This window comes from Glycomyces amatae, assembly GCF_020991375.1.
Taxonomy (GTDB): domain Bacteria; phylum Actinomycetota; class Actinomycetes; order Mycobacteriales; family Micromonosporaceae; genus Glycomyces; species Glycomyces amatae.
This window is the reverse complement of sequence record NZ_JAJLQZ010000001.1, coordinates 505,643-601,890: the sequence shown is the minus strand read 5'-3', so window position 1 is coordinate 601,890 and position 96,248 is coordinate 505,643. Positions and strand designations below refer to the sequence as shown.

The 96,248-nt window shown below is 72.0% G+C and carries 92 protein-coding genes, 2 tRNA genes, 1 other RNA gene, 3 pseudogenes and 1 riboswitch (1 of these 99 cut by a window edge); of the genes and pseudogenes, 34 read left to right on the top strand and 64 right to left on the bottom strand.

Annotation, left to right across the window (positions count from 1 at the left end; all coding sequences use genetic code 11):
* Window positions 1-33 precede the first annotated feature (33 nt).
* Entirely contained in the window at window positions 34-321 is a 288-nt protein-coding gene (locus LO763_RS02890) for a DUF1905 domain-containing protein (RefSeq protein WP_230600419.1), read from the bottom strand.
* A gap of 301 nt (window positions 322-622) precedes the next feature.
* On the bottom strand, window positions 623-958 hold the full coding sequence (locus tag LO763_RS02885) for a cupin domain-containing protein (protein WP_230600418.1): 336 nt from the start codon (window positions 956-958) through the stop codon (window positions 623-625).
* Between the two features lie 71 nt (window positions 959-1,029).
* On the opposite strand from LO763_RS02885, the gene LO763_RS02880 reads away from it, so the two are divergent.
* Window positions 1,030-1,992: a GlxA family transcriptional regulator gene (locus tag LO763_RS02880; protein ID WP_230600416.1), complete on the top strand. Its 963-nt coding sequence runs from the start codon at window positions 1,030-1,032 to the stop codon at window positions 1,990-1,992.
* 37 nt (window positions 1,993-2,029) lie between these two features.
* Here LO763_RS02880 and LO763_RS02875 read toward each other — a convergent pair whose 3' ends face one another.
* From LO763_RS02875 to LO763_RS29340, 4 genes are all read right to left on the bottom strand, one after another.
* Window positions 2,030-2,404: a VOC family protein gene (locus LO763_RS02875; protein ID WP_230600415.1), complete on the bottom strand. Its 375-nt coding sequence runs from the start codon at window positions 2,402-2,404 to the stop codon at window positions 2,030-2,032.
* A gap of 85 nt (window positions 2,405-2,489) precedes the next feature.
* On the bottom strand, window positions 2,490-3,086 hold the full coding sequence (locus tag LO763_RS02870; RefSeq protein WP_230600414.1) for a hypothetical protein: 597 nt from the start codon (window positions 3,084-3,086) through the stop codon (window positions 2,490-2,492).
* Between the two features lie 84 nt (window positions 3,087-3,170).
* Window positions 3,171-4,964 (bottom strand): ABC transporter ATP-binding protein, encoded by a 1,794-nt coding sequence (locus LO763_RS02865; RefSeq protein ID WP_230600412.1) that lies wholly within the window; start codon window positions 4,962-4,964, stop codon window positions 3,171-3,173.
* Window positions 4,961-6,856 carry an ABC transporter ATP-binding protein gene (locus LO763_RS29340; protein ID WP_304608762.1) on the bottom strand — a complete coding sequence of 632 codons (1,896 nt, stop codon included), beginning with the start codon at window positions 6,854-6,856 and terminating at the stop codon, window positions 4,961-4,963. Before LO763_RS29340 ends, LO763_RS02865 begins: the two co-directional genes overlap by 4 nt.
* 161 nt (window positions 6,857-7,017) lie before the next feature.
* On the opposite strand from LO763_RS29340, the gene LO763_RS02855 reads away from it, so the two are divergent.
* Window positions 7,018-8,802 carry an ABC-F family ATP-binding cassette domain-containing protein gene (locus tag LO763_RS02855; RefSeq protein ID WP_230600411.1) on the top strand — a complete coding sequence of 595 codons (1,785 nt, stop codon included), beginning with the start codon at window positions 7,018-7,020 and terminating at the stop codon, window positions 8,800-8,802.
* A 63-nt stretch (window positions 8,803-8,865) separates the two neighbouring features.
* Here the strand turns inward: LO763_RS02855 and LO763_RS02850 are convergent, their stop codons facing one another.
* Complete coding sequence (locus LO763_RS02850; RefSeq protein WP_230600410.1) at window positions 8,866-11,967, bottom strand: NACHT domain-containing protein; 3,102 nt, start codon at window positions 11,965-11,967, stop codon at window positions 8,866-8,868.
* 374 nt (window positions 11,968-12,341) lie between these two features.
* Between LO763_RS02850 and LO763_RS02845 the strand changes: the two genes are divergently transcribed.
* Window positions 12,342-13,895, top strand: coding sequence for a S8 family peptidase (locus LO763_RS02845; RefSeq protein WP_230600409.1), 1,554 nt, complete (start codon window positions 12,342-12,344; stop codon window positions 13,893-13,895).
* A 521-nt stretch (window positions 13,896-14,416) separates the two neighbouring features.
* Window positions 14,417-15,634 (top strand): S8 family peptidase, encoded by a 1,218-nt coding sequence (locus LO763_RS02840; RefSeq protein ID WP_230600407.1) that lies wholly within the window; start codon window positions 14,417-14,419, stop codon window positions 15,632-15,634.
* A gap of 65 nt (window positions 15,635-15,699) precedes the next feature.
* Here LO763_RS02840 and LO763_RS02835 read toward each other — a convergent pair whose 3' ends face one another.
* Together LO763_RS02835 and LO763_RS02830 are read right to left on the bottom strand one after the other, a co-directional pair.
* Window positions 15,700-16,398, bottom strand: a complete 699-nt coding sequence (locus LO763_RS02835) for an NADPH-dependent F420 reductase (protein WP_230600405.1) — start codon at window positions 16,396-16,398, stop codon at window positions 15,700-15,702.
* Window positions 16,399-16,441: 43 nt separating this feature from the next.
* A complete protein-coding gene (locus tag LO763_RS02830) occupies window positions 16,442-17,095 on the bottom strand; it encodes a DUF998 domain-containing protein (protein ID WP_230600404.1) in 654 nt (217 codons plus the stop codon).
* 245 nt (window positions 17,096-17,340) lie between these two features.
* On the opposite strand from LO763_RS02830, the gene LO763_RS02825 reads away from it, so the two are divergent.
* Window positions 17,341-18,615: a M20 metallopeptidase family protein gene (locus tag LO763_RS02825; RefSeq protein WP_230600402.1), complete on the top strand. Its 1,275-nt coding sequence runs from the start codon at window positions 17,341-17,343 to the stop codon at window positions 18,613-18,615.
* Between the two features lie 70 nt (window positions 18,616-18,685).
* Here LO763_RS02825 and LO763_RS02820 read toward each other — a convergent pair whose 3' ends face one another.
* The 12 genes from LO763_RS02820 to LO763_RS02765 form a co-directional block, all read right to left on the bottom strand.
* Window positions 18,686-19,792, bottom strand: coding sequence for a hypothetical protein (locus LO763_RS02820; protein ID WP_230600401.1), 1,107 nt, complete (start codon window positions 19,790-19,792; stop codon window positions 18,686-18,688).
* Between the two features lie 224 nt (window positions 19,793-20,016).
* Window positions 20,017-21,294 (bottom strand): thymidine phosphorylase, encoded by a 1,278-nt coding sequence (locus tag LO763_RS02815; protein ID WP_230600399.1) that lies wholly within the window; start codon window positions 21,292-21,294, stop codon window positions 20,017-20,019.
* Window positions 21,295-21,343: 49 nt separating this feature from the next.
* A complete protein-coding gene (locus LO763_RS02810) occupies window positions 21,344-21,739 on the bottom strand; it encodes a cytidine deaminase (protein WP_230600398.1) in 396 nt (131 codons plus the stop codon).
* Window positions 21,740-21,741: 2 nt separating this feature from the next.
* Window positions 21,742-23,016 (bottom strand): ABC transporter permease, encoded by a 1,275-nt coding sequence (locus LO763_RS02805; protein ID WP_230600395.1) that lies wholly within the window; start codon window positions 23,014-23,016, stop codon window positions 21,742-21,744.
* Window positions 23,017-23,021: 5 nt separating this feature from the next.
* Window positions 23,022-24,305 carry an ABC transporter permease gene (locus LO763_RS02800; protein ID WP_230600394.1) on the bottom strand — a complete coding sequence of 428 codons (1,284 nt, stop codon included), beginning with the start codon at window positions 24,303-24,305 and terminating at the stop codon, window positions 23,022-23,024.
* Entirely contained in the window at window positions 24,302-25,936 is a 1,635-nt protein-coding gene (locus tag LO763_RS02795) for an ABC transporter ATP-binding protein (RefSeq protein WP_230600393.1), read from the bottom strand. The genes LO763_RS02800 and LO763_RS02795 overlap by 4 nt, the downstream gene beginning before the upstream one ends.
* A gap of 40 nt (window positions 25,937-25,976) precedes the next feature.
* The gene (locus LO763_RS02790; protein ID WP_230600391.1) at window positions 25,977-27,065 is read right to left on the bottom strand and encodes a BMP family lipoprotein; all 1,089 of its coding nucleotides are present in this window, start codon (window positions 27,063-27,065) and stop codon (window positions 25,977-25,979) included.
* Window positions 27,066-27,275: 210 nt separating this feature from the next.
* Window positions 27,276-27,623 (bottom strand): hypothetical protein, encoded by a 348-nt coding sequence (locus tag LO763_RS02785; protein ID WP_230600389.1) that lies wholly within the window; start codon window positions 27,621-27,623, stop codon window positions 27,276-27,278.
* Between the two features lie 72 nt (window positions 27,624-27,695).
* Window positions 27,696-28,889 carry a galactokinase gene (gene galK / locus LO763_RS02780; protein ID WP_230600387.1) on the bottom strand — a complete coding sequence of 398 codons (1,194 nt, stop codon included), beginning with the start codon at window positions 28,887-28,889 and terminating at the stop codon, window positions 27,696-27,698.
* Complete coding sequence (galE, locus tag LO763_RS02775; RefSeq protein WP_230600385.1) at window positions 28,876-29,847, bottom strand: UDP-glucose 4-epimerase GalE; 972 nt, start codon at window positions 29,845-29,847, stop codon at window positions 28,876-28,878. Before galE ends, galK begins: the two co-directional genes overlap by 14 nt.
* Window positions 29,844-30,938, bottom strand: coding sequence for a galactose-1-phosphate uridylyltransferase (gene galT / locus LO763_RS02770; protein ID WP_230600382.1), 1,095 nt, complete (start codon window positions 30,936-30,938; stop codon window positions 29,844-29,846). The genes galE and galT overlap by 4 nt, the downstream gene beginning before the upstream one ends.
* On the bottom strand, window positions 30,935-31,747 hold the full coding sequence (locus LO763_RS02765) for a DeoR/GlpR family DNA-binding transcription regulator (protein ID WP_230600380.1): 813 nt from the start codon (window positions 31,745-31,747) through the stop codon (window positions 30,935-30,937). The genes galT and LO763_RS02765 overlap by 4 nt, the downstream gene beginning before the upstream one ends.
* A gap of 118 nt (window positions 31,748-31,865) precedes the next feature.
* Between LO763_RS02765 and trpS the strand changes: the two genes are divergently transcribed.
* Both trpS and LO763_RS02755 read left to right on the top strand, forming a co-directional pair.
* The gene (gene trpS / locus LO763_RS02760; protein WP_230600378.1) at window positions 31,866-32,882 is read left to right on the top strand and encodes a tryptophan--tRNA ligase; all 1,017 of its coding nucleotides are present in this window, start codon (window positions 31,866-31,868) and stop codon (window positions 32,880-32,882) included.
* Window positions 32,882-33,454 carry a 2'-5' RNA ligase family protein gene (locus tag LO763_RS02755; RefSeq protein ID WP_230600376.1) on the top strand — a complete coding sequence of 191 codons (573 nt, stop codon included), beginning with the start codon at window positions 32,882-32,884 and terminating at the stop codon, window positions 33,452-33,454. Before trpS ends, LO763_RS02755 begins: the two co-directional genes overlap by 1 nt.
* 314 nt (window positions 33,455-33,768) lie before the next feature.
* On the opposite strand, the gene LO763_RS02750 is transcribed toward LO763_RS02755, so the two are convergent.
* On the bottom strand, window positions 33,769-34,125 hold the full coding sequence (locus LO763_RS02750) for a TFIIB-type zinc ribbon-containing protein (RefSeq protein ID WP_230600374.1): 357 nt from the start codon (window positions 34,123-34,125) through the stop codon (window positions 33,769-33,771).
* Between the two features lie 194 nt (window positions 34,126-34,319).
* Here LO763_RS02750 and LO763_RS02745 point away from each other — a divergent pair, with 194 nt between their 5' ends.
* Complete coding sequence (locus tag LO763_RS02745) at window positions 34,320-34,649, top strand: hypothetical protein (protein ID WP_230600372.1); 330 nt, start codon at window positions 34,320-34,322, stop codon at window positions 34,647-34,649.
* Between the two features lie 323 nt (window positions 34,650-34,972).
* Here LO763_RS02745 and purH read toward each other — a convergent pair whose 3' ends face one another.
* The 4 genes and pseudogenes from purH to LO763_RS02725 form a co-directional block, all read right to left on the bottom strand.
* Window positions 34,973-36,517, bottom strand: coding sequence for a bifunctional phosphoribosylaminoimidazolecarboxamide formyltransferase/IMP cyclohydrolase (purH, locus tag LO763_RS02740; RefSeq protein WP_230600370.1), 1,545 nt, complete (start codon window positions 36,515-36,517; stop codon window positions 34,973-34,975).
* A gap of 26 nt (window positions 36,518-36,543) precedes the next feature.
* A riboswitch (ZMP/ZTP riboswitch) is annotated at window positions 36,544-36,706 on the bottom strand.
* A gap of 72 nt (window positions 36,707-36,778) precedes the next feature.
* A pseudogene (locus LO763_RS02735) lies at window positions 36,779-37,231 on the bottom strand (VanZ family protein); the annotation flags it as partial.
* Window positions 37,232-37,286: 55 nt separating this feature from the next.
* Window positions 37,287-37,919, bottom strand: a complete 633-nt coding sequence (gene purN / locus LO763_RS02730; RefSeq protein WP_369431901.1) for a phosphoribosylglycinamide formyltransferase — start codon at window positions 37,917-37,919, stop codon at window positions 37,287-37,289.
* 13 nt (window positions 37,920-37,932) lie between these two features.
* Window positions 37,933-39,279 carry a cell division protein PerM gene (locus LO763_RS02725; RefSeq protein ID WP_230600366.1) on the bottom strand — a complete coding sequence of 449 codons (1,347 nt, stop codon included), beginning with the start codon at window positions 39,277-39,279 and terminating at the stop codon, window positions 37,933-37,935.
* A gap of 116 nt (window positions 39,280-39,395) precedes the next feature.
* Here LO763_RS02725 and LO763_RS02720 point away from each other — a divergent pair, with 116 nt between their 5' ends.
* On the top strand, window positions 39,396-39,830 hold the full coding sequence (locus LO763_RS02720; protein WP_230600364.1) for a thermonuclease family protein: 435 nt from the start codon (window positions 39,396-39,398) through the stop codon (window positions 39,828-39,830).
* 94 nt (window positions 39,831-39,924) lie between these two features.
* Here the strand turns inward: LO763_RS02720 and LO763_RS02715 are convergent, their stop codons facing one another.
* Window positions 39,925-40,572 carry a response regulator transcription factor gene (locus LO763_RS02715; RefSeq protein WP_230600362.1) on the bottom strand — a complete coding sequence of 216 codons (648 nt, stop codon included), beginning with the start codon at window positions 40,570-40,572 and terminating at the stop codon, window positions 39,925-39,927.
* On the bottom strand, window positions 40,560-41,867 hold the full coding sequence (locus tag LO763_RS02710) for a sensor histidine kinase (RefSeq protein WP_230600361.1): 1,308 nt from the start codon (window positions 41,865-41,867) through the stop codon (window positions 40,560-40,562). Before LO763_RS02710 ends, LO763_RS02715 begins: the two co-directional genes overlap by 13 nt.
* Window positions 41,868-42,055: 188 nt before the next feature.
* Here LO763_RS02710 and LO763_RS02705 point away from each other — a divergent pair, with 188 nt between their 5' ends.
* Window positions 42,056-42,304: a hypothetical protein gene (locus tag LO763_RS02705; protein WP_230600360.1), complete on the top strand. Its 249-nt coding sequence runs from the start codon at window positions 42,056-42,058 to the stop codon at window positions 42,302-42,304.
* Window positions 42,301-43,026 (top strand): ABC transporter ATP-binding protein, encoded by a 726-nt coding sequence (locus LO763_RS02700; protein ID WP_230600358.1) that lies wholly within the window; start codon window positions 42,301-42,303, stop codon window positions 43,024-43,026. The genes LO763_RS02705 and LO763_RS02700 overlap by 4 nt, the downstream gene beginning before the upstream one ends.
* 113 nt (window positions 43,027-43,139) lie before the next feature.
* Here the strand turns inward: LO763_RS02700 and LO763_RS02695 are convergent, their stop codons facing one another.
* Window positions 43,140-44,588: an MFS transporter gene (locus LO763_RS02695; protein ID WP_230600356.1), complete on the bottom strand. Its 1,449-nt coding sequence runs from the start codon at window positions 44,586-44,588 to the stop codon at window positions 43,140-43,142.
* Window positions 44,589-44,674: 86 nt separating this feature from the next.
* Here LO763_RS02695 and LO763_RS02690 point away from each other — a divergent pair, with 86 nt between their 5' ends.
* The 6 genes from LO763_RS02690 (at window position 44,675) to LO763_RS02665 (ending at window position 50,294) form a co-directional block, all read left to right on the top strand.
* Entirely contained in the window at window positions 44,675-45,061 is a 387-nt protein-coding gene (locus tag LO763_RS02690; protein ID WP_230600355.1) for a MarR family winged helix-turn-helix transcriptional regulator, read from the top strand.
* Window positions 45,062-45,192: 131 nt separating this feature from the next.
* On the top strand, window positions 45,193-46,200 hold the full coding sequence (locus LO763_RS02685; protein WP_230600354.1) for a hypothetical protein: 1,008 nt from the start codon (window positions 45,193-45,195) through the stop codon (window positions 46,198-46,200).
* 114 nt (window positions 46,201-46,314) lie between these two features.
* Complete coding sequence (gene icmB / locus LO763_RS02680; protein ID WP_230600353.1) at window positions 46,315-46,746, top strand: coenzyme B12-dependent isobutyryl CoA mutase small subunit; 432 nt, start codon at window positions 46,315-46,317, stop codon at window positions 46,744-46,746.
* Between the two features lie 662 nt (window positions 46,747-47,408).
* Window positions 47,409-48,587, top strand: a complete 1,179-nt coding sequence (gene sucC / locus LO763_RS02675; protein WP_230600351.1) for an ADP-forming succinate--CoA ligase subunit beta — start codon at window positions 47,409-47,411, stop codon at window positions 48,585-48,587.
* A 4-nt stretch (window positions 48,588-48,591) separates the two neighbouring features.
* The gene (gene sucD / locus LO763_RS02670; RefSeq protein WP_230600350.1) at window positions 48,592-49,479 is read left to right on the top strand and encodes a succinate--CoA ligase subunit alpha; all 888 of its coding nucleotides are present in this window, start codon (window positions 48,592-48,594) and stop codon (window positions 49,477-49,479) included.
* A 95-nt stretch (window positions 49,480-49,574) separates the two neighbouring features.
* Window positions 49,575-50,294 carry a ComEA family DNA-binding protein gene (locus tag LO763_RS02665; protein ID WP_230600349.1) on the top strand — a complete coding sequence of 240 codons (720 nt, stop codon included), beginning with the start codon at window positions 49,575-49,577 and terminating at the stop codon, window positions 50,292-50,294.
* Here the strand turns inward: LO763_RS02665 and LO763_RS02660 are convergent.
* Window positions 50,291-50,776, bottom strand: a complete 486-nt coding sequence (locus LO763_RS02660) for a cupin domain-containing protein (protein ID WP_230600348.1) — start codon at window positions 50,774-50,776, stop codon at window positions 50,291-50,293. The two genes, LO763_RS02665 and LO763_RS02660, sit on opposite strands and share 4 nt — an antisense overlap.
* 138 nt (window positions 50,777-50,914) lie before the next feature.
* On the opposite strand from LO763_RS02660, the gene LO763_RS02655 reads away from it, so the two are divergent.
* Window positions 50,915-52,165: a metal-dependent hydrolase family protein gene (locus tag LO763_RS02655; RefSeq protein WP_439650251.1), complete on the top strand. Its 1,251-nt coding sequence runs from the start codon at window positions 50,915-50,917 to the stop codon at window positions 52,163-52,165.
* Here LO763_RS02655 and LO763_RS02650 read toward each other — a convergent pair.
* On the bottom strand, window positions 52,152-52,694 hold the full coding sequence (locus tag LO763_RS02650; RefSeq protein WP_230600344.1) for a hypothetical protein: 543 nt from the start codon (window positions 52,692-52,694) through the stop codon (window positions 52,152-52,154). The genes LO763_RS02655 and LO763_RS02650 overlap by 14 nt on opposite strands.
* 169 nt (window positions 52,695-52,863) lie before the next feature.
* Between LO763_RS02650 and LO763_RS02645 the strand changes: the two genes are divergently transcribed.
* The 5 genes from LO763_RS02645 to LO763_RS02625 are packed head-to-tail and all read left to right on the top strand — an operon-like array spanning window position 52,864 to window position 55,152.
* Window positions 52,864-53,295 carry a YbaB/EbfC family nucleoid-associated protein gene (locus tag LO763_RS02645; protein WP_230600342.1) on the top strand — a complete coding sequence of 144 codons (432 nt, stop codon included), beginning with the start codon at window positions 52,864-52,866 and terminating at the stop codon, window positions 53,293-53,295.
* Window positions 53,292-53,621, top strand: a complete 330-nt coding sequence (locus tag LO763_RS02640) for a hypothetical protein (RefSeq protein ID WP_230600340.1) — start codon at window positions 53,292-53,294, stop codon at window positions 53,619-53,621. The genes LO763_RS02645 and LO763_RS02640 overlap by 4 nt, the downstream gene beginning before the upstream one ends.
* Complete coding sequence (locus tag LO763_RS02635; RefSeq protein WP_230600339.1) at window positions 53,621-54,115, top strand: WXG100-like domain-containing protein; 495 nt, start codon at window positions 53,621-53,623, stop codon at window positions 54,113-54,115. The genes LO763_RS02640 and LO763_RS02635 overlap by 1 nt, the downstream gene beginning before the upstream one ends.
* Entirely contained in the window at window positions 54,115-54,678 is a 564-nt protein-coding gene (locus LO763_RS02630) for an EndoU domain-containing protein (protein ID WP_230600337.1), read from the top strand. Before LO763_RS02635 ends, LO763_RS02630 begins: the two co-directional genes overlap by 1 nt.
* A gap of 12 nt (window positions 54,679-54,690) precedes the next feature.
* On the top strand, window positions 54,691-55,152 hold the full coding sequence (locus LO763_RS02625; protein WP_230600335.1) for a hypothetical protein: 462 nt from the start codon (window positions 54,691-54,693) through the stop codon (window positions 55,150-55,152).
* A gap of 115 nt (window positions 55,153-55,267) precedes the next feature.
* Here the strand turns inward: LO763_RS02625 and LO763_RS02620 are convergent, their stop codons facing one another.
* The 4 genes from LO763_RS02620 to LO763_RS02605 form a co-directional block, all read right to left on the bottom strand.
* Window positions 55,268-56,176, bottom strand: coding sequence for a hypothetical protein (locus tag LO763_RS02620; protein WP_230600333.1), 909 nt, complete (start codon window positions 56,174-56,176; stop codon window positions 55,268-55,270).
* 136 nt (window positions 56,177-56,312) lie between these two features.
* Entirely contained in the window at window positions 56,313-56,609 is a 297-nt protein-coding gene (locus LO763_RS02615; RefSeq protein ID WP_230600331.1) for a hypothetical protein, read from the bottom strand.
* Window positions 56,606-56,983: a hypothetical protein gene (locus tag LO763_RS02610; RefSeq protein ID WP_230600329.1), complete on the bottom strand. Its 378-nt coding sequence runs from the start codon at window positions 56,981-56,983 to the stop codon at window positions 56,606-56,608. The genes LO763_RS02615 and LO763_RS02610 overlap by 4 nt, the downstream gene beginning before the upstream one ends.
* Window positions 56,980-57,231 (bottom strand): hypothetical protein, encoded by a 252-nt coding sequence (locus LO763_RS02605; protein WP_230600327.1) that lies wholly within the window; start codon window positions 57,229-57,231, stop codon window positions 56,980-56,982. Before LO763_RS02605 ends, LO763_RS02610 begins: the two co-directional genes overlap by 4 nt.
* Before the next feature lie 293 nt (window positions 57,232-57,524).
* Here LO763_RS02605 and LO763_RS02600 point away from each other — a divergent pair, with 293 nt between their 5' ends.
* Window positions 57,525-58,031 (top strand): hypothetical protein, encoded by a 507-nt coding sequence (locus LO763_RS02600; protein WP_230600326.1) that lies wholly within the window; start codon window positions 57,525-57,527, stop codon window positions 58,029-58,031.
* A gap of 49 nt (window positions 58,032-58,080) precedes the next feature.
* On the opposite strand, the gene LO763_RS02595 is transcribed toward LO763_RS02600, so the two are convergent.
* Complete coding sequence (locus tag LO763_RS02595) at window positions 58,081-58,665, bottom strand: TetR/AcrR family transcriptional regulator (protein WP_230600324.1); 585 nt, start codon at window positions 58,663-58,665, stop codon at window positions 58,081-58,083.
* Between the two features lie 84 nt (window positions 58,666-58,749).
* Here LO763_RS02595 and LO763_RS02590 point away from each other — a divergent pair, with 84 nt between their 5' ends.
* The 4 genes from LO763_RS02590 (at window position 58,750) to LO763_RS02575 (ending at window position 61,978) form a co-directional block, all read left to right on the top strand.
* Window positions 58,750-59,145: a nuclear transport factor 2 family protein gene (locus tag LO763_RS02590; protein WP_230600323.1), complete on the top strand. Its 396-nt coding sequence runs from the start codon at window positions 58,750-58,752 to the stop codon at window positions 59,143-59,145.
* Window positions 59,146-59,330: 185 nt separating this feature from the next.
* Window positions 59,331-59,969, top strand: a complete 639-nt coding sequence (locus LO763_RS02585; RefSeq protein WP_230600322.1) for a TetR/AcrR family transcriptional regulator — start codon at window positions 59,331-59,333, stop codon at window positions 59,967-59,969.
* Window positions 59,966-60,697, top strand: a complete 732-nt coding sequence (locus LO763_RS02580; protein WP_230600320.1) for a DUF4097 family beta strand repeat-containing protein — start codon at window positions 59,966-59,968, stop codon at window positions 60,695-60,697. The genes LO763_RS02585 and LO763_RS02580 overlap by 4 nt, the downstream gene beginning before the upstream one ends.
* Window positions 60,698-60,856: 159 nt before the next feature.
* Window positions 60,857-61,978, top strand: a complete 1,122-nt coding sequence (locus tag LO763_RS02575) for an acyltransferase family protein (protein ID WP_230600318.1) — start codon at window positions 60,857-60,859, stop codon at window positions 61,976-61,978.
* 64 nt (window positions 61,979-62,042) lie between these two features.
* Here LO763_RS02575 and LO763_RS02570 read toward each other — a convergent pair whose 3' ends face one another.
* The 8 genes and pseudogenes from LO763_RS02570 to LO763_RS02535 form a co-directional block, all read right to left on the bottom strand.
* The gene (locus LO763_RS02570; RefSeq protein WP_304608761.1) at window positions 62,043-63,083 is read right to left on the bottom strand and encodes an ABC transporter ATP-binding protein; all 1,041 of its coding nucleotides are present in this window, start codon (window positions 63,081-63,083) and stop codon (window positions 62,043-62,045) included.
* A 59-nt stretch (window positions 63,084-63,142) separates the two neighbouring features.
* A complete protein-coding gene (locus tag LO763_RS02565) occupies window positions 63,143-64,240 on the bottom strand; it encodes an ABC transporter ATP-binding protein (protein ID WP_369431890.1) in 1,098 nt (365 codons plus the stop codon).
* Window positions 64,240-65,202 (bottom strand): ABC transporter permease, encoded by a 963-nt coding sequence (locus LO763_RS02560; RefSeq protein WP_230600316.1) that lies wholly within the window; start codon window positions 65,200-65,202, stop codon window positions 64,240-64,242. Before LO763_RS02560 ends, LO763_RS02565 begins: the two co-directional genes overlap by 1 nt.
* The gene (locus LO763_RS02555; protein WP_230600314.1) at window positions 65,199-66,206 is read right to left on the bottom strand and encodes an ABC transporter permease; all 1,008 of its coding nucleotides are present in this window, start codon (window positions 66,204-66,206) and stop codon (window positions 65,199-65,201) included. The genes LO763_RS02560 and LO763_RS02555 overlap by 4 nt, the downstream gene beginning before the upstream one ends.
* 22 nt (window positions 66,207-66,228) lie before the next feature.
* Window positions 66,229-67,971: an ABC transporter substrate-binding protein gene (locus LO763_RS02550; protein ID WP_439650260.1), complete on the bottom strand. Its 1,743-nt coding sequence runs from the start codon at window positions 67,969-67,971 to the stop codon at window positions 66,229-66,231.
* 267 nt (window positions 67,972-68,238) lie between these two features.
* Window positions 68,239-68,835: a recombination mediator RecR gene (gene recR, locus LO763_RS02545; protein ID WP_230600310.1), complete on the bottom strand. Its 597-nt coding sequence runs from the start codon at window positions 68,833-68,835 to the stop codon at window positions 68,239-68,241.
* 228 nt (window positions 68,836-69,063) lie between these two features.
* A complete protein-coding gene (locus tag LO763_RS02540) occupies window positions 69,064-69,402 on the bottom strand; it encodes a YbaB/EbfC family nucleoid-associated protein (protein WP_230600308.1) in 339 nt (112 codons plus the stop codon).
* A 925-nt stretch (window positions 69,403-70,327) separates the two neighbouring features.
* Window positions 70,328-72,181 (bottom strand): annotated as a pseudogene (locus LO763_RS02535) (DNA polymerase III subunit gamma and tau); the annotation flags it as partial.
* Window positions 72,182-72,384: 203 nt separating this feature from the next.
* Here LO763_RS02535 and LO763_RS02530 point away from each other — a divergent pair.
* Window positions 72,385-73,878, top strand: a complete 1,494-nt coding sequence (locus LO763_RS02530) for an RICIN domain-containing protein (protein WP_230600304.1) — start codon at window positions 72,385-72,387, stop codon at window positions 73,876-73,878.
* A 76-nt stretch (window positions 73,879-73,954) separates the two neighbouring features.
* On the opposite strand, the gene LO763_RS02525 is transcribed toward LO763_RS02530, so the two are convergent.
* From LO763_RS02525 to LO763_RS02495, 7 genes are all read right to left on the bottom strand, one after another.
* On the bottom strand, window positions 73,955-74,560 hold the full coding sequence (locus LO763_RS02525) for a DivIVA domain-containing protein (protein WP_230600302.1): 606 nt from the start codon (window positions 74,558-74,560) through the stop codon (window positions 73,955-73,957).
* A 16-nt stretch (window positions 74,561-74,576) separates the two neighbouring features.
* Complete coding sequence (locus LO763_RS02520; RefSeq protein ID WP_230600300.1) at window positions 74,577-75,686, bottom strand: globin domain-containing protein; 1,110 nt, start codon at window positions 75,684-75,686, stop codon at window positions 74,577-74,579.
* Window positions 75,687-75,690: 4 nt separating this feature from the next.
* Window positions 75,691-76,074, bottom strand: a complete 384-nt coding sequence (locus tag LO763_RS02515) for a group I truncated hemoglobin (RefSeq protein ID WP_230600298.1) — start codon at window positions 76,072-76,074, stop codon at window positions 75,691-75,693.
* A gap of 207 nt (window positions 76,075-76,281) precedes the next feature.
* Entirely contained in the window at window positions 76,282-77,454 is a 1,173-nt protein-coding gene (locus LO763_RS02510; RefSeq protein ID WP_369431900.1) for an ABC transporter permease, read from the bottom strand.
* Between the two features lie 383 nt (window positions 77,455-77,837).
* Window positions 77,838-78,491 carry an ABC transporter ATP-binding protein gene (locus LO763_RS02505; protein WP_369431899.1) on the bottom strand — a complete coding sequence of 218 codons (654 nt, stop codon included), beginning with the start codon at window positions 78,489-78,491 and terminating at the stop codon, window positions 77,838-77,840.
* Between the two features lie 95 nt (window positions 78,492-78,586).
* Window positions 78,587-79,675, bottom strand: a complete 1,089-nt coding sequence (locus LO763_RS02500) for a peptidoglycan-binding protein (RefSeq protein WP_230600292.1) — start codon at window positions 79,673-79,675, stop codon at window positions 78,587-78,589.
* Window positions 79,675-80,238, bottom strand: a complete 564-nt coding sequence (locus LO763_RS02495) for a hypothetical protein (RefSeq protein WP_230600290.1) — start codon at window positions 80,236-80,238, stop codon at window positions 79,675-79,677. Before LO763_RS02495 ends, LO763_RS02500 begins: the two co-directional genes overlap by 1 nt.
* A gap of 127 nt (window positions 80,239-80,365) precedes the next feature.
* Between LO763_RS02495 and LO763_RS02490 the strand changes: the two genes are divergently transcribed.
* Window positions 80,366-81,022 carry a response regulator transcription factor gene (locus LO763_RS02490; protein ID WP_230600288.1) on the top strand — a complete coding sequence of 219 codons (657 nt, stop codon included), beginning with the start codon at window positions 80,366-80,368 and terminating at the stop codon, window positions 81,020-81,022.
* Window positions 81,019-82,194 carry a sensor histidine kinase gene (locus tag LO763_RS02485; protein ID WP_230600286.1) on the top strand — a complete coding sequence of 392 codons (1,176 nt, stop codon included), beginning with the start codon at window positions 81,019-81,021 and terminating at the stop codon, window positions 82,192-82,194. Before LO763_RS02490 ends, LO763_RS02485 begins: the two co-directional genes overlap by 4 nt.
* Window positions 82,195-82,246: 52 nt before the next feature.
* Here LO763_RS02485 and LO763_RS02480 read toward each other — a convergent pair.
* Both LO763_RS02480 and ffs read right to left on the bottom strand, forming a co-directional pair.
* A tRNA-Thr gene (locus LO763_RS02480) sits at window positions 82,247-82,319 on the bottom strand.
* Window positions 82,317-82,410, bottom strand: an RNA gene (gene ffs, locus LO763_RS02475) — signal recognition particle sRNA small type. The genes LO763_RS02480 and ffs overlap by 3 nt, the downstream gene beginning before the upstream one ends.
* Before the next feature lie 305 nt (window positions 82,411-82,715).
* Between ffs and LO763_RS02470 the strand changes: the two genes are divergently transcribed.
* Window positions 82,716-82,803 (top strand) — tRNA-Ser (locus tag LO763_RS02470).
* An 84-nt stretch (window positions 82,804-82,887) separates the two neighbouring features.
* On the opposite strand, the gene LO763_RS02465 is transcribed toward LO763_RS02470, so the two are convergent.
* From LO763_RS02465 to LO763_RS02425, 9 genes are all read right to left on the bottom strand, one after another.
* Entirely contained in the window at window positions 82,888-84,123 is a 1,236-nt protein-coding gene (locus LO763_RS02465; protein ID WP_230600284.1) for a tyrosine-type recombinase/integrase, read from the bottom strand.
* A gap of 2 nt (window positions 84,124-84,125) precedes the next feature.
* A complete protein-coding gene (locus LO763_RS02460; protein ID WP_230600283.1) occupies window positions 84,126-84,359 on the bottom strand; it encodes an excisionase family DNA-binding protein in 234 nt (77 codons plus the stop codon).
* A 55-nt stretch (window positions 84,360-84,414) separates the two neighbouring features.
* Window positions 84,415-86,337: a YfjI family protein gene (locus LO763_RS02455; RefSeq protein ID WP_230600282.1), complete on the bottom strand. Its 1,923-nt coding sequence runs from the start codon at window positions 86,335-86,337 to the stop codon at window positions 84,415-84,417.
* A 58-nt stretch (window positions 86,338-86,395) separates the two neighbouring features.
* Window positions 86,396-86,611: a hypothetical protein gene (locus LO763_RS02450; protein ID WP_230600280.1), complete on the bottom strand. Its 216-nt coding sequence runs from the start codon at window positions 86,609-86,611 to the stop codon at window positions 86,396-86,398.
* A gap of 132 nt (window positions 86,612-86,743) precedes the next feature.
* The gene (locus LO763_RS02445) at window positions 86,744-88,864 is read right to left on the bottom strand and encodes an FtsK/SpoIIIE domain-containing protein (RefSeq protein WP_230600278.1); all 2,121 of its coding nucleotides are present in this window, start codon (window positions 88,862-88,864) and stop codon (window positions 86,744-86,746) included.
* A 76-nt stretch (window positions 88,865-88,940) separates the two neighbouring features.
* Entirely contained in the window at window positions 88,941-90,089 is a 1,149-nt protein-coding gene (locus LO763_RS02440; RefSeq protein ID WP_230600276.1) for a hypothetical protein, read from the bottom strand.
* A complete protein-coding gene (locus LO763_RS02435; RefSeq protein ID WP_230600274.1) occupies window positions 90,086-90,559 on the bottom strand; it encodes a hypothetical protein in 474 nt (157 codons plus the stop codon). The genes LO763_RS02440 and LO763_RS02435 overlap by 4 nt, the downstream gene beginning before the upstream one ends.
* Before the next feature lie 9 nt (window positions 90,560-90,568).
* Complete coding sequence (locus LO763_RS02430; RefSeq protein ID WP_230600273.1) at window positions 90,569-90,766, bottom strand: DUF6284 family protein; 198 nt, start codon at window positions 90,764-90,766, stop codon at window positions 90,569-90,571.
* Window positions 90,767-90,876: 110 nt separating this feature from the next.
* Window positions 90,877-91,500, bottom strand: a complete 624-nt coding sequence (locus LO763_RS02425; protein ID WP_230600271.1) for an NUDIX hydrolase — start codon at window positions 91,498-91,500, stop codon at window positions 90,877-90,879.
* Between the two features lie 232 nt (window positions 91,501-91,732).
* Here LO763_RS02425 and LO763_RS02420 point away from each other — a divergent pair, with 232 nt between their 5' ends.
* A complete protein-coding gene (locus LO763_RS02420) occupies window positions 91,733-92,605 on the top strand; it encodes a GntR family transcriptional regulator (RefSeq protein ID WP_230600269.1) in 873 nt (290 codons plus the stop codon).
* A gap of 863 nt (window positions 92,606-93,468) precedes the next feature.
* Entirely contained in the window at window positions 93,469-94,554 is a 1,086-nt protein-coding gene (locus LO763_RS02415) for a hypothetical protein (protein WP_230600268.1), read from the top strand.
* A gap of 265 nt (window positions 94,555-94,819) precedes the next feature.
* Here LO763_RS02415 and LO763_RS02410 read toward each other — a convergent pair whose 3' ends face one another.
* Together LO763_RS02410 and LO763_RS02405 are read right to left on the bottom strand one after the other, a co-directional pair.
* Window positions 94,820-95,707: an alpha/beta fold hydrolase gene (locus tag LO763_RS02410; RefSeq protein WP_230600266.1), complete on the bottom strand. Its 888-nt coding sequence runs from the start codon at window positions 95,705-95,707 to the stop codon at window positions 94,820-94,822.
* 270 nt (window positions 95,708-95,977) lie between these two features.
* Window positions 95,978-96,248, bottom strand: a pseudogene (locus LO763_RS02405) (ATP-dependent Clp protease ATP-binding subunit) (its annotated part continues 2,240 nt past the right edge of the window); the annotation flags it as partial.

Genomic DNA, 96,248 nt, shown 5'->3' with positions numbered 1-96,248 from the left:
GCCCACACCTACTAGAGCACCGATACGAGATTTTCAGAGGTCCACGGTCAACCGGACCGTGACCGCATCGCCGTCATCGACGCCGGCCTTCCGGCGGACATCGGACTTCAACGGCACGATGTACGCGCCGTCCTTGGGCCACAAGGAGGTCGACCAGGCGATCTGCCCGATCCGGACGTTCGCGGGGATCATGCCCCAGCCGTAGCTGACCACCCCGGAGGCTGCCGCGAGCTCGCGGCAGCCCGCTTCGGGCACGGTCACGAAATACCAGGGCGCGGGCCCGCGCCAGTACCAGACCTCACCGCTGAACTCCAGTTCCATGCCCTGAGCATAGGAACCGGCACCGACAACCCGCGCGGCCGAACGGCCCGGGGCCGTCGCGGCGGGCAGCCCCGGGTCCGGCCATGGCGCAGGCCGCCACCGGGGTCGGAGCACCGCAGCTCCGGGTCCGGTCACAGTGCGGGCCGCCGTAGCGGGGTCGGGGAGGTGTGCCTCCGGGTCCGGTCACGGCGCGGGCCGCCGCGGCGTCGGGGAGGCGCAGGTCCGAGGCCGGTCATGGTGCGGGCCGCCGCTGCGGGGCTGGAGGCCGCATGGATTCGTGGCCGCACGAGGTCGGAGCCGGTCATGGCGCGATGCTGACGCCGAGGACTCGGGCTCCGGTCTCGGTGCGGGGGCGGTAGGGGCTCCCCGGGCCGAGCACGAGGTAGCTGCCGGGGCCGAGGCGGCGGTCGCGGTCGATGAGTTCGCCGAACAGGACGTAGTAGCAGCGCTCCTCGCCCGGGTGGAGCGCCGCCTCGGGCCATGCCACGCCCGGCACGAGGTCGTACAGCCACCCGTCGGCGCGGCCCGTCCCCGGCAGGCGCCGCCGGATGACCCCGGGAGCGACCTCGACGGGTTTGACCGCGTCGACCTGCACGGCCCGGAGGTCGTCGAGGATCGGGCCCATGGTCTCAGTCATGGGCCCATCATCGCCGGGCCCGGCGTCGGCGCGCCAGTGACAGGATCGACATGCCAGGGTACTTTCGTGCCATGGGATTGCACCGGGTCGTCGCCCTCGTCCAACCGCCGCAGGCCGAGTTCGAGCTGGGGAGCGCCGCCGAGGTGTTCGGGCTCGACCGGCCCGGCATGCCGAACCGGTACTCGTTCCGGGTGTGCGCCGAGCGCCCGGGGGTCGTGGGCACCAAGTCCGGCGGCGCCCTCTACGTCACCGACGGGCTCGGGGCCCTGGCCGAGGCCGACACGATCGTGGTCCCCGCCTGGGCGGGGAAGGACGCGGCCGCGAGTCCGGCGGTCGTGGAGGCGGTGCGGGCCGCGCATGCTCGCGGGGCCCGCCTGGCGGCCATCTGCACCGGCGCGTTCCTGCTGGCCGAGGCGGGTCTGCTCGAGGGGCGCAGAGCGACCACGCATTGGCGGTACGCCGCCGAGTTCGCGGCGCGCTACCCGGGCGTCGACGTCGATCCCGATGCGCTGTACATCGACCTGGGCGACATCGCGACCAGTGCGGGGACCGCCGCGGGGATCGACCTGTGCCTGCATCTCGTGCGCGCCGACCACGGGGCCGGCCACGCGGCGCGGATCGCCCGCCACATGGTCATGCCGCCGCATCGCGAAGGCGGGCAGCGGCAGTACGCGGTGGCGGTCGAGGAGGAGCCCGGCGAGTCCCTAGGCGCCCTGCTGGAGTGGGCCGCCGAGCGGCTCCACGAGCCGTTGACGCTCGAGGACCTGGCCGCCCGGAGCCGCCTCTCGCCGCGGACGCTCGCGCGCCGGTTCGGCGAGCAGCTCGGCACCAGTCCGGGCCGGTGGCTGCTGGCGCAGCGGATCGCGGCGGCGCGGGTGCTGCTGGAGGACACCGACCTGCCGATCGAGGCGGTCGCGGTGCGGGTCGGCCTGTCCTCGGCGGTCAACCTGCGCAGGCGTTTCCGCGACCGGGTGGGGACGACGCCCGCCGCGTACCGGCGCGCGTTCGGGCGGGAGGCGGCCCGGTCGGTGTGACCGGTCGCGGAAGCGCCTGCGGCGCTGCGGGTCCGGTTCAGGCGGGGGTGTGGCAGACCGCTTCGACGTTGTTGCCGTCGGGGTCGCGCACGAAGGCCGCGTAGTAGTGCTCGTGGTATTCGGGGTGCACGGCGGGCGCGTGGAGGACCGCGGCGCCCTGCGCGACGGCGGCGGCGTGGAACGCGTCGACCGCGGCGCGGTCGGGGGCGGTGAAGGCCAGGTGCGTTTCGCGGGCCTCGCCGGGGGTGTCGGCGGGTCCGATCCATAGTGGAGCATTGCCGTCGTCGGTGCCGTAGCCGATGACGGGGGTGAAGTCGAAGGTGCGGCGCCCGCCCAGGGCGGCGAGCACCGTGTCGTAGAAGGCCGCGGCGGCGGTCGGGTCCTGGCATTGGAGGGAGACGTGGTCGATCATGGCGCCAGTCTGGCATTCCCCACCGACATCGGGGGGCGGGAAGGGTTGGCGCTCAAGGGTGAGCGGGGCCGGCGCGCCGGGGCCGTCATTTGAGGAGGGCTTTGGCCCGCGGGGGGAGGTCGGGTTCGGTCTCGCAGTCGTCCCGGTCGTCCAGGAGGGTGCGCAGGTGCCACAGGAGGGCCGCGACGAGTGCCGACGGGACGGTGAAGACCGCGGCCCAGTGCCAGTCGAACCAGCGGCCGAGGAGCACCGTGCCGAACAGGGTGAGGACGGCGCCGGCGGTGCTGAGCCAGAGCATGACCGGGTCGGGCCGGTGCGGGCGCTTCCAGGTGAGGTGGACGGCGAACACGCCGACGCTGGTGAGCATGGCGCCGAGGAGGAGGGCGAGGCCGGTGGTGATCGGGAAGTGGCCGGCGAAGCCGGCGCCGAGGGAGAGGAGGAAGCCGCCGATGAAGAGTCCGATGATCTGGACGGGCCAGGCGGCGGTGAGGACGAGGAGGCCGCCGGCGCAGAGCAGTCTGCCGGTGGGGCCGAGGTCGCGGAGGCGGACTCGGTGGGGGCAGGGCGGGGTCCGCGCGGGGTGTTCGGGGGTCGGGTCGACGGCGTTGGGGCGGGCGCCGCTGCGGGGGTCGGCGGCTTCCACCGTGATGCGGAGCTCGTCGCCCGGGGCTTCGTGGTCCATTGGGGGCCTTCGGTCGTCGAGGGTGAAGGTCCCGGCCGTGCGCGGCCGGGACCTTCGGAATTGTAGAGAGGTGCGCGGGCGGGTTCAGCGGTAGGCGGCGGATTGGAGGGTGTAGAGCTCGGCGTAGGCGCCGCCGCGGGCCATGAGCTGGTCGTGGGTGCCGGTCTCGGCGATGCGGCCCTGGTCGAGGACGACGATGAGGTCGGCCATGGAGACGGTCGAGAAGCGGTGGGAGACGAGGACGGTGACGGTGCCGCGTTGGCGTCCGGTGTGGACGGTTTCGGCGAAGCGCTCGAAGAGGGCGTGCTCGGTCTGGGGGTCGAGGGCGGCGGTGGGTTCGTCGAAGAGGACGAGGAGGGGGTCGGTGCGCATGCGGCCGCGGCCGATGGCGAGTTTCTGCCATTGGCCGCCGGAGAGGTCGGTGCCGTCGTCCCAGCGGGTGCCGAGGCGGGTGTCGAGTCCGGCGGGGAGGTCGTCGAGGACGTCGTCGGCGCCGGCGCGGGTCATGGCGGCGCGGACGTCCGCGTCGTCGTGGCCGCCGCGGAGGTCGCCGATGCCGATGGATTCGCGGGCGGTGAACTCGAACCGGGTGAAGTCCTGGAAGGTGGCGCCGATGCGTTCGCGCCAGTCCTCGACCGCGACGTCGCCCAGGGGGGTGCCGTCGACGGTGATCGCGCCGGACGTCGGCTGGTAGAAACCGGACAGGAGTTTGACGAGGGTGGTCTTGCCCGCGCCGTTCTCGCCGACGAGGGCGACGATCTTGCCCGCGGGGAGGTGGAGGGTGACGTCGTCGAGGGAGGGCCGCTCGGCCTCGGGGTAGGCGAAGGCGACGTGGTCGAGGGTGATGCCGTGGTGGAGGCGGTCGGGCACGGCGAGGGGCACGGCGGGTCCGCTCGGCCGGGCCGCGGTGGCGCGCAGCCACATCAGGCGCGTACCGAGCTTCCCGGTGCGGACCAGGAGCGCGGTCTGGATGCCGAGGGCCCCGGCCGCGTTGGCGACCATGCCGATGAGGCTCACCAGGAGGATGACGTCCCCGGCGGTGGCCTCGCCGCGGATCGCGAGGTAGAGGACGATGCCGATGCCCGCGGCCATGCCGACCGCGGAGAGGAGGCCTTCGCCGGTGGCGAGGCGCGCGGCCTTCCACTGGCCGCGGCCGCGCTCGGCGACGACGGCCGCGCCGGTCTCGTGGTGGCGGCGGGCGACCTCGCCCGCGGACCCGAAGACCCGCAGCTCTTTTCCGGCCTCGGCGAGCGTCGCGACCTCGAACAGGTGGCGGCGGCGCCGTTCCGGCTCGCTCGTGGCCTCCTGGACCTTCACTTCGATGTCCCCGGCGCGCTTGGAGATCGCCATCGCCGCGAGGGCGACGAGCGGGAACACCAGGAGCAGCGGGTGGACGGCGAGCAGCAGCGCCCCGCCGACGAGGATGGTCACCAGGCCGCGCAGGAACTGGGCGACCCAGTTGACGGCGCCGCCGAGGAGGCCGCGGTCCTCGCGGATGCGCTGGACCTGGTCGAGGTGGCCGGGCCGCTCGTGGTGGTCGAGGCCGGGCGGGGTCCCCATGAGCTCCATGATCTCGCGGTCCGAGGCGCGGGCCGTGTGGTCGAAGACGAGGAACACGAGCTTGACGTAGACGAACACGACCGTCCACATGAGGGCGACGCCGAGGCCGAGGCCGGCGGCGGCGAGCCAGGCGTCGCGGGTCTGCCCGGTCTGGACCGAGTCGATGATGACCTTCGTGAGGTACACGGTGGTCGGCATGAGGACCGCTTGCACGATGCCGAGGACGATCTGCGCGGCGGCGGCCTTGGGGTGGGCCCTGGCGGTCACGGCGAGGGCGTACTTCAGGCCGCGGAGGCCGTTGCGGACGCGGGTGGTCATGCGGACTCCAGGGGCTTGGTGCGGGCGAGGCGGTCGGCTTGCAGGGTGAACGCTTCGGCGTAGCGGCCGCCGAGGGCCATGAGCTGGTCGTGCGAGCCGTCCTCGACGACGCGGCCGCCGTCGAGGACGACGATCCGGTCGGCGCGGCGCACGGTCGAGAACCGGTGGGAGATGACGATGGTGGTGAGACCGGCGGTGATGTCGAGGAACTGCTCGTAGAGTTCGGCTTCGGCGCGGACGTCGAGGGCCGCGGCGGGCTCGTCGAGGATGAGGACCTTCGCTCCCGCCTGGACGGCGAAGAGGGCGCGGGCCAGCGCGATGCGCTGCCACTGGCCGCCGGAGAGGTCGGTGCCGCCGCCGTACTCGCTGGAGAGGACCGTGTCGAGGCCGTCGGGGAGGGACTCGATGAGGGCGCGGATGCCCATGGGCTCGCAGGCCTTCCAGATGCGGTCGGTGTCCCCGGCGAGGTGGGGCGCGCCGAACGCGATGTTGTCGCGGACGGTGAGCTGGTAGCGGGTGAAGTCCTGGAACAGGGCGGAGAGTCGGGTGCGCCAGGCGGCGGGGGCGACGTCGGCGAGGTCGGTGCCGTCGGCGGTGATGGTGCCGGCGGTGGGTTCGTAGAGGCCGGCGAGGAGTTTGACGAGGCTGGTCTTGCCGGCGCCGTTGTGGCCGACGATCGCGAGGGAGGAGCCCGCGGCGATCTCCAGGTCGAGGCCTTCGATGACGGGGCGGTCGGCGCCGGGGTAGGCGAAGGCGACGTCGTCGAAGCGGATCGCGTGCGCCGGTGCGGCCGGGGGGAGTTCGGCGGTCGCGGGGCGCTCGTCGGCGGTGAGGCGGCCGTCGAGGGCGAGGATCTTGGGGACGGGCAGGGAGCCGAGGCCGACGAACGCGGCGGTGTCGTCGAACGCGGAGAAGTTGAACATGGTGGTGAGGGCGACGAGGTACACGGAGAGGGCGGCGAAGCCGACCGCGCCGGAGAGTCCGGCGTCGACGAGTGCGAGGCCGGTGGCGGCGGTGAGGACCAGGAGGGTGCCGATGACGCCGACGGCGGTGCGGACGCGGAGGCGCTGGTGGCGGTGGGCGTAGTCCATGCGGTCGCGCCATTGGCGGTCGTAGCGTTCGAAGAGCCAGCCCATGAGGCCCCAGACGCGGATCTCCTTGGCGGGTCCGGAGGTGATGGCGAGGTCGCGGAGGTACTCGGTCTCGCGCATCTCGGTGGAGCGCATGTAGAGCGCCTTGCCGATGCGGTTGTAGTCGGCCTGCATGGCGAGGAAGACGGCGGGCCAGGCGACGAGCCAGGCGAGGCCGATCCAGAGGTTGAAGAAGCAGAGGACGACGGAGGCGCCCGCGGCGGCGAGGAACTCGGGGGCGATGGCGGCGAGGCCGCGGACGGCGCGTTCGGGGCGGATGAAGTCGGCGCCGAGCTGGCGGGCGATGCGCAGGAGGGCAAGGACGTGGTCGTCTTCGAGGTGGGCGATGCCGGTGGGGCGGGCGACGGCGGCGAGGAGGCGGTCCTGGAGGAGGAGTTCGAGTTCGCGGCCGAGGTTGGCGGCGAGCGCGTTGTGGAAATTGTTCACGAGGCGTCCGGCGAGGAGGGCGGCGACTCCGGCGGCGAGGAGGAGGTAGGCGTCGCGGGCTTCGGGGGAGCCGGGTCCGGCCGCGGCGGCGTCGGGGACGGCGCCGATGAGGAGGCCGGTGGCGATGGTCATGGCGAGGGGGAGGGCGGCGGTGAGGAGGGTGGTGGCGGCGAACAGGGCGGTGCGGGGGCGGCTGATGCGGGGCAGGAGCCTGACGACGGCGAGGACGGCGCGGGCGGCCTCGAACCGTTCGGCCGGGGGGCGGGCGGTGTCCGGGGGCGCGGGGCGCGACGGTGCGGCCTTGGGGGATGTCATACGTATCCGATCATGACGTCATTATGACTTTTTTTGACATCATATAGAAGCGGATCGCCGTCCGCAACCCCGCCGCCACCGCGCCGCGGCCCCGCGGCCGGGCTCACCGCGCCGCCGAGCGCCTCGGCCGCGCCGGGGAACCGCAGGTAGTGTTGTCCCTCGTGTCAGCGCCCAATCTCGTGAACCTCGAAACCGTCTCGAAGGCCTACCCCGACCAGGTGGTCCTCGACGCGGTGTCCCTCGGCATCGCCGCCGGGCAGCGCGTCGGCGTCGTCGGCCGCAACGGCGACGGGAAGTCCACGCTGCTGCGGCTCATCGCCCGCCAGGACGAGCCCGACTCGGGCCGGGTGGTGCACACCGGCGGCACCCGCCTGGCCGTGCTCGGCCAGACCGACGCCCTCGACGACGCCGCGACGGTGCGCGGCCAGCTGTTCGGCGACGCCGACGCCCACGAGTGGGCCTCGTCGCCGCGGGTGCGGGAGATCCTCCAGGGCCTGTTCGGCGGGCTCGACGCGCCGGCGCTGCCCGAGGGCCTGGACTCCAGGATCGGGACGCTGTCGGGCGGGGAGCGCCGCCGGGCGGACCTGGCGCGGGTGCTCACCGCCGACGCCGACCTGCTGCTGCTCGACGAGCCGACCAACCACCTCGACATCGAGGGGATCGCCTGGCTCGCCTCGCACCTGGGCGCGACCCGGGCCGCGATCGTGGTGGTCACCCACGACCGGTGGTTCCTCGACGAGATCTGCGACGGCGTGTGGGACGTCCAGCGCGGCAACGTGTTCGAGTACGAGGGCGGGTACTCGGCGTACGTGCTGGCGCGCGCCGAGCGGGAGCGGCAGGCGAGCGTCGCCGAGGAGAAGCGCCAGAACCTCATGCGCAAGGAGCTGGCGTGGCTGCGCCGGGGCCCCAAGGCGCGCACGTCGAAGGCGAAGTTCCGCGTCGACGCCGCCAACGAGCTCATCGCGAACGAGCCGCCGCCGCGCGACACCGCCGAGCTGGTCAGCTTCGCGACCGGGCGGCTGGGCAAGACCGTGTTCGAGGCCGAGGACGTCACCGTCAAGGCCGGTGACCAGACCCTGCTCGAGCACCTCGACTGGATCCTGGGGCCGGGCAAGCGGATCGGGCTGCTGGGCGTGAACGGCGCGGGCAAGACCTCGCTGCTGCGGACCCTCGCGGACGCGGTGGCCGACCGGCAGCCCGCCACGGGGCGCATCAAGGTCGGCCGGACCGTGAAACTCGCGTGGCTCACCCAGCACATGGAGGACCTGGACGGGTCCTGGCGGGTGCTCGAGGCCGTCGAGCAGGTCGCCAAGCGGGTCCAGTTGGGCAAGAAGGAGATGTCGGCCGGGCAGCTGGCCGAGCGGCTCGGATTCGTCGGCGGGCGCCAGCGCACCCTCGTGCGCGACCTGTCGGGCGGGCAGCGCCGCCGCCTCCAGCTGGCGCGCCTGCTCATGGCCGAGCCGAACGTGCTGTTCCTCGACGAGCCCACCAACGACCTGGACATCGAGACGCTCACGCAGCTGGAGGACCTGCTCGACGACTGGGCGGGGACGATGATCGTGGTCAGCCACGACCGGTACTTCACCGAGCGGGTCGCCGACGAGACGTGGGCGCTGCTGGGCGACCGGCGGCTGCGGATGCTGCCGCGCGGCATCGAGGAGTACCTGGAGCGCCGCGCCGAGGCGTCCTCGGGGAAGCCCCAGGCGCCCGCGGCGCGGCCGGCCGCGGCGCCGAAGCCGGCGGCGGTGGACCGGGCGACGCAGAAGGAGCTGTCCCGACTGGAGCGGCGCCTGGAGAAGGTCGAGGAGCGCATCGGCGGCGTGCACGCCGAGATGGCCGAGTTCGCGACCGACCCGGGCAGGCTGGCCGAACTCCAGGAGCGGTTGTCGGCGCTGGAGACCGAGCGGGACGAGATCGAGGAGCGCTGGATGGCGCTCGCGGACTGAGCCCGGGTCGCGCGGCCGGTGCGAGGGCGCCGCCGGTGCGCGGTGCGGCACCGGCTTCGCCCCTCAGCGCAGGGCGCGCCCGCCCGCGCCGACCCGCCGCCACCATGTTCCGATCCGCTCGACCACTCCGGCCAGGCCCTTGCCGGGCAGCACCGGCGGCTCGGGGCGCCGGCGGCGCGGGGGCGCGTCCGGGTCGGGCACGCGTTCGCGCACGAGCATCAGCAGGTCGCCGCCGTCCGCGCCCGCGTCGTCGCTGCCGACCCGTGCCGAGGCGACGGCGAGTCCGGCGATCGCTCTGCGGAGGCTGTCGGCGGCGGCCTCGTCGCCCCGCAGCGAGTGCGCCACGGCCGCCGCGATGTTGAGGGCCACCCGCGCCGACCCGAGCAGGTCGGCGTCGAAGCGGGCCTGGCGCTCCATCACCGGCGCGATGTGCCGGCGGCATTCGCGGAGCAGTTCGACCGTCTTGCCCCGCAAGGGGTCGAACGGGTCGTCGGTGCCCTTCCAACCGCGCGCGGCCTCGATCGCCTCGTCGATGGCGGGCACCACCGCATCGGGGTAGACGGGGGCGTCGCCGACCGGGGCGCCGACCGCGTCGAGGTAGCGCTCCTCGGCGCCGGGGGCGGGGGTCTCGGTGTGCTCGAGCGCCTCGCGGATCCACAGCGACACCCCGATGAGGTGGGCCCGGACGGCCAGCCGGTCGTGCGGGGCCTCCCGTGCCGGGAAGGTCCCGCGGTCGATGAGCGAGCGCACGAAGTCGTTGCCGTCGAGGCCGTCGAGGTGCCCCTCCCATCCGAAGGCCGGTTCCCAACCGCGCATGCCCGCGACGACCCGCACCCGCTTGCACAGGTGGTCGAACGCTTCGGCGAAGACCGCGTCGGGGCTCAGGTGGGCGTCGACGGCCCGGGCCATCCGGAAGGTGTGGCGGAACTGCATCGGGTTGGCGACCTTGGCGTCGCCGCGCTGGGCGGCGATGTGGACGGCCAGCGCGAGGACCCGGTGGCCGCGGGTGCGTTCGCGGTCGGCCCGCAGCGCGGCGGCGACGGCGGCCCGTTCCGCCGTGAAGGAGTTCGCCACGCCTGCGGGGCAGTAGAGCCGCGGGTGGGGTTCGGCTTCGACCCACAGTGGACGTCCGACGGTCTCGGCGGGGACGGCCTTGAAGTACTCGGCGAGTTCGGCGGCCGCCGGGAGCCGGTAGCGGTGGCCGGGTTCGGCGTAGTGGTCGGCCCACAGCAGGAACTTGCGCACGTACACCGGCCACATCCCGGCGGCCGACTCGCCGTCGCGCAGCCGCCCGGGGGGCTCGAGGGCGTCGTTGAAGCGCAGGTCGGTGAGGAAGCGGGTCCAGACGGCGTAGCGGACCGGGACGGTGCACAGGTCGGCGTCGGGGCCGACGGGCACGGATTCGGCGAGGTTGCGCCGCAGCAGCCATTCGTCGACCAGGGCCCGGTTCTCGGAGTCCATCGCGGAGTGGCGTTCGAGGAGTTCGCGCAGTTCCCACTGGAGGCGCGGGTCGAGTTCGGCGGCGACCTCCATGCACTCCTCGGCCAGCAGCAGCGAATCGACGTCGCCCGCGCCCAGGCAGGCGCGGACGACCGCGTCCGCGGGGCCCTCGGCGGCCCACAGCAGCACGGTCTCGCGCCACCACACCTGGTCGATGCGCTTGGCCAGGAACGCGTCGTCGCCGTTCTCGCGGAGGGCCGCCGCGGCCAGGTACTCCTGGAGGGTGACGTGGGCGAAGCAGTAGCCGTCGTGGCCGTCCGCGACGAGGATGCCGCTCTCGACCGCCCCGCGCAGGTAGTCCTCGGCGTCGACGTGCCGCGGCGAGGCCCGCAGGCGGTCGGTGAAGATCGCCTCGGCGTCGCGCCCGCGGACCCGGCGGGTCCGCGAGCGCATCATCCGCAGGGCGAGTTCGCGCAGCGGCGCGGCCTTCAGGGCGGCCGGAAGCGGGTCGAAGCTGGAGGGCACGCTGCTCTGGGAGCGGCGCCGGTGGATGAGCATCTCGCACATCTCGCGGTAGAGCTCGGCGCGGCTGCCCGGGAGCTGCCCGCGGTAGCGATCGACGTTGCAGGTCATGGTGAGCAGCAGCGGGTTCGAGACGAGTTCGCGCAGCTGCCGGCTGTCGCCCATGTGCTTGAGCAGCCGTCCGGCGTCCTTGTCGGACCGGGCGCGCACGGCCCGGCCGCTGCGCTCGGTCTCCTGGCAGCGCACCGCGTAGCACCACTGCCGGACGAACTGCTGGATGTCGGGCCAGTCGAAGCCCTTGACGCGCACGGTGTCGGAGTCGGCCAGGACGGTGTTGTCGAGGCCGGGCCCGCGCGCGGTGACGACGAAGCGGCACTTGGGGTAGCACTCGGTCTGCGTCTTGATCCAGCGTGCGACCTCTTGGCGCGCTTCGACTCCCGCGGTCTCGTCGAGCCCGTCGAGCATGACCAGGGCCCGCCCCGACTCGAGGCGCAGCCGGACGCCTTCGGCGATGGCGCGGTGGCGCAGCGCCGGGGTCTCCTCCAGCAGTGACGCGATGGTGACGGCGGCGGGGTCGGCGAGGATGGTGTCGACGTGGTCCCGGAGGTAGATGAGCACCGGCAGGCGGCGCCGGGCGGCGCTCCGGTTCTGGCAGAGCCGGAGCGCGGTGTGGCGCAGGAGGGTGGTCTTGCCCGCGCCGGGCGGTCCGACCACGACGAGGCAGCGGCGTTCGGGGGCCTCCAGCAGGTCGAGCAGCGACCGGCCGCCGTGGCCGGCGGGGTGTCCGCCGGGGCGCACGAGCCCGGTCGCGACGTGCACTTCGGGCAGTCGCATCGCGAAGGGGCCGCGGGCGGTGAGCCCGTACAGCTGGACTTCGGCGACGTGCTCGGCCAGCTGCGCGATGTAGAGCCGCCGCTGCCGGGCGAGCCACAGCAGCCGGTGCGGGTCGACCTTCCCGGCCGCGCGCTTCGCCCAGCGCCGCCCGACCTCCTCGCTCAGCAGGCCGAGGAAGCCGAGCAGGATCAGCAGCGCCGCCGAGCCGCTCAGGGCCGGGGCGCTCATCGGGATGCGGTCGCGCACCTGCTCCCAGAAGACGGTGACCAGCAGGACCGACGGGCCGAGGGTCAGCATGCCCTTGGAGACCGCCTTGCGCAGGCGCCCGCGCTTCGCGGGGGCCGCTGCTCGCGAGGCGGGCTCGGTCATGGGCCTCCCGTCGAATGGGGCTGTCCCTTACCGATGGTAGGGGATCCATGCGACTCGGGTGAGACCGCGACGTGGGGCGGGGCGGGGCCCGGGCCCCGCCCCGCCGGCGGGCTCCGTCCCTCCCGGACGGTCGACCGGCTGGTCGAGGCGGAGCATTGTACCGTGGACGAGCGCTTCCATACTTGTTGGTAACAAGTCCTTCATTCACTGATTCACCCACCTCTTCCAGGGTCTTCACATTGCATTGTGATTTCCCTAACCTCGGTGTGAAAGCCCGAAAGGCCCGGTTCCACCGAACCGCGACCTCCGCCCCGGTGCGCCCCGTGCATCCGCATTGGGCGCCAGGCGGATGAACCGAGAGGGAGTACCCCCCTATGACCGTCTCGCACCGTTCCGTCCGACGATTGGCGGCCGCCTCGCTGGCGGGCGCCACCGCCGTCGGCATGATCACCTTCAGCGGCCTCGCCGCGCACGCCGACCCGGTCGGCGAGATCCGCGGCGCCGCGTCCCCCGACGCCGTCGACGGCGAGTACATCGTCGTCATGGACGACGGCGCCGCCTACCGCGACGCCGACGCGATCGCCGGCGACGCGGGCGCCGCGGTCATCGACGGCTACGACGAGGTCGAGGCCGTCCTCGTCGAGGCCACCGAGGCCGAAGCGCTCGAACTGTCCACCGCCGACGGCGTGGCCTTCGTCGAGCAGAACGCCGTCGTCTCGATCAGCGACGTCCAGACCGGCGCCACCTGGGGCCTCGACCGCATCGACCAGCTCGACCTGCCGCTGGACGGCGACTACGAGTACCTCGGCGACGGCTCGGGCGTCCACGCCTACATCGTGGACACCGGCATCAACGCCTCGCACGGCGAGTTCACCGGGCGCGTCGGCAACGGGTACGACTTCGTCCAGAACGACGCGACCCCGCAGGACGGCAACGGCCACGGCACCCACGTCGCCGGAACCGTCGGCGGCACCACCTACGGCGTCGCGAAGGAGGTGACCCTCCACGGCGTCCGCGTCCTCGACAACAGCGGCTCGGGCACCACCGCCGGGGTCATCGACGGCATCGACTGGGTCGCGGCCAATGCGATCGAGCCGGCCGTGGCGAACATGAGCCTCGGGGGCGGCTACTCCTCCTCGCTCAACGCCGCCGTCGAGTCCGCAGTGGACGCCGGGGTGGACTTCGCGGTCGCGGCCGGGAACGAGGACCAGAACGCCTGCAACGTCTCCCCCGCCTCCGCGCCGTCCGCGATCACCGTGGCCGCCAGCGACGACGGCGACACCCGCGCCTACTTCTCCAACTACGGCTCGTGCGTCGACGTGTTCGCGCCCGGCGTGGGCATCACCTCGGCCTGGATCGGCTCGAACTCGGCCACCAACACCATCTCGGGCACCTCGATGGCCTCGCCGCACGTGGCGGGCGCCGTCGCCGTCCACCTCGGACTGAACCCGGACGCGACCACCGACGAGGTCGCCGCGTGGGTCACCGGCAACGCCGCCGCCGACCGCGTCTCGGACGTCCAGGGCAGTCCGAACCTGCTGCTGTACACCGGGACCGAGGACGGCGGGTCCGACCCGGGCGAGCCGGGCGACTGCGCCGCGGCCAGCTCGGCGGCCGTCGCGATCCCCGACCGGGCCACCGTCGAGTCGACCCTCGCCGTCGCCTGCGACGGCACCGCCCGCAGCAACAGCGCCGTCTCGGTGGACATCACCCACACCTACCGCGGCGACCTCGCGATCTACCTGATCGCCCCCGACGGCACCAGCTACCGGCTGAAGGCCTCCGGGTTCGACTCGGGCGACGACGTCGTCGCGACCTACCCGGTGAACCTGTCGAACGAGACCGCAAGCGGCACTTGGACGCTGCGCGTGGTCGACGCCTACGCGGGCGACCGCGGCACGCTGAACGGCTGGTCGCTGGAGCTCTGACACCCGCATGAAGTACGACCGCGGGCGGAGCCCCGCCCGCGGTCCCCGCACCGGCCGCCCGGCCCTCACCGTCCGAGGCCCCGCGCTCATCGAGCGCGGGGCCTCGGACGTTCAGTCCGTTTTGGACCTTTCGCAGGATTTGACATTCAGTGATCGGTTCATCCAATACAGGGCCTTTACACGTTTTGTTCTAACAGTTAGGCTCCTCACAGGGTCTGACGGCCCGTCAAAGGCCGCTGGGCCCGGACGGGTGATGCGGGCCGGGCCACCCGGCCCGGTCCGCGCCGGACCGGACCGCGAGGTCCGATCCGCGCCGGTCCGGGCCACCGGACCCCGTCGATCCCAGGCCGCCCGTCCGCCCACGGACCGGGCGGCCGGCACGGTCCGCCGCCGACCCCCTCGGCAGCGGACCCGGGCCCGCCCCCCGCCTCGGCGCACCGGGCCCGAACCACCACCCGCCCCGGGGCGGCCGCGGCCCAAGCACCGCGAAACCCCCGGGGGACGACAGAAGGAGTGCTCCTGTGTCAAAGGCAGGAACGAAAGGGCGGTTGCGCACGGCGACCGCGATAGCAGTCGCCGCCGCGGCCGCCGGAGGCTCGCTCATCGCGGCCACCGCGTTCGCCTCGGCCGACGAGCCCGCGGACGCCGCGGACCTCATCATCGGCGCCGACTCCCCCGACGCCATCGAAGGCTCGTACATCGTCGTCCTCGACGACGCCGCCCCCGAGGGACTCAATGCGCTCGCCGACGACCTCGGCGTGGACGTCCAGGTCGAGGACACCCTCGGCCTCGTCGACGGCTACGTCGCCGAGATGACCGAGGCCGAGGCGCTCGAACTGGCCGCCGACGACGCCGTGGCCTACGTCGAGCAGGACCAGTGGGCGCACGTCGCCGAGGTCCAGGCCGACCCGCCCTCGTGGGGCCTCGACCGCGTGGACCAGGACGCGCTCCCGCTCGACGCGGCCTACGAGTACACGCAGTCCGGCGCGGGCGTCGAGGCGTTCATCCTCGACACGGGCCTGAACACCGAGCACCAGGAGTTCACCGGCCGCATCGGCGAGGGCTACGACTTCATCGACGACGACGCCGACCCGGCGGACTGCCACGGCCACGGCACCCACGTCGCCGGGACCATCGGCGGCACCACGTACGGCCTCGCCAAGGACGTCACCGTCCGCGCCGTCCGCGTCCTCGACTGCCAGGGCTCGGGCTCGTACTCGGCGATCATCGGCGGCATCGACTGGGTCGCCGCCAACGCCACCGGCCCGGCCGTGGCCAACATGAGCCTCGGCGGCTCCTTCAGCCAGGCGCTCAACGACGCGATCGCCGCAGCGGTCGACTCGGGCGTGACCTTCGCGATCGCCGCGGGCAACGAGGGCCAGGAGGCGTGCAACGTCTCCCCCGGCTCGGAGCCGAGCGCGATCACCGTGGGCGCCACCGACGAGGACGACGCCGCCGCCTCGTTCTCCAACTTCGGCGAGTGCGTCGACATCCTGGCGCCGGGCGTGGGCATCACCTCCGCGTGGATCGACGCCGTGGACGCCGAGAACACCATCTCCGGCACCTCGATGGCGACCCCGCACGTCGCGGGCGTGGCCGCGCTCTACCTCGAGGCCAACCCCGACGCCACCCCGGACGAGGTCGCCGCGGCCCTGACCGGGGGCGCCGTCGCCGACGCCGTGTCCGGAGTCAACGGGAGCCCGAACCTGTTGCTCAACACCGCGTTCCTGGCCGCATAGCCCAGTGATGAGGAAGGAGGGCCGGCGCCTCGGGCGCCGGCCCTCCGGTGCGTCCGCAGGTCTCGTCACATGTCGCGGTAGCGCTTCGCGGCCCGGAGCAGCTCCTCGAGCCGGTCGGCGGTGACCCGGCGCGGCGCGGCCGCGAAGTCGGGACCGCCGGTCGGCGCGGAGCCGAAGTACGGCACGTACGCCGCGGTGTCGCGCTGGTAGCGCCAGCCCTCGGCGAGCGGGCCGACGTCGTGGACGTCGTAGCCGATCGAGTCGATGAACGCGGCCGCGGCCCGCTTGGCGGCCTCGTCGTCGCCCGCGACGGCCAGCGCCGAGCGCTCGGGGTCGCCGCCCGGCCGGGCGAGCACGGGGAGGTGCTTGAAGAAGATGTTGTTGAAGGCCTTGACGACGCGCGACTCCGGCAGGTGGGCCTGGAGCAGCTCGCTGGTGGTGGTGGACTCGTCGTCGAGCTCGGCGATCCGGCCGTCGCGGTCCGGGTAGTAGTTGTCCGTGTCGATGACGACCTTCCCGCGCAGCTCCGCGACCGGGACGGCCCGGTAGGCGTGCAGCGGGACGGTGACCACGACGAGGTCGCCCGCCTCGGCCGCCTCGGCCGGGGTCGCCGCGCGGGCGTTGGGGCCCAGTTCCGCCACGAGCCCGGCCAGGGAGTCCGGGCCGCGCCGGTTGCTGAGGACCACGTCGTGCCCCGCCGCCACCGCCATGCGCGCGAGGGTGCCTCCGATGTTGCCGCTGCCGATGAATCCGATGATGCTCATACCGGGCGTCAACCGATCGCGGCGCCCGATGATTCCCCCGGGCCTATGACGTCTCGGTGTCGGCCCGGAGCAGGCGCAGGGCGAGGGCGGTCGTCCACGCGAACCCGACCAGGAGCGCGGCCCGCTGGTAGAAGCCGCCGTAGTCGACGAACGCCGCGGACTGGCCGAACGCGGCGCTCGCCAGGCCCATGAGGACGCCGAAGCCCAGGACCGTGAGGACGGTGTAGACCGCCCAGGGCCATGAGGTCCGCGCGAAGCGGACCGCGAGGACCAGCCCCGCGGCCATGAGGCAGGCGAAGCCGAGCATCGAGAACAGGTCGTGGAGGAAGCCCGCCGCCGTGTAGTCGGTGATCTGCTCGGGGGTGCCGGGCGGGAAGCCGCTCACCGGGTCGGACTCGAACGCCCCCGCGCCGATGAGGCCGACGCCCCACGCGGCCAGCAGGACCGGGCCCCAGAGGGAGCCGCGGCCGGGGGCGAGCACCCGGCGGGCGCCGAGCGCGAGGGCGACGGTCAGCAGCCCGGTCACCATGAAGTTCGCGTCCTGCACCCAGCCGGGGCCGCCGATCGACAGGGAGCTGATCGGGTGGCGGACGAGGTCGTAGTCGGCGCGCAGCAGGCTCTGGACCGTGGACGCGACGAGGAACAGCGGCCCGGCGGCGGCGCCGAGCAGCAGGAGCCTCCTGGTGGACAGGCGCATACGGGGTCCCCCTCGGGTCGTCGGAGCGGTGGCCGCCTCCAGCGTAGACCGCGCGGGGCGCGAGGGCATCTGCCAGAAGTCATGCCCTGCAACGGCGACGGGCTCCTCCGGCGACCGGGAGGAGCCGCCGCGGCGGGGGTCTGCCCCAGGGCGGATGCGGGGGCTGGCATGACTGCGCCCGCGGTCCTCGCCGAAACAGAATGAGGGGACGTCCGTCTCCGGCACCGCCGCCTTCTGGAGGAAGCATGTCCCGCCGCACCGCGTCCGTCACCCGCCGCGCCGTGCTCGGCGCCGCCGTGGCCGGCGCCGCCGCATCCGCGCCCGCGCCCGCGCACGCTGAAGCGAACCGCATGAGCGCCGAGGCGATCGACGGCGTCGCCGCCGGACTCGAGGACGATCTCATCGCGCTCCGGCGCGACCTGCACGCCCATCCCGAGGGCCCCGGCGAAGAGGAGCGCACCGCCGGGATCGTCGCCGAGCGACTCGCCGCGGCCGGACTGGAGGTGACCACCGGCGTCGGCGGCCACGGCGTCGTCGGCGTCCTCAGAGGACGCGGGCGCGGGCGCACCGTCGCCTACCGGGCCGACATGGACGCCGTCCCCGTCCAGGACCAGATCGACGGCACCGCCGCCCCGGCCCACCTCTGCGGCCACGACCTGCACACCGCCATCGGCGTCGGCGTCGCGCAGGTGCTCGCGCGCCTGCGCCGTCGCCTGCGCGGCACCGTCGTGTCCGTCTTCCAGCCCGCCGAGGAGTCCCTGGAGGGGGCCCGGGCCATGATCGAGGACGGGGCGCTGGACCTGGCCTGCCCCGAGGAGATCCACGCGCTGCACTGCGGGCCCTTCCCGGTGGGCGCGTTCGCGGTCAATCCCGGCGTCGGCCTCCCGGGCCAGGACCGCGGCTCGGTCGCGGTCGCCGGTGCCGACGCGGCCGGGCGGGCGGCGCGCCTCGCCGCCGAGATCGGCGCGCTCGCGACGGTGTCGCAGCCGCAGGGCCCCGCCGACCTGGAGCGGCTCATCGCCGACGTCCAGGTCCCCGACGGCCCGCTCGCCGAGTTCGTCAACATCCGGGCCCGCGTCGGCGAGCCCGACGACGCCGGCCGCGTCACGGTGGAGGTGTCCTCGCGGTGCTGGCCCGAGGAGCGGTACACCGACGTCCGGGCGGACGTCGACCGGATCGCCGCCGCCTACGGCGACGCGGTCGTGGACTTCCCGGCCGACCCGTTCCCGGCGATGGTCTGCCCCGAGCGGGAGGCCCACGCGCTCAGACGGCACCTGAAGCGTGCCCTGGGGCCGGAGTCGGTCGCCGTGATGCACGCGTCGATCCCGTTCAGCGGGGAGGACTTCGCGCTGTTCCTCGACCGGATCCCCGGCACCTTCACGTTCCTGGGCGTCGAGGCGCCCGGCGCCGGGATCGCGACCTCCTATCCGCACTTCGGGACCTTCGACCCCGACGAGCGGGCGATCGGCCACGGCGTCCGCGCCATGGCCGGCTGGCTCGCCGAACGCGCCGACCGCTGAGGCCCGAAGACGAGCGGCGGGCGGCCCCGCCGAAGCGGGGCCGCCCGTTGTCACCGGTGCGCGCCCGCGTCTAGTCGCCGTCGCCTCCGGCCCCGGCAGGCGGCAGCGCGTTGATGAACGGCATGACGTCGTTCGACGAGTCGGCGTCGAGGGAGTCCGCATAGGGGCTGGTGTACGCGGGCGCGACTTCGATCATGCCCTGCTCGCCCGAGCCGCCCACGATGCGGATGCCGAACGAGAACTGGGTCCGCGATCGGATCGACTCGGCGTAGCAGACGAAGTCGAAGCGATCAAGGACCGTGTCCTCGGCCCGGTCGTACTCCTCTCCCAGTGCGGCCTCGTCGACGCAGTTCCAGTAGGGGGCGTCGTCGAGGCTCGCCAGCTCGATCCCGTCGGGCATCCGCCCTCGGATCACGTAGGAGCCCTGGTCGTCGAAGGACATGTCGAGGCCGAGGGCCGGGCCGTCGTTGCCGAACCAGACCGGCGCGGTGTACAGGTCGCCGACCGCCCCGCCGAAGGTGTTGTTGCCGGTGACCTTGAGGTCGTACGGGTTCGCCGCGGTGACCAGCGTGACGGTGCCGGCCGTGCCCGCCGAGGGGTCCCATGCGTCGGCGGCCTCGATCCCCAGGAGGTTCTGGGACGCCGGGTCCCAGGTCACCCCGCCGTACTCGGCCTGAAGCGTCGCGGCGTCGACCGTGGCGACACGGTAGGCGCACCGGCAGACGTCATACGGGCCGGGCGCCTGCGCGAGGATCTCATAGCCGATCGGATCGGTGAGCGTCAGCGCCGTTCCGACCTGGTCCGCGACATCGGTGATCACGCATACGATGCCGCCGACCTGGCCGACGGCGGTGTCGGCGCAGTTGTCGTAGTCGGCGACCGCTTCGGCGCCGATGTAGCGGGAACCGAGCCGCGCGACCGAATCGTCGAACTCGACCACCACCGCCGCGGTGTCCGGGTCGAGACCGCGCTCCTGGAGGAACGTCGGTGTGACCGCGACGGTGGTCCCTTGCGGCGCTTCGGTGACGACGACGTCGCCGAGCAGGTAGGGGTGGTGGGGATCGGCGTCCTGGGCGACGGCCGGCGCCGCGAGGCCCGCGGTGGCGGCCAGGCCGGCGACGACCGCTGCCGCCAGGCGTGCGTTGACACGCGTGCCCGAAGAGGGTGCGGAGTGCATGGGGCTCCTTGTCCAGTCGTGTGCTGTCGTGGCAGTCGTCGTCCGCCAACAGGCGATGATGAGGGAGTCCGACTTGGACAACACGCGATGCGCACGAAAGTGGTTGCTTCCGTGGCGTTCACGGACGGAGCGGTACTGCCGGGAGGGCGCCCGGCCGAGCCCGGCGGCGACCGGCCCGGCCACCGCCGCACCGACCGGACCCGGTCCCGGCGCCGTCGCGCGCCTTATGCGGTGACGCGGTCGAGGACGATCGGGCCGCGCTCGGCGGGCTCGGCGCCCACTGACCACTGCCCTTCGAGGGTCTCCTTCGCGGCCGCGAAGCGCTCGGGGGTGTCGGTGTGCAGGCGCAGGACCGCCTCCCCGGCCTTGACCGGTTCGCCCACGGCCTTGAGGATCTCGACGCCCGCGCCCGCCTGGACCGGCTGGCCCTGGCGCTCGCGGCCCGCGCCGAGGCGCCAGGCCGCGACGCCGACCGCGTAGGCGTCCATCTCGGACACGAAGCCGTCGGCGTCCGCGGTGACCTCCTCGGTCTCGCGGGCGAGGGGGAGCTCGGCGTCGGCGTCGCCGCCCTGGGCGGCGACCATCCTGCGCCACACGTCCATCGCGCGGCCGTCGTTCAGGGCCGCCGCGGGGTCGGCGTCGGGCTTGCCCGCGGCCGCGAGCATCTCCTTCGCGAGGGCCACGGTCAGCTCCACGACGTCCTCGGGGCCGCCCCCGGCGAGGACCTCGACGGACTCGCGCACCTCCAGGGCGTTGCCCGCGGTGCGGCCCAGCGGGACCGACATGTCGGTCAGGAGCGCGCGGGTGTCGACGCCGTGGTCGGCGCCGAGGCGCACCATGGTCTCGGCCAGTTCGCGGGCCTGTCCGAACTCCTTCATGAACGCGCCCGAGCCGACCTTGACGTCGAGCACGATCGCGTCGGCGCCCTCGGCGATCTTCTTGCACATGATCGAGGACGCGATCAGCGGGATCGCCTCCACGGTGGAGGTGATGTCGCGCAGGGCGTACAGCTTCTTGTCGGCGGGGGCGAGGTCGCCGGTGGCGGCGCAGATGACCGCGCCGATCTCCTTGAGCTGCTCCAGGACCTGGGCCTCGGTCATGTCGACCTGGAAGCCGGGGATCGACTCGAGCTTGTCGAGCGTCCCGCCGGTGTGCCCGAGTCCGCGGCCCGACAGCTGCGGGACCGCGACGTCGAAGACGGCGACGAGCGGGGCCAGCGGCAGGGTGATCTTGTCGCCCACGCCGCCGGTGGAGTGCTTGTCCACGCAGCGCTTGCCCACGGACGAGAGGTCGAGCGTGATCCCCGAGCGGATCATCGCGGCGGTCCAGTCGGCGATCTCGCGCGGCTTCGCTCCGTTGAGGAAGATCGCCATCGCGAGGGCGGACATCTGCTCGTCGGCCACGGCGCCCTTCGTATAGGCGTCGATGACCCAGTCGATCTGGGCGGTCGAGAGTTCGCCGCCGTCCCGTTTGGTGCGGATGACGTCGACAGCGGTGATCATTGGCGTTCCCTCACTAGCGATGCGGGGCGCCCCGGTCCCGGGGCGCGGTTCAATCCTGCGCCAGGTGGTCGGGCCCGAACGCGCCGGGGAGCAGGGCCCCCACGGTGGTCGGCCCGGGCGATTCGTCCACGAGGCAGTCCGGTCCGCCGTGCTCGAAGAGCAGCTGGCGGCAGCGGCCGCAGGGGGTGAGGGGTTCGCCCGCGCCGTCGACGCAGGCGACGGCGAGCAGGCGCCCGCCGCCGGTGTTGGCGAGCTGGGAGACCATGCCGCACTCGGCGCACAGGGTCAGCCCGTAGGAGGCGTTCTCGACGTTGCAGCCCGAGACGATCCGGCCGTCGTCGACGAGCCCGGCGACGCCCACCGGGTACTTCGAGTAGGGGACGTACGCGCGGCGCATCGCCGCGCGGGCCTCGCCGCGCAGCAGGTCCCAGTCGATGTCGGCCATCGTCACTTGTCCCCCGGGTTGTAGGGCACGCCGTCGGCCGCGGGGGCCTTGGCCCTGCCGATGAGCCCGGCGACGACCACGAGCGTGACCGCGTACGGGAGCATCTGGAGGAACTCGCCGGGGACGAGGGACGAACCGGAGGCGTCGAGGTCGCGGGCGACCTGCGTGGTGAAGCCGAAGATGAGCGCGCCCGCGAGGACCCCGAGGGGGTTCCAGCGGCCCACGATCATGACGGCGAGCGCCACGAACCCGAGCCCGGCGGTCATGTTCTTGCTGAACGCCAGGGAGTTCGCGATGGTGAACCAGGCGCCGCCGAACCCGGCGATGAGGCCCGCAGCCGTGACGTTCCAGAACCGCAGCCGGTTGACGTCGACGCCCATGGAGTCCGCCGCCGCCGGGTGCTCGCCCACCGCGCGGGTGCGCAGGCCCCAGCGGGTGCGGTACAGCAGGAACCAGACGGCGGCCACGAGTACGAGGCCGACGTACACGAACAGCTTCTGCTGGAACAGGACCGGGCCGAGCACGGGGATGTCCGCGAGCGGGCCCCAGGAGATCGTCGGGATCGAGAACGCGTCGTTGAGCCCGTCGGCCTTCTTCAGCTGGTCGTACATGAAGCTGGTGAAGCCGAGCGCGAGCAGGTTGAGGATGACGCCGACGACGACCTGGTTGACCTGGTACTTGGTGGCCAGCAGCGCGAGGAGCATCGTGGAGAGCGCCCCGGCGAGCATCGCGCCGACCATGCCCGCGTAGACGTTCCCGGTGATGTTGGCGACCAGGACGCCGGTGAAGGCGCCCATGAGGAACTGGCCCTCGATGCCGATGTTGATGACGCCCGAGCGCTCGCACACGACGCCCGAGAGGGCGCCGAACATGTAGGGGAGCGACAGGAACAGGGCCCCGGCGAGGATCGACTCGGCCCGGAAGACCGTGCCCGGCTGGGAGTAGGACCAGACGAGCAGCGCGAGCACGAACGCCGTCACGGCCGCGACCGAGGCGAGCTTGAACCAGCGGTGCGCGAGGCCGGCGATCATCCACGCGCCCGCGGCGGCGGTGACGGCGCCGAGGGCGATGACCGCGCCCAACGTGGGCAGGGCCCAGTCGGCGTCGGCGAGGGTCCTGTCGAAGGCGACGGTGGTGGTGCGGTCCCCGTCGAGCGCGGTGAGCGCGAGCACGACCAGGAGCAGGCCGAGGGCGGCGTAGACGACGCCGGCCTTGAGGTGGCGGGCCGGTGCGCGGTCGTCGACCAGCGCGGGCGCTTCCATGGTGTCCACTGCCATGGGGCTCACCAGCCTTTCGCTTCGAGGGTGACCAGGCCGCCGCGCGGGGTGCGCAGGTGCAGGATCGCCTTGACCAGTGCGGGGGCGGCGATGAAGAGCACGATGATCGCCTGGAGCAGGGTCGAGATGTCCACGGGCACGTCGGGCTGGGCCGACAGGGCCCCGGCCTTGAGCGCGCCGAACAGGAGCGCCGCGGCGACGATGCCGCCGGGGTTGGCGCGGCCCAGGAGCGCGACGGTGATGCCGTCGAAGCCGTACTCGAGGGCGGTGTTGGTGGTGATGCCGCCCGAGCCGACGCCGAGGGACAGGGCCGCGCCGGCGAGGCCGGCGAGGGCGCCCGCGGCGGCCATCGTGGTCGAGTAGGTCGAGCCGATGCGCATGCCCGCGGTGGCCGAGGCGTGCTCGTTGAAGCCGACGGCGCGGATGCGGAACCCGAAGGTGGACTTCGACAGCAGCCACCACACGAAGACGGCGGCGGCGATGCCGACGACCAGCGAGAAGTTGACGCGCAGGGACGAGTTGAGCGAGGACAGGAGGGTCGGCATGACGGCGGAGTCCTCGACCGGCTTGGTGACCAGGTCGGGCTTGGTCTCCGAGTGGAGGAAGTCGGTGCCGATGGCCCACACCAGGAACAGCGCGGCGATGTTGTTCAGCATGATCGAGGAGATGACCTCGTGCGCGCCGGTGGTGGCCTTGAGGACGCCGGGGACGGCGCCGAAGAGGCCGCCCGCGACCGCGCCGGCGATGACCGCCAGGGGCAGGTGGATCGCGGCGGGCAGGTTCAGGCTGAAGCCGACGATGAGCGCGCCCATCATGCCGAAGATCATCTGGCCCTGGGCGCCGATGTTGAACAGGCCCGCTCGGAAGGCGAGGCCGACGGCGAGGCCGGTGAAGATCAGCGGGGTCGCGTAGGTGAGCGTCTCCGAGAGGGGGCGCAGGACGTCGCCGAAGTCGGCGGTGCCGGCCGCGAACCGGTCGAGGGTGTTGAGGTTGAGGATCGCGCCCTCGAACAGGGCCAGGTAGGAGTCGCGCACGAGGTACCAGGAGGCGGAGAGGGCGTCCTGGGGGCGGGCGAAGAAGTAGGAGTAGGTGGAGCGGGTGTACTCGTCGGAGACGATGAGGAGGATCGCGCCGATGAGGAAGGCCAGCAGCAGCGAGTAGACCGTCACCATGACCGAGTTCGCCTCGGTCAGGTAGCGGCCGAAGAGCCGCATGAAGTTCGGCTTCGGCTCGGGGGCCGCGGCCGCTTCAGGCTGCTCGGGGGCCGGGGACTTGGTCTCCGTGCTCAACGGTCACCTCCATTGGCGTCCTCGTCGGTGCTGGTCTCAATACCGGTGCTGGTCTCAATACCGGTGCTGGTCTCGATGTCGCTGCCGGTCCCGGCATCGGTGCCGGTCTCGGGTCCGGCTTCCGCGGCGGCGGCGTCGGCGCCGACCATGAGGCGGCCGATGACGTCGCGGGGGGTGCCCGGGTCGACCTCGCCGACGATGCGGCCGTTGTAGATCACGGCGATGCGGTCGGCGAGCGCGTAGATCTCGTCCAGTTCGGACGAGATGAGGAGGACCCCGGTGCCGGTGTCGCGCTCGGAGACGAGGCGGGAGTGGATGAACTCGGTCGCGCCGACGTCCACGCCGCGGGTCGGCTGCGCCGCGACGAGGAACCGGCGGGGCCGGGAGAACTCGCGGGCGATGATGACCTTCTGCTGGTTGCCGCCCGACAGCGACGAGGCGGACTCGTCCGGGGACTGGGTGCGGATGTCGAACTCGGCGATCGAGTCGACGGCCCGCCGGTGGACGGCGCCCGCGTCGACGACGCCGCCCTTGGCGTAGGGGGCGTCCTTGTACTGGTTGAGGACGAGGTTCTCGGCGACCGAGAACTCCGAGACGAGGCCGTCGCGGCCGCGGTCCTCGGGGATGTAGCCGAGGCCGTCGGCGATGCGCCTGGCGGGCGAGCGCCCGTGGGCGTCGCGGCCGTCGATCGCGATGCGGCCCGCGTCGGGCTTGACGAGGCCGAGGACGGCGCGGGCCAGTTCGGTCTGGCCGTTGCCCTCGACGCCCGCGAGGCCGACGATCTCGCCGGCGCGGACGGTCAGGTCGAGGCCGTCGACGACCTTGACGCCGGCGTCGGAGACGACGGTGAGGCCCTCGACCTCGAGGCGGGCCTCGCCGGGCTCGGCCGGGGTCTTGTCGACCTGGAGGGACACGGCGCGCCCGACCATCGCGGAGGCCATCTCGGACTCCGAGGCGGTCGGCTCCAGCTCGGCGACCACCTTGCCGCGCCGGATCACGGTGATGGTGTCGGCGACGGCCTGGACCTCTTTGAGCTTGTGCGAGATGAACAGGATCGACGTCCCGGCCTCGGCGAGGTTGCGCATGATCTGGAGCAGCTCGGTGATCTCGGCGGGCGTGAGCACCGCCGTGGGCTCGTCGAGGATGAGCAGCTCGGTCTTGGGGCCCGAGAGGGCCTTGACGATCTCGACGCGCTGCTGGACGCCGACGGGCAGGTCCTCGCAGACCGCGTCGGGGTCCAGGGCCAGGCCGTACTGCTCGGAGACGTCCAGGACGGCCCGGCGCGCGGCCTTGGCCGAGAGCACGCCCGCGCCGCGGGTGTGCTCTCGGCCCAGCTGGACGTTGTCGGCGACGCTGAAGGGCCCGACGAGCTTGAAGTGCTGGTGCACCATCCCGATCCCGGCGGCGATCGCGTCGCCGGGTCCCGAGAAGGAGGCCGGCTCCCCGTCGATGAGGATCTCGCCGCTGGTGGGCCGCAGGATCCCGTAGAGCATGTTCATGAGCGTCGACTTGCCCGCGCCGTTCTCGCCGAGGACGGCGTGGATCTGGCCGGGCTCGACCACGAGGTCGATGTCGTCGTCCGCGGTGAACGAGCCGAACTTCTTCGTCAGGCCCTTCAGTTCGAGTCGCAATGCACGTCCCTTTTGCAGTTCGGTCTCGGCCGGGGCCGGCTTACGACGCGGTCGGGCTGGCCGGGGACTCGACGACGATCTCGCCGTCGATGATCTGCTGGGTCAGCGCGTCCAGCTCGGCCTTGGTCTCGTCGGAGACGGCGTCCTCGAAGTCGTGGAACGGGGCGAGCGAGACGCCGCCGTTCTCGAGGGTGCCCACGTAGGAGCCCGAGATGGCCTCCCCGCCGTTGGCGGCGTCGTAGGCGGCGAGCACCGCGTCCTTGACGGCCGTGGCGAGGCCCTTCTCGGCCGAGGTGATGATCTCGGCGCCGTACTCGGTGGACACGAAGCCGTCGGTGTCGACCCAGATCGCCGAGACGTCCTCGTTCTCCGAGGCGGCGGTCAGCGCGCCGATGCCCGCGGGGCCGGCGACCGGGAAGAGGATGTCCGCGCCCTGGGTGATGAACGTGTCCGAGGTGCTCTTGCCGGCGGCGACGTCCTCGAAGCCGTTGATGAAGGTGCCGGTCTGGGCCGCCTCGTCCCAGCCGAGGACCTGCACGTCGGTGCCCTTGTCCTCGTTGTGCTTGGCGACGCCCTCGACGAAGCCGTCCATGAAGATGGTCACCGGCGGGATCTGGATGCCGCCCCAGGTGGCGACGGTGCCCGTCTGGGTCTGGGCGGCGGCCGTGTAGCCGGCGAGGTAGGCCGACTGGGCGGTGTCGAACTGGATCGAGTAGACGTTCTCGACCTCGGAGAAGCCGTCGACCGTGGCGAAGGGGATGTCCGGGTTCGCGGTGGCGATGGTGTCGACGTTCTCGGTCATGAGGCCGCCGACGCCGACGATGAAGTTGCAGCCGTCGTCGACCGAGGACTGGAGGTTGGGGTCGTAGTCGGTCTCGGACGCCGACTCCTTGAAGTCGACCTCGATGTCGTCGTTCTCCTCCTTGGCGGCCTCCATGCCGGCCCAGGAGGACTCGTTGAACGACTTGTCGTCGACGCCGCCGGAGTCGGTGACCATGCAGGCGAGGAACGACGCGTCGGCGTTGTCGCCGCCGTTCGAGTCGGACGGTGCCTCGCCGCAAGCGGCGAGGGCGGCGAGACCCACGGCGGAGAAGCCCGCCAGGGCCAGCTTGAACGGCTTGACAGCCATCTCGGTCTCCTTTGACAATTCCCAGGGGGTAAGTCGATACCCGCCTAATCATGGCCGCACTCGATGGCCTTTGACACTCACCTTGATGATTTCGTTACCGAAACATCCTATGACTGAGACCAGTGGTGAACTGGTGTTTCGTCGGTACTGCACCGAGATTGCGGCTTTGCGCCCGCATCCTTCACGGGCGCGCCCGCGGGCCCGGAGGGGTCACTGCCAGAAGACGGCCACGCCCGCGGTGGCGGCGATGAGGGCGCCGGTGGCCCAGAAGTGGCCGGCCGCGACCTTCTCGCGCTTCTTCCACACGGGAATGGCGATCATGACCGCGAGCAGCAGCGCGAACAGGAACTTCACGCCGAGCTTGGCGTGGTCGGCGTCCCCGTCGGCACTGGCGAGTCCGTAGAGGACGATGCCGGTGGCGAGCTGGACGGCGATGCCGTAGAGCATCGCGGCGTTGAAGTCGTACTTCTTGGAGAGCCAGGAGACGAGCCAGCCGCCGAAGACCGCGGCGAAGCCGAGCAGGTGGAGGTAGCGGAGCACCAGGTGGACGAGATCCATGACCCGGAGTATGGCAGAGGCCCCGGTCCCGGCTCGCCGGAGCGTGCGGACCGGAGCCTCTGTCACATGCCGTCAGCGGACGCGGTGGGCCCCCGCGGCGGCGCGGGCGGTGAACACGCGCGGCGTCGGCAGCCCGGCCGCGGCGGCGGCCTCGAGCACGGCCGCCTCGACCTTCGGCGCGGCGGCGGCCTCGACCAGGGCGATGGCGCTGCCGCCGAACCCGCCGCCGGTCATGCGCGCGCCCAGGGCCCCGGCGCCGAGCGCGGCGTCGACGGCGGCGTCGAGTTCGACCGAGGAGACCTCGTAGTCGTCGCGCAGCGAGGCGTGCGAGGCGGTGAGCAGCTCGCCGATCCCGGCCACCGTGCCGCCCTCGAGGATGCGGACGGTCGCGAGGACCCGCTCGTTCTCGGTGAGGACGTGGCGCATCCGCCGGTTGAGCCGGTCGCCGTCGGGGGCGTCGGCGAGCACGGCGCCGGGCGGGGCGTCGCGCAGGCTGCCGACGCCGAGGCGGCGGGCGGCCTCCTCGCAGTCGGCGCGGCGGGCCCCGTACTCGCCGTCGGCGTGCCGGTGCGGGGCCCGCGTGTCGATGACGAGCACCGCCAGGCCCTCCGGCTCGAGGTCGAAGGGGACCTGCCGGCGCGAGAGGTCCCGGCAGTCCATGAACATGACGTTGCCCTCGGTGCACAGCAGCGAGGCGGACTGGTCGAGCACGCCGGTGGGCGCGCCGACGTACTCGTTCTCGGCCAACTGAGCGATGCGGGCGGCCTCGGCGCGATCGATCCGGTGGCCGTACAGGTCCGCGAGGGCGATCAGGGCCGCGCACTCGAGCGCCGCCGAGGAGGACAGGCCCGCGCCGTGCGGCACGTCGGAGTGGAGCGCGATGCGGACCGGGCCGACCGGGTAGCCGCTCTCGCCCAGGGCCCAGGCCACGCCCGCGAGGTAGGCGGCCCAGCCGTCGACGCGGCCGCCGGAGGGGCCGTCGAGGTGCTCGGAGCGGACGGTGGAGCCGCCGCCGTACGTGGAGTGGAACTCCCAGGCCTCGGCTTTGGAGACGGCCGCGGCGGCGTAGAACGGCAGCGCGAAGGGCATCACGAAGCCGTCGTTGTAGTCGGTGTGCTCGCCGATGAGGTTGACGCGGCCGGGCGCGGCCCAGACCCCTTCGGGCTCGGCGCCGAAGACCGAGCGGAAGGACTCCGCGGCGGCCTCGGCCAGCTCGGCGGCGTGCGCGTCGGCCGGTTCGGCGGCGGCGTGGCTAGCGGCGGGCATGCTGGTAGTACTCCCAGGCGTCGGCGACCATGCGGTCGAGGCTGTCGCGGCTGGGCTTCCAGCCCAGCTCGGTCTTCGCGCGCTCGGAGGAGGCGACGAGCTCGGCGGGGTCGCCGGGGCGGCGGGGCCCGATCTCGACCGGGAAGTCCACGCCGGTGATCCGCTTGACGGTGGCCACGACCTCCTTGTTGGAGAAGCCGTTGCCGTTGCCGAGGTTGTAGATCCGGTGCTCCCCCTCCGTGGCGGCCTTGAGGGCGAGCAGGTGCGCGTCGGCGAGGTCGGCGACGTGGATGTAGTCGCGGACGCAGGTGCCGTCCGGGGTCGGGTAGTCGTCGCCGAACAGACCGAACGACTCGCGCTTCCCGGCGGCGGCGTCGAAACTGATCGGGATGATGTGGGTCTCCGGGTCGTGGTTCTCGCCGTGCCAGGTCCCGCCCTGGTCCCGGTAGGCGCCGACGACGTTGAAGTAGCGCAGGGAGACCGCGGCGAGGCCGTAGGCGGTGACCTCGGAGGCGATCGCCATGTCGCTGGAGAGCTTCGTCGCGCCGTACGTGGAGGTCGGGGCCTTGGCGGCCTCCTCCTTGATGGGGACCTCGGTCGGGTTGCCGTAGACCGCGGCGGTCGACGAAAACACGAGGGTCTTCACGTTCGCCTCGCGCATCGCGTCGAGCAGCGCGAACGTCCCGGCCGTGTTGGCCTCCCAGTAGAGGTCGGGGCGGCTCATCGACTCGCCCGCGGCGATGAGGCCCGCGAAGTGCAGCACGGCGTCGAAGGTCCCGTCGAGGACGTCGGCGGCCTGCTGGACCGGCTTGCGGACCAGGACCGCCCCCGCGGGGACGCGCTCGGCCGCGCCGGTCGAGCAGTCGTCGAGGACGACCACGTCGTGGCCCTCCTCGAGCAGCATCGTGGCGACGATCGAACCGATGTAACCGGCGCCGCCGGTGACGAGGTACTTCACATTGCTCCTTTGAGAATGTCAGCGGAGGCCTCGGGCCCGAGGTCGTGGACCCATCCGCCCATGAGGGACTCCGAGGAGGCCAGGAACTTCACTCTGCCCGCCCCGCGGCGGATGGAGACGAGCTCCAGGCGCAGGCGCCCGAGCTCGCGGTCCTCGCCCACGGGGGCCTGGTGCCAGCCTGCCATGTACGGCATCGGCTCCCCGGGAAACGCACCGTCGCAGCGCTTGAGGACGTCGAGGTAGAGCGGCGCGAACGCGTCGATGTACGCCTCGGGCAGCTCGGCCAGGTCGGCGAAGCGGGCCTTGGGGTAGAGGTGGACCTCGAAGGGCCAGCGCGCGGCGTACGGCGTGAACGCGATCCAGTGGCCGTTCTCGGCGATGACGCGCGGGCCGTTGCGCTCGGACTCGATGACGTCGTCGAACAGGTCGCGGCCGGTGGCCTCGCGGTGGCGCCGGTTCGCGTCCAGGTACTTGCGGGTCTGCGGGGTGACGTACGGGTAGCCGTAGATCTGCCCGTGCGGGTGGTGGAGCGTCACGCCGACCTCGACGCCGCGGTTCTCGAAGCAGAAGACCTGGGCGATGTCGCCGCGCGCGGAGAGCTCGGCGGTGCGCTGGGCGAGGGCCCGCACGATGAGCGCGACCCGCTCGGGGCTGAGGTCCACGAGGGACGAGTCGTGGTCGTCGGAGAAGACGACGACCTCGCAGCGCCCGGACGCCGGGACCGCGGTCTCCATGCCTTCGGGAACGCCGGCGGGCGCGAGCGGGCCGGGCTCGGCGAAGCCCCCGAAGCTCGGGAACCGGTTCTCGAAGACCGCGACCTCGTAGTCCGGGGCGGGGATCTCGGTGAGCTCCTCGCCGCCGCTGGGGCACAGCGGGCAGGCCACCGGCAGCATCGGGCGGTCGGAGCGCCCGGCCGAGACGGCGACCCACTCGTCGCGGAGCACGTCGTAGCGGATCTCGCCGGCGCTGACGCGGCCGCCGAGGTCGCGCTTGTCGGCGAAGCTCGACCGCCCGGCGTCGGGCGCGGTGTTGAAGTAGAGGATCTGGCGGCCGTCGGCGAGGCTGCCCGATTCCGTGTGGAACGCGGTCATGGTCTCTTCTCGGTGGTGTCGCGGGTCCCGTGGTCGGCCACCGGGGCGAGCACGACCTGGTCGACGTGCTCCCCGAGGTGCCTGCGGGCCTCCTCGTCGAGGAGGGAATCGGTGACGATGACGTCGGCGTCGCCCAGCGCCGCGATGGTGGCGATGCCGACGACGTCGAACTTGGTGTGGTCGGCGACGACCACGAGGCGGCGGCCCTTGGCCGCGAGGGTGGCCACGGTCTCGGCCTCGAGGAGGTTCGGGGTGGTGAACCCGGCGCGCGTCGACATGCCGTGGACGCCGAGGAAGACGGTGTCGACGTTGACCTTCTCGAGGGAGGCGACCGCGAAGGGGCCGACGAGGGCGTCGGAGGGGGTGCGGACGCCGCCGGTGAGGATGACGGTCTGGTCGGGGCGGCCCGCGCGGTAGAAGACGTCGGCGACGGGCACGGAGTTGGTGACGACGGTGAGGTCGGGGACGTCGGTGAGCCGGTGGGCGAGGGTCCAGGTGGTGGTCCCGGCGGAGAGGGCGATGGCCTGGCCGGGGCCCACGAGGGTCGCGGCGGCGTCGGCGATGGCCTGCTTCTCGGCCTCCTGGCGGACCTGCTTGACGGCGAAGCCGGGCTCGGTGGTGGAGCCGAAGTCGACGGCGGTGGCGCCGCCGTGGACCTTGGCGACGAGGCCGCGCTCGGCGAGGGTCTCGAGGTCGCGGCGGATGGTCATGTCGGAGACGCCGAACTCCTCGACCAGCTCGGCCACGCGGACCGCCCCGGTGCGGTGGACGCGCTCGGCGATCCGGCTCTGTCGCTGCTGCGCCAGCATGACGCCTCCTCGATGTCCACGCGCATGGCGCTCAAGATCAAACACAATTAAACATCAGGATCGGCGTCGCCGCAATACCGGGTGGCCGCCGTCTCCGCCCGGATGTCAGAATCGGTCCATGACCACTGCCGACCGCAAGCCCCGCGTCTTCTCAGGGATCCAGCCCACCTCGGACTCGTTCCACCTCGGGAACTACCTCGGCGCGCTGCGGCAGTGGGTGGCGATGCAGGACACCGCGGACGCGCTCTACTGCGTCGTCGACCAGCACGCGATCACCGTCGATCACGACCCCAAGGTATTGCACCAGCGCTCACGCGCCAGCGCCGCGCAGCTGCTCGCCCTGGGCCTGGACCCCGAGCGGTGCACGCTGTTCATCCAGTCGCAGGTCCCCGAGCACGCGATGCTCGCCTGGATCCTCGGCACGGAGACCGGCTTCGGCGAGGCCAGCCGCATGACGCAGTTCAAGGACAAGTCCGCCAAACAAGAACGAACAACCGTCGGACTGTTCACCTACCCGGTCCTCATGGCCGCCGACATCCTGGTGTACCAGACCGACCAGGTCCCCGTCGGCGAGGACCAGCGCCAGCACCTCGAGCTCTCCCGCGACCTCGCGGGCCGGTTCAACGGCACCTACGGCGACACCTTCATCGTGCCCGAGCCCTACATCGTCAAGGAGACCGCGACGATCAAGGACCTCGCCGAGCCCGAGAAGAAGATGTCGAAGTCCTCCACGAGCCCGCGCGGCTGCCTCTACCTGCTCGACGAGCCGAACCTCATGCGCAAGAAGATCAAGAGCGCCGTCACCGACTCGGGCGGAGAGGTCCGCTACGACATGGACGCCAAGCCCGGCGTGTCGAACCTGCTCAACATCTACGCCGCCCTCGGCGAGACCACCGTCGGGAAGCTCGAGGCCGAGTACGCCGGGAAGGGCTACGGCGACTTCAAGGGCGACCTCGCCGACGTCGTGGCCGACGCGCTCGGCCCGATCGCCGCGAAGACCAGGGAGTACCTGGCCGACAAGGCCGAACTCGACCGGATCCTCACCGCCGGGGCGGAGAAGGCCCGGCACCTCGCCGCCCGGACCATCGCCAAGGCCTACAAGAGGATCGGCTTCTATCCGCCGGTGGCGCTTTAGTGGCAGCGGCAGCGGCGGCGCCGGTGGTCACGGTGGGGGTGGCGATACCGGTGCCCTCGCCGTGGCGCGAAGTGATCGACGGGGCCCGGATCGGCTCGGGCGACCCGCTCGGCGAGATCGTCCCCGCCCACCTGACCCTGCTCGGGCCCACCGAGATCCCGGCCGCCTCGCTGGACGGGTTCCGGGACCACCTGGGCGCGGTGGCGGCCGCGTGCCCCGTGTTCGACCTGCACCTGCGGGGGACCGGGTCGTTCCGGCCGGTGACCGAGGTGGTGTTCGTGGCCGTGGTCGACGGGATCGCGGTGTGCGAGCAGCTGGAGTCGGCGATCCGCAGGGGGCCGGCCGAGCGGGAGCGGACGTTCCCCTACCACCCGCACGTGACGGTGGCGCAGAACGTGGGCACCGAGGCGCTCGACAGGGCGTTCGCGGCGCTCGCGGGCTTCGAGGCGAAGTTCCGGGTCGAGTCGTTCACCCTGTACACGCACCCGAGCGCGGGAGACTGGAGCTTCGAGACCCTCACCGGGGCACCGGTCCCGTGGACCCCGAGAGCGGTCTTCCCCCTGGGAGGCTGAGCCGGCGCCCGGACAGCGCCGCCCCCGGCGGCCGGGCGACCCGCCCGAGGTCGGCCCGCAGGCCGGAAACCGTCGTACCCGCAGGGCACCGTTGATTCGGGGGACCCTGCGGATGCCCGATTCGCCGGGAACCGCCGTTCACATTCCAGCGAGCGGCCCGGCATCCATTCGCTTGTCACACCCGGCGGGCATTGTTGAACCGGGGGACCCTGCGAATGTCCGTTTCGCCCCGGAACCGCCGTTCACATTTCCCGCGCCCGACCGCACCGTCCCGGCCGCCGGGCTCCGCCCGGCGGCTCGCGACACTGCGACCGCTAGAAGTCGAAGAGGTCCTCGAAGACGCTCTTGCGCTTCTTCTTCTTGTAGTAGTAGTCGTCCTTGCGGCGGTGGTCGTCGTAGTGGTGGTCCCGCCGGTCGCGGTCGTCGTAGCGGCGGTCGTCGTACCGCCGGTCGTCGCGCCGCTCGTCATAGCGCGGCTCGCGCGGCGGCGGGCCCGCGGGCGCGGCCGGGGCGGGCCCCGCGTGGAAGGACTTCTCGAAGTTCATCAGGTGCTCGAGTTCACCGCGGTCGAGGAAAATGCCCTTGCATTCGGCGCACTGCTCCACGACCACGCCGTTGCGCTCGTACTGGTGCATGGGGTTCTGACATTTCGGACAGAGCATCTGCATCATGACATGAACCTATCGTGAAATGAGCATCCATGCCCACCCGCAACCGGGCACTCCACCTGTGAATTCTCACAGTCAGAACGCCGCGGGTAAGAAACCCGACCGACGCCGTTCCGCCCTCGACAGCACCGCTCCGTCCATGAAAGCGTCATCGTGGCGCGGGCAATCCTCGCGTAACGATAGAAACGGAGTGAATCGTGAAACGAATCATGACGGCACTCGCGGCCCTCGCCGCCGCGGCCGCGCTCACCACCGGTTTCGCCGCCGCCGCGCAGGCCGACGACGCCGAGGCCGCCGCGGTCTGCTCGGCCGTGGCGAAGGAGCACCGCTCGGTGTGGGCCGGACCGGCCGTCGGCGACGCCGTCGGATCGGTGGCCGCCGGGCAGGCGTACGACGCCGACTGCGCGCTGGTGCCCGGCGAGTCGTACACCGCGTGCGGCGCGACCGGCGACCAGTGGGCCCGCGTCAACTACGCCGGCGACTCCTGGGGCTACCTGCCCGGCGCCTGCCTGACCTGGGCCTCATGACGAAGCGGGCCGGTCGGCGGGGGCGAACCCCGCCGACCGGCCCGCGATCCGAGTCGTCGGCGCGTCGACTCACACGATCGGGTGCGATCCGCGCGCCGGGCGGCCTCGGGCCGCCGTTCTTGTCGGACCCGGTCCGGAATATGGCCGCATACCTTCTTCTCCCCCGGGTGGGTGGGGGTCAGGGACGGTAATACGGCATCGGCCCGCGTTGAACTCCGGCTCCGTCCGTGCTTGCTGAGGCTCCGCTGCACGCACTTCCTTCGTCAGTGCGTACTGAGCCGCCGCTTCACGCACTAGTGCGTACTGAGCCGCCGCTTCACGCACTAGTGCGTGAAGTGCCGCGTCCCCGTGAGGTACATGGTGATCCCCGCGCGCTTGGCCGCGTCGATCACGGCCTCGTCGCGCACCGACCCGCCCGGCTGCACCACGGCCTTGACCCCGGCCTCGGTCAGGATCTCCAACCCGTCCGGGAACGGGAAGAACGCGTCCGACGAGGCGACCGCGCCGCGGGCGCGCTCCTCGCCCGCCCGCTCGACCGCGAGCTTCGCCGAGTCGACCCGGTTGACCTGCCCCATGCCGACTCCGACGGAGGCGCCGCCGCTCGCCAGGAGGATCGCGTTCGACTTCACCGAGCGCACGGCGCGCCAGGCGAACACGAGATCCGCGAGGGTCGCCTCGTCGGCGGCCTCGCCCGTGGCGAGCGTCCAGTTCGCCGGGTCGTCGCCGTCGGCGTCGATCCGGTCGGGCCGCTGCACCAGCACGCCGCCCGAGATCGGCTTCAGCTCCAGCCGCGCGGGCGCCCACGCGGGCGCGCGCAGGAGGCGGAGGTTCTTCTTCGCCGAGAGGATCGCGACCGCCTCGTCGGTGAACGCCGGGGCGACCACGACCTCGGTGAAGATCTCGGCGATCTGCGCGGCGGCCTCCGCGTCGACCTCCGCGTTCGCGGCGATCACGCCGCCGAAGGCGCTCAGCGGGTCGCACTCGTGGGCCTTGCGGTGCGCCTCGGCGATCGTCGCGCCCACGGCGATCCCGCACGGGTTGGCGTGCTTGATGACCGCCACGGCGGGCTCGGCGAAGTCGTGCGCGGCCCGCCAGGCGGCGTCCGCGTCCGTGTAGTTGTTGAAGCTCATGGCCTTGCCGTGCAGCTGCTCGGCCTGCGCCAGCCCGGCCTCGCCGGGGGCGCTGTACACGGCGGCGTCCTGGTGCGGGTTCTCGCCGTAGCGCAGGTCGGCGGCCTTGGCCATCGGCACGGCCAGGAAGTCGCCCAGGCCCTCGCCGGCGGTCTGCTCGGCGAGCCAGGTGGCGACGGCCGAGTCGTACGTGGCGAGGTGCGCGAAGGCCTTGGCGGCCAGGCGGAGCCGCTGCTCTGCGGTGGTGCCCTCCTTGGCGGCGTCGCGGATCCACGAGTAGTCGGCCGGGTCGACGACGACGGCGACGTTCGCGTGGTTCTTGGCCGCGCCGCGGACCATCGAGGGGCCGCCGACGTCGATCTTCTCGACGACGTCGTCGAAGCCCGCGCCGGAGGCCACGGTCGCCGCGAACGGGTAGAGGTTCCCGACCAGCAGGTCGAACGCGGCGATGCCGAGCTCGTCGAGCTGGGCGCGGTGGGACTCGCGGCGGACGTCGGCGAGCATCCCGGCGTGGACCTTCGGGTGGAGGGTCTTCACGCGGTCGTCGAGGATCTCGGGGAACCCGGTCAGGTCCTCGACCTTGGTGACGGGGATGCCGGCCTCGGCTATCACTGAGGCGGTCGACCCGGTCGAGACGAGTTCGACGCCCGCGGCGTGGAGGTCGGCGGCGAGTTCGACGACGCCGGTCTTGTCGAACACGGAGATGAGGGCTCGCTGGATGCGCTTCCGCTCGGACATGAATGCACTGCTCCTGATCGTGGAATGACTGCGGCCCAGGCGTTCGACCGCAGTAACAGGTTCAGCAGTGCCGCTCCCCGGTGGTGCTCCACCTGCGAACGTCCGGAAGGTTCCCCCTCAACAACGAGCTGCCCGGTCCGTGCCACGGGAAACCTCGAGAGACGTCACTCGCCAGTCGCGACGCCCGAAGCGTAACACGGCGGTCGCGGACCGCGAGTCGGCGACGCCGCGTGAAGAGCGCCACCACCGGCGCGACAGCAGCGCCCCCAGGAGCGCCCCGAGGGCGTTGAGCAGGACGTCGTCCACGGAGGCGACCCGGCCGGTGCCGAACGCGAACTGCGCGGCCTCCACGAGCGCGGCGCCGAGGGCGCCGCCCAGGAGGACCGCCCACGGGCCGACGCGGAGGCGGATCGGGACGAAGAACCCGGCGAGGAGGAACAGGAGGAGGTTGCCGACGAGCTGCTCGACGATCGTCCGCGGGTCGGCCGAGGCGAGGTCGACGAGGTCGGCGAAGGGGACGGGCTGGACGCCGCCGTCGCCGCCGCGGGGCGTGAGCACGAGGAACAGCCAGGGGAGGGTCCCGAAGACCGCGCCGACCTCGGCCACCGAGAAGCGCCATGCGGTGCGGGCGGGGACGCCGCGGCGGACGCGGAGGGCGGCGAGGCCCCAGGCGGCCAGGAGTCCCAGGGGGATCAGGGCGGTGGCGGCGGCCATGGTGGCCGTCTCGAGGGCGTTGACGGCGAGGAGGGGCGGGGCCATGCGGCGGATGCTAGCCGAGGCGGACCCGGCGGCCCTCGACCTTCCAGCCGCCCTGGACCATGCGCCCGACCGAGGCGACCAGTTGGGCGCGCTCGGCCTCCTTGATGCGCTCGGTGAGGGTGTCGACGGTGTCGTCGTCCTCGACGGGGACGGCGCACTGGGCCACGATCGGGCCGGTGTCGACGCCGGAGTCGCAGATGAACAGGGTCGCGCCCGCGAGTTTGACGCCCGCGGCGAGGGCCTCGCCGGGGCCGTTCATGCCCGGGAAGGCCGGGAGGAGCGAGTTGTGGGTGTTGACGTAGCGGCCGGGGAAGGCCGCGAGGAAGCGCGGGCCGCAGAGCTTCAGGAACCCGGCGGAGACGACCAGGTCGGGGTCGTGGGAGGCGACCTCGGCGGTCAGGGCCTCGTCCCAGGCGTCGCGGGTCGCGTAGTCCTTGACGCGGTGCGTGAACGTAGGGATGCCGGCCCGCTCGGCGCGCTCGGCGCCGAAGGTGCCGTGGCGGTCGGCGCCGACGGCGACGACGCGGGCCCCGTAGGCGGGGTCGGCGCAGGCGTCGATGAGGGCCTGGAGGTTCGAGCCGGAGCCTGACACGAGGACGACGAGCCTGGCCACGGCGCCGCTTGCGGAGCCGTAAGTTTGCACAGCGGTCACCTCGTTACGGTAACGCGTCGCCCTGGCCGGTGGCGGGTTCGGGGATGACCACCGTGTCCCTGCGCACGAGCTCGGCCTCGGCGGCGCGGCGGTGCACGGCGAACAGGCGGGCGACGAGGGCGCCGCCGAGGAGGCCGACGAGGAGCTGGACGCCGCCGATGCCGGCGAGCGCGAGCGGGTCGGGGCCGAGGTCGGCGAGGAGGTCGGTCCCGGCGGCGCCGCCGGAGAGGAAGGCGAGGAGGCCGAGGACCGCGGCGGCGGTCGCGGCGGCGAGGACGGCGGCGGTGATCACGCGGGGGACGCGCAGGTCCGGGGAGCGGTAGGTGAGGACGACGCCGAAGACGGCCGCGAGCATCAGCGGCAGTCCGATGAGGATGGTCGCGTGGTCCGGGAGGGGCGCGTTGGGGACGGCGGCGAACACCGGGAAGGCCGGGAGGGGGCCGAGGTCGACCAGTTCGGCCCGGACGGCGGTGTCCGCGCCGACGGCGAAGCCGGGCCCGGCGATGTAGGCGGCGGCCCACACGGCGAGGTTGGGCAGGTAGAGCAGGCTCAGGAGGGCGACGATCCAGGACTCGGCGCCGTAGACGCGGAGGGTGTCGGCGACGACGGGGCCGCGGACGGCGAACGCGACGCCGGTGGCGGCCGCGCCGCAGGCCAGGAGGGCCCCGGTGGTGATCATGCCGGTGCGCAGGCCGCGCCGCAGCCACACCGAGGCGCCGTCCCACGGGAGGACGCCCGCCTCGCGGGCGGCGCCGAACGCGGTCGCGGCGGCGACCAGGGGCACGGCGTGCAGGAGCGCGGGGAGGAGGTCCACGGTGAACGGCCCGGTCGTGCACAGCGCGGCGGCGCCGGCGACGAGTCCGGTGTAGAGGATGGTGACGAGTCCGGCGGCGGCGCGGACGGCGGCGGCGTCGCGGCCGCCGATCGCGCGGGTCGTCGCGGCGGCGGCCTTGGCGAGGCGCCAGGCGGTCACGGCGGTGAGGGCGAGCGGGGGGACGCTCAGGTGCATCGGTCCGATGTCGACCGGGACGCCGTGGCCCGAGAGCCAGGCGACCCCGGCGGCGGCGACGACCGAGCCGACCGAGCCGAGGGCCCCGGCCTGCCACCAGCCGAGGATGACGCACACCAGGATCGGGGTGAAGACGACCGTGGCGCACCAGGCGGTGGTCGCGAGGGCGGAGGCGAGGAGGGCGCGCGGGCGCCGGGGGGCGCCTGCGCGCTTGGGCGCCGGGGCGGCGTCGGCGCGGCGCTGCGAGGGGGTCCGGGGGCCGCGCGGGGAGCCGCCGATGCGCACGGTGTCGCGCTGGGCGGACCCTGCGCGGCCAGGGCGCCGGTTCGGTCGTTGCTCCACGCCGACCAGTCTGACACAGCGGGGCACGTGGAGGACGGTTCCCATGACGGGCCGTCGAATGCGAGGATGGGTCGAGACGTCCGCCCGCCGGGGGCGGGGTCCGAGGAGGCGGCAGTATGGAAGGTCCGGGCGACTTCTACGCGACGGTCGAGGTCCACGAGGTGGTCGACGGGGACACGTTCCGCGCGTTCCTGGACGGCGAGAAGGTCCGGGTGCGGATCATGGGCATCAACTCCCCCGAGTCGGGCGGGTACCGCGAGGAGGAGGACTGGGGCGCCGAGGCGAAGGTGTTCGCCAAGAAGAAGCTCGAGGGCCGGACCGTCCACCTGTTCACCGACCCGGGCGACCCGGCGTACGACCAGTACGACCGGCTGCTGGTGCACGTGGTCATGGAGAACGGCATGAACTACGCGGTCCTGGCGGTCGCCGAGGGCATGGCGCACACGTACATCCTGCGGCACCAGGAGCTGACGATCGGCGACACGCTGCGCAAGGCCGAGCGGCTCGCGAAGGCCGAGCGACGGGGCATGTGGTCGGCGGCCGAGGACTAGGCCCGGGCGGGCTCGGGCGTCTCGGCCCTGCGGCCGGGGCTTGAGGGCCGCGGACTCGGACCAGCGCGGGTTAGTTCGAGGACGGGCGCCCTGTTCAGGCGCGCTCGAGGTAGTGGAGGACGGCCGCGACGCGGCGGTCGGTCCGGTCGCCCGGGTTCAGCTCGAGCTTGAGGAAGATGTTGCGGATGTGCTTGTGCACGGCGTTCTCGGTGATGAACAGCCGCTGCGCGATCGCCGCGTTCCCCAGCCCCTCGGCCATGACCGACAGGACCTCCTTCTCGCGCGGGGTGAGCCGCTCGACCGGGTCGTCGGCGCGCCGCTGCGCGAACAGCTGCGCGACCACCTCGGGGTCGATCGCGGTGCCGCCCGCGGCGACCCGGTGCAGGGCCTCCACGAACGCGTCGACGCGCCCGACGCGCTCCTTGAGGAGGTATCCGACGCTGCGGGCGCCGTCGGCGAGCAGGTCGGTCGCGAAGCTCTGCTCCACATAGGCGGAGAGGACGAGCACGGCCAGGCCCGGGTGGGCGCGGCGGGCCGCGACGGCGGCCTTGATGCCCTCGTCGGTGTGCGTCGGGGGCATCCGAACGTCCACGACCGCGAGCTGGGGCCGGTGCTCCTCGACCGCGGCCAGGAACGCCTCGGGCCCGCCCACCGAGGCGACGACCTCGAACCCCTCGCCCTGGAGCACCAGGTTGAGGCCCTCGCGCAGGAGGGTGTCGTCCTCGGCGATCACGATCCGCATGGCAGCTCCGCTCTGATCTCGGTCGGCCCTCCGGGAGGGCTCTTGACTTCGGTCGTCCCGTCGAGGGCCTCGACGCGGCGCCTGATCCCGGCGAGCCCGGACCCGGACTCGGCGTCGGCCCCGCCGCGGCCGTCGTCGGTGACGACGACCCTGAGCGTATTCCCCCTGCGCAGCACCATGACCGAGGCGTGCTCGGCGCGTGAGTGCTTGGCCACGTTGGTGAGGGACTCGGCGACGACGAAGTAGGCGGTGGCCTCGACGCTCGCCGGGCACCGGCCCTCGACGTCGACCTGCACCGTGCAGGGGACGGGGCAGTCGGAGGCCAGCGCGTTGAGGGCCCCGGCGAGGCCGCGGTCCTCGAGCACGGGCGGCAGGATCGAGCGGACCACGGCCCGCAGTTCGGCGAGCGCGCTCTCGACGGTGGTCTGGGCGCGTTCGAGGATCTCGTCGGCGCGCTCGGGGGCGCGGGAGACCTCGCGGCGGGCGGCGCCGATGAGGACGGCGACGGCGACGATGCGGTTCTGGGCGCCGTCGTGCAGGGCCCGCTCGATGCGGCGCAGCTCGACCGCGTGCGCGTCGAGGGCGGCGGCGCGGGTCGCGGTGAGGCGGGCGACGCGCTCGGAGAGGTCGACTTCGCGGTCGGGCCCGAGGAGGCGCGCGCCGGGCATGGCCTGGAGGTCGAGGAGCTTGGGGGCGAACAGGAGCCACAGGACGAACGCGGCGATGCCGGTGGCGAAGCCGAGGGTTGCGGCGGTCTGCGTCTCGGCCTCGATGAGGCCGTTGAGGATCTCCTGGTCGGAGGTGGCGGCGAGGCCCCACCACACCGGGTAGGTGACGTCGTGGATCGCGACGAACGGCAGCTGGAGCAGCACCGCGCCGATGACGAGGCCCCAGGTGGCGTGCGCGGCGACCCACAGCAGGTCCCGGCGGGCGCTCGGGTCGGCCCGGACCTCCCTGAGCGTCCGGGGGGGCTCGTCGATCGGCTCCGCGTAGGGCGACTCGACCTCATGGCCGATCCAGCGCAGGCGGCGGCGCTCCAGGCCGGCGACGATGCGCACCCACTGCATCATCGGGGCCACGAGCGGGCGGCCGACGCCCAGCATCGCGAACACGGCGGTGAGCAGGAGCAGCGGCAGCGTGTACAGGGCGATGATGCCGTAGGCGGCGCCGACGGCGCCGTAGCCGGTGGCGCGCAGGGACGCGAGCAGGAGCGAGCGGGCGTCGGTCGCCTCGCCTTCGGGGCGCAGCAGGGCGTCGAACCGGGCCCGCCAGCGTTCGAAGCGGCCTTGCGCCATGTGCACCTCCCCGGTGGTCGTGTGCGCTCGCCCCAGAAACCTACCCGCGGCGGCGCCGGTCGTCGCTACAGCTACCTGTACCCGCGGTCCTGCACCTGGCCTCACCTCGGATTCGGCAGGTGACTGCATTGGGGGCGGGGGCCGTCCGCCGTAGCGTCGAAGGCACCCGATCCACCGGAGGGAACACCATGAACGACCAGTACCGCGCCACCGCGCCGACGCCGCCGCCCCAGGCCGCGCTCGGCCACTACAAGCTCACCACCGCCGCGCTGTGGATCGGCCTCCTCGGCGGGGCCGTCCTCAACACGGGCCTCCAGCTCGTCGGGGTGTGGCTCATCGCGGTCCCGTTCGGGGCGATCGCCGCCGGCTGCGCCGTCGCGCTCGTCGTCCGCGCGGTCGTGTCGAGGAAGCAGGCCGGATCGGAGCAGCGCCGATGAGCACGCTCACCGCGCCCCGCGAGGACCTGCTCGCCGCCCCGGACCGGCCCGCGGCGCTGCGCCTGCGCGAGGTCGTCAAGACCTACGACGGCGCGCACACCGTGCTCGACCGCGTCACCCTCGAGGCCGCGCACGGGACCCTCACCGCGGTGCTGGGCGCGGCGGGCTCGGGCAAGTCGACCCTGCTGCACTGCGCGGCCGGGCTCGACGACCCGACCGCGGGCGAGGCGTTCGTGGGCGGCCGGCGGGTCTCGGGGCTCGGCGAGGCCAAGCGGACCCTGCTGCGCCAGGGCCGGATCGGCTTCGTGTTCCAGTCCTACAACCTGCTGCCGTCCCTCACGGTGGAGGAGAACCTCCAGCTGCCGCTGCGGCTGGCCGGGGCCGAGGCCGACCGGCCCTGGCTGCGGCTCCTGGCCGAGCGCACCGGCGTCGCGGACCTGCTGCGCCGCAGGCCCGGCGCCTTGACCGCCGTCCAGCAGCAGCGGGCGGCCGTCGCGCGGGCCTTCGCGGCGCGGCCCGACGTGGTGTTCGCCGACGAGCCGACCGGCGCGCTCGGCGCCGACGAGTCCGCCGAGGTCCTCGACCTGCTGCGCGGCCTCGTCGACGACTGGGGCCCGGCGGTCGTGGTGGTCACGCGCGACGAGGCGGTCGCGTCCCGGGCCGACGCGACCTGGGCGCTGCGCGACGGGCGGCTGCGGCCCGTCCTCACTGTCGTCAAGTAGGACCGTCGTTAAATAGGACCGCCGTGAAGTGAACGGCGCGTGGACCTCTCGAGGAACCGGGGAACGCGGGAGGGGCCGCCGTCCGATGACGGCGGCCCCTCCGGTGCGGGTCCTTACGCGGGCTCGACCGCGGTGCGGCGGCCCAGCAGTGCGGTCGCGCTGGCGAGCAGGCCGACCGCGGCGACCGCGGTCACCAGGTACAGGCCGGGCCGGTACTGGGCGATGTCGGTGGCGGCGCCGCCGGCGATGAGGCCGGTGACGACCGCGAGGACGACCGCGCCGCCGATCTGGCCGGAGGTCTGGACGAGCCCGGAGGCGAGGCCCTGCTCGTCGTCCGAGATGCCCTCGGTGGCCTGGACCATGACCGACGAGAAGCCGATCGCGAAGCCGAGGCCCAGCAGCAGGAACGCGGGCAGGTAGTCGACGGCGTAGTCCGGCCGGGCGCTGCCGCCGCGCAGGATGAACCAGAGGTAGCCGAGGACGAACGCGGCCATCGAGGCGATGATCATCGTCCTGGTGCCGTAGCGGTCGATGAACCGGCCCGCGATCGGCGACAGGATCGCGACGATGATGCCGGCCGGGGCCAGGGCGAGCGCCATCTGGATCGGCTCCCACCGGAGCGTGTTCTGGAGGTACAGGGACACGATCGTCTGGAAGCTGATGTAGGACCCGAAGATCGCCAGGGCCGCGAGGTTGGCCCGCACGATCGACTTGACCTTGAAGATGCTCAGGCGCACCAGCGGGTGGGCGACCTTGTTCTCGATGACGAAGAACGCGCCGAGGAGGACGACCGCGGCCGCGGTGGTGGCCGTGGTGAGCGGCGTGAAGCCGGTCTCGGGCACGGTGACGATGGTGTAGACCGCGGCGAGCATCCCGCCGGTGAGGGTCCCTGAGCCGAGGAAGTCGATGGAGCCGCGTTCGCGCTCGGCGTTCTTCGGCACCACAAAGAACGCGGCGATGAGGACGCCGGCGGTCACGACGACGGGCGCGAAGAACGTCAGGCGCCAGTCGACGCTGGTCAGGAGCCCCGAGGCGATGAGGCCGGAGGCGTACCCGGTCGCGCCGAAGACGGTGAAGATCGACAGGGCCTTGTTGCGGTCGTGGCCCTCCTTGAAGGTGGTGGTGATGATCGACAGGGCCGCCGGGGCGGTGAAGGCGGCGGCGACGCCCTTGACGATGCGCGAGGCGATGAGCAGGGCCTCGTCGTCGACCAGGCCGCCGACGAGGGAGGCCGCGCCGAAGACCACGAGCGCGGTCAGGAAGACCTGGCGCCGCCCGAGCAGGTCGGCCATGCGTCCGCCCAGGAGGAGCAGGCCGCCGTAGCCGAGGATGTAGCCGTTGACGATCCACTGGAGCGAGGCGGTCTCGAGGCCGAGCTCGGCGCCGATGGAGGGGAGCGCGACGCCGACCATGGAGACGTCGAGCGCGTCGAGGAACATCGCGAGGCCGGCGACGACGAGCACGGCCCAGAGCTTCGGCCCCCACCGGCTCGGGGGGTGTGCCGGGGTATCGCGGGGGCTGGAGGCGCGGTGGGACAGGGGTCTGGGTTCGGTGATCGTCATGGAGGCGAACTTACATGCGCGTGCATTTGATGTCAACACATCAAATGCATGGACATTAAATGTCTTGACATGGTAATGTCCTGGTCATGGAGGCTGAAGCGGACGTCGACGTATGCGACAAGTGGTCTGAAACACTGCGCGTCTACCACACCACCTCGTGCGAGCTCGAGAACGAGCTCCAGAGCCGCCACGGCCTGGGGCTCAGCGAGTTCGAGGTGCTCCTGATCCTCGGGCGCGCCACCGGCGAGTGCGGCGTCAAGGCCAGGATGAAGGACATCGAGGCCGAGACGCACCTGAGCCAGAGCGCCCTCTCGCGGACCGTGACCCGGCTCGAGAAGGCCGGGCTGGTGGCGCGCGCGGCGTGCGAGTTCGACCGCCGCGCGAACTTCCTCGCGCTCACCCCCGCCGGGCGGGAGCGCTTCGAGCAGGCCGCCCCGACCCACCGGTCCGTACTCCTCAAGCACTTGGGCTGAAACGGGACCGGTTCGCGGCGGCGGCCGGGCCGGCCCGGCCGCCGGACGGCTCGCCCCGGGAGGGGGCCGAGGTCGGTATGGTGAAGGCGAGAGAAGTCACGAGACCTGATCCGGCTTGGAGAGTGGATGCAATGACTCCCCCTGAGAACGACCGACCCGACGACGAGGACGGCGGCACCTTCAAGCTCAAGCCCGGTGCCGGCGCCGCAGAACCCGCCCCCGCCCCCGGCGGCGAGGAGCCCGGGCTCGACCAGACCATGAAGATCCAGCGCGGGGCCGCCCCGAGCGGGCCCTCGACGCCCCCGCCGCCGCCCTCGCCGCTCGGCAACCCGACCGGCCCGGCCGAACCGCAGGCCGCGACGTTCGCCGAGACCAGCGTCATGCCGCAGACCGGCGGCTCGCAGACGGGCTTCCAGCCGAGCTCGCAGCAGACCCCGCCGCCGAACCCGCTCGGGCAGCCCCAGCAGCCGCCCGCGGGCCAGCAGCAGTACGGCCAGCCGGGGCAGCAGCCCGGCGCCTACCCGCCGCCCCCGCCTCCCGGCTACGGGCAGCCGCAGCAGGCGGCCCCGCAGGGCGAGGCGCCCACCGGCATCAAGCACATCGGCCTCATGGCGATGATCGCCGCGGGCGCGGCCCTCGTGCTCAACATCGTGAACCTCGCGATCATCGGCCCGCTGGCCATCGGCGGCGTCATCTTCGGCGTCCTCGTGGCCGGCGCCTTCGGCTGGTACGGCTGGGCGCTCCCGAAGGGCAAGATCACCGCCGCGGGCCTGCGCCTCACCGGCATCATCCTCATGATGATCGGCGCGGTCGGCTCGCTCCTCGGCCTCCTCGGCTCGCTCATCATCTTCAACCCGGTCAGCCTGATCCTGTACCTCGTCTACGCGGGCGCCTACGGCTACGCCAGCTTCCTGTACCTGACGAAGGACGAGGTCAAGGCCTACATCAAGGGCGCTCCGGCCGTCCCGGGCGGCTACCCGCCGCCGGGGTACCCGCAGCAGCCGTACGGGCAGCAGCCGCCGCCCGGCTACGGCCAGCCCGGCCCCCAGCAGCCGCAGCAGCCCGGCGCCTACCCGCCGCCGCCTCCCGGCTACCCGCAGCAGGGCCAGCAGCCGCCCCAGCCGCCCTACGGCGGTTAGCCCTACCGCCCCCAGCCGGTCGCGACTAAGCTCACTCGTAAGCAACGGCCGCGGTACGCACGGTTCGCCACGAGCGCCGTGGGTGCCGCGGCCTCCGTACGAGGAGGTACATCTATGTCTGCAGGAAGCGCACCGATCCGGGTGGTCGTGGCGAAGGTCGGGCTCGACGGCCACGACCGGGGCGCGAAGGTCGTGGCGCGCGCGCTGCGCGACGCGGGCATGGAGGTCGTCTACACCGGCCTGCACAACTCCCCCGAGCAGGTCGTCGCGACCGCGCTCGCCGAGGACGCCGACGCCATCGGGCTGAGCATTCTCTCCGGCGCCCATATGACGCTGTTCCCGCGGGTGCTGGCACTCCTCGACGAGGCCGACGCGCGCGACGTCATCGTCTTCGGCGGCGGCATCATTCCCGACGAGGACGCCGCGCGACTGCGCGAGGCCGGAGTCGCCGCGATATTCGGTCCCGGGGCCTCGACGCAGGCCATCGCCGAATGGGTCCGCGAGCATGTGGCCTCACCCGATCAGGGGCGTCCCGCGGCCGTCTGAACGCCCTTGAGCTGGGCCGATGTTCGAGGCCAAAAAAACTTCCGGGAGACCGTAACCGGCCGTCGGGGCCCTCGTTCTTATTAGTGTCAGGCGCAGTGGGAACACCGCGCAGGACGCATCGGCAGGGGCCGAAAGGCCCCCAATGAGCACGACCGCGAGGACACCGGAAGTTCACTTACCGATCGAATCGCAAACCGCAAAGCTCGCAATGTAGAGCTATGCCACAAACTGCCGATGCCCTGTCGATTGAGGGGTGGCGATAGGGCATCGTGCCTAAGGGAATCAAGCCTTTGAGGGGTGGGCTTGGTTCCCGCTAAGGGGACCGGACGCCTGAGGGGTGCGTCCGGTCCCCGCCTCTGTGCCCCCGCTCCCGCACCCCGCTCCACCGCCCGGTCCGGGCGCCGCGGCGCTCACTTCGCCGGCGACGGACCGTGAAGGCCCTGTACCGGCCCGTGTCAACGGGTTTTCAGCCTGACTCGTCACACCGGCGCCCTGCCAGGGGTATCGGCCCGCTGCCGGGGGTTACCCTGCGATAACGGGCACCTGTACCCGTCCCCGATCGCCGGACCCGGTTCGCCGAGACCGCGGCCCGCACCGGGCCGCGAGCGGGAGGCACCAGGGCGCCCGGTCAAAGAAGACTAGCTAGTGGAGCGGACTCTACAGTGGATCTGTACGAATACCAGGGCCGCGCACTGTTCGCCCGGCACAGCGTGCCGGTACTGGACGGCGGCGTCGCCACCACCCAGCAGGAGGCCGTGGAGCTCGCCGAGCGCCTCGGCGACCGGGTGGTCGTCAAGGCACAGGTGAAGGTCGGCGGCCGAGGCAAGGCGGGCGGCGTCAAACTCGCCGACACCGTCGCCGAGGTCGAGACCCACGCCGGGAACATCCTCGGCATGGACATCAAGGGCCACACCGTCGAGAAGGTCATGCTCACGGTGACCGCCGACATCGACCAGGAGTACTACTACTCCTACCTGCTCGACCGCGCGAACCGCACCTTCCTGTGCATCGCCTCCGTCGCGGGCGGCATGGAGATCGAAGAGGTCGCCCACACCGACCCCGAGAAGGTCGTCAAGCGCCCCATCGACGCCGGCGTCGGCGTCACCCCGGAGGTCGCGAACGAGATCTTCGACCAGGCCGGGTTCCCCGAGGACCTGCGCGACCAGCTCGTCGACGTGTTCGTGAAGCTGTGGGACGCCTTCGTGGCCGAGGACGCCACCCTGGTCGAGGTCAACCCGCTCGTGCGCACGCCCGAGGGGAAGGTCCTCGCGCTCGACGCGAAGGTCACCCTCGACGAGAACGCCGGCTTCCGCCACCCCGAGCACGCCGAGTTCGAGGACAAGTCCGCGGTCGACCCGCTCGAGCAGCGCGCCAAGGACTCCGGTCTGAACTACGTCAAGCTCGACGGCGCGGTCGGCATCATCGGCAACGGCGCCGGCCTCGTCATGTCCACGCTGGACGTCGTGTCGTACGCCGGCGAGCGGCACGGCGGCGTCAAGCCCGCGAACTTCCTCGACATCGGCGGCGGCGCCTCCGCCGCGGTCATGGCGAACGGCCTCGAAGTGGTCCTGTCGGACCCGCAGGTCAAGAGCGTGTTCGTGAACATCTTCGGCGGCATCACCGCCTGCGACGAGGTCGCCAACGGCATCCTCGGCGCCCTCCAGACCCTCGCCGACCGCGGCGAGGACGTCACCAAGCCGCTCGTCGCCCGCATCGACGGCAACAACGCCGAGGCCGGTCGCAAGATCCTCGCCGACGCGAACCACCCGCTCATCACCGTGGTCGAGACCATGGACGCCGCAGCCGACAAGGCCGCTGAGCTCGCGAACCAGGAGGCCTAGTCCGATGGCGATCTTCCTCAACGAGAACAGCAAGGTCATCGTCCAGGGCATGACCGGCTCCGAGGGCATGAAGCACACCCGCCGCATGCTCAAGGCCGGCACCGAGATCGTCGGCGGCGTGAACCCGCGCAAGGCCGGCACCAAGGTCGACGTCGACGGCGTGAGCCTGCCGGTGTTCGCCTCCGTGTCCGAGGCCATGGCCGAGACCGGCGCGAACGCCTCGGTCGTGTTCGTGCCCCCGGCCTTCTCCAAGGCCGCCGTGGTCGAGGCGATCGACGCCGAGATCGAGCTGGTCATCGTGATCACCGAGGGCATCCCGGTGCACGACTCGGTCGCGTTCTGGAACCACGCCGAGTCCAAGGGCAACAAGACCCGCATCGTGGGCCCGAACTGCCCCGGCATCGCCAGCCCCGGCAAGTCGAACGCGGGCATCACCCCCGCCGACATCACCGGCGCGGGCCCGATCGGCCTCGTCTCCAAGTCGGGCACGCTGACCTACCAGCTCATGTACGAGCTGCGGGACATCGGCTTCTCGACCTCCGTCGGCATCGGCGGCGACCCGGTCATCGGGACCACCCACATCGACTGCCTCAAGGCGTTCGAGGAGGACCCGGAGACCAAGGCGATCGTCATGATCGGCGAGATCGGCGGCGACGCCGAGGAGCGCGCGGCCGAGTACATCAAGGCCAACGTGACCAAGCCCGTGGTCGGCTACATCGCGGGCTTCACCGCCCCCGAGGGCAAGACGATGGGCCACGCGGGCGCCATCATCTCCGGTTCGGCCGGGACCGCCGAGTCGAAGAAGGAGGCCCTCGAGGCCGCCGGCGTCAAGGTCGGCAAGACCCCGAGCGAGACCGCCCGGCTGATGCGCGAGGTCATCGAGAACCTCTAGGACAGCCGCAGTGAAGGGCCGGGCGGCTTCGCCCGGCCCTTCGCCGTGCCGCTTCGTCCGCGGCCGGGCGCGCACCGGGTCGATACCATCGGGTCATGCCCGCGACGCCCCCGCCCGCCGACGCCCGCCCGCCGCTGCCTTCGGGCGGCCCGGGGGCGGCCACGCTCCTGTGGGCGCTGCTGCCGGTCCTGGTGCCCGGCGCCGGCGCGCCGCTGGCGTTCGGCGTCGCCGCCGGGCGGCGCCCGTCTCCGGTCACGGTGGCCCCGCTGGTGGCCTACACGGCCGCGTTCCTGGGGTTCTTCGCGCTCATCCTGCCGTTCGACGTGGGCGAGACGCCCGAGTGGGCGCTGTGGAGCGCGTTCGCGGTGCTGGCGGCCTCCACGTTCGGGGCGGCGGTCCACCTGCTCGCGATCCGCGGGCATGTGTGGGCGCCGCGGGAGGCGCCGCGCCCGCAGGCGCCCGCGCGCCCTTCCGGCGAGCCGGACTGGGTCGCGCCGACGCTCGACCGGGCCTCGCGGCTGCGCGAGGACGCCCGGCGGCTCGCCGAAGGCGACCCGGCCCTGGCCAAGCGCAGCGGCGTCGGCCGCCCCGACCTGCCGCGGAAGCTCGACGACGGCGGCCTGGTCGACCTCAACCACGCGCCCGTGGAGGCCCTGCGGGACCTGCCGGGGTTCAACGAGGCGACCGCGCGGCAGGTCCGCGAGCGCGTGGAGCGCCTGGGGCCGTTCCAGCACCTCGACGAGGTGATCCTCGAGGTCGGGGTCGTGCCCGGCTTCGAGAGGCACCTGCGCGAGTACGCGCTGCTGCTGCCCTAGTCCTCCTCGATCCAGAAGTTGTCGTGCTCGGCGAAGAAGGCCTTGCGCTCCTCGTCCGAGAGCTCCCCGATCGTCAGCAGGCCCTCGAAGTAGGCCTCGCGGGGCGCGCCGGGGTGGAACATGAGGAGCATCGAGGCGGGCTCGCCGGACTCGTTGCGGAAACCGTGGACGCCGCCCTCGGGGACGTGCACGAAGTCGCCGGGCTCGTGGTCGACCCACTTGGCGCCGTTGTAGATCCTGATGGTCCCCGAGAGGATGTAGAAGGACTCGGAGATGGTGCGGTGGAAGTGCGGGTCGGGCCCGGAGCGGGCGCCGCTCATGTTCCACTGGTAGAGCCCGAACTGGCCGTTCGTGGTGGCGCCGGTGGCGAGGTAGCCGGCGGAGCCGCCGTTGGGGTAGGTCAGGTCGGCGGGGGCGCCGGCGGGCCGGAACTGCGCGTTCATCTCGCCGTCGCCGAAGTACCGCGGTTCGGGATAGGACATGTCACTCGCTCTCTCGTGCGCTGCAGGGGTCACCGGTGCAGACGATCCGGGGCGCCGGAAGTCATCGCCCGGGCCCGGGTCCGACCGTACCGGTTCCTCCGGCATATTGGTACGGGACGCTAGCCGTGCGGCTAGGACATGGAGGAGGCGACGATGACCGAGGTGCTCTACGACCGGGCCGCGCTGCTCGACCCCGAGGCGGGGACCGTCACCGCGGGGCAGCGGGTGCTGGTGCGCGGCGGGGAGGTCGCCGCCGTCGGCGCCGACGTCGAGGCCCCCGAGGGCGCGCGGGTCGTCGACCTCGCCGGGAGGACCCTCATGCCGGGCCTGGTCGACTGCCACGTCCACGTCAACGCCCACAGCGCCGACCTGTCGGGCATGTCCGACCAGTCGCCCGCGTACATCGCGGCCACGGCCGCGGTCGAGCTGCGCGCGATGCTCCACCGCGGGTTCACCACGGTGCGCGACCCGGGCGGGGCCGACTTCGGCATCCACGACGCGGTCGCCGAGGGCCTCATCGACGGGCCCCGGATCCACTACGGCGGCAAGGCGCTCTCGCAGACCGGCGGGCACACGGACATGCGCCCGCGCGGGCGCGGCGTGCGCGACGACCACCACTGCTGCCCCGACATGGGCGTGGTCTGCGACGGCGTCGACGAGGTGCGCCGGGCCGCCCGCGAGCAGCTGCGCACCGGCGCGCACCACGTCAAGGTCATGCTGTCGGGCGGGGTGGCCTCACCGACCGACCGGATCGACTCGACCCAGTTCTCGACCGAGGAGATCCGCGCGATCGTCGAGGAGGCCGAGGCCGCCAACCGGTACGTCGCCGGGCACGCGTACACCGCCCGCGCGATCAACCGGGGCCTGGCGGCGGGCGTGCGCTCCATCGAGCACGGCAACCTGCTCGACGAGTCCAGTGTGGAGCTTTTTCTGGAGCACGGCGCGTTCCTGGTGCCGACCCTCGTGACGTACCGGCGGATGGCCGTCGAGGGGGCCGAGTACGGGCTCCCCGAAGGGAGCCTGCGCAAGAACGCGCTCGTGCTCGACGCGGGGCTGCGGGCCCTGGAGCTGGCGCACGAGGCGGGCGTGAACCTCTGCTACGGCTCGGACCTGCTCGGCGGGATGCGGCGGCACCAGTTGGAGGAGTTCAGGATCCGCGGCGCGGTGCTGCCCGCGGTGGACGTGGTCCGGTCGGCCACCGTCACCGCCGCGAGGCTCCTCGGCGAGGAGGGCCGGATCGGGCGGATCGCGCCGGGCGCGCTGGCGGACATGCTGGTCGTGGACGGGAACCCGCTCGAGGACCTGGCCGTGCTCACCGACCCCGACACGCACCTGAAGCTGGTCGTGCAGGGCGGCGAGGCCAAGGTGGACCGGCTCAGCCGCGCTTGAGGACCGCGAAACCGGTGGTCCACAGGACGACGGCGCTGCCGAAGCCGGCGATGGCGCCCCCGAGCGAGACCCCGTCGAGACCGCCGGCGACGCCCCCGAGGCCGGCGGCGGTCATGGCGTACCCGGTCCACTTGTACTTGGGCTCGTCGAAGGCCGGGGCCAGCGGGATGAAGTGCAGGCCGACGATGACGGCGATGACCCCGGGCAGGAAGTCGACGAGGTCGAGGGCGTTGCACAGGACGATCGCGGCGGCGATGAGCACGACCTCGAAGGCGATCCAGATCCCGTAGCTGCGCCCCCAGTGCTTCGGCAGCTCGCGGGGGCGCTCGCGGGCCGACTCGACCCGGTGGACCGCGACGACGAGGCCGATGCTCACGGCGGCGGCCAGGGCGAAGCCGACCCAGTACACCGGGCCCGTGAGAATGCCGGCGCCGCCGATGAACCAGCCGAGGCCGAAGAACGCGCAGATCATGACGCCGTTGCGGCGCATGCCACGGCTCATCTTCTCAGGGGCGGTGAAGGTTTCCATGGGATCATTGTGACGGCACGCGACCACTGTTCACGAACCGGTGGCCGTGCGGCGGCGCGGTCGCGGCACTCACTCGCCGTCGCCGCCGGACCCCTGCGGCTTGTACCGGCTTGCTACCGTCAGTCGACCGCAGACGGCCTTGGCGCCGAACCACCTCCGAGGAGCTTCCATGAGTGCCGCATCCGAGTCCTCCGGTATCACCGATGCACTGGCGCAGGCCCTTCAGATCGCGAAGGACGGGCAACGGGCGCAAGAGGAGGCGGGGGCCGCGACGGTCGAGGTCGAGGCGGCCGAGGGCATGGTGCGGGTGACGGCGACGCTGGCGGGCAAGGTCGCGGTCGAGATCGTCGACCCGCGCGCGGTGCGCCTCAGCAGGGAGTACCTGGGCGAGGAGATCACCGCGGGGGTCAACGCCGCGCTCGACAAGGCCCGCGAGCAGGCCGGTGTGCCCGGAGCGGTCGACCTCGACGCGCTGACCGAGAAGGTGGAGGAGATCCAGCAGCAGTCGGTGCAGCGGCTCTCCTCGTTCATGTCGACGCTGGCCGAGTCGCATACCCGGATCGTGCGGACCGCCGCGCAGAGCAAGGGCGTGGACGAGTGAACCTCCAGATCGACCCCGAGGGCCTGGACCGGGCGGGGCAGGGCATCGAAGGCACGGCGGAGCGGTTCTTCGCGGCCGTGGACCGGTTCGCGTCCAGCATCGAGGGCGTCACCGAGGCGTGCGGTAGCGACGAGATCGGCGGCCTGATCGAGCAGGCCCACACCGAGGTCTTCGAGTGGGCGAAGGAGTGCTTCCAGGAGGCGGCGCGGTCGATGGCCGACGCGGGCTTCGACGTGCGCGATTTCGCCGCGCAGCACCTGAACGCGGACAACGAGATCGCGCAGGCGTTCATTCAGCTCTCGGCGAATCTGGACGGGGGCTCCTGATGGCGATCATGCTGCCTTCGGAGCTGGCGGGCCTGCTGGGCATCCTCGGGTTCGACTGGCCTCAGTCCAATGAGGACAACCTCATGGACTTCAGCCAGGCGTGGATGGACTTCGGCGGCGAACTCGGCGACATCCTCGGCGAGGCGGGAGGCAACGCCGCCCAGGCGTGGACCGACCAGGTCGGCCAGGACATCGAGGCGTTCAAGACCTGGTGGGAGGGTGAGGACGGGCCCGCGAAGGTCCTCGACAACGGCTCGATCGGCGCGATGATCGCCGGAGTCGGCCTGATCATCTGCGCGGTCATCGTCCTGGTCCTGAAGATCATGGTGATCGTGCAGCTGATCATCCTGGCGGTCCAGATAGCCATCGCGGTAGCGCAGGCCGCGGTCACCTTCGGCGCCTCGCTCTTGCAAGTCCCGGTCTTCCAGCAGCTCGCCCGCACCGTCGTCGGCAACCTCATCCAAGAGGCCGTCTTCAAGCTCATGGAGGCGTGATGGCGAAGGGCAAAGGCGGCAACGGCCTGATGCGGGCCGCTCTGAAATTCCTGAAGAAATCGGACTTCCAACGGAACAAGCGCGCCGCGAACCACCGGCTCGAACCCCACCAGCTCAAGCACATGCTCCAGGGCAGCAGTGGCACCACCCACTTCAACGGCCTGCGCTCCGGCCCGGGGAAGTACGGAACCCGCACCGGTTACCACTACCGGCCGGGGGGCCAGGACATACCTGGACGCCGCATCCTCCCTCCACCGAACAAGACTCATCCAAGCGGCGCTTACGACGTCCGAACCCAGTTCGAGGTCGACCAGAGCAAGGGCAAGGACGGGTCGAAGATGGTCTGGACGGACAAGAAGGGCCCCGGCGGCAGCAGCACCTTCTACCCCGACCACTGGACGCCGCAGCAGATTGACGGGGCCGTGTCGGGCGCTTTCAAGAACGGCACGCTCGACCCCGCGAAGGGGACCTGGAAGGGTGTCGGCCCGGACGGCTTGAAGATTGAAGGCCGGTACGACCCGAACTCGGGCGGTATCGTGACCGCCTATCCGGTGATCGACTAGATGAGGTCAGCAATGGGGATAACGAGGTACTACGTCGATCAGTACGGATCGCCGGAGTTCGACTTCGACGACAAGCACTATGTGAAGCTCGGCGTCTGGCTCACGATGGAGATCGGCGCGAAGTTCGCCGTGGCGCTGGACGCATTGGACTCGGTTTCAGAGGTCTTGGAGGGCTCCGGCGCCTCTGGTGACTGGGAAGGCGAGAGCGTGGAGGCGACCTTCACGCCGACAGAGCTGATCCTGATCGACTACGACGGCACCGAGGCCCGCTATCCCATCGCCGAGGTCAAGACCGAGCTCGAGCGGTACTGGCGGTTCCTGCTCACCCGGTCCCCGTCGCCGGATACCACGCGGGTCCTTCGGCCCGACCTGCCGGAGCACGAGGCCTACCTGCTCCAGTGGGAGCAGACCTGGGACAAGCGACACCCGTACCGCGGTCGGATAGAGGGCATCCCCGCGCACGGACCCGAATAGTGTCGCGAGCCTATGAATGAAGGTGCAGGCGGCGGCCGCCTGCACCTTCATTCATAGGCAACGGTCGCGGTGTCGTCACTCGGCGGCCGACCGCCGCTGGTCGCTCGCGGGCCGGCTAGTCGCCGAAGACCTCGGCCATGCTCGTCGCGGTGACGGCCTGTGTGGTCCATGCGAGCAGTCGCTCGTGGTCGGTGCAGGAGCGGATGCGCTCGAGCTGGGCGTCGGTCGGCTCGAGCCCCCGGGCGGCGAGCACCGCCAAGAGCGCCGTGATCTCACCCTCAGCACGGCCTTCCGCACGGCCTTCCGCACGGCCTTCGGCGAGGCCTTCCTCGCGGAACTCCTGCTTGAGCTCGGAGACGTATCCGTAGGTCATGGTCTTCATTATCTTCTTCCAGATCTCTCGTTGGCAACCTTCGCCCAGTCCGCCCTCGACGAACTCGGCGTAATAGCGGGCGGTGTCGGTGTCGAGCGTCTCCAGCGCGCTCATCAGCGGCGCCATCGCCTGCTGGATATCGGGATTGAGCCGCTGGGTGAGCAGCGCGAACACCGAGAAGACGACATCCTCGGCCGCCTGGGCCGGGTCGGTGATCAGCGGCATGTTGTCGGGGCTGATCACGTGCGGATCCAGGCGCATGACCGGCCTGCGGGCCGGGCCCAGGGTGGCCCGTGCCCTGCACTCCCGGGCGGTCGCGGTCTTCGGGGTGATGACGAGCAGACTCGCCGGGACGCCGTACTTGTTCTCCAGGAACGACAGGTACCACGCCCAGGAGCGGATCTTCTGCGGCGAGGGCGACTCGCCCTGGGGTTCGATGAGCAGGAACTCCTCACCGTGCTCGGTGACCACGCGCAGCGCGGTGTCGATGTAGCGTTCGACCGCGTCGATGCTGGTGGTGTCGACGACGATCTCGGCGACCTCCTTGATGTCGGGGAACTCCTCGTCGAAGAGCCTGCGGACCGATCGGGTGAACAGATGCGGATCGTCGCGGAAGAGGTGATGGAGTGCTTCATGGGGAATCTTCGCCATGCGGTGACCTTAAGTTCGATGTCGTGCCACCGGCCGCATACAACACGCGAGTCCCGTTGTCGGGCATCCGACATTGATCCCGGTTTCTTCGCAGCGTGGTGGTTTTCGTTGGTGTGCATCGGGAGGCGGCCCTCGGTCAGCCGTTACAGTCGCGGAACATCTGCTCCTTCCTGCGCCAGAGGTCGATGGCGTGGACGAGGACGGCTTGGGTGCGGGCGGGGTCGTCCTGGCCGAGCCAGGCGAGGTTGTCGGCGGCGGGGACGAGGCGCGGGAGACCGTCGAGGTGGGTGACCCGGCCCAGGAGCGGCCGGTCGCCGTCGGTGAAGGTGAGGCGCAGGCACGGCTGGTGCCACACCCACGCGAAGCACAGTTCGCGCTCGGCCACTTCGGCGGTGCCGATGACCGGGAGGCGGTCGATGAAGCGGAGGCTCATCCCTCGACCTCCGCTTCGTGGCGGGCGGCGTGGTGCCAGATCGCACTCGCCTTGTCCCTCGCCGCCCGCCGCAGGGCGGCGGACCATTCGGCCCGGTAGAGGTGGAGGCGGGCGAACGGGGAGCCGATCCGGTTGATGTAGCCCAGGTCCACGACCGGTTCGGGTGCGATGCGGCGCAACCGGACCGAGGTCGTGGAGCGCCCGGCGAGCTGGTAGACCTCGATCCGGCGGTGCTCGAGACTGAAGCGGCCCAGCACGATCCGCTCAGGGTTGGGAGCGGGATGGGCGCGGCGCTGGTCGGGGCCGTCGAGCCCGGAGGTGTCACCGGTAGAACGGGGTTCGGGGGTGGTGCCCGGGCGGTCGTGGGTGCTCATGCCGCACCGCCCCAGGAGAAACCGATCAGCGTCGCCAGCACGTCCCGCAGCGACTCCGAGTTGATCTTGGAGGCGAGGAGCTTGACCGCCGAGCGGCGCTGCGGGCAGCCGTGGGCGCCCCACTTGTGGTGGCACCACTCGCAGCGGAGCCGTCCCAGACCGAACCAGGTGCGGTACGGCTTGTGGAGTTCGAGGTCGATTTTGACCGAGGCGGGGACCGGGTCATAGCGTAGGCTGAAGCCAACCATGGGAGGTTTCCTCTCTGGCTAGGGGCGGGCCGCCGGCTTCGATTGGCGTTGGAGATGCGGCGGCCCGCCGCGTTGCTATTCGGTTGTTCTCTGGGACGCGTGATACACGCGTGCTGAAACTCTTGCATGTCCATTCGCGAACGGCAAGCAGCGACACACCCCTTTGCCGAAAACGTCTAGAATCGCGTCAGCGTCCTGCCTGCGGCGCAAGCGCTCACGCACACGTCGGCCCTCGGCCGACGTCTCGACCACCGATCAGCGCATGGATATCCGGCCCGTCCTTCTGAGCAGTCATGAGCCATGCGGCATCCCATGAATTCGAAACCGGGGCTTCCAAGATGCGCTTTTACCGCAACGAGAGCGGTTCGATCAAATACCAGACGGACGATCGCACCCTGGGAGATCTCGGGCTGTGGCTGAGCTTCGACATGGGCTTCGCCTACGGCTCCTGTCTCGACGCGCTCCGGGCGGTCGACGACACGCTGTCCGGGCGCAGCGAGTCGGACGGGTACGAAGGCAATGACTACAACGTCCAGATGAACAGGGAGTCGGCCACTTTCAGCGCGATCCACGGTGACGGCGGCCCGCCCACCTCGTGTCCGATGACAGCGGTCAAGAGCGCCGTGGAGGACTATTGGCGATTCCTGCTGGCGTTCCCCCCGAACCCGAACGTGATCCGCGAATACCGACCGGACCTGCCGTTCCATCTCGCCAGTCTGGTCCAGTGGGAGGAGTACTGGCAGCGGACGCACCCCTACCGCGGACGCCTCGAAGGCCTACCCGCCCGAGGCCCGGCGTAGACGGGACCGATGCGCGAAGGGGCTCCCGGCGGCGGCGCCGCCGAGCCGTTCATGGCGCCGCGGGGGCGAGAAGCTTCAGCAGGCTCATGCGGAGCGCCTGCTGCACGGCGGCGGGCGTCTGCCCGGCTTCCTGCGTCTCCGCTGCGAGATGGGCGAGCCTGACGGCGGCGGCGGCCAGCCAGTCGGCGCGCAACCGCGTGTCGAACTCCCCGGAACGCTGACCGCGTTCGACCACGCTCGCGAGCCGATCGGCGATGGGCGCATGCCGCTCACGGTCGGCGTCCGGTTCGACCGGGAGCGCGCCGATCAGCCGCGTCAGCGCCCGGTGGCGCCGCGCCGGTGCCGCGGCGGCGTCGAGTACGCGGATCAAGGCGTCGGCGGCGGCGCCCGCATCGGGTTCGGCCTCGTCCATCGCGGCGAGGGTCTCCTCGGTGATCCGATCGGCGACCGCCCACAGCAGCCGCTCGCGCGTGGCGAAGTGCGCGTACACGGTCTGGCGGGTCACTCCCGCGGCCTTCGCGACCGTTCCGAGCCCCGCATCGGGATCGGCGTCCAGGACGTCGAGCGCGGCGTCGAGGATCGCGGCCCGGCTGCGGCGGGCGTCGGCGCGGCGGTTGTCGGCAGAGGCGGTCACTATCTCTTACACCTTGACAAATCTATGGGGCATGAATATCTTACATCCTGTCAAAGATCGTACCGGACCACCGACGGGAGCATCATGCCGCCGCTCGACCGCACCGACCCTGCGCAGTTCATCGCCGACTTCTACACCGCCTTCAACCGCGACATCCTCGACGGCGACGAGGCGGCGGCACTGATCGTCGACCGCTACCACACCCCCGACATCGTCCAGGTCGCCGACGGGAACCGCATCGACCGGGACAAACTCATCGACCACATCCGGCCGGTCCGCAAGAACCGCCCCAGCAGCCGGATGGAGGTCCACGAGGCCGCCGCCGACGGCGACCGGCTCGCCGCGCGCTACACCCTGCACGCCGCCCAGCGCGGCAAGGACCTCGCCATCGAGGTCTACTTCTTCGGCGCGTTCGCCCCCGACGGGCGGATGCGCTCGGCGCACATGCTCACCCGCGCCGTCCCCGCCGGCACCGAGTAGCCCGCGCCCGGCGCGGAAGCCGCGGGTGAGGCGGCAGCGCCCCTGGAGCCGGTCCGGAACCTCCCGCACGCCGCGTCGCGGACCTCGCCGTCCGATCCCGCTACCCGGAGCCCCGTTCAGGACAGGTCGCCGCAAATTCAATACCAATGGGTATTGAATACCCGTGAGTATGCTATGGTTCGGTCATGACCGAACCTCCCCCACCCGCCGTCTCCCGGCGGACACCGCGCGCCGAGGTGCAGCGGCGGCTCATCGAGGCCGCCGCACAGGAGTTCGCCGAGCGCGGCTACGCCGAGAGCCGCCTGGAGGACATCGCCGCCCGCGCCGGGTTCACCAAGGGCGCCGTCTACTCCAACTTCAAGTCCAAACAGGAGCTCTTCGGCGCCGTCCTGGCGGACCGCTCCGACGCCGAGCTCGGCGCGGTCATGGAGCGCCTCACCGAGGTCGACGGCATCGAGGACGCCGCCGCCGGTGCGGCCAGGCTCGTCGCGGGCGAGATCACCGGCGACACCGAACGCGGCCAGCTCGGCCTCGAGTTCGCCTCGCGGGCCCGACGCGACGAGCAGGTGCGGGCCGTCCTCGCCCCGCTGCGCCGGTCCCAGCGGCAGATCGCCGCCGAGGCGATCGCCGCCGTGACCGAGCGGCTGGGCGCCGCCGCCGCCGACCCCGAGCTGGTCGGGCTCATCGTCCACTGCCTGACCAACGGCCTGGCCATGGAGCACGCCGTCGACCCCGAGGGAGTCGACGGGGAGCGCATCGAGGCGGCCATCGCCGCCACGCTCACCGCACTCCTCGGCGCCGAGCGACCCGGAGGGAACCCATGAGGATCGCAGCACCCATCACGGCGGCAATGGGACTCGTCCTGGCCGCGGCGCTCAGCGGATGCTCGAGCGAGACCGATGCGACCACTTGGGACCTCGGCTCGTTCAGCGGCGACCTGACCATCGAGCTCGCGGGCGCCGACCTCGAGATCCGCGAGACCGGGTCCGGCGACGCGATCACCGTCACCCGCCATGTCACCTCCGGCCGCGAGGCCGAGGCCGACCCGGCACTCGACGGCGGCACCCTCGACCTGACCGCGGGCTGCGACTCCGGCCTGTTCGGCGACTGCACGATCGCCTACGAGGTCACCGTCCCGGCGGGGAGCCCGGTGACCGTCGAGGGCGACAGCGGATCGGTCACCGCCGTCGCGCTCACCGCCGCCACGAGCATCGGCACCGACAACGGCGCGATCACGGTCGAGGACGCCGCGGGCCCGCTCGACCTGCGCACCGACAACGGCTCCATCACCGTCGACGACGCCTCCTCGAAGAACGTCGCGGCCGCCGCCTCCAGCGGCGCGGTCGACCTGGCCTTCAGCGACATCCCCGACCTGGTCAGCGTCACCACCGAGAACGGCGCGGTCACCGTCACCGCCCCCGCGGCCGGGTACCGGGTCACCGCGGCCACCGACAACGGCTCGATCGACAACGAGCTCACCGAGGACGACGCCAGCCCCCACCACATCGAGGTCACCACCGAGAACGGCGCGATCGCACTGCGCAACGCCTGACCACCCTCTGCTGGAACGGCCCTGCGGCGCGAGCCGCTCGGCCGCCGCCCCACCGCGCCCTCCCGCTCCACAGTGCCCTCCCACTTCACCGCGCCCTCCTACTTCACGGCTGCCGACGACGGCCGCCGCCCCCGCCATGCACTCGAAAGGCGCTCCACCATGCGCAAGGACTACATCGACTGGCTCCGCAACCTCGCGATCCTCTTCCTGATCCCCTACCACACCGCCCGCGTCTTCGACGGCTTCAACACCTTCTACATCAAGGGCGAGCCCAACGTCGTCGCCGACGTCGTCATCGGCTCCGCGTACTGGTTCATGCCGCTGCTGTTCCTGCTCTCGGGCGTCTCGAGCCGCTACGCCCTCCGCAAGCGCACGGCGAACCAGTACGCGCGCGAGCGCTTCTCCCGGCTGCTGGTGCCGTTCCTGTTCGGCTGCCTGATCATCGTCCCGCCCCAGGCGTTCTACGCGATGCGGTTCCACCTCGGCTACCAGGAGAACTACCTGGAGTTCCTCGTGAAGTACTTCACCGACTTCTCCGACTGGTCCGAGTACGCCGGGGGCATCTCACCGGCGCACCTGTGGTTCATCGCGTTCCTGTTCGTCATCTCGCTCGCGCTGCTGCCGCTGATGACGCGGCTGGGGCACCGCGACCGGCTGCCGCGACCGCTGCGCGGCGCGGGACTGGTCGTCGTCCCGGCCCTCGGACTGGCCGCCCTCGCGATGCTGCCCGACATCAGCGGCAAGAACATCTTCGTGTACGCCGCCTGCGTCCTGCTCGGCTTCCTGCTGGCGTCCGACGACGACGCCCTGGACCGGCTCGAGCGCTACCGGCGGCGCTATCTGGCCGTCGCGCTGGTCGGTGCCGCGGGCGTCGTCTTCGAGTACACGGTCTTCGGCCCGCAGTCGGGGCCCGTCGCGACCGCATGGCGCACCGCCGCCACGTGGGCGCTGCTGCTGGTGATGCTCGGGTACGGCAAGCGCTACCTGAACCGCCGCTCGAAGTTCAACGCCTACTTCAACCCGGCGGCCTTCCCCGTCTACATCGTGCACCAGACCGCCCTGATCGTCGTCGGCTACCACATCCTCCGCGTCATCGACCACGGGCCGATCGCGTACCTGCTCATCGCCGTCGCCACGCTCGGGCTGAGCTTCGGGGCCTATGAGATCGTCCGCAGGACCGGACCCACCCGGTGGATGTTCGGGCTCAAGGGCGCGCCCTCGGCCGCGAAGGCCGCGGCGCCGGCCCCGTCCGAGCAGACCGACCCGCACTCCGCGAGATAGCGACGCGAAAGCGGCCGGGAAGGAACGCCTTCCCGGCCGCTTTCGCCTTGTCCCCAGGCGGGTCTCAGAGGTCGAAGTGGCAGGCGACCTTGTGGCCGCTCGCGGCCTCGCGCCATTCCGGCTCGACCTCGGCGCAGACGTCCTCGGCCCACGGGCAGCGGGTCCGGAAGCGGCAGCCGCTCGGCGGGTTCGCCGGGGACGGCAGGTCGCCCTTGAGGATGATCCGCTCCCGGTTCGCCTCGATCTCCGGGTCCGGCTGCGGCACGGCGGAGAGCAGCGCCTTCGTGTACGGGTGCCGCGGGTGCTCGTAGATCGACTCGGAGTCGGCCTCCTCCACGAGCTTGCCCAGGTACATGACCCCCACCCGGTCCGACAGGTGGCGCACCACCGCCAGGTCGTGGGCGATCACCAGGTACGTCAGCCCGAACTCGCCCTGGAGCTCGTCGAGCAGGTTCATCACCTGCGCCTGGATCGACACGTCCAGGGCGCTCACCGGCTCGTCGCAGACGATCAGGTCCGGGCGCAGCATCAGCGCCCGCGCGATGCCGAGGCGCTGGCGCTGGCCGCCGGAGAACTCGTGCGGGTACCGCTCCAGCACCGACTTCGGCAGGCCGACCGCGTCCAGGGTCTCGACGGCGAGCTTGCGCCGCTCCTCCTTCGAGCCGATCCCGTGGACCTTCAGCGGCTCCGACAGGAGCATGTCCACGTTGTGCCTCGGGTTGAGCGAACCGAGCGGGTCCTGGAACACCATCTGCATCTTGGAGCGGAAGCGGCGCAGGCGCTCGCCCTTCAGCGCGGTGACGTCCTCGCCGCCGAGGCGGACCCGGCCGCCGGTGGGCTGCTCGATGCGCAGCACGGCCCGGCCGAACGTGGTCTTGCCGCAACCGGACTCGCCCACCATGCCGTAGGTGCCGCCCGCCTCGATGCTCAGGCCGACGCCGTCGACCGCGCGGACGTGCCCGACCGTGCGCTCGACGACGACGCCGCGCCGGATCGGGAAGTGGACCTCGAGGTCCTCCACCTCCAGCAGGGGCGCGCCGGGCGTCGCCGCGTCGGCGCTCACGCCGTCCTCCCCCGTGTCCACATCGGGCTCCTCCGTGCTCAAGTCAGGCTCCTCCGTGCGTTGGACGGGGACGTGCGGCGCGGCGCGCTCCACGGGCCCGCTCATGCGATCTCCTCGGCCCTGACGCAGCGGTGCGCGTGCAGGTCCCCCCGCAGGGCGGGCTCGCCCGCGACGCACGCCTCCGCGACGCGGTCGCAGCGCGGCGCGAACGCGCACCCGTCCTTCCAGCGGATCACGTCGGCGATCGACCCGCGGATCGGCGTGAGCGGCTCGTGGATCCCCAGGTCGAGCCGGGGGATCGAGCCGAGCAGGCCGATCGTGTAGGGGTGCGTGGGCCGCGCGAACAGCTCGCGCACCGGCGCCGACTCGACCACCCGCCCCGAGTAGAGCACGTTCACCTCGTCGCACAGCCCCGCCACGACCCCGAGGTCGTGGGTGATCATGAGCAGCGCCGTGCCCTCGGTGTCGACCAGGTCCTTGAGCAGCTCGAGGATCTGCGCCTGGATGGTCACGTCGAGCGCCGTCGTCGGCTCGTCGGCGATGAGCAGCCGCGGCGCGCACGCGACCGCGATCGCGATGAGCACCCGCTGGCGCATCCCGCCCGACAGCTGATGCGGGTACTCCTTCAGGCGGCGGGTCGGGTCGGGGATGCCGACCCGGTCGAGCAGGTGCGCGGCCTCCTTGGCGGCCTTGTCGCCCTTCAGGCCCCGGTGCCGTTCGAGGACCTCGGTGATCTGCCGTCCGATCGGCACGACCGGGTTGAGGCTCGACAGCGGGTCCTGGAAGATCATCGCGAGGTCCCTGCCGCGGCGGCGGCGCATCGCCGCCGGCGCGAGCGAGAGCAGGTCCACGCCGTCGAACGCGGCCCGGCCGCTCACGTCGGCGCCGCCGCCCCGGCGGCTCCGGCGCCCGGTGGCGGGCGCCGCCTGCGGGACCGCGGCCGCGGCCTTGAGGCCGCCGCCGGCCGGGCCGACCGGTTCGGACGCGGCCGCCTGCACCGGCTGGGACGCCTTGCGGCCCTTCGCGGGACGCCCCTTCGGGAGCAGGCCCATGACCGCCAGGCTCGTCACCGACTTGCCGCAGCCGGACTCGCCGACCAGGCCCACCACCTTGCCCTCGTCCACGGCGAAGGAGACGCCGTCGACGGCGGTGGACGCGCCGAAGGCGACCCGCAGGTCCTCTACTTCGAGCAGTGCCACTACTCCTGCCTCCTCAGCCTGGGGTCGAGCGATTCGCGCATGGCCTCGCCCAGCAGGGTGAAGCCCAGCGCGGTGACGATGATGGCGACCGCCGGGTAGATCGAGAGCTGCGGTGCGCCCGAGAGCAGCCGCTGCGCGTCGGAGAGCATGGTCCCCCACTCGGGGCTGCCCGGGTCCGGGTTGCCCAGGCCCAGGTACGAGAGGGCGGCGGCCTCGATGATCGCCGTCGCCAGCACCAGCGTCGCCTGCACGATCACCGGCCCCAGCGAGTTGGGCAGGATGTGCGAGACCACGATCCGTCCCTTGGGGACGCCCAGGGCGATCGCGGACAGGACGTAGTCCGAGTGCGCCTGCGCCAGCATCGATCCGCGCAGCAGCCGCGCGAAGATCGGGATCTGCGCGACGCCCACGGCGATCATGACGGTGCTCAGCGACGGGCCCAGGAGGGCGGCGACGCTCAAGGCCAGCAGCAGCATCGGGATGGCGAGGGCGACGTCCACCGTCCGCATGATGACCGATTCGACGCGCTCGCCCCACCGGCCCCCGAAGGTGCCCGAGGCGGCGGCGACGCCGCCGATCACGGCCCCGGCCAGGAGGCCGATCAGCGTCGCGACGACGCCCACCAGCAGCGTCTGGCGCGCCCCGACGATCATGCGCGAGAACATGTCCCGGCCCAGGTGGTCCAGGCCGAACCAGTTCTCGGCGCGCGGGCCCGGGAAGATCGCCCGGTTGAGGAAGACCTCCCGGCCCCAGGTCTGGGCCGTCGGGTCGTACGGGGCGATCCACGGCCCGAGGACCGCCATGACCACGAACACGCCGACGATCACCGCGCCGCACACCGCCATCGGCGAGCGCCGCAGCCGCCGCAGCGACTGGCGCAGCAGTGAACCGGTCTGGGCGTCCCGCGCGGTGGCGGTCGCCTCGATGAGCCGGTCGAGCTTCTCGATCTTCGCGATGGTCACTTCCGCACCCGCACTCTCGGGTCGAGGAAACCGTAGGACAGGTCCACGATCAGGTTGATGACGACGTAGAACACGGCGATGACCAGGATGAAGCCCATCAGCGCCGGGTAGTCGCGCTCGGTCGTCGCCTGGTACACGAACGAGCCGATCCCGCCGAACGCGAACACGCTCTCGGTGAGGACCGCCCCCGCGAACAGGCTCCCCAGGAGCAGGCCGATGATCGTCGCGATCGGCAGCATGGCGTTGCGCATGACGTGGCGGCCGCGGATCGTCGCGGGCTTGAGGCCCTTGGCGTCCGCCGTCCGCACGTAGTCCTCGCCCACCACGTCGAGCACGCTCGCCCGCGTGATGCGGACGATGACCGCGAGCGGGATCGAGGACAGCGCGATCGCCGGCAGCACCAGGTGCAGGAGCGCGTCCCAGGCGACGTCGAACTCGCCGGTGATGAGGCCGTCGAGGACCCGCAGCCCGGTGACGTCGGTGTACTGGGCGCCGGCCGAGAGCCGGAACGCCGTCGGCAGCAGCCCCAGCTCCTGGGCGAACACCACTTTCAGCATGGCGGCCAGGAAGAAGATCGGGATGCAGGTGCCCAGGAGCGAACCGGAGACAGCGGTGAAGTCGAGCCACGTGCCGCGGCGCTTCGCCGCCAGGTAGCCGAGCGGGATGCCGATGCCGACGGCGATGACCATGGCGGCGAGCGACAGTTCGATGGTGGCGGGCAGGCGGTCGGCCAGTTCCGTGGCGACGGGCCGCCCGCTCGACAGCGAGGAGCCGAAGTCGAAGCGGACGATCCGTCCCAGGAACTCGCCGTACTGGACCCAGACGGGGTCGTCGAGGCCCAGGGAGGCCCGCAGCGCCTCCCGCTGCTGGTCCGTGGCGTTCTCGGGGAGCAGCCGGTTCTCGGGTCCGCCCGGGAGGGCCTTGAACCACGCGAACAGGAGCAGTGAGAGTCCCAAGAGCGCCACGGACAGCTGCAGGAGGCGCTTAACGGTGTAGCGCAGCATATTTCGCTGTTATTCGTTTCTGTCAGGATCCGGCGGTGAAGTAGACCTGCGAGAAGTCCTCCTGCGTGAGCGGGGAGACGTCCGGCGGGTACACGTTCGCGGCGAACGCGATCGACGGCGGCGAGGAGGTCAGGGGCAGGCCCGGCAGCTCCTCCATGATCGCCTCGTTCGCGGTCTTCCACAGGTCCACGCGGGTGGCCTCGTCCGGCTCGGTGTTGGCGGCGGCGATCGCGTCGAAGATCTCCTGGTTGTCGAAGCCCCACTCCGTGGACGGGGCGGCGAACCAGGTGCCGAGGAAGTTGTACGGGTCCGAGAAGTCGCCCGTCCAGCCCAGCAGGTACAGCGGGCAGTCGCCCGAGCGCGTGGCCGGAATGTACTCGACCCAGCTGATGGGCCGGGCCTCGACCGTGACGCCGGCGGCCTCGAGGTCGGCGGCGATCATGTCGAAGATGTCCTTCGGCGCCGGCATGTACGGCCGGGTCACGTCGGTCGGGTAGCAGAACTCCAGCGTCAGGTCCTCGTGGCCGGCCTCGGCGAGCATGTCCTTGGCCTTCTCCGGGTCGTACTCGTACTGGACCACGTCCTCCGACCAGCCCTCGAGGCTCGGCGGCTGGAACTGGGTGGCGACCAGGCCGCCCGGGGGCAGCACGCTGTCGACCAGGCGCTGGCGGTCGACCGCGTAGGACAGGGCCTCGCGCACGGCGTGGTCCTCCAGCGGGGCATGGCCCTGCGTGTAGGTCAGGTACAGGAGGTTGAAGACGCCGCGGACGGGGACCTGGAAGCCCGCGTCGAGCAGCGGCTGCACGTCGGCGGGGGCGGCGAGGTCGTAGCCGTGGATGTCGCCGGCCTCCAGGGCCTGGCGGCGGGCGGTCTCGTCGGAGATGGTGCGGAAGATGAGGGTCTTGACCCCGGCCTTCTCGCCCCAGTACTCGTCGTTGCGCTCGAGGGTCACCTGCTGCTCGGAGTGGTTCCAGTCGGTCAGGGTGAACGGACCGGTGCCGGCGAGGGTGCCGGCGGTCTGGGAGTACTCCGGCAGCGGCGAGTCGGCGGCGGGGAGCTCTGCGTCGGCGACGGCCTCGAGCGAGGCCGGGCTGATGATCGAGAAGGAGCTGAGGGTGAACGCGCCCGGGAAGCTGGACGTGTACTTGCTCAGGCTGATCGTGGCGTCGAGGCCGTCGGCGGTGCAGCCCTCGTAGATCGACTCGGACTCGATGCCCATCGCGGGGTCGTTCTCGGCGAAGCCGCCGAAGACCGCCGAGTAGTAGTAGGTGAAGTTCGGGGACTGGAAGCCGCCCTTGAAGTTCGCCCAGCGGTCGAAGTTCGCGCACACGGCGGCGCCGTCGAGGGCGGTGCCGTCGTGGAAGGTCACGCCCTCGCGCAGGTGGAAGGTCCACTCCGTGCCCTCGGGGTTCTGGTCCCAGGACTCGGCCAGGCCCGGCGCGTTGTCGGTGCAGTCGGTGCTGATGAGGGTCTCGAAGATCTGGCGGGTGACGCGGAAGGTCTCGCCGTCCGAGGCGAGCACGGGGTCGATGCTCGTCGGGTCGCCGGGCGAGCCGAACACGAACGGCTGCGACTCGTTCGCCGCCTCGTCGGGCGCGGGGTCGCCGTCGGTGCGCTCGGGGCAGGAGAAGTCGAAGTCCTCGGCGGTGTCGGCGTCCCCTTGGGAGCCGCCGTCACTGCCGCAGGCGGTGAACAGGCCCAATGCCATGGCGGCGCCGGCGGCCGCGGCTAGGGCGCGCCTGACTGGGATTGGTGACGTGCGCATAGGTTGTCTCACCCGTCGATCGTTGGGTATTCGGAGGTAGACACAGCCTAGGTCAAGGTGAGTTACGACACCGTTGAGCGTTATGTGATCGTGACCGTACCGGCGATTATTGTTACCCAAATCGTACGGATGGCATGAGAGTGTGTCCTGTTGCGGCGCAATCGGTCACAGAAGCGCCCAGGCGTGGCGACGCCAAGTGAGCGCTTTCAGGAAAGTCTCCTGCCGGAAACCGCGGGCCAGGGCCCGCGACGGCCCCGCCCCGGCGCCTCAGTCCACGTCGCGGCGGCCCGAGAACGCGCGCCCGAGGGTGACCTCGTCGGCGTACTCGAGGTCCCCGCCCACGGGCAGGCCGCTGGCGAGGCGGGTCACCTTGAACCCCATGGGCTTGACCAGCATCGCCAGGTAGGTGGCCGTGGCCTCGCCCTCGGTGTTCGGATCGGTGGCCAGGATGAGCTCCTTGGTCTCCCCCGCCTGGAGCCGCACCATCAGCTGGCGGATGCGCAGGTCGTCGGGGCCGACGCCCTCGAGCGGGTTGATGGCCCCGCCCAGCACGTGGTAGCGCCCCCGGAACTCCCCGGTGCGCTCGATCGCGAGCACGTCCTTCGGCTCCTCGACCACGCAGATGAGCGCCTCGGAGCGGCGCGGGTCCCGGCAGATGCCGCACTGCTCGGCCTCGGTGACGTTGCCGCAGGTCTCGCAGAACCGCACCTGGGCCTTGACCCGCTCGAGCGCGGAGGTGAGCCGCTCGACGTCGGCGCTCTCGGAGGCCAGCAGGTGGAAGGCGAGGCGCTGGGCGCTCTTGGGACCGATGCCCGGCAGCTGACCCAGCTCTTCGATCAGGTCGCCCAATGCCCCGTCGTACAAGGATCTCTCTTTTCTTACCGCTCGCTGATGATGGTGTCGGGGTGCCGAGAACCCGGCGGCCGGGCCCGAGACCGAACAGGACGGGCCCCAGTCTGGATGAAACCGACCCCGAAGGACCCGAAACGCGGGCGGGAACCCGTCCCCGGGGCCGCCCGTACGGCCCGGGAAGCCCGAATCGCGGGCCCGGTCTACCCGGCCAGGGTCCTACCCGCCCGTGGCCCGGGGCGCTTACATTCCCGGGAGGCCGAGGCCGCCGCTCATGCCGCCGAGGGCGTCGCCGAGCGGGCCCATCTTCTCGGCCGCGAGGCGCTTGGCGTCCTCGTTGGCGGCCTGGACGGCGGCGAGGATGAGGTCCTCGAGGGTCTCGACGTCCTCGGGGTCGACGGCCTTCGGGTCGATCTTGACGCGGACGAGCTCGCCGTCACCGGTGACGGTGGCGGTGACGAGGCCGCCGCCCGCCGACGCGCTCACTTCGGTCTTGGCCAGTTCGGACTGCGCGGCCATCATGTCGGCCTGCATCTGCTGCGCCTGCTGCAACAGCTTCTGCATGTCTCCGCCAGGGAACATGTCGATCACTCCTCGCCGGTGGGCTTGGGACTTCCTCGGTTCCCCGCCAGCCTATCCGCCCAGGCGGACATACCGCCGACCGCGCAGGCCCGCGCGCGGTGCGCCCACGATGAGCGCACCCGCACCCGTGTCGTCGGCCGCATCGTGCACCGGCGCGCGATGCGGCCGTCGGCCAGGCCCGGCCGCCGGTCGAGTTCCGCTGCGTCGTTGCAGGTCGGGCCACTGCCGCGTCCTTGCGGGTCAAGCCCCGCTGTGTACTTGCGGGTCAGGCCCCGCCGCGTCCTTGCGGATTTGACCCCCGGCTGCGTCTTTGCAGGTGGGGCCCAGCGGCGCCTTTGCAGGCCGCGGGCCGGTGGCTCTGGGTCGGGTTCGGTGCTGGTCCTGGTTTGTCGTTCGTGGGCGGGGCCGGTGTCCCCGCGCGTTGGTCCTTGGTGTGCTGGCGTGTTGCTGGTGATGGCGGCGGGGTGTCCGGCCCGGCCGGGCCGGACACCCCGCGCGCCGCTCCGCGGAGGAGCGGCACCGGGCGGGGACCACACGCGGGCGGCTTCCCGCGCGCGACCTCGGTATGGCGACGTTCGCGAATCCCCTCTGTCGCCGCCATCCCGCCAGTGCCGAACGGCTTTTTTGCTATCTATGCAACACGATGAGCGATTGAACGGCAACAGAAAGTTCGCTGCCTGTGGATAACTTCCGGCCACACAGCGTTTTCGCTGGTCATTCACTTGTGGATAACTTCTGGGGTTTCTTGGCGGAGGGCCGGTCAGCCTATGTGCTTGGCTCCGAAGGCGGTCGTCAGGAGCTTCACGGCCTGCTCCTCGCTGGTGCCGAAGCCTCCGGGGGCGACCGGGTCGTCGGGGCTCGGCTCGTCGTAGTCCTCCGGCGGCGGCTCCTCGAAGGAGGTCTTCGCGGCGGCCGGGGCCTGCGGCGCGGGGACGCTCGCGGTCCTCGCGGGCGCGGGGCTCCTAGGCGCCGGGGCCGGCGCCGCTCCCGGTCCCCCTTTTGGGAGGTTCGCGGGGTCCCCCACTTCGCATCGGATCTTCCAGCTCCCGCCGAGGACCTCGCCCAGGACCTGCACCACGATCCCGTAGGCGGGCTCCTTCTGGAGGTTCTCGGCGTGGAAGGCGTGCTTGAAGGCGAGGACCACCTCGTTGTCGGTGGCGTCGGCGATCGTGGCGTCCGACAGGAGCGCGGCGGTGGTCCGCTTGCGGTCCTTGACCGCCATCATGATGCGGTCCCATTGGCGGCGGATCGACGCGGCGGTCACGCCGCCGCCGGTGCCGGGCTCCTCGGGGGCGGCGTAGGCCGCGACGCCCGGGGCGGGTTCGGGTTCGGGTTCGGCCCAGTCGTCGGTGCCGGTGTTCGCCGGGGCCGGCGCGGCCTGGGCGGCGGGTGCCGCCTCGTCTTCCCAGGGGGGCGTGGTCGCGGCGGGGGCGGTGGCCGGGTCGCCGGGGGGTGCGGCGGGTTTCGGGGCGGGGGCCGCGGGTTTCGGTGCGGCGGCGGCGACGGTGGCCTCGGCGAGGGCGCTGCGCGCGGCGGCCGGACCGGCGGGCGCGGTGCTCGGGGCGGCCGGTGCGGTACTCGAGCCGGTCGGCGCGGTGCTCGGGGCGGCGAAGGCCGCGCCCGCGGCCCGCTGTTCGAGGGTCTCAAGGCGCTGCATGAGGCCCGCCATGGACTCGTCGGAGCCGGGCAGGATCGCGCGCACGCACGCGAGTTCCAGCAGGAGCCGCGGCGCGGTCGCGCCGCGCATCCCGGCGAGGCCCGCCGCGACGACTTCGGCCATGCGCGTGAGCGTGGAGGTGCCCATGCGGGTCGCCTGGCTGGTCATCTTGGCGAGCTGGTCGGCGGGGGCGTCGACGAGGCCGCTCGCGCCCGCGTCGGGCACCTGGACGAGGACGATGAGGTCGCGGAGGCGTTCGAGGAGGTCTCCGGCGAAGCGCCGCGGGTCGTGGCCGCCTTCGACGACGCGTTCGACCACTTCCATGACGGCGGCGCCGTCGGCGGCGGCGAAGGCCTCGCACATCTCGTCGAGGAGTCCGGCGTCGGTGACGCCGAGGAGGCCCGCGGCCCGCTCGTAGGTGACGCCTTCGGCGCCCGCGCCAGCGATGAGCTGGTCGAGGACGGAGAGGGTGTCGCGTGCGGAGCCGCCTCCGGCGCGGACCACGAGGGGGAGGACGTCGTCGGCGACGACCGCGCCCTCCTCGTCGCAGAGGTTGCGGCACAGTTCGCGCATGGCGGGCGGGGGGATGAGGCGGAACGGGTAGTGGTGGGTGCGCGAGCGGATGGTCGGCAGGACCTTGTCCGGTTCGGTGGTGGCGAAGATGAACAGGACGTAGTCGGGGGGTTCTTCGACGAGTTTGAGGAGGGCGTTGAAGCCTGCGGCGGTGACCATGTGGGCTTCGTCGATGATGTAGATCTTGAACCGGGAGTCGACGGGGGCGAAGACGGCGCGTTCGCGCAGTTCGCGGGCGTCGTCGACGCCGCCGTGGCTGGCGGCGTCGATCTCGATGACGTCGACGGAGCCGTGGCCGTCGGCGGCCAGTGCCCGGCAGGAGTTGCATTCGCCGCACGGTTCGGGGGTGGGGCCCTGGGCGCAGTTGAGGGAGCGGGCGAGGATGCGTGCCGAGGAGGTCTTGCCGCAGCCGCGGGGTCCGGAGAAGAGGTAGGCGTGGTTGAGGCGCCCGGCGCGGATGGCGTTGATGAGGGGTTCGGTGACGTGCTCTTGGCCGACGACTTCGGCGAAGGTCTGCGGCCGGTATTTGCGGTACAGCGCGAGTGCCACGTCTTCCTCCTGCTGGCCGGGGCTCTTCCGTCTTAGCCAGGGTACGGCTTGGGTCCGACGTTCGGCGGCGCGACCGGTGGTGTTGACGCGGGCGGCACAGGCGGTGCCGATCCGGGGTGTTTCGTGGGGTGGCCTCCGTCACGAGAAAGCGATATCATCCTTTCGCAGTTACGAATTGATACGTTTCAATAGAAGGAGTTCCCTTGCGCACCTTCGCTCCACCCCGCCGCCCGCGACTCGCCCGGTGGCTGGCCGCCGCCGCGACCGCCGTCTGCACCGCGGCCGGGCTGACCGCCCTCGGCGCGGCCCCGGCAAACGCCGTCGAGACCGGCACCTGGTACCGGATCGTCAACGACCACTCCGGCCTCGCCGTGGGCATCGCGGGCGACGCGACCGCCGCGGGCGCCGCCGCCGTCCTCGCCACCCCCTCCGACGCCGCGAGCCAGCAGTTCCGCTTCGTGGACTCCGGCGGCGGCTACTACCGGATCCAGGCCCGGCACTCGAACCAGGTGCTCGACGTCTACGCCAAGTCCACCGACAACGGCGCCGACGTCGTCCAATGGGCCGACAACAACGGCCACAACCAGCAGTGGCAGGTCAACGCCCAGTCCGACGGCTCCGTCGAACTGGTCAACCGCAACTCCGGCAAGGCCCTCGACAACTGGGAGTGGGCCACCACCGCGGGCAGCCGCGTCTCCCAGTACGACCGCAACGACCTCGAGACGCAGCACTGGAAGCTCGTCCCCGTCGAGTCCGGCGGCACCGCCGGCAGCGGCGCCCTCACCGACCCGAACCTCCAGTACTACGGGCGCTGGAACACCGCCGACGCGTCCTGGTACACGATGGGCTGGGCCGGCGGCTACGTCGAGGCGGCCTTCACCGGCTCCTCGATCGGAGTGAAGCTCCGCGGCGCCATCGACATGTACTACTCGGTCGACGGCGGCGCCGAGACCTGGATGCGGAACGTCTCGGGGAACGTGACCGTCCGGTCGGGCCTCGGCTCGGGCACGCACACGATCCGGATCGGCTTCCGCGAGCGCGCCGGCTCCTACACCGGCGACCCGGCCTTCGGCGGGTTCACCCTCGCCCCGGGCGGGGCCACCACCGCGACCACCCGCCCCGCGGACTACATCGAGTTCATCGGCGACTCGATCACCGTGGGCCAGCCCAACGGGGACCGGCCCTTCACCGCCTACGGGTACCTCGTCGGCGACGAGCTCGGCGCCGGGCACGCCCAGGTCGCCCAGGGCGGCGCGTGCCTCGTCAGCACCGCGGACGGGTGCTGGGGCATGATGGACTGGTTCCGCCGCACGTCGATGGCGTCCACCGGCGACGACTGGGACTTCTCCCGGCACCAGGCCACGGCGGTCGTGATCAACCTGGGCACCAACGACGTCGGGCACGGCGTCTCCACGACGGTGTTCCAGCGGCAGTACATCGTGATGCTCGAACGGGTCCGCCAGGCCTACCCGGAGGCCCACATCTTCGCGATGGAGACGTTCCGCAACCGCTACAGCCCCGAGACGCAGAACGCCGTGAACGCCCGCAACGGCGCCGGGGACGCGGACGTCCACTTCGTCGACACGACCGGCTGGCTCGACGAGGCGTCCGACCTCGTCGACAGCGTGCACCCGAGCGACTCGGGCCACGCCAAGATCGCCGACCGACTGGCACCGATCATCGAGCAGTACCTCTAGGAACGCGAGGCGGTGCCCGCTCCGGCCGGGGCGGGCGCCGCGCGCGCGGCGCCGGGCCCCGAGGGCCGGGCCGCGCTCACGTCTCGCGCTGGAGCTTCGCGACCTCGTGCTCGAGCCCCTCGCGGGTCAGGCGCAGCTGCTCCTCGGCGACCTCCACGGCCTCCAGGAAGCTGCGGGCCCGCACCAGCTGCCGGATGCGGTCCTCCGCCTCGCGGTCGCGGCGGCCCTTGTTGTCCCGGCGGTACTCGGCGACGGCCCGGTCGGCCTCCGCCCGGGCGCGCTCCTGGGTCTGCTCCATGAGCTCGGAGGCCTGGGCCCGCGCCTGGGCGATGATCTGCCGCGAGTAGTGCTGCGCCTGGTTGACGTAGCTCTCGGCCTGCTGCTGCGCCTGCGAGACGAGGTTGACGGCCGTCGACGTCGGCGTCGTGGGGGCCGAGGCCTGGAGCCGCTGCGAGTTCTGCTGCGACTGCCAGGACCGCAGCGCCTCCTTCAGCTTCTCCGCGTCGGTCCGCAGGGCGGCCTCGCGCTGGTCGCGGCTGGCCAGCTCGTCGGCCACGCGCTCCAGGAAGCGGTGGACCTCCTCGGGCTGGTAGCCGCGCCGGGTCAGGCTCGTCATCGAGAACCTGGCGTTGTTGACCTGCCCGACGGTGACTTTCACGCCGGACGACCGGTAGCTGTACATGATGGAACGTCCTCTCTCACTCGCCCGAGGGCTCGAAGTGGATGGCCTCCGCCCGGACGCCGGAGCCGGCCAGGTGCTTCCTGGTCGACTCCACCATCCCCGGCGGCCCGCACACGTAGACGTCGGCGCCGGCGCAGCGGCCGTGCGCCGCGGCCAGCTCCGCGGGGGAGCCCAGGCGGATGCCCGCCGAGCCGAACATGTCCTCGTCGACGCACGGCACCAGCTCGAGCCAGTCGTGCGCGGCGGCGAGGGCGCGCATCTGGTCGAGGCAGTACAGGCCTCCCGGGGTGCGCGCGCCCCAGTACAGGCTGGTCGGCCTGGGGGCGGCGGCCAGCTGCTCGACGAGCGCCTTCATCGGGGCGACGCCGGTGCCGCCGGCGATCATGGCGATCGGGCCCCGGCCGGGGCGGAGGGTGAGGCCGGTGCCGACGGCCGGGCCGACCCGGAGGGTGTCGCCGGGGCGGACGAGGGCGACCAGCGCGGTCGAGACCTCGCCGCCGTCGACGGCGCGCACGTGGAGCTCGACGGTGCCGTCCGCTCGCGGCGCGTTCGCCGGCGTGTACTGGCGCCACACGCGCGGGCGCAGGCTCGTGCACAGGGAGATCGACTGGCCGGGGAGGTAGTCGAGGCGGCTGCCGGGGGCGAGGGTGATGACGGCGGTCTCGAGGTCGCGGCGCTCGTGGGCGACGACTTCGGCGTCCCACCAGGCCGGCGTGTAGTGGGCGGCCGCGTCGGCGGCGTCGGCCATGGTCGCGGCGACGAGTTCGTAGGCCGCGACCCAGTCGGCGGCGATGGCGGGCGTCCAGTGGGGGCCGCTGAAGTGCTCAAGGGTGGCCACGAGGGCCTCGCCGACGGCCGGGTAGTGGCCGCGGAGCGCCCCGAACTTGCGGTGGTCGCGGCCGAGCGCCTGGAGGGTGGGGACGACCGCGTCGATGGTGTCGACGTTGCTGACCACGGCCCCGAGCGCGTTCACGAGCTTGTCGCGCTGCGCGGCCATGTTCATGGGGAACAGGTCGCGGGTCTCGGGGTGGGTGAGGAACAGCGTCGAGTAGAAGTACAGCGGGACCTGATCGCCGTAGGCGGCGACCAGGCTCCAGTTCTTCTTCAACCGTTCGGCGTCGATCATGTCCCTAGACGTCCGCCCCGATGACGTCGGGGGCGACCGATTCGAGGACCTTGCCGACGTGGTCGATGATGTCGCCGGGCACGTCGAGCTCTTCGAGGACCGCGATGAGGTGGGCGCCGACGGCCTGGTACTGGCCGGCGGTGATGCCCATGCCGCGGTGGGCCTCGGCGAGTTCGCGGCCCTCGTAGGACTTGGGGCCGTCGAGGACCTGGGAGATCAGGGCGACCTGGTGGCGCTTGAGCTGGGGCAGGTCGGTGTCGGTGAAGAATCCGGCGAGGTCGCCGTCGGCGAGCAGGCGCCGGTAGAAGCGCTCGACGGCCTCGGTGACGGCCGGGGCGCCGCCGATGCGCTCATAAGGGGACACCGGCTGCTCATCAGGGGTATTCATGTCAGTCATCCTTAAAGGTGATAAGCGATACGCGCCAGAGCCTACCGACGATGTCCCCCAAGGTCCATAGTGATACTCATGTTTTAACGACTTCCCTTGTTACCATGGTAAATCGTAAGCATATGATCACCGTTCGCATTCAAATCGCCTTGTGGGCGGCACCCGCGGTGCCCGCCCCGCGACACGGCGGAGCGGGCACCGCGGACCTCACTGGGCCGCCAGCGCCTCGGTCGGCGACAGGCGCGAGGCCCGCACCGCCGGGTAGAGCCCGGCGACCGCGCCGATGAGCAGCGTCGCGGCCACGCCGCCGGCGCTCGCCCAGTACGGCACCACCGCCGGCCAGGCCCGCGACGAGGCGTAGACCGCGGTCACCGCCGTCCCGATGAGGACCCCGCCGAGCCCGCCCAGGGCGCTCAGCAGGAGCGACTCGGCGAGGAACTGGAGCCGGATCTGGCCGCGCGTGGCGCCCAGGGACCGGCGCAGGCCGATCTCGCTGCGCCGCTCCAGGACCGAGATCACCATCGTGTTCGCGACCCCCACCCCGCCGACGAGCAGCGCGACCGCGCCCAGGCCCAGGAGCATCCCGGTGAACGCGGTGTCGACCGCCTGCTGCGCCTCCAGGGCGTCCGAGGGCCGCGACACCGACATCTCGTCGGGCGCCGACGGGTCGGCCGTCGCCGCCAGCACCGAGGCGACCGACTCCACGTGCCGCTCTTCGGCGCGCGTGTAGACGGTGGTCGCGTGGCCGTCGAACCCGAGGTAGGTCGCGGCGGCCTCCCAGCCGACCAGCGCCGCCAGGTCGAGCTCCGGCGCCAGGACCACCGGTTCGAGGATGCCGATGACGGTGAACCACCGGCCGCCGAGGTACACGTCGACGCCCGCGCCGGTGATGCCCATCTGCTCGGCGGCGCTCGCCCCGAGCACCACCGACGGGTACCGGGCGGTGGCCTCGTTGAGCCAGACGCCGTCGGCCAGTTCGGCGCCCACGGTCGCGGGCAGGTCCAGCTCGGCCGCGGCGACGGTCATGCCGCCGGACTGGCCCTCGGGGATCCGGTCGGACCGGTACACGCCCGTGTCGGGCACCCGGCCGACCGCGGCGACGTCCTGGACCGGGTCGATGCGGCCGATCATGGCGACCGCCTCGTACGGCAGGACGCCCGTCTCGCCGCTCATCATCGACGTGCCCGGCTCGACGCGCAGCAGGTTGGTGCCCAGCGCTTCGAGGGTCCGGTCGAGCTCGGCCCGGCTCGACGAGGAGATCCCCACGACCGCGACCATCGCCGCGATGCCGATGGCGATCCCCAGCGCCGACAGCCACGCCCGCAAGGGCCGGGTCCGCAGGCCCGTCGCGCCGACGCGCAGCACGTCGGCCGGGTGCATCCGGGCCGACCGCAGGGACTTCGGCGACGGTCCGGTAGGGCGCCGGTCGCCGCGCGGCGGTCCGCCGTCCGCGGAGCCGGGCTCCGGCGGGAACGCCGGAGGCGGTTCGAGCGTGCCGTTTTCGACTGTGCCGTTTTCGACCATGCTGTTCTCGACCGTGCTGCCTTCGACCGTGCTGTTCTCGACCGCGCGGCTTTCAGCCGTGCCGCCCTCGATCGTGCGGTCCTCGGCGGCGCGGTGCGGCGCGGCGCCGGATCCCGCGGCCCGCGGACCGCCCCCGGAGTCGGGCTCCGGCGGCGCGGGAGGGACCGGGAACGGCGGCGGGTGGCCGCCGGGCGGCGGCCCGCCCGTCCCCGCCCCCTCCGGGCCGGTGCGCGACGCGCTCATGCGGCCACCTCCCCGTCCCGCATCGCGACCTGCCGCGGCAGCGACCGCGCGATGTCCCGGTCGTGGGTGATGACCACGATCGTGGTCCCCGCGCCGTGCAGCTCGTGCAGCAGCGCCATCACCCCCGAGCCCGACGCCGAGTCGAGATTGCCCGTGGGCTCGTCCGCGAGCAGCACCGCCGGCTCGCCCACGATCGCGCGGGCGACCGCGACGCGCTGGCGCTCGCCGCCCGACAGCTCGTTCGGCAGGTGCTCCAGCCGGTGCGAGAGCCCGACCTTCTCCAGCGCCTCGGCGGCGCGGATCCGGCGCTCGGGACCGCGCCTGCCGGAGTAGAGGAGCCCGTCGGCGACGTTGTCGAGGACCCGCTGGCCCACCGCGAGGTGGAACGACTGGAACACGAACCCGATCCTGGTGGCGCGCAGCGCCGACAGCTGCTTGTCCTTCAGCTTGGCGACGTCGAACCCGTCGATGCGGACCGCGCCCTCGCTGGGCCGGTCGAGCGTCCCGATCAGGTTGAGCATCGTGGACTTCCCCGACCCCGAGGGCCCCACGATCGCGCACATCTCCCCCGCCCCGATCCGCAGGCTGACCTCCTTGAGCGCGTGGACTCCCCCCGCGTAGGTCTTGGAGACGCGGTCGAGCTCGACCACCGGATACGCGTCCGGCAGCGGCTCGGGCTCCTCCACACGCACCTCGGCGATGCGGTCCCAGGGGTCGGTGCCGGCCGGCGCCTCGCCGATGCGGCTCATGAGGGCACCACGACCGACTGCCCGGCCTCCAGGCCCTCGCCGGTCACTTCGACCGAGCCGTCCGCGAACATGCCCGTCTCGACGGCGACGACCTCGGTGGCGTCGCCCGAGACGATCTCGAGGCCGTACCCGCCCTCGGCGAGGCCCAGCAGCGCCTCCACGGGGACGGTGAGGACGTCCTCGGCGGTGTCCCCGGCGAAGCCGACGTCCACGGCCGCCTGGTCGAGGCCGTCGAAGACCGACGAGTCGTCGGCAGCGACGGTCACCTCCAGGTACGTGACCTCATCGGTGTCCCCGTTCCCGCCGGTCTCCTCCTTGACGAGCGTCTCGGAACCGGTGACGACGCCCGTCGCCTCGGTGCCGTCCGGGAGGGTGATCGCCACAGCGCCGCCGACCGCGACCAGCTCCTGGTCGTCCAGCTCCACCTCGACGGTGACGACCTTGTCCAGGCCGGTGTAGTCGAGGAGGGCCCCGCCGGGCCCGGCGGCGTCGCCGAGCTCGACGGCGACCGCGTCGACGCGGATCCGCCCCGGCGCGTAGACGACGCTCCCCAACTCGACCCTGCCGGTCTCCTCGACGCCGAGGTCGTCCTGCCACTCCTCGACGGCGGCGGCGGTCGCGTCGGTGTACTCGTCGTCGATGGTGAAGCCGTCGTAGCCGAGCTTGGAGAGGTTCTCCTCGAACTGCTCGACGTCGGCGCCCTCAGCGCCCGGATCGAGCGACCGGTAGGCGGGAAGGCCCCCGTAGAGGAGCACGACCGGCCGGTCGTCGACCGCGTAGATCGCATCGCCGCGCCCCAGCTCGTCGCCGGCCGCGGGCAGCGCGGTGTACGTGCCGCTGACGAGGCAGTCGAGACCGAGCGCGTCACCGAAACCGAGGTCGCCGCTGTACTCGACGGTCTCGGTGAGCGTCTGCCGGACGACCTCGGCGGTCGACGGCGTCTCGGCGGTCGCCTCGGCCTCGGCCCGGTCGAACCAGGCGCGCGGGTCGAAGCCGAGCGCGGCCGCGGCGGCGCCCGCCGCGGCGACGACGACGGCGGCCACGGCGACGGCCTTCCCGGCGCCCTTGCGGCGCTCGCGGCCCATCACTCGTCCTCGCCGCTGTTCACGGGACCGCCCCGGCCCTCGGGCCGCAGATCCTCGCAGGCGGCCTCGGCGGCCTGGAACTCCTCGCTCTGCGGGTCGAAGCCCATGTCGCCGGTCATCCTGATGCCGCCGCCCGGCTCAGGGTCCGGGAACTCGGCGACGCCGTTCTCGCGCATGCACTCGGAGTACTCCACGAGCGCCTCGTAGACCTCCGGGTCGATGGTCTCGCCCTCGCCGGGGCCGGGCATGAGGTCCTCGCAGGCCTTCGCAGCGGCCTGGAACTCCTCGGACTCGGGGTCGACCGCCTCGGTGAGGCCCAGGCTGATGCCGCCCCCGCTCTGCTGCTCGGGGTCGGGGAACTCCGCGATGCCGTTGTCCCGCATGCACTCCGAATAGGCGAGGGCCTCCTCGAAGCCGTCGAGGTCCTCGCCTTCGTCCTCGGCGGCCGACTCGGAGGCGTCGCCGCCGGCGCTGGCCACCCCGCCGCCATCGCCGTCGTCGCCGCACGCGGCGGTGGCGAGGGCCAGCAGGCCCAGAAGAAGCGCGATCTTGTATCGGCGCATTGCTGTCGTCCTTTCGACGCGACCGGGGAGGTCCCGACCGCGAAGCCAGTACAGCGGCCCGGCCGTTTCGCGGCCGTAACCCGAAACGGCAATGCCGCGGCAACACCGCCCGCGCCATGATGGGGGCATGAGAATCCTGGTGGTCGAGGACGAGCCGCTGCTCGCGGACGCCGTCGCCGAATGGCTGCGCGGCGAGTCGCACGCCGTGGACGTCGCGCTCGACGGCGGCGCGGCGCTCGAACGGGTCGGCGTCAACGACTACGACGTCGTGGTCCTGGACCGGGACCTCCCGGTCGTCCACGGCGACCAGGTGTGCCGGGAGCTCAACGCCGCCGGCGCCCCGGCACGCGTGCTCATGCTCACCGCGGCCGCCGACATCGACGACCGGGTCGCCGGACTCGCCCTCGGCGCCGACGACTACCTGCCGAAACCGTTCGCGTTCCGCGAGCTCGCCGCGCGCGTCGCCGCCCTGGGCCGGCGCGCCCGCCCCGCCGCCCCGCCCGTGCTCGAACGATCCGGCATCACCCTCGACACGCACCTGCACCAGGTCTTCCGCGACGGCCGGTACGTGCCGCTCTCGCGCAAGGAGTTCGCCGTCCTCGCCGAACTGCTGCGCGCCGACGGCGCCCCCGTCTCGGCCGAGCAGCTGCTGGAGAAGGCCTGGGACGAGCACACCGACCCGTTCACGCAGGCCGTGCGCATGGCCGTCCTCAAACTCAGGCGCAAACTCGGCGACCCGCCGGTGGTCCTGACCGAACCGGGAGTGGGGTACCGGCTCCGATGAAGCCGACGCTGCGCGCCCGGCTCACACTCGTCTACGGGGGCCTGTTCCTCATCGGCGGGGCCCTGCTGCTCGCGCTCACCTACAGCCTGGTGGCGCAGACGGCCCCCGAACCGGGCATGGCGGCCGGCTTCTACCAGAACACGGAGCTCGGGGGGCCGACCGAGACGACGGCGCCGACCGGACCGCAGGACGACACGTTCGTGAGCGACAAGCAGATCAACCTGATCAGCGCGAACGTCTGGCAGGAGGCCCTCGATGCGATCAGCGCGCAGGGAACGATCGCCCTCGCACTGGTCAGCATCGCGACGATCGCCATCGGCTGGCTCGTGGCCGGGCGGATGCTCCGGCCCCTCCAGCGCGTCACCGACACCGCGGCCCGCATCGCCGAGTCCCCCGCCGCCGACCGGGGCCTGCACGAGCGCATCGAGGTGGCCGGGCCCCGCGACGAACTGCGCGAGCTGTCCGAGGCGTTCAACCGGATGCTCGAGCGCCTCGACCACTCCTTCGACGGGCAGCGCTCATTTCTGGCCAACGCCTCCCACGAACTGCGCACGCCCCTGACCGTGACGAAGGCGCTGCTGGAGGTCGCGGTGCACCGCCGGGGCGCCTCCGCGGAGGTCCGGCAGCTGGGCGAGACGCTCCTGGAGGTCAACGACCGCCACGAGCGGCTCGTCAACGGGCTCCTGCTGCTCATGCGCTCGGACCGCGAACTCACCGATCGATCCTATGTAGACACGGCGGACGTGGTCGAGCACGTGGTCGCGCAGACCCCCGCGCCGGGCGTGGCGGTGACGGCCGCCTGCGAGGAGGCGGCGGTGCTCGGCGAGACGGTCCTGCTGGAACGCCTCGTGCAGAACCTGGTGGAGAACGCGATCCGGTACAACGTCCCCGAGGACGGCTGGGTGCGGGTGGCGACGCGCACCGAGGACGGACGGGCGGTCCTGGAGGTGTCGAACTCGGGGCCGCTGGTGCCCTCGTTCGAGGCCGCGGGGCTGTTCGAGCCGTTCAAGCGGCTGGGCACCGAACGGCTGGCGACGGCGTCGAAAGGCGCCGGGCTGGGCCTGTCGATCGTGCGGGCCATAGCGAGGGCCCACGGCGGCGAGGCGACGGCCGACCCCCGGCCCGAAGGCGGCCTCACAGTGACGGTGACCCTCCCGGAGGCGCCCGCGTGACAGTATCGAGGGAAGAAAAAAGACCCTGGCTTGACCAGGGCCTTCACAGCTGAGCCGCCTGTCGGAATCGAACCGACGACCTTGTTATTACGAGTAACACGCTCTGCCGACTGAGCTAAGGCGGCTGGGCCCCTCACGCACCCGACAGAGCTCGCTTATCCTTGCTGCCTTCCGGCCCTGGGGAGGTTCACAAGATGACGCCACGTGAGGGACGGGCAATAGCCTACCGCACCCCGCCCGGCCCGGTGAACCGGGCGAGCCTCCGGCGTCACCGAGGTCACCGTGTTCGAACCGGGCAGGCAGCGAAGACGTCGTACCGCCGAGGCACTGTGGTTTGCCAGGGCTCGATGCCGACACACCCGGCCCCAGGGGCGTCGGGACCGGCGTGTCGGCGTGGCCCGCCCCTGAACCGCCGCGTCCCCGGGGCCGAGCGTCGGGTCCCTCGGCCCCTCCGGTGCAACGCAGATCACCCCTCGAAGCCCGGTGGGACGCACTTCGGGTCGTCGGGTAAGCTCCTCCGCGGAGGATTCGCATAGTGGCCTAGTGCGCACGCTTGGAAAGCGTGTTGAGTGAAAGCTCTCAGGGGTTCGAATCCCCTATCCTCCGCCACTGGCAAGCAGGAAAAACGCCGGAGCGTCACTCACGTGATCGCCCCGGCGTTTTCGCGTGGGTCTCAATTAGGGTCTCAACAGCCTAGTTTTCAGGCTCCTTTCCGGCCTCGCCCCCGCCCCAGACGAGCCCGCCGACCTGGTCGGCGACGCCGCGCCGGAGGGCGTCGGAGACGTGCTGATAGCGCTTGAGCATCCCGACCGACGACCACCCCATGATGTCCATGACCGTGCGTTCGGGGACGCCGAGGACGAGCAGGACCGTAGCGGCGGTGTGGCGGGCGTCGTGGAGCCGCTTGCGCGGGACACCGGCGGCGGCGAGCAGGTCGAGCCAGTTGCGATAGTCGGTGTTCGGCACGACGGCCTCGCCGTTCATCTTGGCGAACACCCAGCCGCCGTCCTGCCACCGCTCCCCCGCCAGGACCCGGTCGAGGTCCTGCTTGCGCCGCTGCTCCTTGAGCACGTCGAGCAGCTGCGCAGGGAGGCCGATACGGCGCCGTCCGGCCTCGGTCTTGGGGTCCTTGCTGACGCGGTGCACGTTCTTCCGCTTCGCGCAGCGTCCGGCCTGCTTGCCGCAGGCGGCCTCCTTGCAACCGTGGACCCACTTGGGCCGCAGGCGGCTACGGCGGACAACAAGGATGCCGTTGTCGAAGTCGACATCCTCCCACTGGAGTCCGAGCGCTTCACCCTGGCGCAGGCCGAGCGCCAGACCGACAGCCCACCTCGCCCCGTTGCGGCTGTCCTCGGCGGCCTTCAGGATGCGCTGCACCTCTTCGAGGGTGTAGGGCTCGACCTCCTTCGCAGGGACCCTCGGGGCCCGGGCCACCGCCGCCGGGTTCCGGCCGATGTAGCCGCGCCGCTCAGCCTCGCCGAGAGCGGTGCGCAGGGTCCGGTGCCACTGGTGGACGTTGCCCGGGGCGTGCCCCTCGCGCAGCCCCTTGGCGTAGAGCCGTTCCAGGTGCTCGGGTTCAAGCCTCTTGAGCTTGTGGGCGCCGAGCCCGGGGATGAGGTGGACGCGCACAGCCACTTCGTAGGCGGAGTGCCCATACTCCTCGGTGCTGTTGGTCGCGATGTTGTCGAGCCAGTGGCGGAGCCACTGCTCAACGGTCCACTTCTCCCCCGCCTTCTCCACGCGGCCGTCGTCGCGCTGCCGCTCCAGTTCGCGGACGCGCTTGACCACGTCGGCCTGCTTCTTGCGCTTGACGTGGCGGCGGTCGGGCTTGCCGTCGTCCCGGACGCCGACGGTCACCCGACCGTGCCAGTAGCCGTCCGAACCGAAGTAGATGCTTGAGGCCCCGTTCGGGTTCTTGGTTCTGCCCATGGTCAGGACTCCCCCCACGTAGCGGTGTGCAGCTCGGTAACGAAGGATTCGAGGGAGGCGAACGGCACCAGCCGACGCGCGCCGATCCTCACGGTCCGCACGGACCCGTCCTTGATAAGGGCGAACATGGTGGTCCGACCGATGGTCAGGGTCTCGGCGGCCTCTTCGACAGTGAGCAGCAGCTTGGGCAGCTCGCGCACGGTGTGTGCGTTGACGGTGGTCGTTGCGGCTGTCATGCTGGTGTTTCCTCTCTTCTTGGCGGATGGGGGGACGAAGGCCGGTGACGAGCTGCTAGGCGAGGTCACCGGCCATCGCCATGTCCGGGTGGAGGTCGTAGCAGGGGGAGGCGGGGCGGCCGCCTCGGCGGGGCGCGCGGGGGCGCTCGCGGAGGTAGCCGTGGTCGACCAGGCGGGCGACGGCGTCGCGGACCTTGTCGGCGGTGGTGAAGTTCCGGCGGCGACGCAGACCTCGGTGCATGTCGCGGACGCTCATGCCCGACTGGCCGTGGCGCCTCAGCCAGTCGAGCAGTTCCCCCGCGGGGCCGACCTCGGCGCCGGTGCCCATGTACGACCAGACGCCGAGGGCGTGGTCGGCGAAGTAGTAGCCGATCATGGTCGCGGCGTCGAGCGTGTCGGCGTCGATCGGCGAGGCGTGGCCGGTGGTCGGGTACTGCGCCATGTGCAACAGGCCTGCGATGCGGACCACGGCGCCGGTCCATTTGTTGGCCCAGTTGAGGATCGGCTCCCACTCCCCGCCCGGCGCCAGCCGCGGTTCCCGCTCGCGCTCCAGCCGCACGACGCGCTCGCGCGCCTCGGCCGTCAGCTCCAGAACGGCGGCGTCGGTGCGGTGGTGCATGGTGTGGACGATCCCGGCGAGCTTGCGCCCGTAGGCGGCCTTCACCGGGCCGGGGACGGCCGCCGGGGCAGGGTTGCGGAACCCGACGCGGGAGGCGGGCAGGGAGAACAGGAACCGCGCCAACAGGCCCCGGTCTTCGAATCCGGGCATCCGCGCCGCGTCACGCAGCACCTCGGGTTGGACGGCGAGGCCGACCGTCAACGCGGGAGCGGTGACATACTCGGCCGGGGCGCTCTTGCGGATCACACGGAGCATGTCGCCCGCGTGGCCCTTGAGGAACGCGTCGAGGTCGGGGACGCCGGAGTAGCGTCCGGCGATGGTCGCGAAGATGCCGCCCTCGGCCGAGAGGATCGCGAGGCGCCCGTCCTGCTCGGCAAGCAGGCTCTTCGCGGCCTCGGGCGTGATGTCGTCGGCGACCAGCTTGGGCGCGACGGGGATCGTGACAGCCTCGGCCTCCATGGCGGCGGACTTCGCCCCGTTGGCGGCGTCGGGGTCGCCGGGGTTCTTGGACGCGACGGCGAGGGCCTGCTCAGCGGCCCGCTTCGCGATCTCGGCCTCCGTGATCGCCTCGATGATGCGGGGCCGGGCGGCCTCGGCAAGCTCGGCCTCGGCGTCGAGGATCGGGCGGACCATCGCCGCGAACACGCTGGATTTGCGGTTGCCCGGCGGCAACGCGCAGCAGGTGAACAGGTTCGCCGGTTCGACCCAGTCGGGCCCGGCCTGGACATGGACGCGCCCTTGCGCGGCCGTCGACAGCGCCGCGAGGGCGACGGACCCGGCGAGGTCGGTCGGTGTCTGCGTGGCCTCGGCGACGGCGTCGACCATGTCGCCGATCCAGTCGGGCAGGCACGCGGCCGGGAACGCGGGCAGGGCGCGCGCCTCTGTCAGCGGCACCGGGGCGGGCCAATCCTCGGCGTCGGTGGCGACGGCGTCGAGGGCGGCGCGGGAGAGCGCGACGACCTCGGCAAGGTCGCGGTTCCCGCCTTCCTTGGCGAGCTGGCCGATGCGGGCGGAGGCGGCCGCGAGGTCGCGGCGCTTGGCGGCCTCGGCGATTCGGCCGGCATAGTACGTGCCTGAGGCGGCCGAGGGCACGGCGTCAAGGCAGTCGTGCAGGTAGGGGCCGCCCCCGGCTTTGCCGAGGGTGCCCTCGGCGGCGAGGCGGGCGGCGACGGCGAGCGCTTCGGTCGGCTTGCCCTCGGCGTGCTGGGCGGCGATGGCCTCCCAGATGAGGCCGTGGCGGGGCACGTCGAACGATCCGGCGTCGACCAGGGCGGCGAGTTCGGGGACGGTGCGGCCGTCCATCATCGCCGCGCCGAGCACGGCGCGCTCGGCGTCGTGGTTCGGGTTCTTGGATTTCATGACATCGGTGTCCCTTCGGGAGCCGGGGCCGCCGTGCGGCGGCCCCGGGGTCGGTTGGCTACTTGGTGCCGCGTCGGTACTCGGCGCGGATGGTGTCGTGGAGGCGGCGGCCGAGGCGGACGCGGCGGCCGGAGCCGTCGCAGCGGCGGCAGTAGGTGCCGCCTCGGATGCCGTCGCCTCGGCACCAGATGCAGCGGCCGTAGGGGAAGGCCCAGCAGCGGAGGGCGTAGGCGACGGCGAGGCTGAAGGCGGTAGCGGCGAGGGAGAGGGTCACGGGAGCTCCTTTCGAACGGTTTTTGGGTGAGGTCAGCCAGGGGTGCTAGCTGTTAGCACCCAGCTCAGGTGTGGTTTCGTGCGCTAGCGGGCCTGCTACCGGTAGCGGAGAGCCCGCTAGCGCTAGCAGCCCTCAGCGGCCTCCCGAGCGGCCCTCCCGGGCCGCGTCGAGGTCGCCTCGGTTGAGGCCGCGTCGGCCGACCTGGCGGTTCCCGGAGCGGCGCGAGACGCCTTTGGAGGCGATGCCGTAGGGCTTGACGGCGGCCGTCAACGCCTCGGTCTTGTCCTCGTCGGCGAGCGTCGCCCACTGCCCATAGGCGTCGGGGCGCAGCTGCGCGAGGCGGTCAACGAGGACCGTGTTCCACACGTTCGCTTCACCATCAGGCCAGACGGCGGCGAGGTCATCGAGCAGGTTGAACCTGGGGCCTTCGGCTTCGGCGACCTCTCCGGCGGCGTGACCGGTGAGGGTGCCTCGGGCGATGCGCAGGGCCCGGGCGCGGGCGGCGATCACTTCGCCGTTGGGGCCGTTCACGAATGCGCCCTTGACGATCTGCGGTTCGGGCCCGGCCCCGGCGAGGTAGAACACGCCGAGGTCGCGGCTGGTGAACATGGTCGCGCGGATGCCGTTCTTGTGCGCCGAGGTCCCCAGGATCATGTCGTTCTCGACGTGCCCCATCACCCGCAGGCACGCCCGCGTCCCCACGTTCGCCGACACACCGGTCGGCAGGGAGTCCTTGTCGGGCCGCTGCGTCGCCAGGATCAGCGTGATCCCCAGGGCGCGGCCGAGCTTGATGACCTTCTCGGCCAGGACGGCGGCCTCCTTGCCGTACTCGGCGTGCGCGAACAGCTCCTGGCACTCATCGATCGCCACCACCAGCGGGTGCAACCCCAGGTCCTTGCGCGAAGCCAGCTCGGGCGTGACCTTGTTCTCCGGGCACAAGTCCTTGGGCAGGCCCTTGATGATCCGGACCCGCCGCTTGCACTCGGCGCGCAGGTCACGCAGCGCTTTGAGGGCGGCTTCGATCTCCTCGTCATCGAACCCCGAGGCGTAGCGGACGGCGTAAGCCTCGGCGAATGACAGATCCCCGGTGCCCTTGAGCTCGAACGCCCACACCTCGGCGCGCGCGTCGAGCCCAGCAGCCAGGACCGGGAGCTTGACGAGGAACGTCTTACCCATGCCCGGGATGGAGCCGACCAGCCAGTTCGTGAACATGAGTTCGGCGGTGACGGCCTTGCCCCTCGGGTCGACACCGATCGGGAACGGCGCAAACAGGTCGACCGTGCCGGACTTCGCCAGCGGCCAAGCGACCTTGTCGCCCTCGGCGAGGTCGGTGTCCCCCACCCACAGGACCAGGCGGCCGGGGTGCACCTCGGACTGCCCCTCGGGCCACACACACCCGAGCGGCCGCGCGAGGGCGGCGGCGAGCTTGTCGCGCCGATCGATCACCTCAACCGCGGTGGTCCCGGCCGGGAGGTCGATCACGGCCCGCCAGCCCGCGCCGTCGCGAGTGATCGGGTCGGGGAAGTGGATCCGCTCGTCACCCTTGGCGGCGGCGTTCAACGCAGCGATGCCCAAGCGGCCCAAGGCTTTCTCGACCATGGGAGCCGTCAGCGGACGCAGCTTCGCCTTGACCACGGCCCGGGTGGCGAGCGGCTGGTCGGCGGGCTTGCCGACCAGGCCGAGCCCGGCGACCACGGTCGCGGCGACAGTCCACGACAGGGCCGGAGGCGCGGCGAGCGCGAGGACCGTACCGGCCCCGGCGAGCGCCAGGCCCGACACGCCGCAGACCGAGCCCCGGAACCGGACGTGCCGGTCCCGCAGGCGGACCAGACCCGCATACGCCTGCCAGTCGCGCCCGGCGACCGCGTCGGAACGGGCCGGGCGGCCCTCGGCGTCCGAAGCCCACCGCCACACCGTGCCGATGAACCGGGCCAGACCGGCAGGGGCCCACGCCATGAGCCGCGCGCCGTACAGCGGGACACGCACGGCGTGGTAAGCGCACCGGTACGCCGCGAGCTTGCCATACCGGGACGCCTCGGCGAGCAGACCGGTACGCGAGGTCGCCCACGCCGGGAGGATCGGCGCGCGCCGGTGCGCGGTCGGGGCGTCCCAGGCGGCGTGCGCGGCGGCGTCGTCCACGGGGACGGCGGCCGCGTCGGCGTAGTCGTCGGCGGGGGCGATGGTCTCGATCTCGGGCTTGCGGCCGTGCACGTCGGCCTCGGCGGCCTGCCAGTCGAAGTTCTCGATGGTCATAGTCGTTGTCTCCCTTGAGTGGTGAGGGGTGCGACGCGGTCGAGCAGCAGTGCCGCGCCGCACCCGAGAGGCGAAGTCAGTTGGCGGCCTCGGCGGCCGGTTCGGTGGCGAGCAGTCCGGCGGCCTCCAGCAGGCGCTTCGCGCGGGTCGGGCCCGTACCCAGTTCGCGGGCGGCGCGGCGGATCGGGACCGTCCCGTCCGCGTCCCGCTCGACCTCGGCCAGACGCGCGACCAGTTCGGCGTCGGTGGCCTTGCGGGCCGTACCGGTACGGCCCGGCCCCGACGTACCGGTACGGGGCGCGCGGCGCGGCTTCACCGACACCGGAGCCGCCTCGGCGGCCGGAGTGTCGGCGGGAGCGGTACGGGCCGGGGCAGCGGTGCGTCCGGCGTTGAGGTCGGTTGCGATGTCGGCGACGGCCGCGCCGTGGTCGGCTCGCTCGCACAGTTCGGCGGCGATGCGGTCGAGGTCGTACTGGGCGACGTAGAGGGAGGCGCGGAGCTTGTCGCCGCCGAAGTCGGCCAGGGCCTTACGGCGCAGGAGCCCGGCAATCTCGGCCCGGCGCGCCTCGGTCGCGATGGCATCCTCAGCAGCCGCGAGCGACCCGTACAGGCCGAGCATCGGGTCAGCGGCGGCCAGGGCCTTGGCGCGGGCGGTGACGGCCCGGTTGGTGACCCAGCGGCTGAGGCCGTAGGCGGGGGTGGGGTGGGCGGCCTTCCCGGCGGCGCGGTCGGCCTGGCGGCGGCGGAACTCGGATCGGATCGTGAACGCGATGAACGCCAGCGCCGAGAACAGCCCGAACACGGCCGCCCCGAACACGTCGCCCATGACCAGGTGCCCGAAGATGTTGACCCCGACCGCGATCGCGGCCAGGACGTAGGAGAGGGCCTGCGGGAGGATGGCGTGTTCCCCGGCGGCGCGGGCGACGGCCGCGTCATAGGCGAACTTCACCCCGGCCAGCTCCAGGGCGCAGGCGAGGGTGAGCGCGAACCACAGCGCGAGACCGAGGACCGCGGTCCCCACGAGGGACTGACCGAAGACGGCGGCGATGAGGCAGACGGCGTAGAACGCGCCGGTGATCGCCGCGTGCGCGGGCGACTCCCCCAACACCAGCCACCACGCCGCCTCGGCGGACGGGTGGGCGGTCATGCGGTCGTTGACCGGTGCGGCGGGCTCGGTGACGGCAAGGGCCGGGGCCTCGGCGCGGGTCTCGATGAAGGTGGTCATGCCGCCACCTCCGCCACAGCGGTGCGGGCGGCGGTCACGGCCTCGGCGACGATGTCGGCGACGGCGTCGAGGTCGGTCTCCCAGGACCACACGAACAGGCGCAGGGTCACCGGCAGGCCCGCGAGGGTTAGGTGCGCGGTGAGCATCGCCTGGTCGTGCTCGTCGTTGATGCGGACCGTGTAGTCGGTGGCGTCCTGGTCGGCGACCCAGGCCGCGAACGCGGTGATCGGGTCGTACGCGCGATCGGTCCCGGCCCGGGTCGGGACCGCGGACAGGCGCGGCTGCCCGTGGAAGTCGATGCGGCACGACAGGCGCAGCGGCGGCAGGTGCGCGGGCAGGTAGGCGGCGAACAGGGCGGCCAGTGCCTCGGAGCGGGAACGGGCACGCAGCCGTTCCACCTCGTACTCGACCCGCTCGTCGGCGGCGAACATCTCGGCGGCCAGGTCGGCGGCGGCAATCAGAGCGGTCATCGCGTCCCCCTAGTTCAGTGAGAAGTCGACGCCGGTCACGTCGAGGTCGGCGGCAGCGGTGAGGGCGTCGAACTGGAACAGACGCTCCAGCCGCGCGAGGTCGGCGGCGATGGCAGGCCACTCGGCCTCGATCGCGTCGAGGTCGGCAGTCGTGGGCTCTGAGTCGAACCAATCGGGCCGGTCCGGAGTCGCAAGTGCGGTCTTCATGAGGTCTCCCCTGGTGTCTTGGCGGATGGGGTTGGCTTGGCTTCGTCAGCGGGTCGGGAGCCACCCGGGCCCGGACGCGGACCCCGCGAGGCGGGGCCGCGTTTCGCCGGTCAGACCGCGGCCGGTTCCAACAGGTCGTGGAGCATGGCCTGGTGGGCGGCGAACACCTTCCCGCCGCGGGCCCGCACCGCGGCCTCCAGCTCGGCGTAGCTGCCCGCGGGGAGCCAGAGAGCGCGGCGGGCGTCGTCGGTGCCGACGACGGCGGGCGGGGTGGCCATGTGGAGGGCGGCGACGCCGGGGACGGTGACCATCCAGGCATGGCGCCCGGCCCGCGGGTCGGGGACGTAGCGGGCCCGGTCCATGCGGAACGCCGTGGGCGAGAGCGCGAGGCCGGTCTCTTCGGCCAGCTCGCGGACGACGGCGGCGAGTGGGGTCTCGTCCTCGTCCAGGCCGCCGCCGGGGAGGGCGTAGCCGTGGTCGTCGTCGCGTTCGATCATCAGCAGCTCGCGGAACCCGTCCGCGTCGGTGTTGCGCACGATCGCGTCGGCGGCGACCGCTTCGCCCCAGTGCCACAGCTCGCCGCGCCCGGCCGGGAGGTAGGGCTCCATCGGGTTGAGCGGGAGCCCGGACGCGTCGAGGTCGAAACCGATCACGGCCCGGCCCATGCGGGTCGGCCAGTCGATTTCGCGGGGGTCGGCGGCGTCGGGGCCGCCGGTGACGGTGGTGTTGAACATGTGGTCTCCCTTGATGCGTTGGCGGATGGGGTGGACCGCCGGTTGACGATCCATGTCGCTCATCACCTCAGGTGACGTGCAGTACAAGGAAGTTATCAGTTGATAAGTCAGAGAGTCAACTGATAGCCCATAACTTCCCAAACTATGGGAACCTCGGATTATCAACGCAGGTAGACGCAGTTTGATTACTAGACGCAACTGATAAGCTGGCTGTCAACTGAGAGGACGACCGATGGACGACGCAAACAAGCTGGTGGTCGGGGTTGCGAAGCACGAGCAGATCGCTCGGATCATCAGGAACGACATCACGGCGGGCAAGCTGCGGCATGGGCAGAAGTTGCCGTCGGACCGTGAGCAGGCCGAGCGCTTCGACGTCAGCTCTCCCGTCGTCGCCAAGGCGATGACCATCTTGACCGATGAGGGCGTCGTCACCTCGAAGCCGCGAGCGGGTCGAGTCGTCAACGCGCCGGATCAGTTGGAGTCCCGGGAAGTGGAGACCTCAATGCCGCATCTCGTCATCATCGGCGGCTACGCGGGCAGCGGGAAGTCCGAGCTTGGGCGCACCCTTGCGCGACTGACGAGCTGGGCGATGGTCGATAAGGACACGACCACCCGCCCGGTCGTAGAGAAGGCCCTTGAGGTCATGGGCACCTCGCCGAACGATCGCGAGTCGGACATCTACCTGAACGAGGTCCGCCCTCGCGAGTACGAAGCGATGATGGCGACCATCACGGAGAACCTCACATCAGGCAGCAACGTCATCGCAACGGCTCCCTTCATTCGCGAGCTGAGGGACGAAGCCTGGCTTCAGCGACTCCGATCGCTCTGCGACAGCACCGGCACCCGCCTTGTCGTGGTCTGGGTCAAGTGCGACGCGGAATCCATGCACACCTATCTGCGAGGCAGGGGGGCAGCTCGCGACACTGCCAAGCTTGAGGGTTGGCAGACCTATCTTGACAAGATTGATCTTGACTACCGCCCTGCTGTCGAGCATTTCGTCATCGACAACTCACTGGGCGGCGCACCGCTGGTCGACCAAGCGAAGGACCTCGTTGCGAAGATCCAAAGCAGATCAGAAACCTCGGGACACAACGCACAGAAGTGACAGAACTCGGTAAATACCGTCCTGAACTCGGATAACATCCACCGCTTGCCTGGTGACAGAACGGGGACGGTACCCCGGTCAGCGGTGACAGAACCCGCCTGGCAGGAACGCCAGGCGGGTTCTGTCACCGGGTTCCCAAGTTCTGCCCCCGTTCTGTCACCACTACTCAGACAGGCATTCGAGCAGTTCAGCACCACAGCTTCGGAGTTCTGTCACTTCTGTGCGTTGTGTCCCGGGCCAGAATCCCGCAGGGCGCCAAGGGGCGGCTTTCGTATCGCTATCGAGCGAACCTGGCTCCCGATAGGCCGAAAATCGGCCCTCTGATTGCCTCCCAGGCGAAACGGGCCTATACCGAGGTAGGGGCAAGCACTGAAAGGCCCGCAGAAGGCCTCTGAGAGGGTGATGTTTTTGCAGGTCAGGGGCTATTTCCGGGGCATGGTACAGAGGCGCCACCATCGCACGCTGCGCCGATCGCGGCTGTTGTCGAGAGGGCCGCGAAGGTCTCAATAAGGGTCTCAACCGTGCCCGTTCAGGGCCGTTCAACGAGCGTCAGAGCGGTCTCACAGCCCCAGGTCAGAACCCGCGCGGATCGGCCTGAACTGGACCCCAGCCGACTTGGAAAGCGTGTTGGGTTAACGCCCTCAGGGGTTCGAATCCCCTATCCTCCGCCATGAAGGCCGGGTTTCCGAACCCGGCCTTTTTCATGCCCGCGTGGTTCGAGGGACGGACCACACGAGCCGGTCCTGCCGCAACCCTGCCGGTCGACCGCCTTGTGAAACGCTCGTGCCCGAAGCAGATTGTTCGGAGTACCGGCCGCCGAGCGATCCGATGCCCGGCGCCCCTTCGAGGAGACGGGAACCCACATGATGCAGACCAAGCGCATAACGCGCAGACTGATCGCCGCGGGAATCGCCGGCGCGGCCGCCGCGGGGGCGACCACGTTCGCCGTCCAGTCCGCGTCGGCCGAGGAGGCCCTGCAGGCTGCGCAGTCGTGCGTCCGGACGGCGCTGCCGATCCCGGAGGGGCTCGTGTCCACGGGCGTCTCCGGCATGAGCGACGACGGCTCCGTGATCGCCTACTACGCGCTCCCACTCGATCAGAGCTGGCCCGACGGGCTCGGCGCGTTCCCGCGCCTGTACAGCGACGGCGAGGTCACCGACGTGCCCATGCCCGGGGACCACCCGCGCCTGCACGACGTGAACGCCGCCGCCGAGGCCGCCGGGTACGCGACCGGCTCGAACGGCCACGACGTGCCCTACCTGTGGAGCAGCGGCGAGCTCACCGAGCTGCCGGTCGGCGAGGACGGCGGCCGCGCGCTCGGCATCAACGAGGGCGGCGACGTCGTCGGCATGAGCCAGACCTTCGACGGCGGCGTCCCGGTCCTGTGGCCCGCCGACGGGACCGGCCCGGTCGAACTGCCGCTGCCCGAGGGCGCGACGAGCGGCGTCGCCCACGACATCGGCACCGACGGCCTCGTCCTCGGGGCCGTCTCCGACCAGGACGGGACGACCTCGGCCTATTCGTGGACCGCCGACGGCGAGGGCGCGGCGCTGCCGGTGCCCGAGGACGCCGACGTGTTCGCGGTCGCCACGGACCTGAACGGCGACTGGGCCTCGGGGCAGCTGTTCGTCCCCGGCGCCGGCACGCAGCCGATGGGCGCCCGCTGGAACCTCGCCGAGGGCACGGTCGAGCGGACCGCGGTGGACCTCGAGGTGTCGGTCAGCGCCGACGGCACCGTCGCCGGGTACGTGCCGGGCACCGTCACGAAGGTCGCGTACCAGGAGGGCGACACGGTCGTGGAGCTGCCGGGCGTGGCCGTGCCGGAGTTCGGCGGCGACACCGCCGAGGAGATCAGCGCCGACGGGACGCTCATCACCGGGAACGTCTACATCGAGACCGACGACGCGGGCCTGCCGGTCACGAACGCGGTCGTCTGGGACTGCGCGTAGCGCAGGCACGCGAAGCGGGGCGGGACCGGACCCCGCCCCCGCTCTTCCGCCCCGACCCGTCCGGCCGCCCCTCGGGCCCGCTCCCGGGCCCTCGGGCACCCGCGCGTACCCCTTTGCCGGCCGGCACGGCGCCGCGAAACCGACGACCGCGCCCGGCCTGGAGTCCTCGGCGGCCTCTTGCCGGCGCCGATCCTTACGGGCACCGGACCCGCCACTGAGCAGGAGAACGCCGGGGCGTCATGGACGCCCCGGCGTTCTCGCGTTCTCAGGCCCGCGAGGCGACGTCCGCGACGGCCTCCAGGGCGAGGTCGGGCGCGTCCACGTAGATGTAGTGCCCGCTGTCCTCGGCGGTGTCCAGCCGGCTGTCGGTCGAGACGTTCAGCCAGTCGTTCTGGCCCTTGGTCCAGTCCTCCTCCAGGCCCTGCCCGTACTCGGGCTCGGCCGCCGCGAGGTACTGCTGCCCGTGCTGGATCACCCGCACCGGGATGTCCCCCGCCGACTGCACCTCCCCGTCGGTGAAGACCAGCTGCTCGGGGTTCTCGCCCGCGAAGACCGCCAGCGTCTGGTCCCGCAGCATGGCCGGGGCCTCGGCCGCGTCCTCGGGGATGCGCGCCTGGATGTCGGCCACCGCGGTCGGCGAGGTCGCGTCCAGCAGGACCAGGCCGGCGACCTCGTCCTGGTGGTCGGGGGCGTACCTGGCGGCGATGAGCCCGCCCATGGAGTGGCCGACGAGGACGACCGGTTCGCCGTCGGCGACCGCGTCGATGACGCCGGTCAGGGTCTCCCCGACGGCCGCGTAGTCCTGCGGGCCGTCGGGCTGGTCGCTCGCGCCCGCGCCGAGCCGGTCGTAGGAGCAGACCCGGCGGTCGGCGCTGATCGCCTCCTGGAAGTCGGTCATCGCGGTCAGGTCGTCGCCGCCGCCGTGCAGGAGGAGGACCGTCGGCCCGTCGGCGGTGAGGCTGCCCGAGCACGAGACGTTGACCGTGTGGCCGGCGATGGTGAACGTGTCGGTGCCGTCCAGCAGCGCCGCCTCGACGTCCTCGACCGCTTCGCCGAGGTCCTCCGAGACTTCGCCGCAGCCGGTGAGCGCCGCCCCGGCCAGCATGCAGCCCAGCACGGCGGTCGCGGACGTCCCGATCCTCTTGCGGTTCACATTTTCCTCCAACATGCAGCTTGTCCGTCGTAACTGCATTCGAGGCTATGGAACCGGGACGCCGGATTCATCCCCGTTCGGTGGACACTTGGGCGTAGCTCGCGCGGGGGACGGAAAAGGCGGGGCGGGACCGTCCGGTCCCGCCCCGCCTCGCGTCTCAGGCGGTGCCTACGCGCCGCCCTGGCCCATCTGGCCGCCCCTCGGGCCCGCTCCCGGGCTCTTCGGCGGCATGGTGCCCGTGCCGGCGCCCGGGCTCTTGGGGGCCCGCTCGCCGGCCAGCTCGGCCGGGGGCGTGTCGGGCACCCCGGCGGGCTTGTCGGCGCCGCGGAACGTCAGGTTCGTCTTCTCGACGTCCGTGGGGTCCCCGTCGACGTCGACGATGACGATCTGGCCGGCCGTGAACTCGTTGAAGAGGATCTTCTCCGAGAGCGTGTCCTCGATCTCGCGCTGGATCGTGCGGCGCAGCGGCCGCGCGCCGAGCACCGGGTCGTAGCCCTTGTGCCCGAGGTACAGCTTCGCGTTGTCCGTCAGCTCCAGGGCC

Excerpts from the sequence above, each read along its gene's own strand:
- LO763_RS02890 (WP_230600419.1), bottom strand. The coding sequence starts at position 321 with ATGGAACTGGAGTTCAGCGGTGAGGTCTGGTACTGGCGCGGGCCCGCG.
- LO763_RS02885 (WP_230600418.1), bottom strand. The coding sequence starts at position 958 with ATGACTGAGACCATGGGCCCGATCCTCGACGACCTCCGGGCCGTGCAG.
- LO763_RS02880 (WP_230600416.1), top strand. The coding sequence starts at position 1,030 with ATGGGATTGCACCGGGTCGTCGCCCTCGTCCAACCGCCGCAGGCCGAG.
- LO763_RS02875 (WP_230600415.1), bottom strand. The coding sequence starts at position 2,404 with ATGATCGACCACGTCTCCCTCCAATGCCAGGACCCGACCGCCGCCGCG.
- LO763_RS02870 (WP_230600414.1), bottom strand. The coding sequence starts at position 3,086 with ATGGACCACGAAGCCCCGGGCGACGAGCTCCGCATCACGGTGGAAGCC.
- LO763_RS02865 (WP_230600412.1), bottom strand. The coding sequence starts at position 4,964 with ATGACCACCCGCGTCCGCAACGGCCTCCGCGGCCTGAAGTACGCCCTC.
- LO763_RS29340 (WP_304608762.1), bottom strand. The coding sequence starts at position 6,856 with ATGACATCCCCCAAGGCCGCACCGTCGCGCCCCGCGCCCCCGGACACC.
- LO763_RS02850 (WP_230600410.1), bottom strand. The coding sequence starts at position 11,967 with ATGACCGAGCCCGCCTCGCGAGCAGCGGCCCCCGCGAAGCGCGGGCGC.
- LO763_RS02845 (WP_230600409.1), top strand. The coding sequence starts at position 12,342 with ATGACCGTCTCGCACCGTTCCGTCCGACGATTGGCGGCCGCCTCGCTG.
- LO763_RS02835 (WP_230600405.1), bottom strand. The coding sequence starts at position 16,398 with ATGAGCATCATCGGATTCATCGGCAGCGGCAACATCGGAGGCACCCTC.
- LO763_RS02830 (WP_230600404.1), bottom strand. The coding sequence starts at position 17,095 with ATGCGCCTGTCCACCAGGAGGCTCCTGCTGCTCGGCGCCGCCGCCGGG.
- LO763_RS02825 (WP_230600402.1), top strand. The coding sequence starts at position 17,341 with ATGTCCCGCCGCACCGCGTCCGTCACCCGCCGCGCCGTGCTCGGCGCC.
- LO763_RS02820 (WP_230600401.1), bottom strand. The coding sequence starts at position 19,792 with ATGCACTCCGCACCCTCTTCGGGCACGCGTGTCAACGCACGCCTGGCG.
- LO763_RS02815 (WP_230600399.1), bottom strand. The coding sequence starts at position 21,294 with ATGATCACCGCTGTCGACGTCATCCGCACCAAACGGGACGGCGGCGAA.
- LO763_RS02810 (WP_230600398.1), bottom strand. The coding sequence starts at position 21,739 with ATGGCCGACATCGACTGGGACCTGCTGCGCGGCGAGGCCCGCGCGGCG.
- LO763_RS02805 (WP_230600395.1), bottom strand. The coding sequence starts at position 23,016 with ATGGCAGTGGACACCATGGAAGCGCCCGCGCTGGTCGACGACCGCGCA.
- LO763_RS02790 (WP_230600391.1), bottom strand. The coding sequence starts at position 27,065 with ATGGCTGTCAAGCCGTTCAAGCTGGCCCTGGCGGGCTTCTCCGCCGTG.
- LO763_RS02785 (WP_230600389.1), bottom strand. The coding sequence starts at position 27,623 with ATGGATCTCGTCCACCTGGTGCTCCGCTACCTCCACCTGCTCGGCTTC.
- galK (WP_230600387.1), bottom strand. The coding sequence starts at position 28,889 with ATGCCCGCCGCTAGCCACGCCGCCGCCGAACCGGCCGACGCGCACGCC.
- galT (WP_230600382.1), bottom strand. The coding sequence starts at position 30,938 with ATGACCGCGTTCCACACGGAATCGGGCAGCCTCGCCGACGGCCGCCAG.
- LO763_RS02765 (WP_230600380.1), bottom strand. The coding sequence starts at position 31,747 with ATGCTGGCGCAGCAGCGACAGAGCCGGATCGCCGAGCGCGTCCACCGC.
- trpS (WP_230600378.1), top strand. The coding sequence starts at position 31,866 with ATGACCACTGCCGACCGCAAGCCCCGCGTCTTCTCAGGGATCCAGCCC.
- LO763_RS02750 (WP_230600374.1), bottom strand. The coding sequence starts at position 34,125 with ATGATGCAGATGCTCTGTCCGAAATGTCAGAACCCCATGCACCAGTAC.
- purH (WP_230600370.1), bottom strand. The coding sequence starts at position 36,517 with ATGTCCGAGCGGAAGCGCATCCAGCGAGCCCTCATCTCCGTGTTCGAC.
- LO763_RS02720 (WP_230600364.1), top strand. The coding sequence starts at position 39,396 with ATGGAAGGTCCGGGCGACTTCTACGCGACGGTCGAGGTCCACGAGGTG.
- LO763_RS02715 (WP_230600362.1), bottom strand. The coding sequence starts at position 40,572 with ATGCGGATCGTGATCGCCGAGGACGACACCCTCCTGCGCGAGGGCCTC.
- LO763_RS02710 (WP_230600361.1), bottom strand. The coding sequence starts at position 41,867 with ATGGCGCAAGGCCGCTTCGAACGCTGGCGGGCCCGGTTCGACGCCCTG.
- LO763_RS02705 (WP_230600360.1), top strand. The coding sequence starts at position 42,056 with ATGAACGACCAGTACCGCGCCACCGCGCCGACGCCGCCGCCCCAGGCC.
- LO763_RS02700 (WP_230600358.1), top strand. The coding sequence starts at position 42,301 with ATGAGCACGCTCACCGCGCCCCGCGAGGACCTGCTCGCCGCCCCGGAC.
- LO763_RS02695 (WP_230600356.1), bottom strand. The coding sequence starts at position 44,588 with ATGACGATCACCGAACCCAGACCCCTGTCCCACCGCGCCTCCAGCCCC.
- LO763_RS02690 (WP_230600355.1), top strand. The coding sequence starts at position 44,675 with ATGGAGGCTGAAGCGGACGTCGACGTATGCGACAAGTGGTCTGAAACA.
- LO763_RS02685 (WP_230600354.1), top strand. The coding sequence starts at position 45,193 with ATGACTCCCCCTGAGAACGACCGACCCGACGACGAGGACGGCGGCACC.
- icmB (WP_230600353.1), top strand. The coding sequence starts at position 46,315 with ATGTCTGCAGGAAGCGCACCGATCCGGGTGGTCGTGGCGAAGGTCGGG.
- sucD (WP_230600350.1), top strand. The coding sequence starts at position 48,592 with ATGGCGATCTTCCTCAACGAGAACAGCAAGGTCATCGTCCAGGGCATG.
- LO763_RS02665 (WP_230600349.1), top strand. The coding sequence starts at position 49,575 with ATGCCCGCGACGCCCCCGCCCGCCGACGCCCGCCCGCCGCTGCCTTCG.
- LO763_RS02660 (WP_230600348.1), bottom strand. The coding sequence starts at position 50,776 with ATGTCCTATCCCGAACCGCGGTACTTCGGCGACGGCGAGATGAACGCG.
- LO763_RS02655 (WP_439650251.1), top strand. The coding sequence starts at position 50,915 with ATGGAGGAGGCGACGATGACCGAGGTGCTCTACGACCGGGCCGCGCTG.
- LO763_RS02650 (WP_230600344.1), bottom strand. The coding sequence starts at position 52,694 with ATGGAAACCTTCACCGCCCCTGAGAAGATGAGCCGTGGCATGCGCCGC.
- LO763_RS02645 (WP_230600342.1), top strand. The coding sequence starts at position 52,864 with ATGAGTGCCGCATCCGAGTCCTCCGGTATCACCGATGCACTGGCGCAG.
- LO763_RS02635 (WP_230600339.1), top strand. The coding sequence starts at position 53,621 with ATGGCGATCATGCTGCCTTCGGAGCTGGCGGGCCTGCTGGGCATCCTC.
- LO763_RS02630 (WP_230600337.1), top strand. The coding sequence starts at position 54,115 with ATGGCGAAGGGCAAAGGCGGCAACGGCCTGATGCGGGCCGCTCTGAAA.
- LO763_RS02625 (WP_230600335.1), top strand. The coding sequence starts at position 54,691 with ATGGGGATAACGAGGTACTACGTCGATCAGTACGGATCGCCGGAGTTC.
- LO763_RS02620 (WP_230600333.1), bottom strand. The coding sequence starts at position 56,176 with ATGGCGAAGATTCCCCATGAAGCACTCCATCACCTCTTCCGCGACGAT.
- LO763_RS02615 (WP_230600331.1), bottom strand. The coding sequence starts at position 56,609 with ATGAGCCTCCGCTTCATCGACCGCCTCCCGGTCATCGGCACCGCCGAA.
- LO763_RS02610 (WP_230600329.1), bottom strand. The coding sequence starts at position 56,983 with ATGAGCACCCACGACCGCCCGGGCACCACCCCCGAACCCCGTTCTACC.
- LO763_RS02605 (WP_230600327.1), bottom strand. The coding sequence starts at position 57,231 with ATGGTTGGCTTCAGCCTACGCTATGACCCGGTCCCCGCCTCGGTCAAA.
- LO763_RS02600 (WP_230600326.1), top strand. The coding sequence starts at position 57,525 with ATGAGCCATGCGGCATCCCATGAATTCGAAACCGGGGCTTCCAAGATG.
- LO763_RS02590 (WP_230600323.1), top strand. The coding sequence starts at position 58,750 with ATGCCGCCGCTCGACCGCACCGACCCTGCGCAGTTCATCGCCGACTTC.
- LO763_RS02585 (WP_230600322.1), top strand. The coding sequence starts at position 59,331 with ATGACCGAACCTCCCCCACCCGCCGTCTCCCGGCGGACACCGCGCGCC.
- LO763_RS02580 (WP_230600320.1), top strand. The coding sequence starts at position 59,966 with ATGAGGATCGCAGCACCCATCACGGCGGCAATGGGACTCGTCCTGGCC.
- LO763_RS02575 (WP_230600318.1), top strand. The coding sequence starts at position 60,857 with ATGCGCAAGGACTACATCGACTGGCTCCGCAACCTCGCGATCCTCTTC.
- LO763_RS02555 (WP_230600314.1), bottom strand. The coding sequence starts at position 66,206 with ATGCTGCGCTACACCGTTAAGCGCCTCCTGCAGCTGTCCGTGGCGCTC.
- LO763_RS02550 (WP_439650260.1), bottom strand. The coding sequence starts at position 67,971 with ATGCGCACGTCACCAATCCCAGTCAGGCGCGCCCTAGCCGCGGCCGCC.
- LO763_RS02540 (WP_230600308.1), bottom strand. The coding sequence starts at position 69,402 with ATGTTCCCTGGCGGAGACATGCAGAAGCTGTTGCAGCAGGCGCAGCAG.
- LO763_RS02525 (WP_230600302.1), bottom strand. The coding sequence starts at position 74,560 with ATGTACAGCTACCGGTCGTCCGGCGTGAAAGTCACCGTCGGGCAGGTC.
- LO763_RS02520 (WP_230600300.1), bottom strand. The coding sequence starts at position 75,686 with ATGATCGACGCCGAACGGTTGAAGAAGAACTGGAGCCTGGTCGCCGCC.
- LO763_RS02515 (WP_230600298.1), bottom strand. The coding sequence starts at position 76,074 with ATGAATACCCCTGATGAGCAGCCGGTGTCCCCTTATGAGCGCATCGGC.
- LO763_RS02510 (WP_369431900.1), bottom strand. The coding sequence starts at position 77,454 with ATGCACCCGGCCGACGTGCTGCGCGTCGGCGCGACGGGCCTGCGGACC.
- LO763_RS02500 (WP_230600292.1), bottom strand. The coding sequence starts at position 79,675 with ATGGGCCGCGAGCGCCGCAAGGGCGCCGGGAAGGCCGTCGCCGTGGCC.
- LO763_RS02495 (WP_230600290.1), bottom strand. The coding sequence starts at position 80,238 with ATGCGCCGATACAAGATCGCGCTTCTTCTGGGCCTGCTGGCCCTCGCC.
- LO763_RS02490 (WP_230600288.1), top strand. The coding sequence starts at position 80,366 with ATGAGAATCCTGGTGGTCGAGGACGAGCCGCTGCTCGCGGACGCCGTC.
- LO763_RS02485 (WP_230600286.1), top strand. The coding sequence starts at position 81,019 with ATGAAGCCGACGCTGCGCGCCCGGCTCACACTCGTCTACGGGGGCCTG.
- LO763_RS02465 (WP_230600284.1), bottom strand. The coding sequence starts at position 84,123 with ATGGGCAGAACCAAGAACCCGAACGGGGCCTCAAGCATCTACTTCGGT.
- LO763_RS02460 (WP_230600283.1), bottom strand. The coding sequence starts at position 84,359 with ATGACAGCCGCAACGACCACCGTCAACGCACACACCGTGCGCGAGCTG.
- LO763_RS02455 (WP_230600282.1), bottom strand. The coding sequence starts at position 86,337 with ATGAAATCCAAGAACCCGAACCACGACGCCGAGCGCGCCGTGCTCGGC.
- LO763_RS02445 (WP_230600278.1), bottom strand. The coding sequence starts at position 88,864 with ATGACCATCGAGAACTTCGACTGGCAGGCCGCCGAGGCCGACGTGCAC.
- LO763_RS02440 (WP_230600276.1), bottom strand. The coding sequence starts at position 90,089 with ATGACCACCTTCATCGAGACCCGCGCCGAGGCCCCGGCCCTTGCCGTC.
- LO763_RS02435 (WP_230600274.1), bottom strand. The coding sequence starts at position 90,559 with ATGACCGCTCTGATTGCCGCCGCCGACCTGGCCGCCGAGATGTTCGCC.
- LO763_RS02430 (WP_230600273.1), bottom strand. The coding sequence starts at position 90,766 with ATGAAGACCGCACTTGCGACTCCGGACCGGCCCGATTGGTTCGACTCA.
- LO763_RS02425 (WP_230600271.1), bottom strand. The coding sequence starts at position 91,500 with ATGTTCAACACCACCGTCACCGGCGGCCCCGACGCCGCCGACCCCCGC.
- LO763_RS02420 (WP_230600269.1), top strand. The coding sequence starts at position 91,733 with ATGGACGACGCAAACAAGCTGGTGGTCGGGGTTGCGAAGCACGAGCAG.
- LO763_RS02415 (WP_230600268.1), top strand. The coding sequence starts at position 93,469 with ATGATGCAGACCAAGCGCATAACGCGCAGACTGATCGCCGCGGGAATC.